Below are 115,343 nucleotides of genomic sequence, written 5' to 3'. Positions count from 1 at the left end.
TAATACGAAGCTTCGATGCCTGTTGTCACAATGCCGCCACGATAGAAGCATATGGCGAAGGTATATGTGCGCTTCTCACCTGCGGGAACGTCCATCAGAAGCGCACCCGTCGCGCCCAGGCCAAAGGATAAATTCTCGGCCATGGTCTCTCCAAGCAGTTTCTCTATTGTAAATCCGCTGGCAGGCACTGCTTCACTGCTGTTGGTCACAATGGCTGTGCTGCGTCCTTGGCCGATGCCTGTAAGTCTTTCTTCTAATTGGGTAGAATCCGTAGCGTCCCTACGCGGATCTTCTCCTATAATGCGTATGCCGCTATACGGATCACTGCCCTGATAGCCGAAAAAAGCTCTTCGCGCTGCAGTCCCCTGTGTGTTATCGACGGTTAGCTCGGCGAATACCGCCGGGACCAACGCTGCCCGCAGCTCATCCATACCTGCGGTTCCCGGCTCGGGCACCGGGCGAACAGGAGAGTACAGCCGGAACGTCAAATCGCCCGCCTGCCATGTATCCGTTCCTACTTTTAGCTCACGGGTAATGTCTGAATCGGCAAAGGCCATAAGCTGCGGTTCCGTTCGTTTACCCTTTTTCTCCACGTCGTAGCGGGCACTTTCATCCTGTGTGGATGCAAAAAAGGGAAGCGCCTCGTATACTCCGCCATCTCTAGATTGCAGCCCGATATATACATTTTCATCGGCAGGCTTACCCAGCTCCAAACCAAGTCCGCCGCGATTACCCTTAAACCCAAGTGTAAAGCTGGAAAAAGAACCGATAGGTGCATGCTGTGTGTTATAAAATATATTTTTCGACATATAATGAAACCCCTTTCATGATAAAGTTTAACTTTGAGTAACTTCACTTAGAGCCTAGCATGTCATGTGGTGGGGAACCATTGTCAAATCGCTCAACTATTTATCCAAATCGCGCTGAAAGCGATATACTGGAGTATATCCATGCAAGTAAGCCAGGAGGGAAAACATGTCGACATCACGTTTACCGAAGCGCCCCCATCATCCAGACCTTACAGTTGCCGGAGAGGAATTCTTTTTTCCCGATGTGCGAACCACAGTCAATTTGTTTGCTATTCATACACGAAGTGTCGGAAGAGAGTGGAGATATCCGCTACACGAGCATCCTCAATATGAGATTAACATCGTGCTTGCGGGAGAACAGATCATGGTTGTAGATGGTCGCAGCTATACCCAGCGACAGGGTGATCTGGTGCTGCTGCGACCGGGGATTGTCCACTCCAGCTATAGTAACGGAGAGGGATTTACGTATTTTTGTATGCATTTCGACATTGATGATAAGCTGTTTCTCTCGCTCCTGAGTCGTCTGGAGCAGGTGCTGTTTCCAGCTGAAGGAACAGTGGCAGGGCAGATGGGACCAGCGCTGGGCAAATTGCTCGATCTTTCAACGCCGGAAGACATAGGAGTAGGTAGTGATTCGGTGGCAAAGCGAATGCGGATTCAATCTGCTGTGTTTGAACTGTTCGCAACGTTGTGGGAGGCTGTATCCAGTGAAGCGGCCCATCTGCCGGAGCGTGGATATGTGCAGGCAGAGCTTGCCCATCAGATTGCCAGTCGTCTTCAGGGCAGAGTGAATCAGCCTTATGGACAGGCTGGCTCGGTGGAAAAGCAGGATGGGATCGAGGGGATTTCATCCGAGCTAGGTATTAGCGTGTCCCATTGTAATCGTGTATTCCGTAGCGTTTTCGGCGTATCTCCCCGTGTATATCTATCCGGGCTTGTGCTGCATGAGGCCAAGTTGCTGTTGGCTGATCCGCAATGGTCGGTGCAACAAATTGCCGATATGCTCGGCTATGGGGATATTGCGCATTTTAGCAGACAGTTCAAGCGCTGGTCGGGCCAATCGCCGACATCCTATCGCAAAAGCACGGTGCAGGAAAGCCCATTCGAATAAAAATAAGTATGTCTTTAAAATAGTTATGATATAATCCTTATAAAGGAGCTGAGAATAATATGAATTTACATAATCAACGTGTCGTCGTGATTGGCGGCAGTGCAGGTATAGGGCTGGCAACAGCCATAGAAGCAGCAAAGCAAGGGGCAAGCATTGTGATCGCTGGGCGTTCCGCGGAAAAACTGGAACAGGCGAAGAAGGTCATCCCTGCCGAATCGGTGGAAACCTTCCAACTGAATAATCAGATAGAGGAAGAGGTTCAAGCGTTTTTTGAAAAAGTCGGAGCATTCGACCATCTGTTTACACCGGGAGCAAGCTACACGCGTGGTCCGATCACGATAGATACGGAAAAGGCTAAAACCCCGTTCGAGGGGAAATTCTGGCCGCAATATTTTGCTGCCAAGCATGCGGTACCACATATCTCCAAGGACGGCTCGATCGTCCTCATGTCCGGAGCTTTCAGTCAACGACCGATGGGGTTTGGTGCTACATATGGAGCGGCTAACGGCGCGATTGAAAGTTTGGGCAAGGCGTTGGCAGTAGAATTGGCCCCAGTACGGGTTAATGTCGTATCTCCTGGCACGATCTGGAGAGACGGCCCTGAGGGTGAGCAGCGGGCACAGGCTTTTGAGGAATACAAGGAAGTAACCTTGCTCCGTCGAGTGGGGTATAATGAGGAGATCGCACATACTGTGTTGTATCTGATGACGAACAAGTTTACCACCGGAAGCGTGCTGTTCCCGGATGGCGGTTATACGTTGATCTAATCCGACAGGCAGGAATCAATTTTCAAACAAAAACCGGTTCAACACCATACAAAGTGTTGAACCGGTTTTTTATGATAACAGGCTTGGCCCTCTTGCAACTCTTTAGCTTTGTACATCTAACCCTTTATATTTTCGCAAAATACGTGGGTAAATCACTTTAGACCCGATGCATACCATCGCCAGCATGGCGAACAGCAAACCGCTCCATAGCGTCCCATGGATCCCCGCTCTGACCATAAACCACCCCCCTGCCAGCGAGCCCAGTGAGACCCCTAGGTTAATAAACGAGATATAAAGACTGTTGGCAAACGCGGGAGCTTCTTTGGCCTCATCAATCACCCAAATCTGGGCGACAATCAGTCCGCTGGTATGAACGGCCCCCCACACGATAATGATGAAGAGCGTAGGGATAAATGAAGAACTGATCCCGTACAACAGCAAATAGGTGCCTCCCAAGGCTACTGGATGAAAAAGAGCGGTGCGTACCTTATGCAAGCCCATGAGCTTGCCAGCCAACAGATTGCCGAGCATACCGCCGATGCCGAAAATAATAAGCAGAAAGCTGATAACATTGCTGCTCATCCCTGTATTTTGCCCCAAATATTCGGCAGAATAGCTATACACCGAGAACATGGCTGCAAAAATAAAAGTAGCCGCCCCGATATTGAGCCACAGCGACGCCTTACGCAAAATACCAAGCTGCTTCCGATAGGAGAACATTTCGGCTTGTGGTGTATCCGGCAGCATAAATAAAATACCGATCCCTGCAATCCCATTCGCTACCGCAGTAAACCAGAAGGAGGCCTCATATGAAAATTGATTGGCGATATAAGCCGTAATTGGAATACCGAGTACCATCCCCATGCTCGTGCCGAGAAAGGCTTTGGCGGAAGCTTGCGTTGCTTTTTCCGGGGGATACAACGCAGTGGCGGCGACAAAGGCAAGCGAGAAATACACCGGGTGAAACAGAGCCGGAATGATACGTAAAATTACTAGTAGATAAAAGTTGGATGTATAGGCTGACAGCAAGCTTGTTACGGCAAAAACAAACAACGACATTGTCATGATTCGTTTGCGGTTAAACCTGGACATCCATAGCACCATGAAGGGACCGAACAGCGCGATGATCAATGCAAATGAACTGACAAGAAACCCGGCCTGAGCTGCCGTAATATGAAAACGTTCAATGATGACCGGCAAAATGCCAACCACACCGAACTCGATCGTGTATACGCCAAATAGGCCAAGCGCAATGAAAAGCAGGGGCTTACTATATTTCATTAGTTTCATTCCTTCTCCACTTCTTCCTGCTTTACGTCCTTGATTTTGCATGCTAATATTTCATTAAATCATAAAATAATAAGGCAATATTCGGAATAATACATAATAATAATTGTGTTTTTGTAATATTACCTTGGACTTAAGGAGATGGATTTGATGGATCAAGTGGATCATAAAATTTTGTTGTGTCTACAAAACCAGGCGCGTATCTCCATGACCGAGCTGGGTAAGGAGGTTGGGCTTTCCCAGCCTGCCGTAACGGAAAGAGTGCGGCGCATGGAGGATAAAGGTATTATCGCCGGGTATCGTGCCATAGTTTCACATGAGAAAGTTGGAAAGCCGATCATGGCTCACGTGCTCGTGCATACGAATCAATGCAATTCATTTGTTGAGTTTTGCCAATCTGCACCTGAAGTCATTGAATGCCATAGAATCAGCGGCGAGCAAAATTACTTACTGAAAGTCATGGTTGAGTCTATGCTCAAACTGGAGCAGTTCGGGGATGAGTGTGGAAAGCACGGGCACTCTACCACGTTAATTGTCCTGTCCTCGCCTGTGAACCATAAACATGTAACTCCCACTTTATTAGACCCTATTTGAGCTATCGTAAATGGCTTGGCAAAGCTCGGTTGTAAACGGACCTGACATCCCTTCAAATGCTGTATTGGTAAAGGCGACCACACTGAGTCTTAGTGCGGGATCAACGAACCATGAATGACCGTAAGCTCCTCCGAGACGCCACGTTCCGGGTGATTCTGCTGTTCCGCTTTCGTCGGGATTTTGGAGTACGGTGAATCCCAGTCCAAAGCCCCGCCCCGGCCAACCTGCCAAGGGGAGGTTCCCGGTCTGGATGGTGCCCATTTCACGGACCCATTCCTCTGAAAGTAACGGATTGCCGCCGTTTCGCAGTGTTTCCAGCAGCAGCATGAAATCTTTTGCGCTGCCGATCATACCAGAGCCACCAGAGTGGAAAGCCGTGGGATCAAAGGCTCGTGCAGGCTGAAAACGAAGTCCAGCGGTGCCTTCAAAAACCTGCGCAACCTCAAGCTCGCGCATCCGCCGGGGTTCTGATATATCGTTGACATAAGGAGCCGCAAGCCGTCCGGCATCCGCGACCGCGAAACTGGTGTCGTGCATACCGAGAGGTTCTGTAACGAGTTTTTTAACAGCTGCATCAAGGGTTGTGCCACATACACGGCTAATGATCGCGCCGAGCACATCAGTAGCAATCGAATATCCCCACGCTTTACCCGGTGCATATAACAGAGGCGCAGAAGCCAAACGTTGCAAGTTCTCTTCCAGCGTAAGATTTGAAAAATCCATGCCATCTGATACGCCTGCACGATGATAGGGACCGCCGCCTTCTTCCTCTAAAAAGCCATAGGTCAACCCGGCAGTATGTGTTAGCAATTGGCGTACTGTAATGGAGGGCTGCTCACCACTGATTAATCGGGGGCGAAAGTCGGGCAACCAGCGTTCAATAGATTCATCGAGCTTAATCAATCCTTGGGCTGCCAAAACCAAAGCCGCAGTCGATACAATCGGTTTGGATACGGAAGAAAGCCGAAATAAAGCATCCTCATGCATAGGACGTTGTTCTTCTCGATCAGCCAGCCCCGCCGCTCGGACATACACGGGTGAACCATCCATATATATCATGACGACTGCGCCGATCAGGCGCTTCTCGGCAAGGGTTTGATCTATAACTGCATTTACACGTCCGTCCAGACCAGCTTGTATCGCAAAAACTCTATTATCCAAACTCATAAATATCCCATCCTCTCTATGATCCAGCGGTTATCGCTTGATGGAACTTAGTTTACAGGATGGGAAGACGGCATTACATAAGGTAACAAAGGTGTTCAGTGATTATTAGCGTTAAAATAAAATTATATTAAAAGAATGGCCTTGGATTTAAATGAATGGGATTTAACAAGAAGTTATGCTGCGTTTTACAGTGGCTTTTTAAGTTGAGATACGTTGAAAATAGGTGGTAAAATTTACAACAAAGGGGGGGTTATTTATTGAGGCTTGTATCGTGTAATAAGTTGGCTTGCTTGGTTGTCCTAGGAGGGATTTTGACCGTAATTGCTACAGGTTTTGGAGGGGATAAGGAACCTTATAAACTTCCCGATAAGCCCAAAGAGGCTGCTGTCTCGACATTTTCAGAATATATGAACGCTTCTATGAGTCGCGATTACGATAAGATGATTTCACTGTCTGATGATTATCGCTTTAAAACAGAACAGGCACGGCTTAACTTTCTAAAAGCTCAGGGAACACCGATTGATTATCGTATCGTGTCTGTGGATGACTCTAACCCTTCCAAGATTGTTGTTTCGTCGATAACGAAGTATGAGGATATGGAGTTACCTCCCATTAAGCATATTCTTGCTTTTGAGGAAGGAAAGTACCAACTACGAATGAGAAATGTTGTGATCAATATGATTCCTTCATCTCCTGACTACAGAACGGTCGAGTACGAGCCTGAGAAGGTAGATAATATTTTGGAAGATAATTTCAAGTGATTTTAATTTTTCAATTTTCTAATCAAACGGTCCAAAGCGTATCCAATGAGATACCAGAAAACTAGTGTAGTGAAGTAAACAATGGCTATGGGGATGTCTGCCTCTCGCACAAATCGAAATGATTCATACATCCAAACCAACGGGCTAATAATAGCTAATAGTATATTGTAGTCGTCGTACCCCGTAATATTTACAGTAATAACTAGACATGAGAGTAGGACCAGCCAAACACGAAAAGATTTCATTGCCTGGCTGAAGGTAGCATTTATTCCAAATTTATTTATTAAAATGTATTAAAAAGAACGATATTTCGATCCTATTTACATGTCACGATTTTTAGCCGTGCGGTATTTATATGGATTTGAGTGACGCTGGATTCTTTCAGACTTTTCGATTTATGATATACTCTCGATATATGATTTGGATGGGATGGTGATGGCTGAATGAATCGTACACACGATCTAGGCAAGCTAATCAAACTAACTGGAGATAGAGCAAAACTGGACGCTAAAGCAAATGGCACATATATCGTCTACAAAACGCCGGATGGTCAATTTGTTAAAGAGTACAGTGATGGTCAAGTCGAACGAATTAAAGAACAGGATATTTTATCATGAGTGAGCCGTTTGCTACTATGTTTGTATTCGCAGGAAACAACGGAAGTGGTAAGAGTACAATTCGTAATCTAATCGTTAAACGGGATTTTACCATAGAGAGGATACTTGCTGATAGCTGGGTTAAAATCATTGATAGTTACTTGCAAAATAAAAATACTGATCAAGAATAAACCGACAACTGTATGATTCAGTGATCGGTTTATTCTATATTTACATCCTATTGTGTCCACAATGTCAATTCGATGTGTATTGCACCTAAAATGGAACCCGTTAGTAATAAACTGTTATTATTTTTTAACAGACTTTAGCAAGAGGATGAACAGCATTCTGATCGTAGCGGCTACTTCGGATTCTTTTTCTCTACACTTTTTTCACTGGACGTAACACTGCGTAGCCGTATCCTTCCGGGAAATGCCGCTGATAATCCTGCTTCGTTCCCTCATCCCATTCATACCCCAGGCTGCTAGGGTCAAAGTTCCAAGCCTTCTCCTCCACCATTCTCATAACGTCTCCATTGTTTTTTAAATAATTGAAGGGTGGGTGGAAAAACACCAGATAATCTGATTCGGGGATGTCCCGGCACTTCATTCCTGCGGGAATCTCTCCGGCATAGTCAGCGGCGACCGGTATTCCATAGAGATAGCCCTTCTGACCATCCTGATAGAACCAGCCCGCAGTTTGACCCAATTGTTCGGGAAGCTTGAGATGAGACATGCTTTCCAATGTTCCGCAAATTTCATCACAATTGTGACCGTTTCTCCAGAAATCACCGTAGTTTCGTGAAGAAGTATCCCAAATTCCAATAAATTTGTGTGCTGGTATACGCTCGATTTTGACTTCAGCTTCTTGCAAATGATCCTTAACCATCTTATCCCGCTCCTTCAAATGGTAATGATAAGGAGAGAATACCTCAACACGAATGGCTAACGGAATAGGTCGGGGCTCCTTCTGGTATACAGCCGGAGTTACCTCAAACGCTTTTACAAATGCCCGTGTAAAAGCCTCCTGTGAAGAAAACCCATACTTTACTGCAACATCGAGGATGCGGACATTGCTATCCCGGAGTTCCAGTGCAGCACGGCTAATCCGGCGCATCCACACATAATCCCTTAACGTCATTCCTGTAAGAGAATGAAACTGTTTTGTACAGTAGTAAGGGGAGTAGCCTAACTGATCGGACATTCTCAACAACGAAGGTGCTGAAGTAAGATTATTATCAATCCAATCGATCATGAGCTGGACCATTTCGTTCCATTCGTACACGAGGGTTCCCTCCTTTCGACTCCATCTTAACAGCCGGAATGCAGGAATATTTGACTTGAGTTGCATGCACTCTTTTGTATTCATGAAGCTTTAATCAAGGGCTATGTTAGTCCTTGTTGTCTTGTTCTATTTTATTCCTCTACATAACGGATATATGGGCGTTGAAAGTACCTTTGATCAGACACGAAATAATATTGTTTGCCTATAACCAGAGGAGGGATCACAGACTTTGAGGAAATATATAATTCTTTATATTCACCTCCGTTAGAAGCATCTTTCTGTATGACCAAGTAATCATCTGTAGTTTTAACTAATTTAGCGGTTTCTGCTGAGTGATGACCTGAATAATAATAAATCCAGCTGAAAATCAGTGAAAAAAATATAATTCTTAAAATAGTTGCAACTGTTTTATTCTTTGTAATCAACATTCGCGCAAACCTCCTACAATTCATTCTTTCATTTGTAATAAAATATGTATGATTGGTTATTTAACCTGTTTATGTATATTGTAAGGTGTATGATCCGATGATGAAAGTAACTTTCACACAAAAAGCCTATCTGCCGTTGTTCAGGCAGATAGGCTTTTATAACATAAAGTTCCATTATACTTCGTGTTTATACGCAGTCTGTGCCTCTACATTACAATTGCACCGACCACACATTCCCTATTGTCAGTTATCCCTACGCTGACGTGCGCGGGCTTCGCCGCCTCTACGGCCAGCTTCTTCCCTACTCATTCTCCCGTCGCTATCACTTTGGTCTGAATTGCCACGGGCTTCGCCACCCTTGCGTCCGATTTCCTGATAGAAGTCCTTGCCATGATTTTTGGAAGTGGCTTCGCCACCTTTTTCGCCAATCTCCTGATAAAATTCTTTGTCGTGATTTTTAGCAGTAGCTTCTCCACCTAAACGTCCTGCCTCTTCGCGACTCAGTTTGCCATTTTGGTTGTTGTTAGCCATGTTCAATCACTCCTCATCGAATTTTAGTAAAGCGTGTTCGTGTATCTATTAACCTTCATGTCAGGAATTAAACATGTCTACTTTTTTATATAGGCTGGTAAATAACTGGATATATCCGCCTCGATCAGCGTTCCCATGCTTCTGTGTTCAATTGTTGCTGGCGGTTAAATAATGCCGGATAAATGAACAGGCTGAGCAGCACGCTGGTCAAAATAGCAGAGGTCATGGTAGTAAATACGATGAGCAATTGCAACCGCACGGCGGCAATCGGATTGGCACCTGCGATGATTTGCCCGGTCATCATGCCGGGAAGCTGGACAAGCCCGAGCGTTTTTTGTCCCTCAATGGTTGGAATCATACTGGAACGTATGCAATCCTTGAGTATAGGGAAGATGGCTTGTCTAGGCGTGCCGCCTAGCGCCAGAATGAGCATGATTTCAGGCTTGCGCAGCAGGACTTCCGACTTGAGCCGGGACACCAGCAGGCTGGACAAAATCATGGAGCTGCCAATGATCATGCCGCTAATCGGAATCATATATCGGGCTGTCGCCGGAATAATATGCAGGCCAATCAGGAATGCCTGCGTAACGATTTCCACACACAGCAGCGTCAGGAATGACTTCCACATGAGACCGGGGATAAATCGTCCTTTGCGCGCAACATTTTGTGAGGCTACGGTAATCATGAGCAGAATGAATAATACGATAAATCCGTAGCTTTGCATTCCAAAAATCAAATGCAATACATATCCAATCGCCAGCAGTTGAACCGACGCTCTGATCGTGGCGATGATAATGTCTCGGTCCAGACCGAGTTTGAAGGATTTGGACATGACGATGGCGATAAATACAAAACCGAGAGAGAGAATCAAGGCAACAATCGTCATACCCATTCTCCTGCTACAAACCTGCGGGTCTCACTATGCTGCGGAGCATTAAAAAATGTCTCCGTATCCGCTTGTTCTACCAGTCTTCCGTCGATCATCAGCCATGTCTCGTGGCCCACCCTGCGGGCTTGTTCCATATGATGCGTAATCCAGATCATCGTTGTTCCCTCTTCTTTGTTCATTTGCAGCAGCAGTTCCTCAACCTCTTTGACCGAGGCGGGGTCCAGTGCAGAAGTAATCTCATCCAGCAGTAAAATATCCGGGCGGTTCGCGAGCGTCCGCGCCAAGGCCAAGCGCTGTCTTTGTCCACCGGACAGTTCCTGCGCCTTTTGTTCCAACAGATCGCGGGTGAGTCCTACGCGTTCCAACAGGCCGGCAGGATCATCCAGCACTGTACCGTGCAGCCGTTCTACAGTTTGGAGATTGTACAGGACAGTTCCCTGAAGCACGGGAGCATCCTGAAAAACCAATGCTACTTTCCGTCTCAGTTCAGGGATTTCCCAATCCGATATCGGTTTACCGAGGACACGGATGTCCCCTTCATCCGGTGTCATTAGGAGGTTGCACAGTGAAAGCAACGTGCTTTTACCAGACCCCGATGGACCGACCAACGTGGTGATTTTGCCGGGGGAAACTTTTGCCGTAATCCCTTTCAGAACCGTACGTTGCTGTCCAGACCCGGCGAAATATTTGAGAATGTGATTGAATTCAATAGCTGGAAGTGGCTTGGGTTCCATAGATATAGCTAGCTCCTTTGTAGGGGATCGAGAAAGGGATCAGATCCGTTCTATAATCTTATTTTTTTATTATATCAGTAATAACTGCTATGCTCTTCTATAAAGGTTCGATGCAGCAGGTTGGCTGTTTTAAACGGCATTTTCTTTGTATAAACTAACAGGATTAGTTAAAATAGAATCTAGATCAATTATGTATAGGTATAAGGAACCGGATTACATAGAAATTCGATGAAAGGAGACAGGATGATGTCGCCTAGAAACGGAGTAAAGCTGCAAGATATCCTATGGGCTGCCGAGGACATTGCCAATGAACAAGGGATGGGGGATGTCACGCTCACCACGCTGGCGCAAAAGCTGCATATTCGCCCTCCGTCCTTGTATAACCACGTGAACGGATTGAACGGACTGCGCCAAGTACTGGCATTGCACAGTCTCGAACAGTTGGAGGAAGCTTTGATGAGCGCAGCGGTTGGTAGAGCGGGCGAAGATGCGCTGACCGCTATGGGGAAGGCGTATATGCGGTATGCTCGGGAGCGACCCGGTTTGTATGAAGCGATGCTGTATGCAACTGATCGAAATGATACCGAAATGAGGCAGGCTGCGGATCGCGTGGCCGAGCTGGTCATTACCGTCCTGTCCAGTGGTTATGGCTTCAAGGAAGAAGATTGCATTCATGCAGCGAGGGGATTCCGTAGTCTGCTTCATGGATTCGCCTCGCTTGAACAAAAGGGCGGCTTTGGTTTACCTGTGGAGGTGGACCGGAGTATTGAGGTGATGATGGCTACCTTTTTGGCAGGTCTGCGTGTGCGGCAAAAGTGAGATGTCGAGCTTACCAAAGAAGTCTGATTTCAACCTGATGCAGCTAACATGATTGTGTCGCAGACCCGAAGGGTAAAATACATCTGTATAATGTAGATGAGAGACTGCGAATACAGGAGGGATATGAGTGAACGTACTGGTGATTGGTGCAAATGGAAAAGTAGGCAGACATCTTGTCCGTCTATTGGGGCAAAATGAATCGCATCGCGTAAAGGCGTTGATCCGAAATTCGGATCAGGCCGAAGCGCTTGAACGTTTGGGAGCAGAAACGGTGGTAGCTGACCTCGAAGGGACGGTTGGCGAAATTGCCGCAGCTATAAAAGGCAGCGATGCTGTCGTATTCACAGCAGGCTCCGGCGGGAATACAGGTGCAGATAAAACGCTGCTTATCGACCTGGATGGAGCGGTCAAAGCGATGGAAGCCGCTGAGCAAGCGGGTATTCAGCGCTTCGTTATGGTCAGCGCCCTACATGCGGAGAATCGGGAGCAGTGGCCCGAATCCATTAAACCGTATTATGTGGCGAAGCATTACGCTGACCGCCTGTTGGAAGCGAGCAACCTAGACTACACGATTCTTCGTCCGGGTGGCCTGACGGATGATGTGGGAACCGGCAAAGTTGCTACTGGTGAGGAGCTCACCAGCCACACCATTTCCCGTGAAGATGTGGCGGCAGCGGTGGTAGCAGCGCTGGAGGAACAGCAGACGTATCATCGTGCAATTAATTTGGTGTCTGGCAGTACACCTATTGCTGAGGCAATCCGGCTATAATTACGGATGAAGTTGTTGCACAGAGGACGCTTATAAATGACAAAAAAGCGAGAAGACGGCCATCCATGGTCATCTTCTCGCTTTAATAATTTTACAGCTTGGTTGGATCAATTCCTTTTGGGAATGTTTCTTCAAAGCTATGCTTTTTCTCGTATAAGTTGTACCAAGCTTCTGCGATGATATCTGGATCTCCTGCCGTACCAGATTGTATGAAAGTGCCGATTGAAAGGTGTCCTACAAAAACTCCTTTTTCTTTCAGTTCATTATGCAGGTTAGTTGCATAGTTCCGAAGACCGGACATCACGATACCACCATTCCCAAGACTGGGCAAAGGGAACATGGCAGATATGCCTGTTGTAAATAGAATCGCACCCGAACCCTTGCTGATCATATCGGGCAATACTTCATTCACGGATAGAACTGCAGGAAGCACAATGCTATTGACTTGTTCCAAGACGCTTGCGGGCGTTGTTTCTAAAATATTTGTGAAATTACTCCATCCTGCATAAGGACTGAATTCGAGTACATCAATACTGCCTAAGTCCTTTTTAGCAGCCAGTAAGGCTTGTTTTAACGCGTTTAAATCCGTAATATCCGCGACATAAGAGTGCGCTACAATATTCAGGCTTTTTAGTTCATTTGTGATGATTTCCAATTTTTCTGGATTACGAGAAACTAAAGCTACCTTAAACCCCTGTGCCCCGAATTTTTTCGCGATAGATAAACCTAACCCGAGTCCCGCACCAATGATTGCAATAGTTTTCATCTTATATGAACTCCTTATTTGTGGTATATTTTAAAGCAACATATGTTGTTTTAGTAAGTATAAGCCCGCTTACTGTACGGAACAACCAACAATTAAATGAGAATGTTGCTATAAAATAAAAAACTAAAATGTGTAAAATAAGGAGGGCAGAATGTGGGGACAAAAGTAAAAAATATGCGAATGACACATACAAAGAGATCGTTGATTAATGCTTTTGTTAATTTAGTGAATGAAAAGGATTTTGAAAAGATAACAATAGCAGATCTAACAAAAGGGGCCCAAGTGAATCGTGCTACATTTTATGCACATTTTAATGATAAGTACGAAATGTTGGATTACATGATTGACGACTCTGCTTCGAACGTCATTGAAAAACGAACATTAGGAGTAGTAGAGTTCGATCAGGACACCATAAATCAACTCGTTCTAGCAGTATGTGACTTTCATCAACAACCGAAAATTAAATGTCGTCGTAGCTATTTAAGTCTTGCGCCTCTGTTGAAAGAAAAAATGTTAATTGAGCTGAAAAAATATTTAGTGAAAAGTTTAGATAACATCTGTACAGACTCAGAGAAGAGTTTTTATGTACCTATTTATGCCAATATCGTACATGAGGCTGGTTATTTATGGGCATCTGGAAATACTCCGTTTGATAAAGAGGAAATAGCCAAGAAGGCTTCATTATTAATAACAGGAGGAAAAGGTTAATTCTTGTTTTGAGAGGCATCCCCGGAAGCAGAGTTCCGAGGATGCTTTTTTGCTGTTTCCTCAGTATGATCGTCCCCGTAGCAGTTCCAAGCTCCAACTCCGGGTGAATAGCGGCAAAAATATTTGCTTAAAACTAATTATATTATTTATAATACTAATATGATTAGTTTGTGATTAAAACAAGGAGATGAGCTAAAATGCGTATTGTTCAGGTGCAGCATGTGTATCAATTGACATTTATGCCCCGCCTGTTCCCGGTGAACTGTTATTTGGTGGAGGAGAAAGAGGGGCTCACCTTGGTAGATGCCGGATTGCCATACAGTACTCGTGGTATAGAGCAGGCTGCGGCGCGGATCGGGCAGCCGATTATTCGAATTGTACTTACCCATGCCCATGGGGATCATGTGGGTGCATTAGATAAGCTCAAGGCAAGGTATCCTGACGCGCAAGTATTCATTTCCAGGCGGGACGCACCGCTGCTACAGGGCGATGTATCGTTGGAGGCAGGAGAACCGGATACTCCTATTCGAGGCGATGTACCGAAGCATATTCTTACCCAGCCTGACGTTTTACTGGAGGACGGGGATCATGTGGGTTCGCTGTTGGCGATCAGCGCACCAGGACATACGCCGGGCTCGATGGCATTTTTGGATACTCGTACCCGCGCGTTGATTGCAGGCGACGCTTTCCAGACCCGAGGTGGTATAGCGGTATCGGGAAGGCTTAAGCCGCTGTTTCCTTTTCCGGCACTGGCTACCTGGAATAAAGAACTGTCGCTGAAAAGCGCCAAAAAGCTGGCGAGTTTCAATCCATCTTTACTAGCTGTTGGTCACGGTAACATGCTGAAGCATCCACAATCTCAGCTGGAAAGGGCGATTATGGAGATGGAACGACAATCTTCAGTGTGATGATTCCGTATTCAGCCAACATTCAGCCAGAACTCACAAAGTCCTAAGCTAAGGCAGATACAATATGGGAAAATAGAAACAGAGAGAGGTGCATCGGATTTGAACGTTTGGAAAGCGAACGGTCTGAAATATATACTTCTATTTAGTCTCATATTGTGTGCTGTCGCTAGTGTCGTTTCGTTATGGAGTTATTCAGGTAGTTCTGCGTCCCAGTCTGCGACTGTTAGGCAGGGCCCATCCGGTGGGTTCGGAGGAGGAAGCGGACCTGGTGGAGGTATGGGAGGACCGGGGCAACGTCCTTCTGACGGTCAGACCGCGGGGAACCGTGGAGCAGGAAATGTAGGACAAGATCAGCAGGATTCGGCGAATAGTGCTGACAGCAAAAATCAGGGGACGACAGACCAAACTACCAACTCCTCCACTGAGGGGACATCGACATCGGGTGACAAAGGTACAACGGCCGGAAATGATACGTCTTCGGGCGGCAGTGGTGTTGCCGGAGACGGACAGAACAGAGGCCCCGGTGGCATGTCTGGTAACGGATCTGGCATGGGCGGTCCTGGCGGTGGTATGGGTGGTGGAAGAAGTGGCAACTCCTCATCTGCTTATGCTACTCCGCTGGCGATTTTCGCCGCTTTGTTCTTCGGTGCATTCGTGTTTATTGCGTACTGTTTTCGGGCTCATGAATGGAAGCTCGGGGAACGTAATCGGGGACTGATGCTGTGGACAGTGCTGGGCGTGGGGTTCTTTTTAAGAATGGCGATCGCCCCATGGATCTCGGGTCATATGGATTTGATGCTATTCCGGAACTGGGCTACGACAGCAGCGGATAGCTTATCGGGCTTTTACACGAACGGATCAAGTGATTATCCGCCGTTCTATATTTATATTTTATATGTGATCGGTCAAATCGGCTCTACGGATGCTTTCAGTCCCTACATGTCCGTACTGCTGCGGCTTCCCAATATATTAGCCGATATCGTGACAGCGTACATGCTGTACCGGTTGGCGAGCAAACGGGTCGGCTATGGAATAAGCCTTGGATTGGCTATATTCTACGTGTTTAACCCAGCTGTATTTATCAATTCGACCTTCTGGGGACAGGTGGATTCTTTCTTTACTATGCTGATTGTGGGCATGATTGTGCTGCTTGTGGAAAACCGGGTCGGCTGGTCGACTGTATTGTTTACGGTAGCCGTATTGATGAAGCCGCAGGGGATTATTTATGGGCCTGTTTTGTTCTTTGAACTGCTGAGACAACGTAAAATACAGCCTTGGCTGTTGTCCATTGGCGGTGCTGTTGTGACGACCATTCTGGTCATATTGCCATTTTCGTGGGGGCAGGAGCCGTTATGGCTGCTTGACCTATACAAGGGAACGGTCGGCGAGTATCCGTATGCTTCGGTGAACGCATATAATTTCTTTGCACTGATCGGTGGCAATTATACGCAGGACACTACAACATTGTTCCTGTTCAGTTACCATACATGGGGTATGATCTGCATTGTGCTGGTGACTCTGTTTACGTGGTGGATGTATATCCGCAGTCGCAAACCACAATTTGCAGCGGCAGCTGCACTGGTGCTCATTGCAGGTGTATTTACCTTCGCTTCCAGCATGCATGAACGGTACTTGTTCCCTGCGGCAGCGTTAGCTGTACTAGCGTATCTGTATTTACGAGACCGCAGATTTTTGTGGCTTGCGGGTGGATTCAGTCTTACCATTTTCCTGAACACCTTTGATATCTTCTATAGCTCCAATGCTCGCGATTCATACGGTATTATTTTGTGTGTGACATCATTGTTGAACGTGTTGCTGTTTGGGTATTTGGTCAAAGTAGTATGGGATTGCTCCAAATCGACCACGATTGAGACTGCTCCTTCCACAGACAGAGTTTCGCCAGAACTTCCTTCAGCGCGGCCTGCATGGGGAGCAACTTCCCAAGGTGTGAACACGACAATTGATAGTTAGTGGAGTATAAAATATGCTAAAAAACCGCCTTTTAACGAAATGGAAGTGGTTGATAGATCAACTGCAATCCATAAGTTAAAGAAGCGGTTTTTCGTTGTCCTCATGTTGGAGTAACATTGTATCTATGTGTCTCAATCCATATATTCGTTCAGTTTCTGTACATCGCAGATGGTGATCTCTCGTGTACCCTTGCTATGAATAATCCCCAGCTGTTCAAATTTTCCGAATTTGCGACTGATGGTTTCGCGTGTGACACCAACATAATTAGCCATTTCCTCGCGTGAAAGGGGGAGGTTTATTTTAATGTAGGAACCATCCGGCTTCCCATATTTATGTCCAAGCTCAAGAATCATATAGGCGATGCGGATTTCCGGGTCTTTGGTAGCTAGGCTTTGAGCCAGGTTTTCGGTATGTGCCAAGCGTTTAGTAATGGTTTTGAGCAGCTTCAAAGAGATATCGGGATTGTTGCGAATCAACTGCTCCATATCATCCTTGGTGAGCATACAAATATCAGTATCTTTTAAGGCATACGCACTAAAGTTACTCAGCTCATCGCTGTTAAATATGTTCAACTCGCCAAAAAAATCGCCAGTTGTCAGAATGTGCAGAATTTGCTCCTTGCCCTGAGGCGTCATCTTCAGCAGCTTGACATGCCCGCTTTTAATAATGTACAGCGTATCGGATGCTTGTTCCTCGATAATCAGGGCTTCACCCTTCTGATATTTTCGGTGTCGGATCATGGAGCTGACCTTACACAAATCTTCGCAGGACAAAGAGGAAAAGATAGGAACTTTGCGGGCACAGGGCTCCTTTTCGCACTGGCAGGGACAGGACATCTCATTCACATTCATTCACTCCATTCATAAACCGGAAACTACAGGTTATAGTGCATGGTTGTTATTCTGTATCATCTATTGGGGCAAAATGACTTTGATCCTCACCGCAGACTGGACAAACCCAGTCTTCTGGAAGATCCTCAAACGCTGTACCGGGCATAACGTCTTCATCGGGGTCACCGATAGCAGGATCATAAATGTATCCACAGGGCTGACATACATATTTTTTCATCTCTAGTTCTCCTTGTCATTCAAAATTTTTGTAAGCTCTGGTGCGTCCGGTTTGAGTCCCTGCATGATGGCTGTTTTGTATGGTAGTGAAGCAAGGGCATCCCCAAAGCCAATCACGCCGCAGATAGAGCCGTTTTGTATGAACATACGTGTATAAGAAGCTTGATTTTTAGTAATTAGGCTGGTGTCGCAGACTTGTTCATCTACTAGACCGATGGAAAAGAGAGGAGATTCATAGCAGTTCGAAAGGGTTACAGGGAGGGGACGCTGATAGCTGACGGATGCGCCCGCCATATTAGCGCCTGCTATTTTTCCCTGCTCCATTGCGCTTTCCCATAAACCATCTACTCTACTCTGAAATTCGGTTGCATCACCTGCTGCATAGATGTTGGCGGAGCTGGTCTCCATCTGCGCATTCACCAGAATGCCTTGTCCAATATCAAGGCCGATTTGGCGAGCAAGCTCCGTATTCGGTACAATTCCGATAGAGCACACGACATGCTCGCAGGGGATAACAGAGCCGTCCTGTAGTTCCACACCTTCTACGTGATCTGTGCCTTTAATACGTTTTACGCCTTGCCCAAGGTGTACCTGAGTACCCCGTTCGGTCATTCGATCGGTCAAAATAGCGGAGGCCTTTTCATCTAGCTGACGGGGCATAAGCCGATGCGAAGCTTCCAGTATGGTTACAGAATATCCTGCTTGCTGGAAGGACCAGGCGGTTTCCACGCCTTGAATACCGCCGCCGATGATACATATCCGGTCTCCCTGTCGCAATTCCGCTTTAAGGCGATCTGTATCTTGTCGAAAACGGATATTGTGAACGTTCCTTAGAGAAGCCCCATCTAGCACAAGCTTACGGTTGTGAGCTCCTGTACACAGCAGCAGCTTGTCATAAGCAACGGTTTGTCCATCTATTGTTTTGATAGTACAGTCCTCAGGATGTATCTCGGTTATCTTGATGCCGGAATACACATGAATTCGTTGATTGGCAAACCATTTTTCCTTTTTGATCAGGATTTTGTCACTGTGCAAATCAGTGAATAGTCCCTTGGAAAGTTTGACTCTGTTATACGGAAAGGATGCTTCCTCCCCGTAAATAGAAATTTCGGCCAGCTCATCTTGATCTCTAATCGCTTTTGCCGCGTTGACGGCGGCGACACTGCCTCCGATAATAACGTAATGTTGGTTACCCATTCAGTATCTCTCCTATTCGCTATACGCTACTGTGTTTTAAATAACACTAAGCAGTAGATCTGAGACAAATTCAGCGGCATTTTTAATTTTCTTCACTTTTTCAACTTCTGTAGGAGAGAAACGAATACGTACCGGGAATTCCACATGGGTCATACCCGTTGATTTGATTACATCTGAAGTGCTTTGAACCTTCATATTAGTACCGTTCAAGTAATCCTGTACAACTTCAATGGCTTCCCCGCTCCAGCCGTAGGAACCAAAGGCAGCAGCCAGCTTGCCTTCCAGATTCATCTTTTGCATTTGTTGCAACAGGTCTTCCAATTTGCCCGTCATGTCGGCATATTTGGTAGAGCTACCGACGAAAACAGCATCTGCTGAGGCAATACTATTCAATATTTCCGTTTCAGCGGCTTTATCCACGTCCCATAGCTCCACCTTGATTTGGTTCTCCAAAAAGCAGTCTTTCAGGATGTTTGCCATTTTTTTAGTGTTATTTTTTAGGGTGGCATAGACAATCGCTACTTTTTTATCATCCTTGGTTTCGGTACTCATAGAGGCGTACAAATCAATAAACTTGGAAATATCATGCCGGATCGCGAAGCCGTGGGAAGGTGCAATCATCTCAATATCCAGATCGGCAACAGCTTCGATTAATGTGCGCACATATCTGCGATGCGGATGAATAATAGCCTGATAGTATCCGATAAAGTCCTCGGTGATATCAAAACCAGCCTCATCGGCAAATAGATGCTCTACAGCCACATGTGTACTGAAAATGTCGCAAGGGAACAAGATTTTATCTTCTATACAATACGTAATCATGGTTTCTTCTGTATGCAGATAAGGAGTTTCTTTGAATAGCAGCGTTTTGCCTCCAATGTCCAGTTGATCCCCATCCTTGATGACGAGGAAGTTACGATGCTGAAGCTTGTACATTTGTTGAATTTCCGGAACGGCAATCTCAGTGCAGACAATCGTAGCGTTCGTTGCCTTGGAAGCAAGTGCCGCCAATCCGCCCGAGTGATCCGGTTCCGTGTGATTGACAATAATATATTGAATGTCCAATGGATCGATCAATTCGGCCACAGCTTCGGCAAATTCTCTACCGAACGCCATATCTACGGTATCCACAATGGTTGGTTTTCCAGTTTTCAATAGATATGCATTATAGGTTGTACCCTTAGATAATGTAAGACGATGAAAGGGTACCTCACGATTATCAATTTTTCCTACCCAATAAATATCCTTTGCCAGCTTGAATCCAGGCTTCATATGAAATAACCTCCTGCTTGTTTTGTTTATCTAGCACAATTTGATTCTAGTTGGATGTGTCGATGAAAAAGATGATTGAAATCAAATTTTTAAATATTTTAAAAGTATTTTTACTTAAATTTAGTTTTGTGATTGCAATCACAAGGCGAGCGAAATAATCCAATACAATAAAGGTATTAATCCATCTTAAGCAAATTTAATTTCAAACAGGAGCGTGAACCAATATGAAAAAATCAAACCTCATTCAGTTTCAGGAATATAAAGAAGCTGGGTTTACAAAACGAATTGTGCATAAGGAAGCCGACAATGTAATATTTATTCTCAACTTTACTCCGAATGCCGAACTGCCAACACATAATCACCCAGGAGCGAATGTATATTTGCTGGTTCTTGAAGGCAGCGGTACTGTAACTGTGAACGGCGAAGCAACGGAAGTTATCCAAGGGGATATCATTCATGTTACGGGGGATGAGCACTTTTCCTATCGTGGCGGTGCAGAGGCGAATTCCAGTCTGCATGTAGTGTTGACCCAAACGCCAAGTGAAAGCTATGCGCAAAACATATAAAAGAGGACACAGCAGAAACATGCTCATATAAAAAAAGAAAATGGTTATTTTTTTTCACTCATATTGATAATGAATATCATTATCAAATTTTAAGAAGAGGTGTTAATAACCAATGCAGACAGTAGATTACAAACAGGTGCCAGGGCACTGGATATTAGCAAGTCTCGGTAAGCGCGTGCTTAGGCCCGGAGGGTTAAAAACAACACGTTGGATGATAGAGGGACTTGACGTAACCGGGCAGGATGAGGTTATTGAGTTTGCCCCCGGATTGGGTATAACTGCCCAAATCACATTGCGGCTTAATCCCCGTCGTTATATTGCGATTGAACAGAATGAGAAGGCGGCTTCTATCGTAAAGACGTATGCAAGCGGAGCAAACCGGGAAGTCATTATTGCCGATGCTGAACAGGTTCCGTTGCCAGATGCCTCTGCGACGGTGGTATATGGGGAAGCCATGCTGACGATGCACACAAGGGCCAAGAAAGCGCAGATTATTTCGGAAGCTAGGCGGCTTTTGAAAGTAGGCGGGAAGTATGCAATTCATGAGATGTGCCTTGCTTCTAACCATATTGAGCCTGCGCTCAGAAAACAAATTTACAAGGATTTGGCTACAGCCATGAGAGTTAATGCGACACCGTTGACGGTGTCAGAGTGGGAACAGCTGCTGAAAGAGGAAGGCTTTAAGGTCGTTAAAATCTATACGGTTCCCATGCACTTATTGCATCTGCCACGTATCATTCAGGACGAGGGCTGGTTGAGATTTGGGAAAATTGTCTTTAACCTTATGCGTAACCATGCTGCCCGAACAAGGGTTATGGGTATGCGCAAGCAGTTTGTAAAGTACGCCGACCATCTGCAAGCGGTCAGTATCATCGCTGAGCGATAGCCTGAATTCATGAATAAGAGAATAAAGCTTTTTATGCAATAGCAATAAAGGAGACGAACCCCTATTCAGGGATTCGTCTCCTTTTTGTATATTTGCTGCTTTGGCCTGGCTGCTGGAGTGTGCATGCTTTTCACCCCTCTATTCGTCATATAATAGGTGTAAAGAAAATTTCCAATTCCTGATGTTTTACATTACCATAGTGACTGAGATCATTGGAATAGTTAACTAAAATAATAAAATAGGCATACATCAAAAGGAGGAAGCCTGTTATGAAGCTGCATCGAGCCATTGTGGTGGATGATGAAACCTTTACTCGTAAAGGGCTGCTTCAACTCATGGATTGGCAAGCCTGTGGATTTGAAATCGTAGGAGAAGCTGATAACGGTGAGGATGCGCAGGAGCTAATCAGCCGTGTTCACCCGGACCTGGTCATTACGGATATTCGTATGCCTGTGCTGGACGGATTAGAGCTGATTCGGTCTGTGCTCGAACAGAGTACAGACCATCCCGCGTTTATTATCTTGAGCGGCTATAGTGATTTTGCTTATGCGCAGCAGGCAATTCGCTATGGGGTTCATGATTTTATGCTTAAGCCGATCGATGAGGGTGACTTTTCGGCTACACTGCGCAAGCTGAGTGAAAGACTGCATCGTGAACAACAGAATGCACAACGATATCAGAATCACCATGCAGGTGGGCTGTTAGAGACTGTGATGATGAACCCAGTGGATGATGTAGTGGTGACACAGTGGGAGCAGCAGCTACGGCTTGGGGAAGCCGCGTATATGTACTATGTACTCGTCGAGCTGAATGACCAGCATCCCTGGCGCTCCGGTGACAATAATATCATGCTATCGCTTTTCCAATTCAGGGAGCTTATAGAGCAAGCGCTTCATCGTTTAATGGATGGCAAGTACCCTTTCTATGTTCATGAGCATCGTAACCGGATTGGTCTTATCGTACCGGACTTCTTTTTGGGGTGTTTTGAAGGCAAGGTCGAAGTTTTTATGAAAGCGCTACAACGAGAGATAGAGGGGATGAAGACACTAAAAGATCAGCTGGGAAGTCGGGTTTTCGTTTATGCAGGAAAGCCTGTGAATCGGTTGCAGGATATCCAGCAGTCCTATGCCTGTGCGAAGGAAGCAGTGCTCCATAAATACATTTATGACGATGGGGGTATTGTTGTATATCTACAGGAGGAAATGCCACCACTTCACTATAAGACCATCCCTCAGGACGTGCTGGATCGCTTGACGGAACAAGTTGAGGAACTGCGGTTGGATGAGCTACGTGTGGCCGTGGATTATTTATTTAGCAGTTTTCGGGAGGAGTGTTATGCACCTGAGGCTATGAAAATGAGTCTGCATCAATGCTTACTTAGTATCGTTCGGGTCATTCAAAACATGCAGGGAGATGAGCGCTCACTTCAGTCACTAGAACCGATGATGAACTGGCAGGACATGAACCTGTCAATGGGTGAACTACAGCGATTGTTTACAGCTTTTGTAGAGGAAAGTGGAAGGTATATTTGGGTTCTGCGCAAGGATTGTCAGCAAGGAGGCATCCAGCACATCCGTGCTTACATTGAGCAGCATGCCGCCGAGAATATAAGCTTGAAAAGTATTGCGGCTCGCTTTTACATGAACCCGGTATACCTCGGTCAATTGTTCAGGAAAACATATGGTGTGTACTTTAACGAATTTCTGCTGAAATTGCGTGTTCAGGAGGCGAAACGCTTGTTGCGGCAGACGGATTTGCGGATTTATGAAATTGCTGAGCGCGTGGGCTTCGGCAGTTCAGACTATTTTGTTACCCAGTTTGAAAAGATGACGCATGCCACGCCAAGCGAATACCGCAACAGCCTAAGTGTTGGCATCGAGACAGAGAGGACCGGCGAGTGAAGATGCTGAGAATGACTCTTGATCATGTGCGACTGCGAGATAAAATGCTGCTGCTTTATTTTCTCTGTGTTTTTACGCCTGTAGTGTTAACCAATTTGATTTTTTACCATGTTACTTCGCAAAATGTGAAAGAACAGCGTATGCAGGATATTTCGCGAGCACTGGAACAGGTTAAAATTGAATTTTACCGTGAGTTTGAGGATGCACTGGAAATCTCATCTAACTTTTATACCGATCATCAGCTTAATGAGGTTCTGGAGGAAACATATCCCCAGCCCGCTGACTATATCGCTGCTTATGACTCTTATTTGCGTCGTATCTTGAACAATACTTTTAGCCCTGTATATCATTCCGTAGGTGGAATTACGATCTACACAGATAATCCGACGCTACTGGATGCCGGGGGAGTCAGCTTTATAGATGAGAGAGTCAGAAGCTTGCCCTGGTATAACAAAATCCCTGCCGGACGGCAGTCCAAGCCCATATTTGTACGCACCGAGGACAGCACAGGCGAACAGCTACACCCTTTTAGCCTAATTCGGCGGATGGACTACTTTTATTCTCAAAAGGACCGTGAAAAAATACTAAAAATAGAACTGCGAATGTCATCCATTCGGGATATTTTCAATAACCTGAATTTGCAGGGAAGTCTCTTTCTGTTGAACGAACGAGGGGAAATCGAATATACAACAGACCCTAAAGTGGATATAAACCGGAAAAATGTAGCCTATAGCGCTCTCAAACTGTCCGAGGACACTATGGAGTTCAAGACGAATTATGTGCTTAGGAATAATCTGAACGGCTGGAGCATTGTGGCTACGGTATCCAGAGATCAAATACTGTATGAAATGCGGGAATCCCGCAACTCAGTGCTTTTGTTAACCTGTGTAAATATGCTGCTGCCTACATTAATTATTATCTGGATTACACGTTCGCTGAACGTGAGGATTCATCGTATTTTAAAGCACATGAAAAAGGTGAAAAACCAGCATTTTGAGCTGATTCCCGGTACAGAGTCGCGAGATGAAATCGGGCAATTAACAGGTGAGTTTAACCGAATGACGTTGAAAATAAGGCGACTGATTAACGATGTTTATAGGGCCGATATTCAGCGAAAAAATCTAGAAATTCAGCGCAGACATGCCCAGTTGAATGCACTTCACAGCCAGATCAACCCGCATTTCCTGTTCAATGCGCTGGAGACGATTCGCATGCGGAGCTTGATGAAGCATGAGGATGAGACATCGCGCATTATTCATAACATGGCACGGATTTTCCGCAATTCGCTGGTGTGGAACAAGGATCGGGTTACTTTGGGGGAGGAGCTGGAGCTAATCCGTTGTTTTTTGGAAATTCAGCAATATCGTTTTGGAGAGCGGATACAGTACGAAGTGCAGGCGCGCCCTGAGGACTTGGACAATTTGCTTCCCAAAATGGTCGTGCTGACATTGGTCGAAAATGCAAGTATCCACGGCATTGAGCCGCTAAAGCATGGAGGACGCATTGAGATTCATTTCGAGCGTAAGGAAGAACAACTGCTTTTAACCGTTCGGGATGATGGAGTTGGCATGTCTGCGGAACAGGTACAACGTTTATATGGTTACATGCAAAGACAGGAAGAAATGGGTGAACATATAGGCCTGCAAAATGTCATCTATCGCCTTAAGCTTTACTACGGGAGCCGATTTAAGCTTACCATTCGCAGTGTACCCGGCGAGGGTACGGAGATCCAAATTAGGATTCCAGCGGAACGGGAGTGAGAACAGTACCTTATAGCCTTGAAAAACGCTAACCTATAGTTTCCTAAGTAATACCTTTAAATTGATAGTTGAACGAAATGAACAGCATTTTATAGAATGAAAGTGCTTACATTTTGAGGTATGCGCGATTCTTAATGCTTGCGGCATGTCCGCATGATTCACATAACCGGCAAAAGAGGGCGAAGGAGGAGAGTCTAGTATGGCAAGTAAAAGGTTCGGAATCATTAGTCTGGTCGTGGTTATGACGGCAGCTATGATCACTGCTTGCTCAGGGAACTCGGGTAAGGAGCCTGAGTCAGGAGATAGCAAAGAGAAGGTTACGTTCACGTATTTTAATGCCACTGCGGGAAAGGACATTAATACCAAAGAAACGCGGATCGGCAAAATCCTGGAGGATCAGACGGGGGTAAACTGGAAGCTGGAGCATTTGGTGGGTGATTCCAATACGAAGATCGGTACATTTATTGCCGGTAACGATTACCCTGATGCGATAGTACCGGATGGCACAATCGATAAGCTGCTGGATGCCGGGGCTTTTATTCCCCTGAATGATTTAATCGATAAATATGGACCGAATATTAAGCGTGTATATGGACCGTACTACAACTTGATGAAGGCGGAGGATGGAAATATATACTTCCTGCCGCTCAGTGCGGTGGTAGGCAATTATTTACCTGCGCCTGATATAGAGCAAGGAGCCTTTTGGGTGCAACGCAGGGTATTAAAAGAAGCTGGATATCCAAAAATCAAAACACTTGATGAGTATTTGGCGCTGATTCGTAATTATGCTAAAAAACATGCCAACGAAGGCTTGACGGGGTACCTGGCGTTAACCACGCAGGATAGGTTTTATGCTCTTACAAACGCGCCGATGCATCTAGCAGGCTATCCGAATGATGGCGGTACGCTCATTGATATGAAATCTTACCAGGCCAAGGATTATGGAGATATGGAAATCACTAAACGATATTTGAAAGAGCTGAACCAGCTCAATGTAGAGGGCTTATTTGATAAATCGTCCTTTGTGGACAATTATGATCAATACTTGGCGAAGCTGACCTCGGGTAAGGTATTGGGCTTTTTCGACTACCGCTGGCAGGCGGGACAGGCCTTAAATAACCTCCAGGAGGCTTCTAAGAAATCGGGCAATGATGATATGGAATATATAGGACTGCCTATTGTATACGACCAGAATATAAAGGATCAATACATTGATCCGTCATCGTTCGTTAATAACCGTGGTATAGGAATTACGGTCAGTGCCAAGGACCCGGTACGTATCATCAAATTTTTTGACAATCTGCTGACGGACGAAAACCAGGTGTTATCCAACTGGGGAATCAAGGGAGAAACCTATGATGTAGATGAAAAAGGACGCTTTTACCGGACCGAGGAGCAAATTAAGCGGACTGGTCAAGACGCGTTCCGCGAATCGTTCGGGTTTAAATATTTTGAATACAGTTGGCCGCGATACGGTAGTGGTTCCACCCTGCCTGATGGCAACTCGGTTGCTCCCGGACGACAGCCTGAGGTTGCGCGTATGTCCTACACAAAGGGAGATAAAGAGCTACTAAAAGTCTACGGTGTAGAGTCCTTCTCGCAAATGTTTTCCGCACCTGACAAGCGCCCCTGGTTTCCAGCCTGGAGTATCCCGATTACCCAAGGCTCAACTGCGCAGCTCTTCCAGCAACAGAGGGGGGGACTGCAGCGCAAATATTTCCCGCGTTTGGTGCTGTCTGCACCAGAGCAGTTTGATGCGATTTGGAATGAATACACCACTGAATTTAGAAAGCTGGGTGTAAAGGCGTATGAGGAACAGATCACGAAGGAGGTTGCCCAAAAAATCAAAAATTCCGGTGAGAAATAAAGGAGGCAGCAGCTATGGGTTACTCGTTACCCCCACCTACCACGCTCTCCCCGCATCATTTGCCGCCTTTAAGACGAGCCGGCTTCAGGGGATTTATACACAAGCTGACTCAGCAACGGACTTGGTATGGATATCCATCCCTTTTTTAATCTGGCTGTTCATCTTCAAGTATTTTCCCATCTGGGGCTGGACGATTGCCTTTCAGGATTTTAAGCCTGCCCGCAAGCTGCTCGATCAGCAATGGGTAGGATTGAAGCGTTTCTATTTTTTATTTCAGGATGAACATTTTCTACGGGTTATGCGAAATACGCTGGCAATAAGTTTTATTAATCTGGTGTTGGGCTTTATCACCACTATAACATTAGCGATTTTGTTAAATGGGCTTCGCCAGGTCGTATTTAAGCGGGTAGTACAGACGCTTAGCTATCTGCCGCATTTTATTTCATGGGTGGTCGCGGCTAGCATCATCAGTACGGCGTTGTCTGCGAATGCGGCTGGGGCTGATTAAGGAACCTGTTTTGTGGCTGGGCGAGGGAAGCTATTTTTGGGGTATCCTCGGTGCATTGGAGGTATGGAAGGATGTGGGCTGGAATACAATTATTTATTTGGCCGCAATGACGATGATTGATCCTTCGCAGTATGAAGCGGCGAGATGGATGGAGCAGGGCGTTTTGAGCGGATTTGGCATGTGACATTACCCGGATTGAAGCCTGTATTTATAATCCTGCTCATTATGAACATCGGCAATCTGCTGGAATCCGGCTTTGAGCCGCAATACTTACTGGACAACGGTATGAACGTAGATTACTAGGAGAATCTGGATTTTTTCGTACTGAAATATGGTATCCAGATGGGGAATTTCTCGCTTTCGATTGCTGCCGGGATGTTCAAAACGGTGGTTAGCTTCATCTTACTGTTCAGCGCCAATCATGTTGCGAAGCGGTTAGGGGAGGGAAGATTGTTCTAGAATAAAGGGAGTTATGGGGGAGAAGGCCGCTTCGCTGGCCTTACACGGGCGATTTCGGGCCCCCTCGGATCGAATTTTTGGTGCGTGCAATATCTTGTTTATGCTCTGCCTGATAGTGTTCACGCTGTATCCGTTTTTAAATATCGGGGTGTTTAATTTGATTGGCATTCGCTCCTTTATTGAGGGATTGCCGGAAGGGATTTTGGAGTCGGCGCGTATTGACGGGGCTGGGGAGTTTGCCACTTTATGCGCATCGTTTTGCCGCTGTGTGTTCCCGTACTGGCGACGGTGTCGCTGTTTACAGCGGTCGCGCAATGGAATTCCTGGTTCGATGTGTTTTTGTACAATTCGTCATATGAGCAATGAAGCACTCTTCAATATGAGCTGATGAAAATACTGCAAAATTCCAACACGTCTGTTAACACTCAGGACTATGCGAGCCAATTCGCTGGTTCGGAAAATCTGGAGAAGTCGGTCACGCCTACCTCGATTCGGGCCACGATGACGATTGTCGCTTCAGTGCCTATTATTTTAGTTTATCCTTTTTTGCAAAAATACTTTGTGAAGGGTATGACCTTGGGAGGTGTCAAAGGATAGTAACTGAAATCCAATGGTGTGCCCAATACGAATTCAAAAAATTTGAGTGTGGGAGGGATTGCTTTGCGGTTATGTTGGTGTAAGCCTTTTAGTCTGTTGCTGGTTGGAGCGCTGTTGTTATCACCTGGTGGTTGGTGGGGGGCATCTGTAGCGAAGGCATCTGCGTCTGTAGAACATTCTCCGCTTGTTGTGGGTACGGCGCTGTCGGCGGGCAGTGTCCATAAGACCATTAGAACGTATGGATTTGAGGAGGGAAACAGTGACGGCTGGAAACCTCGGGGAACTTATACCCAAATTGTATCCGTCACAGAAACCGCTTACGGTGGCACACATAGTCTAAAGGCAACCGCCCGCACAGAAGCTTGGAACGGAGCGGAGCTGGATGTGAAGCCACTGTTGCAGCCGGATGTGGAGTATGAAATTAGTGGCTATGTAAAGCTGGATGGCAATGCTGAGGTTCCAAGTGTGGTTAAACTTACAGTGGAGCAGCAGCCGACAGGTGGGACTACGACATGGAAGACGGTAGCGCAGTCGGAGACGGCGGATACATCGTGGATTAAACTTCAGGGGAAATATACTTTTACCGGGGGGATGGATGCATTGAAGCTGTATGTGGAAAGCTCGAATCCCGCGCAGGCATATTATGTGGATGAGGTAGAAATAACACAGGTATCGAATCCCCCGGCGGAGCCGAGCCGTGGAATCGTATCAGGGTTTGAAGATGGTACGGCTCAAGGATGGGTGTCCCGTATGGGGACCGAGACCGTGCAGGCTTCGAATGCTGCTGCACGAAGCGGCACATACAGTCTGCTGACAACAGGCAGACAAGAGACATATGCCGGACCCAAGCTAGATGTGACTGCTATGATGAAAAAGGGCAGCCGATATACGGTCAGTGCTTGGGTGAAGCTGGCGCCGGGTGAGCAGCCTGCCAAGGTGAGGCTCAGTGTACAGCGTGATCACCAAGGGGATAGTGCGTATGAAACTGTTGTAGGTGACACGGCTACTACCGCTGGGGGATGGATGCATTTGTCTGGTATGTATACGCTCGCGTATGATGCGGACAATGTTTCTATGTATTTTGAAACAGCGGAAGGAACGCCTTCCTTTTATATGGATGATTTCGAGCTGTCACTTGTACCACCACTGGCTATTGAAAAGGACATTCCTTCTTTACATGGGTTATATGGGGGACAGTTTAGCATCGGCACGGCGATTGAAGCTTTCCAGACCGAAGGGGCTTATGGAGAGTTAATACAGAAGCATTTTAGCAGCGTCGTTGCAGGGAATGCGATGAAACCAATCTCCTTACAACCGTCCGAGGGACAGTTCCATTGGGAGGAAGCCGACCAAATTGTGCAGTTTGCTAGACAACATGGACTGGAAATTCGCTTTCATACTTTGGTGTGGCATAACCAAACTGGGGATTGGATGTTCAAGGATAAGAATGGACAGCCGATGACGCCGACTGCTGAGAATAAAAAGCTTTTGCTGGATCGGCTGGAGACGCATATTCGCGCTGTTGCAGCGCGATATAAAAATGTCATCACCGATTGGGATGTGGTGAATGAGGTCATTGATCCTGATCAGCCGGATGGCATGCGCCGCAGCAAGTGGTATCAAATTACCGGTACTGATTATATTGAAAAAGCATTCCGTGTCACGAGGGAAGCGGCGGGTCCGAACGCACGACTATTCATTAACGATTACAACACACATGAGTCGAAGAAACGGGATTTTCTGTACAATTTGGTACGTGATCTGCTCGCTAAAGGTGTACCGATTGATGGGGTAGGCCACCAATCGCATATCCGCCTGGAGTTTCCCGCTATTAGCGAGATTGAGCAGTCCATAGAAAAGTTTGCTTCGCTTGGTCTGGATAATCAGATTACCGAGCTGGATATGGGTCTTTATTCCAATGACACAGATCGCTATGAAACGATTCCAGAATCTATGCTGATCCGGCAGGCTCACCGCTATCAAGAGCTGTTCGATATGTTTTCAAGGCAGCAAAATCATATCAGCAATGTGACGATTTGGGGTACGGATGATGGAAATACGTGGCTCAGCACGTTTCCAATAGCCCGGTTGGATAAGCCGCTACTATTCGACGAACGGTTAAAGGCCAAATATGCCTATTGGGCACTTGCTGATCCATCCAAAGTCCCGCCGTTGCCAGCAGGGAATAACGAATAAATGGTTTAAATACATGCCGGGCTTGTTTTGCCTTATTCTATGCTGTATCGAACGTCGCCTTATACAAGCATAAAAGCAGGCTGTCCTTCACATGTGACATGTAAAGGACAGCCTGCTTTGTTATCGTAAAGGAATTACAGTGTTATTCCAAATTGGCGTGTTGGCCAAACATAGATTTGGAGGTCAGCTTGCGCAACTCCATCGTTCTGAGTACCAATGCGTCACCGTACAACAGCAGGGTTTGCTCAAACAATGAGCCCATGGGCTGAATCGTTTGGTAGTCCTTGTTGGACGGGTCCTTGGCCGCACCAGGCAGCTTGACGATGATATCGGCCAGTTTGCCAATGGTGGAACCCGGGGAAGTGGTTAGAAGCGCCAGAGAAGCCCCAAGTTTCTTTGCTTTTTCTGCCATGGAGGTCAGACTTTTGGTTTCGCCAGAGCCTGAACCAATAATGAGCAGGTCGCCCTCGCCCAAACCAGGAGTTACGGTTTCCCCGACCACGTAGACTTGAATCCCCATATGCATCAGCCGCATCGCCAGCGAGCGAATCATGAACCCTGAGCGGCCCGCACCTGCCACGAATACCTTGTTTGCAGCGGCGATGGAGTGGATCAGCTGCTCCGATTCTGTATCACTGATCAATTGTGGAACCAATTGCAGCTCCTTGAGTACCTCGGATAAATATTGAGAGGTCTCCATTGGGATTAACCTTGTTTGATGAGCTGTTGCATTTGGGAAGCTACAGCCTTTTTGTCGTCCTCGCCAGTGATACCACCGCCGACGATAACCAGATCCGGTTGAGCCTTCACGACTTCAGCCAATGTACTCAGCTTAATACCGCCAGCCACGGCAGTTTTGGAGTTTTTCACGACTTTTTTGACGGTTTGAAGTGCTTCGAACGGGCTCTGTCCTTCAGCTTGCAGATCGTAGCCTGTATGCACACAGATGTAGTCAACGCCCAGAGCGTCGATTTCTTTCGCACGTTGCTCCAGGTTTTTAACACCGATCATGTCCACCAAGATTTTTTTGCCGCCTTGTTTTTTCGCTTCTTCTACTGCACCTTTAATTGTTGCATCTTCAGCTACAGCCAAAATCGTAACGATATCTGCACCAGCCTCGGAAGCTTTTAGCACTTCATAGCCCCCTGCATCCATAACCTTCAGGTCAGCTAGCACTTTCAGATTCGGGAATGCTTCTTTCATTGCTTTTACTGCATGAAGTCCTTCATTGATGACAATCGGTGTACCGATTTCTACGATATCAATATACGACTCTACTTCTTTTACCAATGCAATACCCTGCGGGATATCTACTAAGTCTAAAGCCAATTGAAGTTCCATGTTATTAACTTCACTCCTTAAGTGAATTTATATTTTGTTGAACAGGTACATGCTCTGTTGAGTATTACTCTATACTTTGGTTTCATGCACAGGTTTGATTGTAAGGCCCTGATATCCGATTGAAAAGTACGCACTAATTCGTAACGTAGTTACCCCGACGATACTATAGCATCATAAAAACCATCCATGAGAGAGCCTACATTTTGTCTTCTTTAGCATTATTTCTATAAGGGGAGTCGACTATTCGTAACCAAGGATTTTGCGAAAATCCCATAAGCGACTTCCAATGAACAAGATATAGATCGAAATGGTTTAGTTCGTCTATATCTTGCACTTCGGAGCGACTGGAATCGAATTTTGCAAAATCCATAACCATACATAGCAATGTAAGGTTGCAAAAAAGAAGGTAGCGATGATTGAATTGACTTCAAGTTAGGTTTTGACTATATTTGTAATATACTGGTATGCAAAAAATGGAGGCTAAGAGCATAACTACCCTGAAGAGTAGCCGCTGTGCTAAGGGGTAATCGCAATTTTCAGGATAGGGAGGCGGGTTTTAGTGGAAGAGGTCCTAAACCAAAGGGAAGCCATTTATTTGTTGTCGGACAGCCACGAACTCGATAAAGCTTGTGAGTTGTTTAGAATCAGCTACACACATAATGATTGGGATGAAGCGAACAAAGTAGCAGATTATCTGCATACGTTGGCTGAAAGCCTGTATCACACCCAACTGAGAAATGCTGCAGACGGCAAGTATGAGACATTGGACACCAAACACCCGCTAGTGTTTTATTATGCTTACAGTTATCTGGCGAAGTCTATTTACTATCAGAATATGGGAAAGTATGAGGAAGCCAGAAACTATATTATGAAGTATAGCGAAATGGGCTGGTTTATGGGGCTGGATCAGAGCGGTCACGAAGAAGTAGAGAGATTCCGTTTCCTTGCCAAGGCCAATTTATTTACGATTGAATTACTTTCGGGGAGAAGGGAACTTTTGCCTGAGTACGTTCAATTTCTTCGCGACAATGAAGAGGAGCTACTTCCAGGATTGGTTGGTATTGCCGAAGCGGCTAACTTGAATAATTGGAATATAGACGACCTGCTGAACGATTTTGCTGATGATATTAAGATATTTGAAGGTTATGAAGATAGAGCAAACCGCGTATATTATTTAAAACTGGTCAACCAATTGGCCATTTACCATTTCAAGAAGAAGAAGTACTCCGTTGCCTTAAATTATGTCCTTGATTCTTTGCAATTCTCTGCCCATGTAGAAGCGGATGCCGATTTCAGGACATTGGTTGCTCTGTTTGAGACTTATCGAGATTTGGCAACACCATCACAGCAAGAGCAATACCAAACCATTTTATTAAGGGGGCTTCATAATGAAAAAGGCATTAATCTCGGTAACTATGGTCTTGGCGTTTCTTAGTATTGCTCTTCCGGTGGGAAATATTGTAGGAGGGTTAGACCCTGTGATTCCTTCAAATCATGGTGTTTTTTCTTATATTACTTGAGTTTCAGATTTAGACCTTCAAGCCCGATAGGGCTTTTGTACATAAAGGGAGCACACTTTTACGCATTTTGCGATCAGTGTGCTCCCCTTTTTTATGCCAAGATTTATTTTACGGCATACGAAGTCAGGTCATTGGCCAGATGTTGCATCGTTTCACTCGCCTTTTGCATACGCTCCATCACTTCAGTGAAGGAGCCTACCAGAGTCGCCTGCTCCTGAGAAGAAGAAACAATTTGCTCAATTTCCTGCTCCATTTGACGAATGGAGTTTTGTACATCCTTAAGGGCTCCTTCAATATCGACCGTCGCCTTTTTAGATTCTACGGATAGCTTGCGAACCTCTTGAGCGACGATACCAAAGCCTGCTCCTGCTTCTCCGACACGCGCGGCCTCGATCGCTGCATTCAATCCAAGCAGGTTGGTCTGATCGGAAATTTCCTTGATGAACACAGCTACCTGATTGATTTTACCCGAGTTTTGTACGGCGATTTGAGTGTTTTTCAAAATCTGTTCACTGGTTGCCTGAAGCTCCTCGGAATGAGCCGCCACATGCTGTACCATATCAATGAGCTGCTCGGTGATGGAGCGATTCTCGGATACGATTTGATCCAGTTGATTTTTGTTAGTCAAATTATAAGAGGCCGCAAATGCTGCGATGACTTCACCTTTCTCGTCAAATACAGGGATACTGATCATATCAAGAGGAAACCCCAGAATTTCAGCAGGAATGTGGGTCAGGCTGGGCTCACGTCCATTTTTAAGCATGGCAAAATCTTTATAGTCCTCGAGCAGCTCCGAGCCTGTTTCAAAGCCGAGATCCATACCCTCCGATTGGGTATACATAAGGACATGAGTGCGGTCGAAGAGAGCAAGGGTCACTTTCTCACGCATAATCTGTTGTATGTAGGGAATGGCTGCAATTAATGCATCTATTGTATTCAAATAGATAACCTACCTTTCTTTACTAGATATATTTTTTATAGTCTCGTATATAGTTGTCGGTCTAGAGACGGATAAAAGTTATAAAGATATTGAAAATTTAAAGTGAGATGAAAGCTTCAGAAAAAAAGGCATACCGTTTCCATTACGGAACGATATGCCTTCTATTTAATCTTAACGTGTCAGTGCTGTGTATAGGTAGTTCACTTGCCGCGTTGCTCGAACAGTTGTGCGATTTCCACAATAACCTTAGTAGCAAGTACCATGTTGTCCACCGACACATATTCAAACTTACCGTGGTAGTTCTCCCCACCTGTAAAAATATTCGGTGTAGGCAGTCCCATGTAGGATAGCTGTGAACCGTCTGTACCGCCACGAATCGGCTTGATAATGGGTTCGATATTCAGCTTTGTCATTGCTTCATAAGCGACATCGACGATATGCTTAACAGGCTCTATTTTCTCTTTCATGTTGTAATACTGATCTCTCAGCTCCAGCGCAATACGGTTTTCTCCATAAGCGGCCTGCAGCTCTTTGACTACATTTGTTAAATAAGCTTTCCGTTTTTCAAAGCTCTCGCGGTCAAAATCACGGATAATATAGTATAGCTTAGCTTGTTCTGCCGTGCCTGTAGACTCCAAGAGATGATAGAAGCCATCATATCCGTCTGTATACTCCGGGGCTTCGTTTGCAGGTAACCGACTGTGTAGCTCCATAGCGATTTTAGCAGCGTGGATCATTTTGTTTTTAGCCGTACCGGGATGCACGTTCACACCGTGAATGGTAATATGGGCGGCTGCGGCGTTAAAGCTCTCATACTCCAGTTCTCCGAGCGGTCCGCCGTCTACCGTATAGGCATATTCAGCGCCAAAAGCGGCTACATCAAAGCGTTCCGGTCCTCTTCCAATCTCTTCGTCCGGTGTAAAAGCGACGCGAATTTTGCCATGTTGAATTTCTGGATGGTCAATCAGATAGTGGATAGCTGTCATGATTTCTGCGATCCCGGCTTTGTTGTCTGCACCGAGCAGGGTGGTACCATCTGTTGTGATCAGGGTGTGGCCTTTATATTGAGTCAGTTCGGGAAACTCACGTGGAGAAAGAACCACACCAAGCGAAGCATTCAGCGTGATATCGCCCCCATCATAGTTTTCCGTCAATTGCGGCTTTACCCCTGCGCCAGTCAGCTCGGTAGCCGTATCGAGGTGAGCGAGAAAACCAATGACGGGAACCTCTTTATCCGTATTGGAGGGAAGGGTCGCCATCACATAACCATGATCATCAATGGTCACGTCTGTCATACCGATGGCTTTCAATTCACCCACCAAGAGGTTGCCTAATGTGAGCTGTCCGGGTGTAGTGGGGCAAGTGTGGCTGCTTTCATCAGATTGGGTATCTACCTGAACATATGTAGTCAGGCGGTCAATCAATTCCTGTTTCATGTGTGTATCCTCCTTGGTGTCATTTCTATTATGGTACGTATTTTATCATGATTAGGCTTATAATATGAAAAAAATGGTTGACCCTTTAGGAATGACGGGTTGTGTTACACAGGGGAGACGAGTAAGATAATAGTAAAATAAAAGTAAAAATAGAGTAAAACCATTAAAGGAGTCTGCAATGCCTACGTTAAAAGATATCGCCCAGGAGGCAGAGGTTTCGATATCCACGGTCTCCCGAGTGCTGAATTATGATGAAACACTGTCTGTATCTGAGGAAACGCGGCGTAAAATTTTTGAGGTTGCCGAGCGCATGAAATATACGACTGTTAAACGTAAAAATGGCGGTATTGGTCGTCAGCCCCGCAAGAAGGCAGAGGGACCCATCCGGTTGGGTATGGTGCACTGGTTTAGCGCGTACGAGGAACTGGAAGACCCTTATTATCTGTCTATCCGGTTTGGCGTGGAAAAAGAGTGCCGCCAAAGCGGGGCGCAGCTGGAGCGTATTTTCAGAAGAGAGGACCTGACTGCGCTGAAGGCGTCATCCGAAGGGCTACATGGGCTGATCGTGCTGGGGCATTTTAGCAACGAAGAGGTAGAACGTATGCTGGAACTGCCCATTCCTTGCGTCTTTCTGGATCATCCGGTAGAGCGTACAGGGGCAGACTATGTGGTCATTGACCTTGCTCACGCTGCGGCTGATGCACTGGATTATTTGATGGGCGTGGGCCATCGTCACATCGGATATGTAGGTATGGGCAAGGATGAGCAGTCCCGTGATTCCGAACGAGTCGAGCTAGATGCCCGCTATGAGACGTTTTTGCGGTATCAGGAACAGCACGGGCTGTGCACGTCGGATGATATTCATGTGTGCGGCGGAACGGCGGCAGATGGCTTCCGTGCGATGGAAGCGGCTATTCTGGCGGGACCAGAAAACCTGCCTACAGCCTTCTTTGTCGCGAGCGATTCGGTGGCTATTGGGGCGCTGAAGGCGCTGGAGCACCATCATCTTGCGGTGCCGGAACGTATCTCAATTGTTGGCTTCAATGATATTCCGACAGCGGAATATTTGACCCCATCTCTGTCAACGGTCAAAACGCACACCGAACTGATGGGAGAAACGGGCGTTCAGCTCTTGCTGCATACGGTACGCAACGGTGCAAACGAGGTGGGGCGCAAGGTCATCATTCCGACCGAGCTAATGATTCGCAACAGCAGTGCGCCGCTACATACCGATACCCAATAAAATCAACGTTATTGATTTGGACAGCCCCGGCTTACCGGGGCTGTTTTTTTGATATAAAAAGATACAAAAATGGATTGACAATTGTCTTGTAAATGCTTACATTGAACATATATTTATTTTACCAAGTTTTACTCGTCATTTTTACTCAAATATTTTACTATGGTATAAGAGTGAAAAATAAAAGGTTGAGGTGACTGCCCATGCGTACCATTTTGCCGTTGAATGACCAATGGTTTTACCTTCCTGAATATGTCGAGAGCGAAGTAAGCGCAGGCATTGATACAAGTCGGTATGAGCCAATTCAGCTGCCGCACACCAATGTAGAGCTTCCGTATAATTATTTTGACGACAAGGCATTTCAGTTTATTTCTACGTATAAAAGAGAGCTGAACATTCCGGCAGATGCGAAAGGTAAGCGAGTGTATGTTGATTTTGAAGGAGTCATGACCTATGCCCAGGTGTATCTAAACGGGGTAAAAGCGGGGGAGCATAAAGGTGGATATACACCGTTCAGCGTTGAATTGACCGAACTTGCCGAGTATGGCGGCCCCAATGTGCTCACGGTCATTGTCGATTCCACGGAACGGGACGACATCCCTCCCTTTGGGGCAGTCATTGACTATCTGACCTACGGCGGTATTTACCGCGAAGTGCAGCTGCGAATAGTAGAGCCTGTACACCTGGGAACGGTATTCATTCAGACACCGGAGCCGCTTGCGGCAAGCAAGACGGTGCGCGTGGTCGTGGAGCTGGAGGGCATCGGCGATCAGCAGGACGACTTGACGGTCGCGCTGCAACTGGTGGACGGAGCGAGTGTGAAGGCGGAGGCTAAGCTGGCAGCGATGACGGCGGCGGAAGTAACGCTGGAGCTGAAAGAGCTGCGCGGCCTGCAGCTTTGGGATATAGATGATCCCAAGCTGTATGAAGCGAAGCTGACGCTGCTACGAGGCGAAGAAAAGTTGGATCAGGTGACCGTGCGCTTTGGCTTCCGCGAGGCCGAATTTCAGCCGGACGGTTTTTACTTGAACGGGCGGAAGATCAAGCTGCTTGGCTTGAACCGTCACCAGTCCTATCCGTACGTTGGCTATGCTATGCCTAAAAGAGCGCAGCGTCGTGATGCAGATGTGCTCAAGGAGGAGCTGGGGCTGAATATGGTACGGACATCCCACTACCCTCAGTCCCGTCATTTTCTAGACCGTTGTGATGAGATCGGATTGCTCGTTTTCGAAGAGATCCCGGGTTGGCAGCACATTGGCGGTGAAGCGTGGAAGGAGCAAGCGGTGAGGGACGTAGAGGACATGATTATCCGTGATCGTAATCATCCTTCCATTGTAATCTGGGGGGTACGAATTAATGAGTCGCAGGATGACCATGATCTGTACACGCATACCAATGAGCTAGCACGAAAACTAGATCCGACCCGTGCTACGGGCGGTGTGCGTTATATTGTAGGCAGTGAGCTACTGGAAGATGTATATACGATAAATGATTTTGTTCATGATGGTGGGCACAAAAAATATTTGGCTAAGGAAATCCGCAATTTTGATACGTATGACGATACAGAAGGCGTAGATGGCGAAACGACAGGCTTGCGCCAGCCGTCTCTCGTTACAAAGCTGGATCATCCGGTCCCTTATCTGGTAACGGAATATAACGGGCATATGTACCCGACCAAGCGTTTTGACCAGGAGGAACGGGTAATGGAGCATGCACTGCGCCATACGCGGGTCCAAAATGCTTCCTATGCCGATGAGGGCATTGCCGGGGCGATTGGTTGGTGTGCTTTTGACTATAACACGCATGCTGATTTTGGTTCCGGTGATAAAATCTGCTACCACGGTGTCATGGATATGTTCCGCCTCCCTAAATTTGCAGCGAGTGTGTACCGGAGCCAGAAGAACGTCGAACAGGAAATCGTTATGGAGCCGGTCACTTACTGGTCGCGTGGCGAGCGGAATATCGGGGGCATCGTGCCGCTGGTTGTGTTCACCAATTGCGATGAGGTGGAATTCATCTACGGTCATGAGCGCAAAGGTGTTTATCGTCCGAACCGAGAGAAGTACCCGGCGCTTCCTCACCCCCCTGTCGTGATCGACGAGCTGACAGGCCACTGGGGCATGAAGTGGGAAGACGCTGTATTCATTGGGTACGTAGATGGGCAAGAAGTGATCCGCAAATACTATTCGCGTAATCCGGTGCCGACAGAGCTACGGGTAGCTACAGATGATATGGTGCTGGAAGCTGGCGATTGGGACGTAACCCGAGTAGTAGTGGATGCGCTGGACGAATACGGCAATGCCCTGCCGTTCTATGCAGATCCTGTTTCGGTAGAGGTCGAGGGAGTGGGTGAATTGATCGGTCCTTCAAGCTTATCCCTCATTGGTGGACGTATTGCATTCTGGATTCGTACAAAGGGTGAGGCTGGCAATATCCGCGTGAAGGTTTCCGCATCTTCCCGTTTCGCTTCGCAGGAATTGAGCATTGACGTGCAATAAGGAAGCAAAGGCAACATACAATCCTACTAGCTGCTTTTATACCTTTTGAGACTTCCATTATTTAAAAAAGGAGTTGTCCGCAGATTCTGAAAGGGATCTGAGAGGGCAACTCCTTTTTGGCATAGTTTAGGGTATGCTAATCTATGAGTCTTTTGAATTGTGTCTTATTACTGAGTCACTTAACGTTACACTCATAGATTGGAAGCATAGAATACACTATCAAACGCAAGGGAGGTGAATTCTATGGCGATCCTTTTACCTTCGCAAATTTACAATCTTGCTGCTGGTGTGGGTAAGTCCTATTTTGAAAATTTGAAAGGCGGTAATAATGCAACAATTACCGTGAATAATACGGGTGCCAATCCGGTGGATCTGGTTGTTACCCGTGTCAATGCTCCCGTGATTACGTATGTTATCCCGGCAGCCAACAGTCTGACGTTAGAAGTGGCTTTGTTGCTGGTTGCTGCTCTCCAAGCTACTCCAGCTGGAGCTGTGACGGGCACCATCCAAATTGCTACTGCTGATTTTTAACCTGTAACGGCCTGACCCTCTAACTCTAGCTTTGCCGTATGGCAAGGTTAGAGTTTTTTTGTTGAAATTTTCTGAAACTTTTTTCATATTGTGCCGATATATACATATAGCATAGCAAACAACAACATCGAAAAGGAGTACCCTGTATGAGTTTTAGCAATCCGGTTTTACGTGATGACATCTTTTTGCGCGAAGATGAAAGAGAAGTTAGCGAACAACGCATGACCATCGGAGGAACGGTGAACAAAACGTTACTTCTGCTGGTTCTGCTCATCGTCTCTGGAAGTATTACCTGGTACATGACCTACGAAGGAACCGTAGAGGTGCTATCCTTGCTGACGGCAGGCTTTATTGGTATGGCAGGCGTAGCACTTGCGATATCCTTTTTTCCAAAAACGGCTCCATTACTTTCTCCTGTATATGCGATTCTGAGTGGTTTTGCTTTGGGTGGCATTTCAGCTTTTATGGAGTATGAGTACCCTGGAATTGTAGCCAATGCTATTTTGCTGACCGTGGGTATTTTGTTCTTGATGCTCTTTATGTACACACAGCGAATCATCAAGGTGACACGCGGCTTTATCTCATTCGTTGTCCTGTGTACGATGGCGATTTTTCTGGTGACGCTAGTTGATTTTATTTTGAATCTTTTCGGTATGAATGTTCCGTATATCCATGAAACGGGTTGGCTGGGTATTGGTATTAGTTTATTTATCGTGATCATTGCGGCTTTGAATCTACTGGTTGATTTCAATTTTATTGAAGAGCAAGCGGATCAAGGTGCACCCAAATATATGGAATGGTATGGTGCTTTTGCATTGCTGGTGACTCTAGTATGGCTGTATGTACGGATTTTGGATCTGTTGGCCAAGTTCAGTAAGAGGGACTAAGTGCAGAGTGAGAAGAAAAGGATGGCTGAATGCCGTCCTTTTTTGTATTAAATAGACGGTTTAAAAATTGCATTTTACGTTAAATACATAGAAGTTGGGTAAAACATAAAGACAAACAGGAGAGGAGTGAGTGTATGTATCAAGTGGTGCTGGTTAGGCATGGAGAAAGCGTGTATAACCGACAAAACCTGTTTACGGGCTGGACGGACGTGGACCTGACTGAACAAGGGACTCATGAGGCCATTGAGGCGGGACGTATTCTTAAGGAGGCTGGATATACGTTTGATTTGGCATTTGCCTCTGTGCTAAAACGATCTATCCGCACGCTGTATCACATCTTGGATGAGCTGGATCATCTGTGGATACCTGTGCAGAAGTCATGGAAGCTGAATGAACGCCATTACGGTGCTCTTCAAGGGCTTAGCAAGCTGGATTCCGCCGTGCAATACGGCGAGGAGCAGGTTCATATCTGGCGGCGTAGCCTAACAGTGCGGCCACCCATGCTGGATGAGAAGGACGAGCGGAGTCCGCATCGGGAAGAACGTTATCGCAATATTAAGCCAGAAGAGCTGCCGCTTGGGGAAAGTTTGGAGGACACAGTGCATCGGGTCGGTGAGTTTTGGAAGCAGCGGATTGTACCTTTGATTCTCAAAAAGGATCGAGTTATCATTTCTGCACATGGTAACACTTTGCGGGCCTTAATCAAGTATATGGAGAATCTGGACGAAACCGCATTGCTGGATTTGAATATTCCGACAGGCATTCCACTGGTGTACGAGCTGGATGAGCATATAGATCCCATCCGGCGCTTTTATCTCGGTGATCCGAGTCATGTAGAGGCTAAGAAGCAGGCTGTGGCCAACCAAAGCAAGGTAACGGAGTGACTTTCCATACACAAAGAGGACAGGGCGCTTCCTCGCATCCTGTCCTCTTTGTGTTGGGTATAGATTAAGCGTTCGCTTCTTCTTCTGTTTCCTGGCTGTCTTCATCTGCGGGAAGTGCCCACACCGATACACTGCCGGCACGAACGGGAAATATGCCGTAGCCATCCTGCTCAATCTTTACGGTATGATCGTGACGCCCAGTCAAATCTATCCATTCTTCCGCTGCATGTTGTTTGCCTACGAACATGCGCTTTTCCCCGTCATTTGCGTTGGTGATCACCACAGCACATCCGGAGCCTTCCAGCTCAGGCACGCCTTGACGTACCCATCCAATCGTATGGGGATCATCGAAATAATCTTTTTGCTCACCATAAGCTTTATGGTACCGGGCATATAGAAGCGGGTCTAGCTCAGCCTGCTTGCCTTTCACGGGCGTTTGTCCCTGGATACCGTAGTAATCGCCATAGAATACGCAGGGATAACCGTCTTTGCGCAGCAAGATCAGTGCATAGGCGCTAGGCTTGAACCAGTCCTCCACCCAGGATTCAAGCGCTTCATGCGGCTGGGAATCATGATTATCGACAAAAGTAACCGAGTTCAGGGGATGGGTATGAACAAGCGTATCCTCGAAAATGGTGCTTAAATCGAAATCCTTGCCACCCAAGGAAGCGCTATGTAGTTTGTAGTGGAGGGATACGTCAAATAGGTCGATTTTATAATCAATGGTATCCAGGAACTTTTGACACGATTCCAGATCCGGTTTCCAAAACTCGCCTACCATATAAAAATCCTGTCCGCGTTTTTTAATCATTTCTGTAGCAAATTCTCGTACAAATTCATGATTAATATGCTTGATTGCATCCAGACGGAATCCGTTGCATTGCAGAGTATCTACCAGCCATTTGCCCCAGCGGATCATCTCTTTGCGCACATCCTGATGATTATAATCAATATTGGCGAACATTAAATAATCATAATTGCCGAATTCATCATCTACATTTTCGCTCCAGCTTTTATTTTTACCTAAAATACGATAGATTCCTGTCCGGTCCTGGCTTGCATCGTAATCGGTTCCGTTAAAATGTTCAAAGTTCCATTGAAATGTGGAATACTGACCTTGACGGCCGGGGAACGTAAATTTAGTCCAGCCCTCGATATCAAAGGGCTCGGAAATGACCTCATTGCGATTATCCGGATTGACCTCGACGACCTTGAACACTTCGGTTTCATCCGCGCCAGCCTTATGGTTCATGACCAGATCGACATAGACGGCCACACCGTGGCGAACGCAGGCGGCAACAGCCTCCAGCAGGTCTTCCCTGGTTCCGTATTTGGTGCGCACCGCACCTTTTTGGTCGAATTCGCCCAGATCGTAAAGGTCATAGACGCCGTATCCCGTATCCTCGGGCGATTGACCTTTGGTGACAGGTGGAATCCATATCGCGTCAATTCCTTTGGCCTTCAGTTCCGGTGCCAGGCGGGTAAGCTTCTTCCAGTGAGAACCGTCAGCTTCGACATTCCACTCGAAAAATTGCATCATCGTATGGTTCCTTTTCATGTGCGTCCCTCCTTCATATATAACAAGTTACCCACCAAGTGAGGGGGGCTAAACGTCAGACGGTCAATATGATGCTGAATGAAGAACAAGGATCGCTGTATAACGTATGCTGAATCATTAAAATTTGTTATACCTAAGTGTTCACAACGACTCGGGTAGCTAGAAAAGGGAACGTGAAAACGGTAAAATGAATCTAACTTAACAATAGTTCGGGTTTTGGTGAAAACCGTAAAGCACGAGCAACAGAGGAAAGGAGGGGTGGACGTGACAGAACCGCAGCAGAACAAGGATGGAGCGAGCAAACCGCTGATTAAAAAATGTACGTATTGTCAGGAAATGAAACCTTTAACGGACTTTCAGCGCAGAACGGGTCGCCGGGCTGGTCCTTATTCCCGGCGTGGTCCTTGCCGTTCCTGTCGGGGGTTGGCCCCACAAGAACGTGCGGCTACGTCCGCTCCTTCCGGCGAGGAAACGAACCCCTCGGCTGCTCCCGTGACGCAGCATAGCCTTGATGCAAATACGGCTGCGCACAACCTGGAGGCGTCACTACCTATGGAGGCACAACGCCCCCGCAGGAAGCCGGTCACGGATAAAGCGCGTGAGCGCCACCGGCAACGGGTTCGGCATCTGCTTAGCAGGCTGAAGCCTGCGGATACCCGGGCGTTGCGGCTCAATCGCAATGGCATGATTCGGCTAAGAGGCAAAACCGACCAGGGGAGACGCTGGCATCAAGAGATTGAGCTTGATCTGGCCATGACCTTGGTCAGAGAGCGTATGGCGGTGATTGTTAATCCATACACCGTGCGCAGACTGTATAGTAACAAGGAATTTCGTCAATATGTGCTTAAGCGTGACCGCTATACTTGCTTTTTTTGCGGAGACTACGGTGACACGATTGATCATTTACTGCCTCGGGCAAAAGGGGGGCACACGACGCCAGTCAATTGTGTATGTGCTTGCAATGAATGCAATCAAGTTAAGGCTGCCCGCGATGTAGATGAGTTCATTGAGTCTGGTGTGCCGCAGCCATCCCCTGATGATTTCGAGGCACCTGATAATCCGGATGCTTCTGAAGACACCCTACATACGTAGGGCGATTCTTGGAGCGTAGGTCCCTTAATACAGTTCTACTTCAAAGCCGGATTCCTTCCAGGCTGTTGTTCCGCCTTCGATAAAAGCTACATTGGTAAAGCCCATCTGCTGGAGTGTATAAGCTGCCAATGCAGCTTGTCCGCCTGCCCCACAAGTGGTGATAATCGGGCGGTTGCGGTCACGTAGACGTTCGTCACGCAAATCCTGTGGAACCTCCAAGTCAGCGCGGATGGGCAGCATGCCCAATGAAATATTGGCGCTTCCGCGAATCAGACCGCAAGCGCCTGCATCATGGGAGTCCTGTACATCGATAACGAATGTATCAGGATTTGCCTCCATTCGCTGACGTGCCTCCTGTGAATCAATGCCTTGAACGTGCTGTCTTGCTTCTTGAACCATATCTCCAAATGTTTTAGCCATCGTGTAAAACCTCCGTATGAATATATTTTGTGTTATTTTCATATTGTTGAACTGAAACGCACTTTCTCTATTACCCTCCTCTAGCATAAAATGACCCTTTTTTTAAGGGAAACTTGGACAAAAATCGAGCTTATTCTAATTTTTATCTAAAATAACAATAAAAATTTTGCAGAAATTTGTGCAAATTTAAAATTTCTTCGACGATTGTGTTGTGAAAGGTGTAATATAGAGGTATAGGGTTCCGTTTCGGCCTGTTGTAGTCACGAAGGAGCGCTTCGTGGGATATTCCGCAGCAGTAACAACAGAATACCGTCTGAGCAATATACAATTGGCATCTGCGATAAATCAGTCTTGCCCTTTAGGGTATAGGCCGGTTTTAGCTGTGCTTCTTGCATGTTTAGGGGCGCGAATTCAATGAACGTTTTATTGCTAGAGTTTATGGATACAGGTTACGAGAAAGGAATGGACTTCTATTTTCACAGTAAAGGAGGACGTTCACGCATGTCTGAAAACCAACAAGAGGTGGCAGTAACACAAGAAGCTACCAAAGAGTCTCGGGATGTATTGGACCAATTGATGAAACCAGAGGTTCAGCAATCGCTGACCGTGCTGGTAGAAAATCTGCCCAAGTTGACTGAGATGGTTACTTTGATGACCGACGCTTATGATGTAGCTCGCAGTCTGGCGACTGACCCTGTCTTTATCGGAGATATGAAAAGCTCCATGGGAGAGTTTGTGAAGCCTGTTACAGATTCGGCTAAAGGATTGGCTTCTGCTGCAATTGAAGCAAATGACCGTGTACAAACTACGGACGGCAGTGTAGGTCTGTTTGGCCTGCTCAAAATGCTTAAAGATCCGAATGTACAAAAAACGCTGCGTTTCAGCCAGGCCTTCCTGGATATTCTGAATGAGCGCCAACGCGAAAGCAAATAATTACCTGATCAAGAACGGAGGATGGACATGTCGAAGCAAATTTTGATCTTGGGCGGCGGATACGGCGGATTGCTGGCCGCTCTTACAGCACGCCAGCATATGGACGCTAGCCAAGCAACCATTACAGTGGTTAACCGCTTTGCGTCGCACCAAATTATTACGGAACTGCACCGTTTGGCGGCAGGTACAATTGCTGAAAAAGCTGTTGCGCTTCCTTTGGAAAAACTGCTGCGTAACAAAGAAATTATCCTGAAAGTGGATACTGTTTCCGAAATCAAGCCTGACGATAAAAAAGTAACCTTGGCCAGTGGCGCTACGTTGAGCTATGACGCTCTCGTTATTTCCCTGGGCAGCGAAACGGCTTACTTCGGTATTCCAGGACTGCAAGAGCATAGCTTCACGCTGAAATCAGTGGCAGAAGCCAATCGGATTCGCGCACATGTGGAAGCTCGTCTGGATGCTTACAAGCAATCCGGTAACCAAGCTGACGCTACAATCGTTATTGGTGGTGGCGGTCTGACTGGCGTTGAGCTGGTGGGCGAATATGCTGACAAATTGCCTGCAATTTGTCGCGAAAAAGGTATTAACTACGAAGATATCAACTTGTATTGCGTAGAAGCTGGACCATCTATTTTGGCAGGCTTCCCTCAACCACTGGTTGATCGTGCAGTAACAAGCCTTGAAAAACGTGGCGTTCAAATCGTAGCGGGTGTACCGATTACAGAAATGAAAGCTGACGAAGTTCTCTTGAAAGACGGACGTTCGATCAAAACGAACACACTGATCTGGACAGGCGGCGTACAAGGTAATGCACTGGTTGGCGCATCTGGTATCGAAGTAAACCGTGGTCGCGCAACTGTGAATGGTGCACTGCAATCGACTTCTCACGAAGACATCTTCCTCGCTGGCGACAGCGCAGTGGTGTTCCCGGGTGAAGGCGAGCGTCCATACCCTCCAACTGCACAGTTGGCTTGGCAAATGGGCGAATTAGTTGGTTACAACATCTTCGCTTATTTCAACGGAGCGAAGATGGAACGCTTTACACCAGTATTCTCCGGTACACTGGGCAGCTTGGGCAGAACAGACGCGATCGGTACTGTAGGCGCGAATGGCACCCAACTGAAAGGCGCTGTAGCCACTTTGATGAAGGAAGGCAGTAACATCCGTTACTTGTCCCACATCAAAGGACTTTTTGCATTGGCCTATTAATATTTCTTACATTTTATATGGTTCATTGGAAGAGAGCGCTATTCAGCGCTCTCTTTTTTGTAGCTTTTCTTTTCGGTACTAGCGATACTCACGATTCATTAGTCTTAATTCACTTTAATCTTCGCTAACTCTGCCACCTGTGCAGGAGGGAGCGCACCTTCAAATATATTCAGCTCATCAATAGATCCTTTGAACGCAGGGTCCCACCAGTTGACACCTAAGCTGAATGTTCCAGATTTGGAGGTAAAGACATCTGGGAATCCTGAGCCGGTAAATTGAAGCTTGCCATTCACATACACGGCTAACACCCCACGATCTACAGTGAAGGCGAGATGGGTCCATTCATTTGTATTGATCTTTAGGCCGGTACTGCCAGTATACCAAGGTGAGCTGCCAGACCAGACCATTGTGTTATCCTTCTCAGGTCCTCTGGGTAAAAGGCTGATCCAGTGATTACTATCCATAGCTCCAAAGAAAGTCGGTGTATGAACAGTCAATTCGCTTGGTTTTACCCACAGTGACACGGAATATGCTGAGCTGGATATGAGTCCTTCAGGCAGAGCAATGCCTGACTTTCCATCAAGGACTACAGCTTGTCCTCTTACGCCTTCAGCGTAGGACACACTTCCGCCCTGGCGATCGATTCGGTCACCGATAACTTCGCCATTAGCAAAAGCATCTTGCTGATCCTCCAGATTATTTTCAAATGTGTATGACGCAGTCCATGTTGCCTTCTCATAAGGGGATACCGTGATGTTGAAAATTTTGTCCCGACTACGTTCTCCTTTGGTAATGGTAGCTGTCAAAGTGGCAGATGCAGCCTTTTCTCCAATTCCTGGACGCTTGATTTCACCTGTATCCGTAATGACGCTTTGATCTGAAGTTTTCCAGGTAATCCGGGATTGCCGACTGCCTTCCTTCGGAAGATTCAGGCTAGCCGTCACCCGACTTGTATCGCCAAGATCTAATTCACGATACACACTGTCCACTACTGTTGTATCGGTCATATCAGGGAGCTTACTGCCCCAAGCCATCTCACCTTTATTCGATAAAACTGTAAACGCCAGGATGTATTGATTCGTAACCTGATCCCATTGTCTTAAGAACACCCCATCCAATACAGCGCCATCCAGTGTTAATTGGATATTCGCATCCCCCGACTTGCGCCATGTTCCTTGCACATCGCCTTCGATGGTATGATCTGCTCTAAGCTGAATGAATTGTGTATTCTTGATCGTAGCCGAAGAATCACTGCCATGATTAATATATTGATAATCGCCAATGAATTGTTTCTCATCCAGCTTTGTAAGCGTCTCGCCACCGTAACGATAAGGAGCTACGACAGGCCAGTCCTCCTGATTCATGAACATTTGGTGTACACGCAGCTCATGTGTCTCCCCCTGATGAGGGAATCGGGTATGAAAGACGACAAACATTTGTCCAGTAGCAGGATCGGTGTATACAGAATTGTGTCCAGGGGAAACATAGCCGTAGCCAGTGCCTGTACCGGGGTCGCCTATTTTACTATCGAACAAGAAATTACCTATCAACTTGTTGCCATAAGTTATATTTTTGGTGTTTGCTGGCAAAACAGCATTCTGCCCTTTGGCATCCTTATAAGGTCCTGTCGGACTCTTGGAACGGAATAACCTCATGTTATACCCTCCGTCCGCTGCAAGGCCACCGTAGGTTATATACAAATAGTAATAACCCGTCTCCTGGTTGTATTCAATATACGGACCTTCCCCTGACTCACCGTATCCACCTGCAATCTTGGTGCCAAAATAACGATCAATGAGCCGACCGTCTTCTGTAGTTCCATCTTTACCTGGGTACATGGGTTTGCCAGTTGCCTTATCCAGCTCCAGTAAAAATATTCCCCCGGACCATGAACCATACGTCATCCACAAGCGCCCGTTTGCATCGTAAAAAACGCTTGCATCGATTGCATTTGGGAACATCCGATTCGCATAAGAACCATCGGTATTAAACCATCCCGGTCTGGGACCCTCAAGCTTGCCTTCCTTAATGAGTTGTTGAATCGGCGTATTTGTCCACTTTTTATCCACTTTGCTATCTTTATCGAATGCAGTCTCCTTCGTAAAACCAGTGTGGATAATGGTATCCACATATTGATATGGACCCTCGATTTTCGGTGCAACTGCAATGCCGATTGCGGAACGAATGTAGGTGGAAGATGCACTATAATAAATCATATATGCCCCTTTTGTCCCATCCTTATTGACATAATGCTCATTCCAAAATACATCGGGCGCCCATACCGAGAATCCTCCCTTACTGTCCGCATCATTCTCACCCGCCCAAGCGAAAGATCCGGCCAGATTCTTCGATAAATCCCCGTAAAGTGTGTTCCCAGGCGTAGTGTAACCGTTTGCAAAAGAAGTCCAATTTGTAAGATCTTTTGACTTCGCCGCTGAGATATGTGACCCAAATACATAATAAGTGTCACCGTCTTTGACAATGGAAGGGTCATGAACCGATACATTAGAGAAGGTTGGCGCATCCTGCTTATTGTTCTGGTCTGGCACCGTTGCCGCCGCGTCTATTGCACCTAATGGTGCGCTTGCGATTGCTAATAATAATGTTAGTGTTATTGCAATACTTTTCCTGACTTTACGTTTAACAAAACTTCTCATCATACACATTTGCCCCTTTCTAAATTGGAATACAGTGATATATTCTATTTTCATCGCTAAATACCTTTATATTTATAAATATTATTAATGTATTTATGAATTATATAGATGCAAGGAAGGTTTTAGCATCTAAGCGACCTTGACGCCACTGCTCCACACTTTCTTTTTATACGTAGTTGATCCTTCTATACACTATGATTTGTAAAATACTATGCTCTCTTTTTAGGTAAAATTTATAAATTATGGTTGACGTTATATATTTGTGGAGGTATGCTAGTTTCGAAAAATAACTAGGAGGTTTGTGTATGTTTAGGAAAAATAAGTTTATTGGCATGGGATTAGCAACTATCCTCATGTGTTCGGCATTCTCGGGAAGCTTCGCTTATGCGGAAGCTAAGTCCACTACGTACGATGCTGCTTTTTTTCAAAATCTCAAACAGCGGGCCATTGTCCATGAACTTCAAGAACACCAGATTGCCGTTAATCCGAAAGCATCTATTACTGAACTACTGAACACGGCCGATAGTACATCACTAAAGAGTAAAAATAATAGTGATCTACAACAAAATCTGGAGAAGCTTAACAAGTCGGAATACATATATCTTACGCTCGATGGAGAAGTATACAGCTCAGAAAAAGGTTATGTAGGCATGGCAGATAAAGTTGAATCAAAAGAAGATAGTGTAACGGATGCTACTTATATGAAAACAAACTCTTTGAGTGAACCAAGCAACAATCATGATGTTTCCAAATCAAGTAAAAATAATCCCACTCCATCGCAAGTGAGTGGAGGAACAACAGGAGCTTTTTCAAGGGTTCAATTGGATTATGATGGCTTTGATGGGGTCAATGCACGTGTGATTTTGCCAACCGTTAGGGATCTAGGAGCAAACGAACAGCCATGGGTGTATTACGGTTTTGATGCGAAGAATGGGAAGAAAGTTGAGGGGGGATTTTCCTTCCAAACGGGCCAAAAAAGATACTTAGGATACATTAAAAATGGAGTTTATAACTATTCTACAGATTCGTGGGTAAATGGGGAGGGATATAATTCAGTTAAATTTTATATTGATAATAGTACCTATAACGCTTATTTGTTAGCCTACTACAATCAAATCGTCGTTATGCAAACCTCTTTTAATTCCTCGGACCTATCGTCTATGTCTGTTAAGAGAGTGACGGCAATAGCGAAAGAAAACTTTGATGGCAGTAATATTTATGGAAATGCTATCGGTGGAGACTTTTCAGATTTGGTAGTCTCGAAATTCAATTCGGATTATTATTATCCATGGGATAACTATCGGGATTACTCTTTTTGGGATGGAAGTCAGTGGTTCGGTACGATTGATTGGCCCATCGATTATATTACTCATTTTGACACAAGTGTGTGGATCAGAAATCCAAACCGATAAGAACAATTAGTTAAACAATGGCTCAAGCTAAAATATACTGAATAGCATCTGTCATTTCCTTTGTTGTTGGGTGGGACTTACAACAATGTGGCTTGGCAGATGTTTTTCCATGTTAAGCTTACTCAACTGGGCTCCTCCACCATAATTTTGGTTTTGAGCCTAAACAAATGATTAGGAGGGCATTATGAAAATCAGGTTATTAATCGGTATTATGATTGTACTAAGTTTTGCTACTACAAACCCGAATTTGGCATCGGCTCAAGATCATACCCCCATACACCTGAAGGTCAATGATCATTACGTTTTATACACCTACCCTGCATCACCCTTTGTGGATAAGAAGGGAAGACTGCTTATACCGCTCCAAGTAGCTGAGGATATACTGGGCGGTAAAGTAACTTATAATGCAGCGAACAAAACCGCTTCTGTTGATCTAATGGACCGTAATGTAACGGCAACGATTGGATCACCCAAAATATCGGTTAACGGCGAACCCATGACAATGGATACAGTCCCTATCATGCTAAGTAATGCAATGTTTTTGCCGGTATCCATCCTGTTGAAAGATACAGATGCGAAGATGGAGTGGGATCCCAAACGTGGCTTATTGAAACTAAGACATGATAGCTTTACGGAAAGTCCAGTTCTTATGAGGTTTAAGGGACAAGACTTGGCCCAAGTCATTGATGCGAATGCATTTGATCTTATTTCCTTTGACTGGGATCAAAGGCAAGGTGTATTGAATATTAATGCTACGTATAAGAGCGACTTATCGCCCGCCTTCAAGCAAATTGACTTTAATCCTATGATTGTGTATAGCAAAGGGACCTATACTGTAGATCCTTATTCTAAACCCGGTTCATTTCACAAAGTGAAAATAACCAGCCACGGTCATTTGGTTTATACAATGAATATCGATACAATTGACGCTGATAATGATTATATAAAATATATCACTTCCGTAGGCAGGCTGATTCAATAATTGAATGCAGGTTGCTTGTACATCATTAAAAAAGCGACAAAGGCTTTAGGGCCTTTGTCGCTTTTTTGAAAAAGTGAAATTTAGAATGAAGTTATCGTGTTGCTGTTTTCGCTGGACTTAATTTTACCCACTACTCGAGATACCGAGTTTCTATTCTTAAGCTCATAAAGAACGTTCTCTATAAGAGAGTTTCTTTGCGCATTAGTAAGTGTATTGTTCCAAGCGTCAGTCTTTACATATACATCCACGCTAGCTTCACTGCTGTCGCCTCTTACGGTGAAATCAAAGCCAACTCCAGCGTAATTGCCATATCTATTAACCAAATCGCGTTGAATCGTACTTGCATCCAAGGAAGAAGCTACATCCTTCAAAGTAACATCGCCTCTGCTGTTGGTTGTAAATGTTGCCATTTTATCCCTATTACTAGAGTTCTTCACTGTGCCTTCAACATCGGCATCTTTGTACTCTTTCAAAATATCATCCACGATGTCCTCCAAGTAGCTTCTCTTTCTGCTGTCGGTTAGGTCAGTCCATCTGGATTTTGTCATTTCAATGGTTACCGTAATATCGTTTTTGTTACCATCCAACGTAATATCCGAGTTGGTGTTGTAGTCATCGCTGTGATCATCGTTCAGCTTCTTTTGGAGATCCTTCAAGGAGCTAGAACTATTTTTGCTCGCGTCATCTTTTAGCGTCTGATTGTCTTTTTGCAATTGAGCGATGGTAGCGTCTTTCGTTGTGTTTGCTGCTTTTGCTGTGTTGAGCTCTTGAGTCAGCGTCGTGATCTGGTTGTTCAGCGCCGTAACTGTAGATTGATCAATGGGAACACCATTGTCAGCAATGACTACGCGTTTGTTTGTGCCATCCCATGTTACTTTTTTATCCAAAGCTGTACCTGCCAGCTTCAGTGGGATATACGTAACGCCATCCAGCAGGAACGGTTCTGTTTTGGCATCAGAAGCAACCTCGGTTCCGTTGTAGATGATTTTGATATTGTTATATACTGCTTGGATCGGCTTAGTCACTTGTGCGGCATATGTGGATTGGCTGAAAAGAGCCCCGGATATGGCCAAGGCGGATACGGCAGTGATGATGACAGGTTTTTTGATAGATTTCAGTGATTTCATTCGTTGGTCTACCCCTTTATTTAAGAATTATAGCCTGGTTCATAGACTAGAGTAACATTAATGCCTACAAAATCCAACAGCTTGGAGAGTCATTATGGGTTGTGCTTATATTGGTTAGACGCAACAGCAACCGTAAAAGTTGCCCTGTTTGCGCAAAAGTTTTTCCAAAAGTATCCGAGCAACACAAAACAAGCCCGCTGCACAAGACAGCGAGACTTGTTGGTAAAACAGTGCGTCGAGGTTATCCATTCAGGATTATTTGCCGTCCTTCAGTTTGCCTGCTGTTTCCTGAAGATGGCCTTTGGCCTTATCCAGTTTACCTTCGGCTTGAAGGGACTTATTATCGGTAGCGTTCCCGATTTGGTCCTTGATTTCACCTTTGGCTTTGTTCACATTACCTTTGATTTTATCGCTAGTTCCGTTATCCTTCATGTTGTAGCCCTCCTTATGTGATCGAACTTTCATTCAGCATGCTGTAGTTAGTCATTACCCGAGCGAGGGTAATACGAAACCAGAGGCTGTATATCACAGACGGGGGTATAATGTTGGATACGGGTTAAATCAGAACGTGAAGTGGGGAGTGAGCGTATGCTCAAAATTTTATTGTTTATTCTTGTTATTCAAATTATTTACGTATCGGCGTATACACTGCGCATGATTCTGACGCTGAAAGGACAGAAGTACATTGCTGCGCTCATTAGCACCGTGGAGGTTACGGTCTATGTGTTGGGCCTGAACGTTGTGCTTAAGTATCTGGATCAAGTGGCAAGTCTTGCAGTCTACGCCATTGGCTATGCATTGGGCATTCTTATTGGAGCATGGATTGAGGAAAAAATAGCGCTTGGTTATGTCACCGTTAAGGTGATCAGTAATGAGATCAATGGAGGAATTGCCAATGCGCTGCGGGACAAAGGATACGGTGTTACAGCCTGGCTGGGCAGTGGGCGTGATGGAGAGCGCCTAGTGATGGAAATTTTGGCTAAACGGAAAAACCAGAATAAGCTGTACCAGTCCATTCTGGAGCTGGATCCTAAGGCTTTTGTCATTACGGTAGAGCCGAAGCAGTTTCATGGCGGCTTCTGGACCAAGGCTATCCGTAAATAAACATTTTGGTAAATTGCGCATATTTTTTGGAGGTTGGAGCATATTAATACCCGCACAGGTGAATTTTTCAAAAATCCAATAAGCGACTTCCATTGAACAAGATATAGATCGAATTGGTTTAGTTCGTCTATATCTTGCACTTCGGAGCGACTGGAATCGAATTTTTGAAAAAATAATGGGGCAGGTAGAAATTAACGGTAATCCGACAGGGGATATTACCCTATAAAAACCGAGGGGGGATATAGATGTACAGACGCCAGGCCCCGGAAATCATTCCAGAGGAAAATACGGCTATTTGGTCGTGTACAAACGAGGGTTGCAACGGTTGGATGCGAACGGATTTCACCTTTTTGAATGAGCCGGCTTGTCCACTTTGCCAAGCCTCGATGGGGCAGGAAATGCGAATGCTGCCGATTCTCAATCGGGCGGGCAATTCCTTTGTCGCCCAGCGCTCCTAATCCAGGATTTTGCAAAATCTACAATTGAATGTGAGTACGATGATCACACTGTAGAATTTATGAACGTCAAAAGCCGCTCCAGCGACATGCTGAGCGGCTTTTGGTTGTGGAAATTAGAGTAGGGATGACCTGTCCCAAGTAAGGTATGCGTTGATCATGGTCTCTGGATGGGCTGCACCGAATCACGATATACAATATGTCCCTGCACCAGGACTCGACCAAAGCGGCTGCCAGGATGGCTTATTTTTTTCATCATCGAATCAATCGCGGTACGTGCCATCTGCTCGATGTCTACTCCGACCGTGGTCAGTTGCGGAACAATAAGAGTGGCGTATACATCGTTGTCAAAGCCAACCACAGAGCAGTCTTCAGGTACGCGGTAACCCAGGCCAATGAGCTTATGCACCAGATTGTGAGCGACCTGATCGCAGTTACATACAAAGGCAGTTGGTAGCGGCTGAGGAAGCTCCATTTCAACATAAGTACCTTCATCGTCCCGGTCACTGAGCACCCACTCGTTACGGAGGGGCAACCTGTGCTCCAGCAAGGATTTATAGTAGCCGAGGAAACGATCCTGAATACTACTGGTGGAATAGATATTACCCACATATGCAATATCCCGGTGTCCCTGGGCGATCAAATAGTTGGTCAGCTCGTAGGCTCCGTAAAAATTATCCGTCACCACGGAGTCGATATCGGCATGTTCATCATAAAAATCGAGAAACATTTTGGGCAGGTCCATGGTTTGTACAAGCTCAATATATGGCTTGCTCACTTGGCCCAGGAGAATGAAGCCGTCCACCTTGCGGTCGTAATAGATACGTGGCAGATTAAGCTGTTCTTCGTCTTCGCGATGGAGGATGTGAAGGATGCCGTAGTAGCCATATGGCTCCAGTGCCCGTGAAATTTGCTGGTAGATGTGCAGATAAAACGATTGGCCGGGGCCGGTAAACCGTTCAGGGATGACAACACCAATGTTATAGGTGAGGCCCTCCTTCATGGACTTGGCAACGGTATTGAAACGATAACCCATTTCGCCCGCGAGCGACTTAATACGCTCTTTTAGCTCCTCGCTAACCCCATCCTTGTCATTGAGCGCCTTCGACACGGTCACGCTGCTTACTCCCAGCTTATCTGCAATATCCCGCATCGTTACGTTGCTCTTCATTCCTGTTCCGCCTTCCAATTTTAAAAAGATAAGCATTTTGCCTAATCCAGAGAATGGATGCAAAATGCTGGGGAATATATCGGTAGCTTAGCCGCCTGTAAAAATCCAAAAAGATTTAGCAGGGTTGCTGTCCTGTAAAGATACAAAGACTGGCAGCATGGCTGCCCATAGAACAAACTATTAGCCTGCGGGTAACAGTTGTTCTATGGATAGTATACATGGTTCCGCAAGCAGGATAAAGCCTGCGGCTTATGTCCGTTGGGAAGGACGGGAGTGTGCTTGCAATAGCGCTTCATTGTGGTGAATCAGCTCACGGCGAACAGCGGCGCTGCTGAGAGAGCGCAACGGGTCGGATGGTGTATTGAAGGTGTAGTCCTCCAGTCGAGCGATGGTGGTCGTCGCTACGTGGATACGGGTATCACTGGATGCGTAGTAGATAAAGACTTCATCTTGTTCGTTAACGACTGCCCCATTGCAAAAAATAACATTCGAAACGTCGCCCACGCGTTCCCCATCATAAGGAGCCAGAAAGTGCCCGCCGGGCTTGGTGATGACGCGCGTGGGGTCTTCCAGACTGGTGGCAAAGGTATACAGCACATACCGCAGCCCGGCGGCCGTATTGCGTACCCCGTGAGCGATATGAATCCAGCCGCGACTGGTTTTGATCGGGGCAGGGCCCTGACCATTCTTGGCTTCGTACACCGTATGATAACAACGCTCATCAATGACGGTTTCGTGTTCAATCACGGGTTGTGTAATATCTTTGCACAGGCCGAAGGCGATGCCACCGCCCGAGCCGGTGGAAATAAATCCGTCCTGGGGACGAGTATAGAAGGCGTATTGACCGTCCACAAATTCAGGGTGCAGAACAACGTTGCGCTGCTGTGGGGACTGGGTAGTGATGTTGGGAAGCCGGGTCCATGTACGAAGATCACGAGTACGGACCAGTCCAGCCTGAGCGACAGCACTGGAGGTATCGTGAGGTGGCGCGTCAGGGTCTTTTTTCTCTGAGCAATAAATACCGTAAATCCAGCCGTCCTCATGCTTCACCAACCGCATATCGTACATGTTTGTTTCTTCTGGGTCGATATCCTCCCAGACTAGGGGGGCGTCAATGAATCGAAATTGATCAATGCCGTTATCGCTCTCTGCCAAAGCGAAAAATGACTTTCGATCCAGTCCCTCGGTACGCGAAACAAGAATGTATTTTCCTTCATGATAGATTGCTCCTGGATTCAATGCCGCATTTACACCCAGCCGCTCCATGAAAAGGGGATTAGTTTGCGCATCCAGATCAAACCGCCAGTGAAGTGGAACATGATGGCGTGTGAGCACTGGGTAGAGATAGCGTTCGTAGATACCATTATAAAAGGTAGTTTTAACCTCATTGGGGCGTGTAATCAGTTCCTCTTGCTGCAATAGCAGCTCATTGTATTTGTTATGGATCATTGATTCTCCATCCTTTCTAACATTTCTATGCAAAATCGGCTGTTGTGATAAGGGCACTTCCAAGGGCCTGCAATTTCTCTCGAATCAGGCTTACCATCCGCTTGAACTGACCAGAACCATTCGCCTCCGGGGCGCGGATCTATGATATATTGCCGAGTATAGGCCCACAGATTACGGACAATTTGCAAAAATCGTTCGTCTTTTGTACGTTGAAATGCATTGTAAAAACCAACCATCCCCTCGGCCTGTACCCACCAGATACGTGAGGTGTCTACCCGCTCTCCTTCCCGCTCGTTGATGAGCGATCCGTCCGGCTGAACAGCGCGCTCTGCTACCGCATTGGCAATATCCATCACCATATCCACGTATTCTGACGGGTAATAACCCAGCACATTCATAGCGTCCTCAATCAACCAGCTGGCTTCGATGTCGTGACCATATGAGGTCAGGTCAAGCAGAGAGCGCCATTCACGATCGAAGAATACCCCCAATCGTCGGGCAGAAGCATCGTAAACACGATGATATAAAATGTCCAGTACGTTCGTCAGCGCATCTCGAACCTCTTCATTTGGCCAGACGCGCAGCAATTGGGTATACGCCTCCAAAACATGAATATGCGTATTCATGGTGATATGCGCGGTAACTCCATTTTCGCTGAGTAGCTCATTAGGCTGCGTGTTCCACAAGCGGTCATATTGTTCGCCGTATGCCTGGCGGGTGGGATCATATCCTTTTTGCTCCAGCAGGTGGAACAGCTCCATAGCTAGTGGCAATGCATTCGGGTCGTCTGTGGCACGTGCATACTCTGCTAGCGCATAGATCGCGAATGCCTGCGCGTATACATGCTTGCACGTGTCCACGGGTTGCCCGGTGTAGTCCACCATCCAGTACATTCCTCCATGTAATGGATCAAGCAGGTGATCTCGCAAGAATGTGAATGCATGTCGTGCGGCTTCTGCATAGGTATTTTCCCCTGTTACACGGGCAGCCGCCGAGAGTGACCAGAGTAGCCGTGCAGTGGCAATCCCGCCTTTGTCGGCTTGGTTATGAGTGTGCAGATCCACATCCACCTCGCCGTAAAACCCACCGTGTGTCTCATCCTTCAGTCCAAGCCAGAATGGGAGTATGTGTTCCTTCCATTCCTGTCTAATTTCGTCCAATAGTGTTTCCAAGAGACAAAGCCTCCTTCGGAAAATGAGTTATTAAGTTATCGTTAACTTTACAGAAGTATCATATCTAGGTGTTTGTAAACTGTCAACTATTCTCGTCTTGTGTTTGTTTATAAGATAATAGCCTAGTGTACTGTACAAAAAAATAATGTAATTGACATAGTAAGCGTTATCATAATAAAATAACTTTTGTTAGCTTAACGATAACCTTATTTAAAAAAATGGGAGGGGTCGTTTCATGAAGTTGTCTAAAGTTTTGATGCCATTGTTGTCAGTACTACTAGTAGCAGGTTTGTTTGCAGGCTGTACTCCAAAAGCAGCGGATACACCAGCAGCCAGCTCTGATCCAAAGGATGTGGAAGGTGAAATTACGGTTATCACACAGCGGACAGATATTGTGGATACGGTGTTTCAGGACTACGCCAAGGAATTTAACAAGCTTTATCCGAACGTGAAGGTCAATTTTCAGGCATTGGCCGATTATGAGGGCCAAATTAAAATCCGGATGGGGACCAGGGATTACGGAGATGTTTTGCTGATTCCTGGCAGTATTCCAGTTGAAGAGCTGCCCAATTTTTTCGAGCCACTGGGTACTTATGAGGAGATGAAAAACAAGTTTACCGGCCTTGAAGAACGTACGGTGGATCATAACAGCTACGGTATTCCGATTGCGATGGTTTACTCTGGTGTGATTTATAACAAAAAGGTGTTCAAGGACGCAGGAATCACGCAGCTTCCCAAAACACCGGACCAATTCCTAACAGCGTTACAGCAGATTAAGGACAAAACCAAGGCAGTGCCGCTGTTTACGAACTATGCCTCTGGTTGGGCACTGACCCAGTGGGAGTCTAGTCTGGCAACATTGGCGGGTACGAAGGAATACGTGAATGTCACACAGCCGAATACAGATGACAATTTCACGAAGGGCCAGCCCCACTATGAACTGTATAAGGTCCTGTACGATGCAGCTAAAAAAGGCCTGATTGAAAAAGATCCAACGACTACGGATTGGGAGACCTCCAAGGCGGATCTCGCTCAAGGCAAAATCGGTGCGATGGTACTTGGCTCTTGGGCGATTGACCAGATCAAAAGCACAGCTCCTAACAAGGATGATATCGGTTTTATGCCTTTCCCGACGAATGCCTCCAAGGTACTTGTACCGCTAGCGGGTGATTTTAATCTCGGTATTAACGTAAACAGTGAAAATAAAGCGGCGGCCCGTGCCTGGGTGGACTGGTTTACCGAAAAGTCCAACTATGCTGTAGAGCAGGCAGGCAGTATTAGTCCGCTGAAGGGTGCCCCAATGCCTAGCATTTTGAAGCAGTACGAGGATCAGGGAGTCGTTTTTGAAACGCTCACTCCGTCCCTGAAAGGACAGGAAGGAATTGTTGATAAAATAGATAAAATGGGCGAAATTGGTTTGTGGCAGCCTGATTTCAAGAAACGCATTATTGAGGCAGCGGTTGGTAACCGCCCGGAATCGTATGATGCCATTATGAAGGATCTGAACGATGCATGGGTGAAGGCGCGTGCTGAAGTGGCTGCAAAGGAAGCAAAATAGCCATCTGAACTGACGAGAAAAGAAAGGATCGACGTAGCAGTCGATGGACGGATAGCCAGGAGGTGCAGCATGTTAAAATTTTCGAATCTCAGCTACTCCAAACAAAGATTGGCGATTATTGTTGCCTTTTCATTTATTCCGCTAGCGCTGCTGATCACTTTTGCGTACTTGCCGGTGATCAATATGTTTAAGTACAGCTTTTCGGACTGGAACGGCTATAGTAAGCGTCTGGAATATGTGGGTTTTGAAAACTATATCAAAATTTTTACCGACCCCGAGTATTTCTCGGTGTTTAAGGTCAGTCTGTATTACTTTGTAGCCACGTTTGTACAGATGGGTCTGGCCCTTTATTTTGCAACCATTCTCAGCTTTCAGACCTGGTTTAAAAATTTCTTTAAAGGCGTTTTGTTTTTTCCTTCCCTGATGAATGGGGTGGCCATTGGTTTTATTTTTCTTTTCTTTTTTAAGCCAGACGGCACGCTCGATACACTGCTTCAGGCGATGGGGCTGGGTTCGTATGTCAAGCTGTGGCTGGGCAACCCGGAGATTATCAATATTTCGCTGGCTGGCACGTCGATCTGGAGATACATGGGCTTTAACTTTATTGTGTTTCTGGGTGCGATTTCTTCCATATCCAGTGATCTGTATGAAGCAGCCGACATCGATGGAGCCAACCGCTGGCATCAGTTCCGTTCAATTATTTTGCCGAGCATCAAGCGGATTTTGCAGTTGAACCTCATTTTGGCAATTAGCGGTGCGGTCAGTGCATTCGATATTCCGTATATTATGACCGGTGGCTCCAACGGTAGCGAAACATTCGTCATTCAAACTCTTGATGTGGCATTCAAATACAGCAAGGTCGGTTTGGCCTCGGCGATGGCGGTTGTTCTGCTGCTGATTGTAATCGCTGTTACGCTGCTTCAACGGTTGCTAATTCGGGGAGAGGAGGACTAATCATGTATAAGCTGAAAAGAATACTGGCTAGCAGCATCAAGTATGCCGCGCTACTACTAGGTGCGTTCATTGCACTGCTGCCGATTGTCGTAATCTTGTTTGCATCTTTGAAGACGAAGACTGAATATGCGGCAACCAGTCCTCTGACTCCCCCCGTGAACTGGCTGAATTGGGCTAACTATACCAAAGCCTTTATTAACGGAAATATGCTGACCGGATTTGTGAACACAGCTTTTATCCTGTTGATTTCGATCATCGGAGCCACGTTAACGGGTTCCATGATCGCGTATATTTTGAACCGTTTTAAATTTAAGGGCAAAAGTCTTATGCTCGGAGCGTTCCTGCTCGCGACCCTCATTCCGGGGGTAACGACACAGGTATCGACATTTCAAATTATCAACAAGCTGGAGCTGTTTAACACGCCTTGGGCGGCGATCTTGCTGTATTTGGGAACGGATATTATTGCGGTGTATATTTTTCTGCAATTTCTGGATTCCATTGCGGTGGCGCTGGATGAATCGGCCATGCTGGATGGGGCCTCCTATCTGACGATCTACTGGCGCATTATCTTGCCCCTGCTGAAGCCTGCCATTGTGACGGTGATCATTATCAAGGGCGTTAATATTTACAACGACTTTTATACCCCGTTCCTGTATATGCCCAAAACAAGCCTTCAGGTCATATCGACGGCGCTGTTCAAGTTTAAAGGGCCATATGGCTCGCAATGGGAAGTCATTAGCGCGGGAATTATCATTGCCATTATTCCGACGCTGATTGCGTTTTTATCATTACAAAAATATATCTATAACGGATTCGCGCAGGGTTCAGTGAAATAGAATAATGGCGAAATAGAAAAATGATGAGATCAAGTATCTCGGTGAGAGGAGAATATACGTATGAGTAAATTGAATGTGGATTTGGATGTAAATAGCGTACGAATTGTGGGAGAAAGTCTGTCGAAAATGCCGTGGCAGGATAAGCCGGAAGGTAGCGAGGCTCCGGTGTGGAGGCATACTGAAAACCCAGTCATTGGACGCAATCCGGTGCCAGGTATTGCCCGTATTTTCAACAGTGCAGTAGCTCCGTATGAGGGACGGTTTGTAGGGGTATTCCGGGCTGAAACGATTAATGGACGTCCGCATTTGCATCTAGGCTGGAGTGACGACGGGTTGGCTTGGGACATTGAGACAGAACGTCTGCATTTGGTCGATGAGGAAGGAAGCGATTACCAGCCTAATTATGCTTACGATCCGCGTCTGGTCCGCGTGGAGGATACGTATTATATCATCTGGTGTACAGATTTTTACGGTGCGGCGTTGGGAATAGCCCGAACAAAGGATTTTAAAAGCTTTGTACGATTGGAAAATCCTTTCCTGCCGTTTAATCGCAATGGTGTGCTGTTGCCCCGCAAGCTAAACGGAAACTTTATGTTGCTATCCCGTCCGAGCGACAGCGGACATACACCGTTTGGCGACATTTTTCTAAGTGAAAGTCCTGACTTGGTCTATTGGGGCAAGCACCGTCATGTCATGAGCAAGGGCGGACAGGGCTGGTGGCAATCGGTAAAGATTGGCGGCGGACCGGCCCCGATTGAGACGACCGAGGGGTGGTTGATGTTCTACCACGGGGTGACGGGCACGTGCAATGGGCTGGTATACAGTATGGGCGTAGCCGTTCTTGACCTGGATGATCCGTCTAAAGTTAAATATCGTTCCTCTAATTTCGTGCTGACCCCAGAGGAATGGTACGAAGAACGGGGCTTTGTGCCGAATGTGGTGTTCCCGTGTGCTACGCTGCATGATGCGGACACCGGGCGGATTGCGATTTATTACGGAGCCGCTGATACGTATGTAGGTATTGCATACACGACAGTGTCCGACATTATGAAGTATGTGATCGCAACGGATGAAGTGGTCGCAGACGACCGTGAGTCGGGCCGGATGTAGGAGGAACTTGAATGCCAGAGGATATGTCTTTACAGCAATTGCAGTCGTATATGGGGAGTAACCCGAAGCCGCCAGACTTTGACGCATACTGGGAACGGGCATTACAGGAGCTGGCTCGGCAGCCGCTTGATTATACACTAGAGCCTGCTGATTTTGTCTCTCCGATGGTGGAGTGTTACCATCTATATTTTACTGGAGTGGGCGGAGCAAAGGTTCATGGGAAGCTGGCTCGTCCCAAGCACCTTACGGAACAAGGGCCAGCGTTGGCCATGTTTCATGGATATTCCTGCGACAGTGGCGACTGGTTCGACAAGGTGAGCTATGCGGCACACGGATTCACCGTACTGGCCATGGATTGCCGGGGGCAAGGAGGCCTGTCTGAGGACAATTTGCAGGTTCAAGGAACGACGGTTCGCGGCCATATCATCCGTGGAATTGACGACCCGGACCCGGATCGGTTGTATTACCGCAATGTATTTTTGGATACCGTGCAGACGGTGCGTATTCTAATGTCTATGGAGCAGGTCGACCCTGAACGGATTGGCGCATTTGGCTGCTCCCAGGGAGGGGCCTTAACGGTTGCCTGCGCTGCATTGGAGCCACGTGTCCGTATGGCAGTTCCGGTATATCCATTTCTGTCGGACTATAAAAGAGCTTGGGCGCTGGATGCCACTACATCTGCATATGAAGAACTGGTTTATTATTTTCGTTGGTTTGATCCGAATCATATGCGCGAGGAGGAGCTCTTTCACCGACTAGGCTACATCGATATTCAACATTTGGCAGATCGTATTCGTGGTCGTGTGTTGTTTGTGACAGGGCTGTCAGACACCATCTGTCCACCCTCCACGCAGTTTGCGGTGTACAATAAAATCGTATCAGACAAGGAAATACTCCTGTATCATGAATACGGTCATGAGTATCTACCCTATCTGTCGGATCGTGCCATGAGCGAATTTTTGCGGCTGTAGGGGGTTGAACTTAGCCACAGGCTCCTTTATAGTAATAGCTATAACCTTCGTGAATGCGTAATAAATGAATGCCCCATTTGTATAACCTCAATAATATGGTTTGAGGGTCTCTACCAGGAACCGATAAATCCTGATTACAAAAAGTGTACGTCTTGTACATTTCTTGTGGTCAGGATTTTTTTGCGTAATACGAGGGATTTACATGACAGCAAAGGAGCTAATGTAATGAACTTCAAAGTAGTTATTTTAACGATTGCGACCTTTACGGTGGGTTTGGTGGAGCTGATTATCGGTGGCGTGCTACCCCAAATTGCACAGGATTTGAATGTCTCCGTAAGCACGGCAGGACAGCTTATCATGATCTATGCGCTTGTGTATGCTATTGCTGGGCCAACTTTGTTGGCGTTGACCGCCAAAATTGAACGAAAACGACTGTACCTGTGGTCGATGTTTATCTTTATTCTGGGAAGTCTGCTGGCCTTCTGGAGTCCGAATTATGCTGTCTTGTTTTTATCTCGTATCATTACCGCTGCAAGCGGGTCGCTGATCGTGACATTGTCATTGACCATTGCAGTCAAAGTGGTGTCCAAGGCTTATCAGGCCCGTGTCCTTGGTGTCATCTCCATGGGGGTTAGCTCCTCCATCGTTCTAGGTATTCCAGCCGGGGTGCTGATTGGAAATGCGTTTGGCTGGCGGGTGCTTTTCCTGATCATTGCCTTGTTGACGGTCGTTGCTATGATCGTTATCAACTTGTTTATGGAGCGGATTCCGACGGAACATGTTGTGCCTATGCGCGATCAGCTGAAATCCTTAAAAAATGTTAAAGTCATCAGTGCTCATCTGGTGACCACGCTGACACTGGCGGGCCATTACACGTTATATGCGTATTTCACTCCATTTTTAGAAAATATGATGGGCTTAAACGCTTCGTGGATTAGTGTGGCCTATTTTGTCTTTGGGCTAGCGGCAGTGAGCGGCGGATTTATTGGCGGCTCTTTGGCAGATCGGTTCGGCACAGCGAAAAGTATTCTAGTCGTCGTAGGCGTGTTTATCGCCGTGATGTTCTTGCTGCCATTCTCAATCCACTCGATTTATGTATTTGCGCCACTACTGATCATCTGGGGCATACTGAGTTGGGCCTTGTCGCCCCCGATGCAAAGTTATCTTATTGAAAATGCACCCGAATCGGGTAGTATTCAGCAAAGCTTTAATTTCTCCGCACTCCAGGTCGGGATTGCTTTAGGTTCTGCCTTGGGAGGAGTAGTGATTGAAAATAGTGAATCTGTTGCCACGAACGCTTGGGTGGGTGGGGCATTTGTGATTGTTGCTTTTGTCTGCGGCGTATTTTCGATTACCAGAGCGGGGACATCGCAGGCTGTCAGAGGGCACCACTCTGTTTCATAATTTGCTGGACCCTCGCCCTCTTTTATAATGCGAGCAAACATGTTATACTACACACAATTATGAAGAAGGAGGTGAGGTAGGTGAATCACGAGATGCTGAACAACCGTATTAGCCAGCTACCGATTGCTATGGCTGGCATTGTTCATGCTTTTCCATCCAACGGGAGAAGTCTGTCCAATTTTAATCATACGGTTGTAAACATCGCGAGAAGACGCCTACCTTAACTCGAACGGATTTCTGTATCTTCCGAAGAGTCGCGGGGTTGCTCCTGCGGCTCTTTTTGTGTTACACGGGTAAGGGTCTTCCTAAATAAAGGAGAGCCTGAACATGTATATAGTAAACGGTCAACAATTGAAAAAATACCACGCTGCCAATCTGATTTTGGATGGTGCATCGTTTGATATCCATACGGGAGAAAAGGTGGGGCTCATCGGCCGCAACGGAAGCGGTAAAACCACCCTATTACGCCTAATCGCACGTTTGTCCCGCCCGGATGAAGGGCAGCTCGTCATCGCCAAGGATACGAAAATTGGCTATTTGCCGCAAATTCCGGCGGAGTTTGAGAGCTTCACTGTGTACGAAACACTGGCTTACGCCTATCGTGAGCTGAAGGATTGCCGCAATCAGATGAGCACACTGGAACAGGAAATGTCAGATCCGATTGTGGCAGCAGACGTGGGCCTTCTGGAGAAGCTGCTGCAATCATATGCTGCCTTGCAGGAACGGTTTGAGCGCAACGGCGGCTATGAAATGGATGCGAATATTGATCAGGTGGCGGATGGTCTGCGTATTCCCAAAGGAATGTATACGCGCAGCTTCGGCTCGCTGTCGGGTGGAGAGAAAACAAAAATAGCGCTGGCATCACAGCTCATCGGACGACCGGATTTGCTGCTGCTGGATGAGCCGACCAACCATCTGGATTTGAAGGGGCTGGAATGGCTGGAGCAATTTTTGCAGGGCTACACAGGTGCGTGTGTGGTTGTATCTCATGATCGTTATTTTCTGGATCGGGTCGCCGTTAAAATGATTGAGCTTGAGGATGGCGAGGCGTTTACGTATTATACGAACTATAGCGGCTATGTTAAGGAAAAGGAAGAACGATTGCTACTGCAGTTTGAAGATTATAAGGAACAGCAAAAGCGGATTAAAAAGATGAAAGAGGCCATTCGGCGTTTTGAAGAGTGGGGGCGCAATGGCGACAACGAAAAGTTTTTCAAAAAAGCAGCCTCTATTCGTAAGGCGTTGGAGCGTATGGAGCTAGTGAAGCGGCCTGTATTGGACCCGCAGGGGGCGGAATTTCACTTAAAGTTGGAGGATCGTTCCGGTCGCCGGGTGCTTCAGTTTGAAGAAATTGTTAAAGCCTATGGAGAGCATCAGATATTAAACGGGGCAACGGGCAGTCTGGAGTTCGGTGAAAAGGTGGCCTTACTAGGTGATAACGGTTCAGGCAAAACGACGCTGCTCAAGCTGCTGCTTGGTCAGGAAAGCGCGGATGCAGGCACGGTCCAGTGGGGTGCGCGCGTAGAGTACGGATATTTGGCGCAGCAAGAGAGAGAACGGAATAGCCGGGCGACTGTGCTTGCTTACTTCAAGGAGGAAGCAGGGGTGGAAGAAGGCGAGGCACGCGGGTTGCTAGCGAAGTATTTGTTTTACGGTGCCGATGTGTTTAAGCCCGTGAGCATGCTGTCCGGTGGCGAATGGTCCCGCTTGCGGCTGGCGTTGCTGGTCATGAAAAAGCCAAATTTGTTGGTGCTGGATGAGCCGACGAACCATCTGGACATTGACTCACGCGAGGCGCTGGAGGAAGCGTTAGACACCTACACGGGAACGGTGCTGGCGATTTCACATGACCGCTATTTTGTGAATAAGCTGGCAGGACGCGTGTGGGAGCTGGAGGCTGGAAAGCTGACCTTTTATCTGGGCAGCTTTGATGAGTACCGAGCGAAGAAGCGGGAGCTGGAAAATGCTCGTCTACAGAGCGAGGGGGACACCGGGACACGCTCAACATCTGCAAGCAGTGCTGCATCCGGTGGCGGCTCAGGCTCGGGCTCAGCTGCACATTCCAGTGCAGCGAGCAATGGCACGGGGCCGGCTGCGCATACGGGAGCGACTGCGGGAGCCGATGCGAGCCGTACACGCTCAGATCGCTTGGGCTCGCCTGCTGCCGGGTCTGGGTCACGCGGAGCGAAGGCTGCGGAGCCATCACGTACGCCCGCTGCATCCAGCGAGCGGTTGGAGCGGGCCATCGCCGCCAAAGAAGCAGAATTGGCGACAGCGGATGCAGAGCTGGAGCTGCTTGGCACAAGCGACGACACGATGCACATGGCGGAGCTATGGGACGCGCGTGAGCAACTGCAAGCTGAGCTGGACGCGTTGCTCGGCGAGTGGGTTGAACTGGAGTAGGTGACAGGCGGGGAGTCACTGGTTAAATAACAGTTTTTATATAGAGGGCAGCCCTGAAGTAGAACGTTTACTAAAGGGCTGTCCTTTTTTGAAATGTAAAAACAAACATATCATTACAAAAGTTAATAACCGTTAATTAAGATAATGGGTATTGATGTATTATTGCTATTATATTTTACATATAAAGCTAGCCGTTTACATTTCGCAACATGTGATATTTTTTAATTGAACCAATTATAACATCCAATGTTACATGAAGCTTATGTTATCCATCATGATCTTACATATCAAATACACGCGTTGGAGCTATGTTGTGATTTGTATGGATGGAGGGAATGGTATGTCGGACTCCTTACTGGAGGTCAGTCAGGTAACGAAAAAAATGGGGAAAAGGTATTGGTTGGACCATGTTTCCTTTACGCTTCAGAAAGGGAAGATATATGGATTTATCGGACCTAATGGAGCGGGTAAAACGACAATGATGCGAATCATGACCGGATTAATGCAGCCAACCAGCGGCTCTGTTAAGATAGCCGGCTATGATGTACAGACGGATCGGGAAAAGGCGTTGTCCAAGGTGGGGGCTATTATTGAATCTCCGGTATTTTATGACTATATGACAGGTAGAGAGGTTTTACGCAATTTATCACGGTTACACTCTGAAATTGCACCCTCAGATCGAGAGACCCATATTGAACAGTTGCTGACAAAGGTGAGGCTGGAAGCACAGGGAGATGACAAATTGAAAGCGTATTCAACGGGAATGAAACAAAGGCTAGGTATTGCACAGTCCATGCTGGGTGCTTCTGAGCTTTTATTGCTGGATGAACCGTCTAATGGGCTTGATCCTATCGGGAAGCGTGAGCTGAGAGATATTGTGCTACAGCTCCATGCTTCAGCGAATTATACCTTTTTTATCTCCAGTCCTCTGTTGGATGAAATACAACAGATATGTGATGAGCTCATTGTTATCAAAGGAGGCAGGCTAGCCTGGAAAGGACCTGCTGAGCAGCTAGTCGAGGACAGTCAGCGGCTAGAGAATGCTTTTATGGGATTGATGGGACTATGAAATCATTAATATACAGCGAGTTCGAGCGATTGTGGAGACGAAAGTGGTTCTGGCTCATGGTATTATGTACACCGATTCTAGCCTGTTCGACAGGAGTATATTTTTTGCGCACGATGAAGGTTCCTGTAGAGTTATTATCCTTAAACTTTGTCGTTTCGGGTCTGCGTGAGAATTTGTTTTTAGTATGCAACATAGCTGTGGCTACTTTAGCGGCTGCTGTATATACAGAGGAATTTCGAAGCGGGCAACTGCGGTTGTTATTTATACGCCGATTTACCCGCGGTCAGATTTTCTGGAGTAAGCTGTTGGTTTTGAATACATCTATCTTATTTCTTCTCATTGCATTTGCAGTATCCTCGCAGGTGATCGTTGAAGTATGGACTCTTTCATATCATATAAGTGATGCGGGACTGTCCGGATCTCAAGGACTACAGATGCTTAAATACTATGGTTGGGCGCTTGCCTCATTATTGGCAATAAGCTCCTTTTACTGCTTTATCGCTATGTATAGCAAAAGTGTGACGTATGCCATCGGTGTTTGTATGGTATACAATCTGGGCTCACTGTTGTTTGATTCATTGTATTTAAAATTGGCCGCTTTGGTTTCTCATATCCCCTACTTATACAATGTGATTGCATTTATGGTTGTTCCATATATGCAGCATACAGGACTAGATAGGTCCTTAATGGGGAATTTGTCTGTGAATGGAGCGATTATCACCGTGGTTAGTCTATATCTTATCTTTTTTACTTGGGGCGCATACCGCCGTTTTGTGACTGATGATTATCTGTATTAGGGGCATCCGTAGCCTGAACATCATAAAAGTAAAAGAAAGATCCAATCGACTGCTTGAGGTCAGTTGGATCTTTTATCGTTTCTTTTCCATAAGGGACGGGTATTAATTGTCTAGTCCCGCATAGATTGACATAGGGGAAAAGGAGGTATGAGCATGTGGAGTTGGGTCAAAAAGCTGTCTACACTGGCGGCGATCCTTTTGTTGGCTGTTTTTGTAAGCGCATGCAACAAAGGCGATGCTTCAGGTAAGGTGAAAATTGAATTTTTTCAAAACAAGCCGGAGGCCAAGGGTTCATTCGATAAGCTAATCTCTCAATTCAATCAGGAACATCCCGGTATTGAAGTGACACAGGTCAACCCGCCGGAGGCAGAGACCGTGTTATTGACCCGGGTTGTCAAAAACGATGTACCTGACATTGTGGGGCTTGGAGCCACAGATACCTACTCCATTTTGGCACAAAGCGGTATTTTTACGGATCTGGCGAATACAGAATTGCCACGTACAATTGACCCGATTTACCTCAAAATGCTTAAGGATGTAACCGGGGTCGATCCCGTATATGGAATTCCTTATGCTGCGAATGCGAATGGTGTGATGTATAACAAAACGCTTTTTAAGGAAATGGGATTACAGGTGCCCAAAACGTGGGATGAGCTGATTGCAACGGCGCAAAAGATTAAGGCTGCTGGGAAAATCCCGTTCTATTTTACATATAAAGATGATTGGCAAACAAACCTCCCCTTTAATGCGCTGGGCCCGAATCTGGTGGGCATTGATTTTTTCCTGCAACGGCGTGAAAATCAGGTCACCTTTCAGGACAAGTACCGCGAGGTTGCTGAAAAGCAGCTGGAGCTGTTGAAATACGGGCATGGTGATAATTTTGGCAAAAACTATGCCGACGGTAATCGTGCCTTCGCTAACGGGCAGGGATTGATGTACATTCAGGGCTCGTGGGCCATATCTGAAATTCGCAAAGCCAACCCGCAAGTGGAGCTTGGTTTTTTCCCATTACCAACAGGGAATGACGAAAAGGCGGTCAAACTGGTGTCCGGTATAGATACACTATTAGCCGTATCGGAGAGCACTCCGCATAAAAAGGAAGCCGAGGAGTTCATTGCCTTCTTGTTGAAGCCGGAGAACAGCAAGCAATACATTACAGAGCAAACGCTGTTTTCAGCGGTGAAGGGAGTTACGCAGGATGATCCGAGTGTGGCGGAGCTGTTGCCTTATTTTAAATCGGGCCGCGTCATTGATTTTGCCGATCACTATATTCCCAAAGCGGTCCAATTGAATTCTATTGTGCAGGCCTTCCTGCAAAACGGAGACATCGACGCTTATCTGGACAAGCTAGACAGTGAGTGGAATAAGGTAGCTAACCGCCGATAGGAGAGGAGGAGGAGACATGAATAAGCGACTAACGACTTTTTACTGGATGACGGTGCCGGCGGTGCTTTTGTTTTTTGTATTTTTGACCTTGCCTGCCTTGCAGGGCTTTTATTATTCGCTTACGAACTGGAACGGCTTTGGTCATCAGTATCACTTTGTCGGGTTTAAGAACTATATTAATTTGTTTCAGGATGACAATGTGGGGAACGCATACTGGTTTACTTTCAAATTTGCGATTGTGGTTACCATTGCAACTAATATCCTTAGTTTGCTGATTGCGCTAGGGCTGAATGCTAAAATACGGTTTCGTAACTTTTTCCGCGGTATTTATTTTCTGCCTAATATTTTGAGCGTGCTAATCGTGGGTTACATATTCAATTACTTGTTCTCGAACGTGTTTACGATTTGGGGGCAAAATTTAGGGATTACCTCATTGTCGACGAACATTTTGGGCAGCGAGCAACTGGCTTGGGTGGGGGTTGTCATCGTAGCTGTATGGCAGGGGATTGCCTTTAATACGATTCTCTATCTGGCCGGGCTGCAAACCATTCCGACAAGTCTGTATGAGGCGTCCAACCTGGACGGTGCGGGTAAATGGCGCGAATTCTGGAGCATTACCTTTCCGTTAATTGCTCCATTTTTTACGATCAATATGGTATTGGCGATGAAAAACTCCCTGATGGTGTTCGATCAGATCGTGGCTTTGACGAATGGCGGGCCGGGACGGGCCACCCAGTCGATTTCCCACCTGATATACACCGGGGGATTTAGAGGTGGAGAATTTGCTTATCAGTCGGCTAACTCTGTTATTTACTTTATTGTGATCGCGATCATTTCCATCTTACAGCTGCGATTCCTCCAGAGAAGGGAGATGGATAACTGATGAAGACAAGCAGACGTACCAACTGGCCTGTGCTGCTTCTGGTAGCGTTGGGAACAATATTTATTCTGTTTCCTCTCTATATGACGGTGACGATAGCACTTAAAAATCCCGAGCAGATGGCGCAGTCCGCCTTTGCCTTTCCGACCGAGCTGCATTGGGAGAATTTTAGTCGTGCAGTTGAAATGACCCATTTCTTCAGCGCTTTTCAGAACAGTGTGATGGTCACGACATCGACGGTCATACTCACTTTGCTAACCAATTCAATGGTCGCTTATGCGATTGCCCGTAATATGCAGCGACGCTTTTTTAAGGGATTATATTTTTACTTTGTGAGCGCCATGTTTATACCGTTCCCGATCATCATGCTGCCGATTGTAAAACTGGCCTCGGGCCTTCATATGACTAATCTGTTGGGTCTCATTATGCTGCATACGGTGTATGGTTTGGCGTTTAATGTCTTCGTGTATGTCGGTTATATTCGCTCCATTCCGGTGGCATTGGAAGAGGCAGCCACGGTAGATGGTGCGACGACATGGGGGACTTTTTGGCGCATTATATTCCCGCTGATGGCGCCGATTAGTGCTACGGTGGGGATTCTCACTTGTCTGTCCACATATAACGACTTCCTGCTGCCGCTCATTATTATCAGTGATGCGGAGCAGTATACACTACCGCTCGTCCAGTATGTATTTCAGGGGCAGTTCAATACCGACTTTAATTTGGCCTTTGCTTCGTACCTGATGGCCTTGCTGCCGATGATTATTGTCTATCTGATTGCACAAAAATGGATTATCAATGGCGTTACGCAAGGTTCTGTGAAGTAGGGCGGGAGTCAATCGTTTCAGGCAGACTGTGCCTTCCTAGGAAATTAAAAAGGGGTTCCCTATACCACGGTTCACACAGGTATAGAGGACCCTCTTTTTATAGCATTGCTATTTAGATGCTTCGCTGTTGCTTGTCAGAGGCTGCAAGGGTACGGTTGTCTCTGCTTCCGGGTCGTCCGTTGTATAGTAGAACATATAGATAGAAGCTTCCTTCCCTTTGAAGTTCTTGTAGACATCCACTGCCTTGTTATTGCCGTCTCCGGCGAAATTGGCTGTGATCGGCTTGCCGATAATCCGTTCTTTACCCAGGCCAATATGCGTCTGGTTAATCCCTCCAAAGTGAGCGTCCTCGCTTTCGGTTTCTACGAATAAGTCCGATCCCTGTTTGTAGTAGGTCCACTTCACAGGATAGCCACCGATTTGCGTCGTTAGCGTCTGCTTTTGGTCAGAAATATCAGTTAAACGCTGTGGCGTTTTGTCATCCGAATGGGTCGTAACCTTGTATTTGCCTGTAAAAGTAACAGGAGTGTCCTTGATAATCACAAGATTGGACGGTCGTTCAAAACGGATCGTGTTCAGATCGTGTTCCTGATCAGGTGAAGACCAACGACTACCCTCTAGCGTTGTGCCGTTCACAGAAAGAAAGTATTTTTGATAAGGTAACATGGCGAATTTCTTTTCGCTTCTGATCGTGACACGGATTTGTGTAGGTGTGACAATCATTTGTTCTAGCGTAAAATTCGGATTGCCGTTCTCCAACGGGGTATTCAGCACGCTTTTAATCGTCCCGCTTTCCATTTTCTTTTTGCTTAGCTGCAGATCAAAGTTTATGGGTTCATTTATACTTTTCTCAGTTTGCGCATATTGCAGTTTGAAAGTAGTCTGTCCTTCCGGTATATCTGCTTTAGTAAAATACTGCTGGGCTGTGTATTCCCCATTCTCTCCGGGTGTACCAAAAGCTCCTCCAGGTTGAGGTCTCACAGGTTCTCCACCTTTGTAGGCAATGATTTGTGGATTGTCCCATTCCTTCGGCTTGGACGAATCGAAGGTAATGGCCGAGGACAACATTAGTTTATCCTTCCCTTGTTCGAATACCTGTACCTTCAAATCTTGTAAGCCGTTACGATCCAGCTTGAACGTCTGCATCTGAGGCGATTTGATATCGAGTGGCAAATCCAGTTCCTGAACGCTGGTGAGCTCAATATGATCTAGGGTCAGTCGCACGTCCTCTGTTTCTTGCTGCGGTGTCCAATCGCTTTCAAAGTAGCCGTTATAACGTTGGTTTTTCTCGTCCCATTGTTGAAAGTTATACTCGCCTGCACTGCTTTTCCCCGCAGCACTTTTAAGCGATACGCCTTTGACATTCCAAAATTCGTTCTCTGAGCGTTTTCCGACCTCCAAGCTGTACAGAATCACGGTCCGGTTCTCATCGACAATAGCGGTATGCAGCGTCAGCTTCACTCCGTCTCTGGTTACGGATTGCTCCAGCGGCTGTCCAAGGTCTTGATTTAGTGCCGTCTGAATGCCGCTTCTTCCGTGCAGCAGATCGCCCCAATTATAATGGATGGCGGCATAGACGGGAACGGCAACGAGAAGTGCACTCAGAGAGGCGGCGATAGCTATTTTACGCCAATTTCTGTGTCGGTGCGGAGTGAATGAATCAGAAGTGTCGGTTAGCTCAGGGGCAGTATGCCCTGTCTGTTCCATCCGGTTCCACATCTCATCGAAGTCAGGATAGGCCATTTCCGAATCATCATTTAACTTGCGCTTCAATGCCTTTTCTATGTTGTTCATAGTTCTCTCCTTCCATCTCGGGAATTTGTACCCCTGCATCCCGCAGTATTTGCTCCAATAACTTTAGTCCTTTGTGAGTCCTCGATTTGACGGTTCCCAGCGGAATTTCCAGCAGTTTTGATATTTCCGCCAGCGTGAAATCATGCATATAGCGGAGTGTCAGCACAGCGCGGATTTTGGCTGGAAGTCGATTCATATAAACGGCCCATTCCTCTGCTGATTCGCGTTCTTCCACCAGCCTGTCTACAGGCTTACCTTCCGCCCCGCTAAATAGATAGGGATTAGCCGATACCTTCAAATGCAGGCTTTTCTGGCGTTTAAGGTAATTCAGACAATGATTGACCGTAATTTTCATAATCCAGGCTTTTAGTTGTTCGATCTGTTGACGATTGCTGCGAAACAGGATGATAAACACTTCCTGTGTTAAATCCTCTGCATCCGATGCATTATGTACCATGTAGTAGCAGGTTCGGTATACATCTCGTTGATACAAATCAAACAACTCTCGATTACTCTCCAATGATGTGCTCTCCTTTCTCGTGCAGTTTATCTATATAACAACTGAGGTCCTCAAAAGGTTCATTTGGTTGCGAAAAGTAAACCGTCTGCTTCAAATGTACCACACGAAAAAAAGAAGCCTGTAAATCTCAAAACTGCAGATTTACAGGCTTCTCATATGTTCCTAAGCTAGACTCTATGGGATGACACTTCTTCACGCGAAAACCGTCAATGGATAGCTTGCGGACCTACTCCGCTTAGTCAACCAGCCGTACTAGCGTTCTTCCTTGCGAGCGGGCTGCAAGGATGTCTTCGAGCGCGCTTGGCAGGTCAGCCAATCCGACTTCGCGCTCAACGAGCTGCTCCAGCCGCTCCGGCTTCCATTCGCTGCCGATTCGCTTCCAGATCGCTACGCGGGTGTCGTATGGGCAGAAGACAGAGTCTATGCCCAGCAGACTTACGCCGCGCAAAATAAACGGCAGCACTGTCGTAGGCAGCTTGGTGCCTGCCGTCAGGCCGCTCACGGCTACAGAGCCGTTGTAGGCGATTTGGCTGAGCAGCGAAGCGAGCGGCTTTCCGCCTACAGGATCAACAGCCGCTTGAAAAAGCTGCTTGCCCAGCGGGCGGATGCTCTCCGCACCGTCGTAGACCTCCTCACGGGAAATGATCTCGGCTGCTCCGAGCGCCTTGAGGTAATCGTGAGCATCAGCCTTGCCACTGCTGGCTACGACATGGTAGCCTCTCTTGTTCAGCAGGGCAATAGCTGCCCCGCCTACGCCGCCCGTCGCTCCAGTGACGAGTACCTTGCCCTGCTCTGGAGTAACACCATTTTGCTCCAGCCGATATAACGACAGGGCTGCGGTGAATCCGGCTGTTCCGAATATCATCGCCTCTCTCGGCGTGAGTCCGTCTGGAAGTGGAACCACCCAGTCCGCAGGCACGCGTGCATATTGGCTGAATCCCCCGAATTGAGACACACCCAGCCCGTATCCGGTAACGAGCACCGCTTGTCCTTCGCTAAAGCGGCTGTCCTCCGAAGAGACGACGGTTCCCGAGCAATCTATGCCTGGTACGAACGGATAGGCTTTGACAATATTGCCATCCTTGCGGGCAGCAAGCCCATCTTTATAATTGATGCTGGAATAAGCGACACGAATCAATACTTCTCCAGCAGGTAAACTGCTAGCTTCCAGAGAACGTACCTCTGCTTGAACTTCATTATCCTGCGTCTGATCGACGACAAGAGCTTGAAATGATTGAGTCATCTGTAAAAGCCTCCTTTATTACCTTTTAACCCTATGAATGTCCTATATATTCCATCTTTAATTCACAAATTATGCTTAGGAAGCATACAACAATCTTCACAACCTGTCAGCGGCAATGCTCACAGGCTCGTATTCTATTATACTCTTTAGCTCCATAATTACGTCGAAAAGACCAGATTCCTGGTATATTCTTTCAATATTCTGTTTCAATAAAGTTCGATAATCAATTATAAAGAGAGTGATAAATGAATTCTTACGCATTTTGCAAATCATTTTACGCAAACGGGATGTATTTTCAGAATGACTGTGCTAACATACCTTTTGATCGTTAAATAAATCTATGAAGAAAGGTGAATGAATGACAACCAGAGCACTAAAAAATGGTTCGGTATTGTCCGAAGCCAAGGAACTGAATTTGTTCCGTTTGACATGGCCTATTTTCCTTGAATTATTCCTGTTTATGTTAATGGGAAGCGTCGATACATTCATGCTCAGCTCTGTATCTGATAATGCAGTGTCGGGTGTGGGCGCGTCCAATCAAATTATTTCAATCGCTATCCTTGTACTGGAGGTTATCGGCAACGGCGCTGCTATCGTCGTAGCTCAATATATCGGTTCTAAGAAACTAGTCGAAGCGGCCCAGGTTACAGGTACGGCCATTACGTTGAATTTGATGGTAGGTCTTTTGCTAAGCGTAATTTTTCTTGTGTTTGGTACGCATATGTTGCAATGGCTGAATGTCCAGGGGGACATTCTTACGTATGCGGAATCCTATATGAGCATCGTCGGGGGGGCTATTTTCCTTCAGGCATTGATTAACGCGCTGGCGGCGACCATTCGTACGCACGGTTTTACCAAAGAAACGATGTATGTATCGGTTTTTATGAATGTGATCCACGTGGTCGGCAACTATGTTTTGATTTTGGGGCATTGGGGAATGCCAGCACTCGGTGTAGAAGGTGCTGCTATTTCTACAGTAGGTAGCCGCTTTATTTGTCTCTTGATCTTCTTCTGGTTGATGTACCGGGTCACTGAGGTTCGTGTCGAGTGGAAATATTATGTCCAATTGTCCAAAAAGTTTATCTCTAAAATATTGCGTATTGGTGTACCATCCGCGCTGGAGTCCATTATGTATCAGTCGTGTCAGCTCATCTTCACACTGTACGTGACTTATCTTGGCGCAGAAGCAATGGCGACACGTCAATATGCGAATAATATATCAAGCTATATTTACTTGTTCAGTATGGCAGTCGGTATGGGTACGGCTATTGTGGTAGGAAGGCTCGTGGGAGCCAGACAGAAGGATACTGCCTATAAACGTGTACTGACCAGTGTGAAATGGGCGTTGCTCGTGACCGTGATTATTGATGCGGTGGTCATCTTTTTCCGTGTTCCCTTGCTTGGTTTGTTCACGGAAAACCCTGAAATTATTCGTTTGGGAGCACAGGTCATTTTACTTAGCATTCTGCTAGAAACTGGCCGGACAACGAATATCGTCATTATTAACTCGTTGCGTGCTGCTGGAGATGCGAAGTTCCCGGTCTTTATGGGTCTGATCTCCATGGTCTGCATGAGCTTGCCGCTTGGTTATCTGCTTGTATTCAAGCTGGACATGGGGCTTGCCGGCGTGTGGCTGGCGATTGCTGCTGATGAATGGACTCGTGCTGTCATCATGTATGCCCGCTGGAAAAGCCGGTTATGGGAAAAGCATGCGTTGGTCGAGCACGATACACCAGATCAGTCTGTAACGCCCGTTCCGGCACACTGATCCGAGCAGTATTTATGGTTACGCGGAGGCAGTTCAAGAGAACATCTTGAACTGCCTCTTTTTGCTCCTGGAGAACCATACTTCTACACGGTGGCACGATAGGCAACTTTGAAGTTCGACTTATATCATAATGGCATTCATAAATAGAAGTATGGTAAATTTACTAAAAAAAAGATATACTTTTGTTGCACTAACGCAGTACATGAAAGACAAGGAGTGTACCGATGAAGAAGCCGACGATTGAAGATGTTGCCCAGAAGGCAGGAGTGTCTAAAAGCACTGTCTCGCAATTTCTGAACAAACGATATAAATATATGAGCGACCAGACCAGAGACCGGATTGCCGAGGTTATTCAAGAGCTGAACTATCAGCCTAACGGGCTGGCCCGCAGCTTGAAGCAAAACCGGACGTTTATGGTGGGGGTCATTGTAGCCAACATTGACTATACCCTTTCGATCCAGTCTATCCGTGCGATTGAGGAGGAATTGCAGCGTTTTGGCATTCAGGTGATCATTTGCAACGCCGATGAAAATCCGGACAAGGAGGGCCAATATATTGAGATGCTCAAGGCTCGGCAGGTGGACGGCCTGATCATCTTCCCGACAGGCAAGCATGCAGATATTTACAACCAGCTCATTCGTGAAAAGTATCCGTTAGTGTTTTTGGACCGTTTGGTAGACGGGGTGAATACGCGCAGCCTGTTGCTGGATAACGAAATGGCGATTAAGCTGGCGATTCAGGAACTTGTGGCTCACAAACATGAGCGAATTGCGCTGATTACTTTGCCCCTTGGCTTGAATCGGATTACTCCACGGGTGGAGCGGCTCAGCGGATACAAAAAGGCGCTGGAGGAGCATGGCTTGCCATTTCGAGAAGAGTATATGCGCAGTGTGCCGAGAGAAGAAATCCAGCAGACACTGAAGGAGTTGTTCCAGCTGCCAGAGCCGCCGACTGCGCTGTTGGCCGGGAATGATATTGTGCTAGCAGAGGTGCTGAAATATGTGAATGCCCGCCGTATACGCATTCCGGTGGAGTTGTCTATTATCGGCATTGACGATGCGGAGTTTGCCCATATTTACAATCCGCCGATTACGACTATTACGCAACCGATTGCGGATATGGGGAAGCAAGCGGCAAAGACGCTGCTGTCCAGCATTGAGGAGGGCGGCGAATCGGTTCCGATTATCTACCGATTTGTGCCGGATATTAATCGGGGAGAATCCGTTAAAACGTTGTAGACGAGCATCATGTCATATATTTAAAATAGCCCGTATTCCTTTGTACGACCTGAGCTTGCGTATGCTACTCAGGTCACACAAATGCGAATACGGGCTATTGAAGGTTAAGGCCGACTTCTTTCGGCCTTGTTGAGCTTGCGCTAATAGCGGTGAAGGCTATGCGGGGAATGAAACCGGATTAATTCGTGCTGGCACTGAGCAAAAAGGATTCCAGCTCGGCTCGTGTCGGATAGCCGTCCATGTCTCCGGCTGACATGACAGCCAGTGCGCCAAGGGCATTACCGCGTTTGACGGCCTCTGCCAGGGGCAAGCCTTCCAGCAGCGCGCTGATAACACCTGCGGCAAATCCGTCACCCGCGCCTACGGTATCAACGACATGCTCTACGCGGAAGCGTTTGACGTATCCCTCAGCATCTGCGGATTTGTAATATGCACCTTCGGTTCCCAGCTTGATGATGACCAGCGAGGTACCTCGGTCAAGATAGAAGGAAGCGATATCCTCCGGTGAGGTGTAGCCTGTCAATATTTTACCTTCATGAATGCCGGGTAGAAGCCAGTCGCACCCCTCAGATGCTTCGTTAATCGCCTCCACCATCGTTTGCGTGTCAGGCCATAACTTGGGTCTGAGGTTCGGATCAAAGGATACGGTTTTGCCAGCCTTTTTCATAAATTGCCGCGCATGTCGTGCGAAATCACGGCACTCAGGGGAGAGGGCGACAGAAATACCTGTAAAATGCAGATGGCGAGCTCCGGAAAAGTAAGCCTCGTTAAAATCAGCGATGCTTAATGTGGAAGCGGCGGAATGTTTGCGGAAGTATTCCACCTCTGGGTCCCCACTTGTAACTTTGGATTTAATCAGCATGCCGGTAGAGTGGTCTTTGGTAAACATGACGTTCTGGGTGTCGATCCCTTCCTGACGTAGCGCACTGGCAATGAACTTGCCGAACGTATCCTCGCCGATTTTGGTCACGAGTCCCGCCCGTAGACCCAAACGCGCCAAACCGGCTGAAACATTCGTCTCTGCCCCGGCCAACGCTTTGGTGAATGAACGCACCTCATCCAGAGAGCCTGCTTCATTGGCATAAAACATGGCCATCGGTTCTCCGAAGGTAACAGCATCCAATGTTGCGGTCATTTGTATTCCTCCTTATGTTTAGTAAACTTAATCTGTAAGCGCATGCACCAACTGAATAAATTGAAATTATCACATAAATCGGTTTTTCACAATGATGAAGTTGATATATTTGCTAAAAACTTTTTGGGTAATATAGATAAAAAAATCGATTTTGTTTATCAAAAGGTAAAAAGCGTGTAAAACTTCGTGTGTATTAAGGTTTTTTCTAGGAATGGTGAAGTTTTGGGTTGACACCCTCTTAGATAATTATTACAATTCTAGCTAAGAAGTAGAGTTAGAAACCGCTTTTATAACAATTCCGTTGATAAAAAAGTTTATCTAAACAGGAGGAATGTTTTTATGGAAATGCGTTATTCAACTCATCCCGAACATGCCAAGCATTTTACGACTGAAGAGTTGCGTCAGCACTATCTGATCCAGGAACTGTTTGTACCTGAGGAGGTAAAGCTGGTCTATACGCATGAAGATCGTGTCATTATCGGGGGCATTTATCCCGTGAATAAATCTGTTGCACTGGAAGGTAACGATCAAATCAAAGCGGAAACTTTCCTGGAGCGCCGCGAACTGGGTATTTTTAATGTCGGGGGCAGTGGTACGGTCAAGGTAGACGGTGAAACTTACGAGTTGGCCACAAAAGACTGTCTCTACGTAGGTAAAGGTGGCAAGGAGTTGATCTTTGAAAGCGATTCCAGTGAAAAGCCTGCGAAATTTTATATCGTTTCAGCTTTGGCTCATACCACGTATCCGACGACGAAGCAGTCTTTTGCCGATGTACCGTCTGAAAGTCTGGGTTCGCAGGAAACAGCCAACAACCGTACGTTGCGTCGCTTTATCCATGATGAAGGCATTCAAAGTTGCCAATTGGTTATGGGGATGACGACGTTGGAGAACGGCAGTGTGTGGAACTCCATGCCGACACATGTTCATGACCGTCGTATGGAAGTATATTTCTACTTTGAACTGGATGAGAATGCGAGAATGTTCCACCTGATGGGTGAACCGAACGAAACGCGCCATCTGGTGATGAAGAATGATGAAGCCGTTATTTCTCCACCTTGGTCTATTCACTGCGGTGCGGCTACGGGCAGCTATACCTTCATTTGGGGCATGGCCGGTGAAAATAAAACATACAAAGACATGGATCAGGTTGCCATGAGCGAGTTGCGCTAATCCGATCAGTGTATTGGAGCGTAGACCTGCAAGCGGCTGAGGGTACATGGTCATCCCATTCGTGGAAAGGATCAGGAACATGACGAAAAAGAAAGTTTTGGAACATATCACTTCAGTAGGTGTCGTCGCAGTCATTCGGGGAAACACGGCAGAGGAAGCGTATCTCATGTCTAAAGCCTGCATTGAAGGGGGCTTGGATAACATTGAGCTTACGTTTACGACACCGGATGCGGATCAGGTCATTCGAAGATTAAGAGACGAATTTAAAGATCGGGCAGTGATTGGTGCAGGAACGGTACTGGAGTCACTGACGGCAAGAATTGCTATTCTGGCCGGAGCAGAGTTTGTCGTGAGTCCTTCTTTTGAAGAAGAAACAGCGAAGCTGTGCAATTTGTATGCGATTCCTTATATGCCCGGCTGTATGACGCTCAATGAGATCAAGGAAGCCATGAAGTTGGGTAGCGATGTCGTGAAGTTGTTCCCAGGCAGTGCGATGGGGGCGGACTTTGTTAAGGCCGTAAGAGGTCCAATGCCTCATGTACAGATTATGCCAACCGGTGGCGTTGATCTGGACAATATGGAAACCTGGCTGCGTAACGGATGTGTAGCCGTGGGAATTGGGGGTAATTTGACGGCTCCAGCCAAAGAGGGTCGCTACGACTTGATCACAGAAAATGCAGCACGTTATGTAGCTAAATATAAGGAAGTACGCGCAGCGCTGTAGGCTTCAGGAAATATGGGTTTTTATACTAAATTGTGATGGAGGCGTAGGCATGGGTCTGGACAATTTTTCATTGGATTTTTTCAGTCTGAAAGGTAAAACGGCAATTGTAACAGGAGGCAACAGTGGTTTGGGTCAAGGGTATTCCGTAGCTTTGGCCAAAGCGGGTGCAGACCTGTTCATTGTAGCTAACAATGATGATTATGAAGAAACAAGACGTCTGGTCGAACCTACAGGTGTGAAGGTTGTCTTTCATGAGGCAGATCTGACGCAAAAAGAATCCATTAAAAAAATTGTAGAAGAATGCGTCAATGAATTCGGTAAAATTGATATCCTTGTAAACAATGCAGGTACGATTCGTCGCGCTCCTCTGCTGGAGTATAAAGATGAGGATTGGGACGCTGTCATGGAGATCAATCTGAATGCCGTATATCATCTGAGCCAGGAAGTGGCAAAGGTAATGGTAGAGCAAAAAAGCGGGAAGATTATCAATGTCGCTTCTATGCTTGCTTTTCAGGGTGGCAAATTCGTTCCGCCGTATACAGCGAGCAAGCATGCGGTAGCTGGTTTGACCAAGGCATTTGCGAACGAGCTGGCGGTTCATAACGTTCAGATCAATGCGATTGCGCCGGGTTATATTGCAACGGCAAACACGGCTCCAATCCGTGCGGATGAAAGTCGCAATCAAGAAATCTTGTCGCGTATTCCTGCAGGTCGTTGGGGCGATCCGTCTGATTTGATGGGAGTTGTGGTTTTCCTCGCCAGTCAGGGTTCCGACTACATGAACGGTCATATCTTGGCGGTGGACGGCGGCTGGTTGGTACGTTAAGCAGCGCTGGTCGCATCGAGGTTTATGAACTGAAAGCTGCCTCAAAAGGAAACTATCCTTTCAGGCAGCTTTTATTTTTTCAATGAAGCTATATGGTGAACTTGAAGACTTGGGGCGCTGTGTCGATCCGTCCTATGCATATGGCACGAATGCCTTTATAATTTAATGAGATAAAAATTGCTAGGCTCCAGCCGTACACTTGGTTGGAGCCTTTGAGCATAATACAGATGGATTGGAGAATGGAGAGATGAGTTCACAGCAACACCAACGTGCTTTGGTATACAAATCTTTGTGGCATGCCGGTCCTTGGTTGCTTGCCGTAGGGATCATTCTGGTAGGTGCCAATCTGCGCGCCTCGATTACCTCGGTAGGACCTCTTATCGGTTTGATTAAGGATTCTTTGCATATTTCGAATACACTGAGTGGCCTATTAACGACATTGCCGTTGCTGGCTTTTGCCCTGTTGTCGCCTTTTGTAGCCAAACTGTCGCGCCGCTTCGGGTCGTCTCTTATTATTTTTGCAGCCTTGCTGCTGTTGACCGCAGGTATTGTGGTGCGCTCAACGCTGGGGGTGACCGCATTATTTGTCGGGACCGCCATGCTGGGACTGGCTATTGCCGTGTGTAATGTGTTACTGCCCAGTCTGATCAAAGAGGAGTTTCCTCGCAACAGCGGACTAATGACTGGCGTATACTCAGTATCCATGAATGTGGTCGCAGCAACCGCATCTGGCCTGAGTATACCGCTGGCTATAAATGGAGGTATGGGCTGGCGAGGTGCTTTGGGAGTATGGGGGATTGTGGGTGTCGTAGGTATTTTACTCTGGGTGCCCCAGCTCCTTAAGGCACGCAAAACAGCCAATAAAGCGGCAGTGTCTGCCCGAACTGTGAATGTATATACATCGTCTTTGGCTTGGAAGGTGACGCTGTTTATGGGGCTGCAATCTGCTCTGTTCTATGTTCCTGCCGCCTGGTTTCCAGAAATGATGAGCGGACAGGGAATGGATTCAGAGACTGCGGGCTGGATGCTGTCCGTCCTGCAGTTTTCGCAAATGCCATTTACTTTTATTGTGCCTATTTGGGCGGCACGGGTGAAGGATCAGCGGGTATTGGTTCTGATTATGGCTGCGCTGTATTTTATCGGTCTGGGTGGATTTCTGCTTGGAGCTACACAGTGGAGTGTGATTTGGGTCATTTGTATCGGTATAGCGGGTGGTTTTGCCTTCCCGCTAGTGATGATGTTCTTTAATTTGCGGACGCGGACACCGCAGCAGGCAGCAGAGCTGTCGGGTATGGCGCAATCCTTTGGTTATTTGCTAGCAGCGACCGGGCCGACATTGTTTGGTTATTTGCATGATGCGACCCAAGGCTGGACCATTCCGCTGCTGCTGCTCTTGTGCCTGAGTGTTCTGCTTATGTTTATAGGGCTGGGTGCAGCCAAGAAACGATATGTCGGAGGCGAGGTGGATGATCAGGCTACAATTTGATGCAGATGGCTACAGTGTGGTTTGTAATGCAGATCGTGTTATGCTGTTGGCTAAAGAATTTGCGCTGTTGCGCTTTCTGTACGATAACCGAAACCAGGTGTTCACCCGTGAACAACTGCTGGATCGTGTGTGGCCGCTGGAGTATCCGGTGGAGCGTACGGTGGATGATCATATCTACAGATTGCGCAAAAAACTTAAGTCATGGGATGTGCTCCGTATTCATACGGTCAGAGGGTATGGCTACAGCTTGACCTTGACTGACGTGCAGCCACAAAATCATCCGTCCTTGCACGATCAGGAGGTGCAGGACGCCGTACATGGACTATTCCGGAAATACCAGCTGTTGGGGCAGGGGAACTCCATTGTAGCGTTGGCTGCCCAGCAGGAGCAGATGGGTTTTGAATTGTCTGTCTTTTATCAAATGTATACCCGTTTTGTACAGGCGGATGTGTCCTGGTTCTTGGAGCGGGAGGACTTTACACGCGCAGACCGATTGTATTGGATGCTGCTGCTATATATGTGCACAGCAGGGGTGACGGATGAGGGGCTTGCTCTATGCGAGTGTGCGCTTTCCAGCAGGCTGCTGTCCAGTGATCAGGAACGGGAATTACGCATTCTCAACATCCTGGAGGCTTATGTGGAAAATGGAAAACCTGAACGCGCACAGGAAGGTCTACCACTGACCTTGATGGTCATGGAGCGGGATGATCTCGATAAATTTGTGATGCCTGTTGCACTGATGGAGATGTACATGCATCTGGCTTCCAATCATATGGAAAAGGCTGCGGAACTGTCTGATCGTCTGGAAGGCATGCTGTCGGAGGCTCCGTATTTGCGCGAACTGGGCCGTTATCGCATGATGCGCGGACTTATGCTTTTACGTACTGGAGATGTGGGCAACGCCGAGCGGCTCATGGATGAAGGGCTGAACACCCTTGATATGGCTAAACAGGAATTGCTAAAAATCAAGGCGGTCTGCCAAATCCGCAGTTATTTGAAGCTTTGCGGCTCCTATCCCACGCTGGAAGAGAAATATGTGGCTCAATATGATCGGCTTGACCGGGATAACAGTTTAACACTGCATCGTCCAGCGCTAAGGCGCTGGTTGGAACAAACACTTTCTGTTGTCTGATGTTTTTAGCTGTCTGATTTTCCTCTGATATAGACCCGCTAGAATGTTCTTATTGCTAAAGAAGCTGAAAATGAGAGCAGGGTGAATAGAATTGAAGGAAAAGAAAGAACTAAAATCCACGTCCAGCATTTGGCGCAATGGCCGTTTTCGGCGGATGCTTGCGGCGCATACGGCTGCCTCCTTTGGCGATTGGTTTGATGCTATCGCTATTCAGGTGCTTGTTGCCTACCGTTGGGGAGCCGATCCAATGATAATTGCGCTGATTCCGGTAGTGATGGCGCTACCGGGCCTGCTGCTGGGTTCCATCGCAGGCACATTAGCCGATCGGGTACAGAAGGCCCGGCTGATGATCGTCTGTGATGCAGCTATCGCTTTATTGACGCTAGCGATTCTCGCCGTCCCAGGCCCGGTATGGCTGCTGCCCTTGCTCGGTCTGCGCGCAGCAGTTGGCGTATTCCAAATGCCTTCACAGCAAGGCTTGACCCGCACGGTAGTCGCCAGCGATGACCTGTTTCGGGCGACCTCGCTGAATGGGATGGTCAATCAGGCTTCCAAAGTGGCAGGGCCATTACTGGGCGCTATGACCTTGACTGTGTTGTCCCCCCAGGTATGCATTATTCTCAATGCATCGCTGCGTCTTTGCTCGGGCCTGCTGCTGTGGCCGCTGCGCGGAATCGGTCCGGTGCTGACCAGTACAGACCGACAAGCTGTTGCTGCAAAGCAGCAAGGGAAGTCGGCAGCGCATACGGCGCCTGAGGCCGATGAAGCCCAAATGCCGGGAGAGCATGTCCGCGCATCTCGTTTTTTCAATCAATGGCGCGAGGGCTGGGCGTTCTTATGGAGTAGTCGAATGCTTTTGCATACGCTCATATTCGGACTTTTCGGCTTGATCGCCATTCTCATGATTGACTACCAGTTCCCTACATTGCTGCGGGTGCTCGCTCCGGCTAATGAATCGCTGCTTGGCTGGCTGATTTCAGCCATTGGCGCTGGCGCCGTCGGCTGCATGCTTGTGCTTAATCGCTTGAATCGCATAAGCGCAGGTTGGGGACTCGGCGGAGGGTCTGTGCTTATTGGCGGAGCTATTGCTGCTTTAGGCTGGGCGCAGCCCGGCACAGGATGGCCTGTACTGCTTATAATTGGGGCCGTGCTGGGCGTAGGCAATGGCCTGTACATTATCACCCAAAACTATATATTGCAGACCAAGACTCCTGCTGATATGGTAGGGCGCGTCTTTGGTATCCAAAGTACCATGATTGGAGCAATTATGGTCGTTTCACCGCTTGCCGGGGGAGTATTGATCCGCATAGCAGGGGTGGGAACGGCCTTCGTCTGGGTCGGAATGACTATCGGAGTCCTGGGTTTGGCAGGACTACTGTTTCAATCCGTGATCTGGAGCGAGGCCCTCGCTGATTCTAGCCTGACTACGGAGCAAAATGCAGACCTTGCGTAGTCGATCTTGCGCAATAATTTGCTTCGATTTTCGTCATTTATATTTTTAGCATGGGAGAGATCATGATGACTCAACAAACTTCAGCCTCAGAGCCTGTGGCACGGTTACTTGAAGGATCACGGGTATACTTGCGTCCCGTTAACGTAGAGGACACCGAGCTATACTATAATACATTGTTCGATCAGGATGTGCGGCGGCTGACAGGCACACAACGCAGCTTTACCAAGGATCAAATTGCCCGTTATATTGAAGCTAAAGGACAGGATGCCTCAAGCCTGCTTCTGTTGATTGCGCTTCGCGAAGATGATCGTGTCATTGGGGATATAGCCCTGCAGGATATGGACAGCTTGAACCGCAGCGCCAACATCCGTATTGCAATCAATGAGCAGGGAAATCAGGGGAAAGGCTACGGCACCGAAGCGCTTGTACTCATGCTGGGTTACGGATTCGGTATCTGTAATCTGCATCGGATTGAGCTGAATGTATTTGATTTTAATGAACGTGCCATTCGTTGCTATGAAAAAGTAGGCTTTCAGCGTGAAGGTGTACAACGGGATGCTTTATTCTACAATTATGAATACCATGATTCGATTCTGATGGGTATGCTGGACCACGAATACCGCGACCGCTATGTGAAAAAAGCAGAAAATTGATTCAGCACGTTTACACAGGTTCACAGAAGAGATACAATTAAAAGATAAAGTTGCTTGTTTGCGCAAGTATGTATAACCGACAACATCAAATGAATATATGAATTACCGGAGGAGCCTGTCACCAAGGCTCCTTTATGTCTTTTTTAGGGGAACCTGTGCTGTATCTCGGGTTCCCCTTTTTATTTTGCAAGTTGTCCGTTAAGGTCAGACACATATTTTGCACGTTTGTTTAGCATTTTATGATTCAGGATTTTGCAAAATTCGATTCCAGTTGCTCCAAAGTGCAATATATAGACGAACTAAACCATTTCGGTCTATATCTTGTTCATTGGAAGTCGCTTATGGGATTTTTGCAAAATCCTCGATTATCAGTTTTATTCAATATTGTGGGTTATGCGCAGATGAGTTCAAGGATTAAATAAAAGGAGGTTATCAGTCTATGCAATTTATACTATATCTTCTGCTGATTCTACTGTTCACAAAAGTCGCGGGTCATTTGTCTGTCAAGCTCGGTCAACCAGCGGTGTTGGGAAAGCTGATCGCAGGAATTGTGCTGGGCCCAGCCGTATTAGGATGGGTTCAGAATGATTCGCTGATTCATAATATGTCTGAAATCGGAGTGCTGCTGCTGATGTTCATTGCTGGACTGGAGACGGACCTGGATCAACTTCGACGTAACTGGAAGCCTGCGGTAGCTGTGGCGGTTGGAGGTATTATTTTACCGCTAATTTGCGGTTTTGGTGTAGGGGAAGCCTTTGGATTCTCGGTGCATGAGGGCTGGTTTCTAGGAATTATTCTGAGTGCTACCTCTGTAAGCATTACGGTACAGGTACTCAAGGATATGAATAAGCTGAATACCCGGGAAGGCTCGACCATTTTGGGTGCGGCAGTGCTGGATGATGTGCTTGTCGTGGTGCTACTAGCGGTAGTAATGAGTATATTCGGTATGGGTGGAGAAACTTCGCTGGGGCTTCTTGTTGGCAAAAAGCTAGTTTTCTTCGTGGTAGCTATTCTGGGGGGCTGGTTCGTTGTTCCATGGATTATGAAAATACTTGCTCCACTCAAGGTGACTGAAGCAGTCATCACGACCGCGTTGATTATTTGCTTTGGGTTTGCGTATTTTGCGGATATATTGGGGATGGCAGGGATTATCGGGGCTTTTGCTGCCGGGATTGCCATTGCACAAACCAGCTTTAAGCACGTCGTTGAAGAAAAGGTGGAGCCCATCGCTTATTCCATCTTTGTTCCTGTATTTTTTGTCAGCATCGGATTAAATGTTTCCTTTGAGGGAGTAGGGCAGCAGCTCGGATTTGTTGTTATTTTGACACTGGTAGCGTTGGTGACGAAGTTAGTGGGAGGCGGTATCGGCGCGCGGCTGACGGGTTTTAATAATCTTTCTTCGCTCGCGATTGGCTCCGGTATGATATCACGTGGCGAGGTCGCACTTATTATCGCAGCTACCGGATTGCAAACGGGTCTGCTGGCACAGCAATATTTCACATCCGTGATCATTGCTGTCATTTTGACGACTTTGGCTGCACCTCCGTTTCTTAAGCTATGTTTTAGCGATAGGAAGTCTTAAACCAGATAGAGAAGTAAGAGACTGGTACTAACAAGCCATACCAAAAGACCCTTCGGATTCATATTTCCATGCAGCATGAGAAAATGGGCGAAGGGTCTTTTTTATGCTAAATGTGCTGCAAGAATAGGGAAATTAGGATTCGGATACGACAGTGAAACGTTGGTTCAGATGTTGCGGTTTTTCGATTTCGTCTACTACGGCAACCGCATAATCCTCATAGCTGACATAGCTTGCACCTTTGGAATTAACCAACAGCGTTTCTTTTCCCACTTGGTAAGAGCCTGTACGTTTACCCAGAGCAAACTCCGCAGAAGGACTAATGAAAGTCCAGTTCAGGTCGCTGGTACCACGCAAAATTTCCAGGTTTTTTCCTTGGTTATTTGCTGTTGGATATACGAAATCAGGGAAGCCAGGAGCATCTTTTACCAAAAGTGTTTGGGATTCGTCAGTGAACAAGCTGCCTGCACCACCTACGACAATCAGGCGAGTACCGGATACATTACGCAGGGCTTCAATTAGTACGTTACCTGCATCGACATGCAAATGCTCTTGTCCGAGTGGAGCGGCAAATGCATTAACTACTACGTCAAAACCTTTCAGATCATCTGTTTTCAGATCAAAAACGTCTTTTTGTACTACAGTAGCACGACTTTCTGTTACTTTAGCCGCATCACGGACGATGGCGGTTACTTCATGCCCTCTGTCTAATGCTTCTTTTACGATATTACTTCCTGCTTTACCGGCTGCACCAACAACTGCAATTTTCATAATAGATAGCCTCCTATAAATATGATGTGGATGATTCATTCGTTTGATCGTAAGTGTACTCAGTGCATTTACGAACTTTAATATGTAACTATTATAGTTACAATATAAAATAAAAGTCAAGCTCTTCTGTTGGGCAAACTAAAGTCCTCCGATTGGAAAGAGAGGAACTCGTTTAAATATATAAGGTGAAACTAAATGAGCAAACTTAGCCATATTGGATATATGTAGACCACAGATAAGAAAGGAAGAGTGAACCGATATGAGTAAAAAAGTACAGCTTGAACCCGCAGCACAGAAATTTGCAGACGATAATGCCAAGCCTCCGTTTCTATATGATTTGGGTCCTGAAAAAGGACGTGAAACGGTCAATGAAGTCCAATCCGGTCCAGCAGACAAACCTGCCGCAGATTTAGAGGATCTAACTATTCCAGGTGGGCCTGGCGGCGAGGTGAAGGTCAGAATTGTTCGCCCACAACAAGTGACAAGCGATCTCCCGGTCATTGTATATATTCATGGAGCAGGCTGGGTATTCGGTAATGCCCATACGCATGATCGTCTGATTCGTGAATTGGCAGTCGGCTCACAGGCAGCAGTTGTATTCCCAGAATACAGCTTGTCACCTGAAGCTAAATATCCGACGGCAATTGAGGAAATTTACGCGGTCGTTCAATGGGTGGCACAGCATGGTCGTGAGCATGGACTGAAGCCTGATACGCTGACGATAGCCGGAGACAGTGTCGGCGGTAACATGACCGCGGCCGTAACGCTGCTGGCCAAAGAACGCAGTGGTCCTTCCATCCGGCAGCAGTTGTTATTTTATCCGGTGACGGACGCTTCCTTTGACACGGAGTCATACCAGGAGTTCGCCACAGGATATTTCCTGAGCCGCGAAGGAATGCAATGGTTTTGGGATCAATATACGACGGATCTCAACGAACGAGCGCAGATCACGGCGTCCCCGTTACGTGCCACCACAGAACAGCTCAAAGGGCTACCGCGTGCGCTGGTCATTACAGGCGAGGCCGATGTGCTGCGCGATGAAGGTGAGGCCTATGCGAACAAGCTGCGTGAAGCGGGGGTAGATGTGACCGCTGCACGTTTTCAAGGCATCATACACGACTTTGTGATGCTGAACCCATTGTCGGAAACCGCGGCCAAGCGCGGGGCGATCACGCTCGCTACCTCATGGCTGCGCCAAGGGTTTGAGGGCTAGTGCACTATAGAGCATTTTAAGGGTGCCGTCGTGTGATTTGATCCAGTTTTTTGAACGATTAGGCTGTCTTCTTCCTGCTAACATCTATTGCAGGGAAGGCGGCCTTTATACATATCTGCAATGAAACCGCTTCACCTTCGTCGAACAGAGTGATAATATAAAATTTGAACGAGTTTGACCGACATTCAGCTTTAAGGGGGGATTTCATGCCATTTCAGGGACAACGCATTTTACCTGCAGCTAAGCATATGAAGCAGCTGGAGGGTATTTTGGACAGCTCTTATGAGTATGCGGTTTTTCTGGATACGCATGTAGCGCAGCTGCGCAACCTGTACCAGATGGCTAGGAGTCGCAGCAAGCAAATGCTTCTGCATGCCGACTTGGTGCAAGGCTTGAAGAATGACGAGTATGCGGCTGAATATTTGTGTCAGGAAATTAAGCCGTTTGGGATTATTTCGACCCGATCCGGGGTGATTGCAACCGCTAAAAAGAAGGGGATTCTTGCTGTACAGCGCGTGTTCCTGCTCGATACGATTGCGCTGGAAAAAAGCTACACGCTGGTGGAAAAAACACGACCTGATTATATTGAGGTGCTGCCCGGTGTTGTTCCACCGATGATTAGGGAAGTCAGCGAACGCACGGGCATTCCTATTTTGGCGGGCGGACTTATTCGCACCCCAGAGGATGTGGAAGCGGCGTTGGCTGCGGGAGCTACAGCAGTTACGACCTCCAATAAACAACTGTTCGAGCATTATAAGCAATAGCTTTTATTTGAATCAAGTGGGTAACAATACATCCTGTGCGTTCATTGCGTGTAGATGGAGGCGCAGTGATGAACGAGTTCCTGATGCAGTTCCAGAGCGATATTCTCGATCTGCCTGTAGAACGACCTGCTGTGAACGAGACAACTGCACTCGGTGCAGCGTATTTAGCGGGACTGGCAGTCGGGTTTTGGAGCAGTCTGGATGAAGTCCGGGGATATGCGCAGAGTGATCATACCTTTACTCCGTCCATGAGTGAGGATATGCGGACTGAGCTTTATGGTGGCTGGAAAAAGGCAGTTCATGCCGCAATGGCGTTCAAGTAGAGACGGTTTTGCGATAGAAGGGAGCCATCTGGCAACAGGCAGATTTCCCTTTTCATAGCGTACCGTGTGTGCTACGATATAGATAAGTTAATACTCGTCAGGAGACTTGGAGAGACCATGAACCGCTCGGCATCCGCCGCAGCGATGTTCGTGGTCTTTTTTTGTACCTTATGATGATTCGGTTGGCAGATTGCATCGTGGATATATACAAAGCTGGAGGGATAAATGATGGGAGAACAGGGATTTGCTGCGCAGGAGAGAACCGCTGTTTTGGAACGTATGGGACATGAGCATTTTGATATTTTAATCATTGGCGGCGGCATTACAGGGGCGGGTATTGCGCTGGATGCGGCGGATCGTGGTTTGAAGACGGCACTGGTGGAGATGCAGGATTTTGCAGCAGGTACGTCCAGCCGCTCGACCAAGCTAGTGCATGGTGGTCTTCGTTATTTGAAGCAGTTTGAAGTTAAGATGGTAGCCGAGGTCGGGAAGGAACGGGCAATCGTATTCGAAAATGGTCCACATGTGACCATACCGGAGCGTATGCTGCTTCCTTTTCACAAGGGCGGCACGTTTAACGCATTCACCACCTCTGTCGGGCTGCTGGTATATGATTTCCTTGCTGGTGTTAAGCGTAGTGAGCGCCGTCGTATGCTGGACATCCAGGCTACGCTAGAGCGCGAGCCTTTGCTGAAGCGTGACGGACTGAAGGGAAGCGGCAGCTATGTGGAGTACCGCACAGATGACGCTCGCCTGACGATTGAGGTCATGAAGGAAGCTGTTACACGAGGGGCGCTGGCGGTGAACTATGCCAAGGCTGACAAGCTGCTGTATGACGAAGGACGAATAAGCGGTGCAAGCGTAACGGACCGGGTAACGGGAAAGCTATACGAAATTCGAGCTTCGCTGGTTATTAATGCAGCCGGACCATGGGTAGACACGTTGCGGGAAATGGATCGCTCCAAAGAAGGAAAGGTGCTTCGCCTGACAAAAGGTATTCACCTGGTGTTCGATGCTGAGCGCTTTCCACTCAAACAGGCAGTGTACTTCGATACACCGGATGGACGTATGGTATTTGCCATCCCACGTGATGGAAAAACCTATGCAGGCACGACCGACACGGTGTATGAGGGGGATACGGCGCATCCCCGGATGACCGCCGAAGATCGGGCCTATGTGCTTCAAGCGATCAACGGAATGTTTCCAGATGTAAAGCTGACTGTTACGGATGTAGAATCCAGTTGGGCAGGGGTACGGCCGCTCATTTATGAAGACGGTAAAAGCCCTTCGGAAATTTCACGTAAGGACGAAATTTGGGAATCCCGTTCAGGTCTGATCACGATTGCAGGCGGCAAGCTGACGGGCTACCGGAAAATGTCCGAACTCGTCGTGGATCGTGCGGTACGGGAGCTGGGGCGCTTGCATGGGCAGAGCTTCCGGGCATGCCGCACCAGACATATCCCGATTTCGGGTGGTAGCGTAGGAGGCTCAGCGGGCTGGGACGCGTACGTAGGTAAGCAAACTGCAGCAGGTGTTGCGCTCGGCCTATCGCCGGATATAGCTAAAGCATGGGCTACCCGCTATGGCTCCAACACAGAGCGATTGTTTGCCATAGCGGCACAAAGCATGAAGGAGGCTACCGAGCAGGAAGCGGCGCTGCCTGTGGAAGTGCGTGCCCCGCTCCTGTATGCGATGGAACAGGAAATGACAGTGACACCGTCTGATTTTTTTATACGCCGAACCGGGGCGCTGTTCTTCCAGATTGACGAGGTGAAGCGTTGGAAACAGCCCGCCATCGCATGGATGTCTGAACGTGCAGGCTGGAGCGCCGCGCAAGAGCGACAATATACGGCTGAGCTGGATGCTTACCTATATGAAGCTGTAACGCCTATAGAGGCAGAGGTGAAACCCGGTGACGTTAAAGCTATTTGAGGCCGCGAGGGTTATATATCCTTGAGCCGTCCATTGCTTTGAAACTTTGACTGAAAGCAAAAAAAACAGCGATTCTTCATAACAAGAGAATCGCTGCTTTTTTGTATACAGATTGCTTACAGCATCAAGTGGAACAGGAACGGGGCAGCCGCCAAGGTAAAGAGAGCGGCGAGCACCATCGAGATGCTGGATATCGTCCCCGTCAGCGAACTGAACTCGAATGCTTTGGAAGTGCCTGTACCATGAGCACCGGTACCGAGCAGCACCCCACGTGAGACTTCATTTTCGATACGGAACAGCTTTACAATCATCGGACCGATAATAAGACCGCTCAATCCGGTCAGAATAACGAATACAGCCGTGACCGTCGGATTGCCGCCAATCGTTTGCGATACATTCATCGCAATGGGCGTCGTAATGGAGCGAGGAATCAGGCTGCTCAGCAGCGAAGCATTCAGGTGCATCCACTTAGCAAGCGCCATGGAGGACAACACGGCTACAACAGACCCAGACAGCACGCTAAGCACGATTTGGGTCGCGTGTTTTTTTAACACAGGGAAATATCGGTACAAAGGGACAGCAAATGCAATCGTAGCTGGCTGTAGCAGCATAGACAGCAAGTGAGCGCCCGAATTATAAGAACGGTAGTTCACACCCGTCAGCGTCAAAATCAAAATGATAACAATAGGTGTAATGAGCAATGGAGACAAATACACCTTGGGTAGTGTGCGGTACATGCGTTTGGCCATCCAGTAAATAGCGAGTGTCAATACAATACATAGAAGACCGGTCATGATGATTTATGCTCCTTTCGTTTACCAAGCAGACTGGCGACCATACCTGTGCAGGCCATCACCAGAAAGGTGCCGAGCAGCACGACCAGCATGATACTCATACCATCGTGTTCTAGCATCGGCCAATAATTCATAACGCCGACAGCGGAGGGGATAAAGAATAATAGCAGCTCGGCCAGCAACCAATTTGCGCCAACTTCAATCCAGCTTAGCCGGACCAAGCCGGTTTGCAGCAGAATAAAAAGGATCAGCATACCAATGATACTACCGGGTACAGGCAGGTGGAGCCAGGAGACTACCGCGTTCAGGATGAGCGAAAAGGCCATCAGGACGGCGATCTGGAGGACACCGCGTATGAAGCTTTTCATATATAATGGCTCCTATCTTTGAGATCGGTTATTTTCAAACTGTAATGAAATTTTACATCACAAGCTTTCATGAGTAAAATGCATATAAAGAATGTAATCTATTCCGTTTGTCTATGGGAGAAGGTGTAGCTTTGGATATCCGACATTTACAATATTTTTTGGAAGTCGCGCGGTTGCGTAGCTTTACAAAGGCAGCCCAGAGCATGTTTATTACCCAGCCGACGATCAGTAAGACGATTAAAAGTCTGGAAGATGAACTCGGGGTCGCTTTGTTCGACCGAATTGGCAAAAGAATCGAACTGACGGACGCGGGAAAGGTAATTGAGCTTCAAGCACAAGCGATTGTAAAGTCCTTTCAGAGCCTGTCCTCGGAGCTTAGTGATTTGATGAACCTGAAAAAGGGACATATCCGTATTGGCCTGCCCCCTATGGTCGGATCGAGCTTTTTCCCGCGTGTCATTGGAAAATTCCATAAGGCATATCCTGATGTGACTATTCAATTATTTGAGGACGGGGCGAAGAAAGTGGAACAGGACGTAGAAGCCGGGGCACTGGATATCGGAGTGATTGTGCTGCCTGCGGTTGGAGATATGTTTGAGACATTTCTGTTTGTGGAGGAAAAGCTGAATTTGCTCGTTCATCCTACGCATGCATTGGCAGAGTGCAAGGAGGTACCGTTATCTGCGTTGGCGGAGGAGGCGTTTGTACTGTTCCGTGAGGATTTTACGCTGCATGACCGTATCATTGCCGAATGTGTCCGTGCTGGCTTTCAGCCGCGTGTAGTCTACGAAAGCTCACAATGGGATCTGATTAGCGAAATGGTTGCTGCAAACCTGGGAGTAGCGCTGTTGCCGGAGGCCATTTGCCGAGATCTGGATTCCGAGCGCTTGCGTGTTCTTCCATTGGTGGACCCCGTCATTCCTTGGCATTTGGGGATGATCTGGCGGAACGATCGTTATCTGTCCTTTGCCGCCAGAGAATGGATATCGTTCACACAACAATTGTTGAGGACGGAATATGGCGGAAAATAGTCAGTCAACGAGAAGGTGAGTACGATGCAGATGTGTACCGAAGGACGACGAATACTGCTTACATCATAAAAAAGCTGCCCTGAGGGGCAGCGATGTAGCTTGCTTCTATGAGTGTGTTTGGTTTATTGCACGCTTGGTGTGAAGGTACTTGTCCATAATACGGTCAAGTCTGGAGGATTTGTCCAATACACGTTCATCTTTTAATCCGTGTAAGTCAGCCATGCGATTCAGTTCACGGCGTTCTTTTTCCATGAGTTTTTCCAATTGTTCGAGGTTCACAAAGCCCACCCCCCATGTCGATTGTAAGGCATGTCTCCACTAGCGGCAGAAGTTTTTTTGATAACGATGTTATTTCCATTTTACCACTTTTTATTAACAATAATCCAGCTTTCCTGACATTTAGCGACTAATATTTATGGTTTTGCCAGTTTCACCTGATTGCGTCCTGAACGTTTAGCTTCATATAATGCCTCATCTGACTTTTCCAGTAAGTGCCTCGATGCAATGACAGGTGAACTGCCTGCTCCGATGGATACGGTTAGCGAGATCGAGGTTCCGTCATTCAAAAGAAAACGTTCATTTTCCACAGCTTTCCGAATCTTTTCGGCAAAGCTTGCTGCTTTCTGACTATCACAATTTCCAATCAGAATGGCAAATTCCTCTCCGCCCTTACGGGAGGGGTACGCCCTCGTTGTAGATTCCCGGGTTAACAGCATTCCCAATTGGCTTAAGACGGTATCTCCGTTCAAATGACCATACGTATCATTAATATTTTTAAAGTGGTCAATATCCAGCATCACGAGTCCAAAGGGTTGTTTTGTAGTCTTGGAAGTATGAAAGACCTCTTCGAATAGCGCATCGAAAGCACGCGGACTGTAGAGTCCGGTTAAATGATCCCGATTTGCAGCCTCTTCCAGCAGATGAACAGCCCGTTCTGTTTTTTTGATATGGGACATCATAAAATAAGTGAATAGGCCGCCAAGTAACTTAAAGGTTGTGATTATTATCATAGATTCATTATCAGGAGGATTAGCCACATAGAAAGTAGATAACAGCGACACTATAGCAGCTCCAAGCACGGCCGACATCCACTTGCGGAGTGTTAGGCTTTTTTCTCGAATAAAGATAAGTGAAATGCCCAATGTCATGAAGCAATTGACGGTAGCAGTCAAAGAGACATCTGTCCAACCACCTGTGATGTAAATACGGTACAGGCTAATGATTAGGGTGGTCAGCAGACCGGATACCGATCCTCCCATATAAACAGATATGATAATCGCCAATTGGCGCAGATCGACTACAAAGTGCCCACGAATCCATAAACCGGTCATCATTAACAGAATGCCAAACAGACCCAGCATTAAACCGTTCATTACCCGAAAAATGAATACATGGTTTTCTAGGTAACGTTCATATTTCCGGGAAAATAAATTTCCAAAGAATAAGAAGCTCGTTAATAGCGCAAAATTGTTAATTAATTCTTTTAACATATCCCTATCCTTTATGCTGTAATGAGAGTTGTAGTATCGTTGGGAATAAAGCAGAAGGCCTCGTTTCTATATTTCGGTAAAAAGTAGGCATGAGTGAATACCAATCGACCACAAACGATTCTTATGTCCCTTACGTTTCGTTTATCTACGTGGTACAGTGAGAGGACTATGACCGGAACGGGTGATCGTATGAAGGAACCAATTCACATATCGGTGCGTCCACTTGTGGAATATGTACATCGGAGCGGCAGCATTCATAGCGGCTTTCGCTCGAATAGCAGTATGCTCGAAGGAACTCGCGTGCATCAGGTTATCCAGAAAGGTTACAAGGAGCATGACCGCAAAGAGGTACATTTACGTACAGAAATTTCGTATAAGGACGAATTATTTATCATTGAAGGCCGCTGTGACGGACTGATTGAGCTGGATGGCGTATGGACGGTTGATGAAATTAAATCGATCTCTTTGCCCCTCGAAGATATTCAGGGTGACGGTCAACCCGTACACTGGGCACAAGCATTTCTGTATGCCTATATGATTGCTCGTGAGGAACAACAGCATTCCATGCAGGTCCAGCTTACTTACGTACAGGCACACAGTGAAGACATTCGCCGATTCAGACGAGAATTATCCTTTACTGAGCTGGAAGCCTTCGCACAGGACATGATTGCTGGTTATGCACCGTATGCATTCCTGCTGAGAGCACATGCGGAAAAGCGGGATGCCAGCATTGCTATGTTGAACTTTCCCTTTGATACGTATCGTTCGGGTCAGCGAACTCTCGCGGGTTCGGTGTACAAGACGATTGCCGAAGGGGTTAACCTGTTTGCCAAAGCGCCTACAGGTATTGGTAAAACGGTATCCACCTTGTTTCCTGCGATCAAGGCTATCGGTGAGGGGCAGGTTAGGCGAGTATACTATGTAACGGCTCGTACCACCACTCGGGCAGCAGCCGAAGAAGCTTACGCCAGAATGCAGGGCCAAGGGCTGCACATGCATGTGGTGACTTTGACTGCGAAGGATAAAATTTGCTTTAAGGATGAAAATGATTGTGATGCTGGATCATGCAGCATGTGCGAGGGCTATTACGACCGGATCAACGGTGCGATATCCGATATTTTGGCGAATGAGACGTTAATGACCCGAGCGGTGATTGAGCATTATGCGCGCAAGCATAAGGTATGTCCCTTTGAATTTTCGCTGGATGTGGCGTATGCATCGGATGGTATAATCAGTGATTATAATTATGTTTTCGATCCACGGATTTCTTTGAAAAGATTGCTGGAGGAGCACAAGCGAAAAGGTGTTGTACTGGTGGATGAGGCGCATAATCTGGTAGAACGCGGCCGGGACATGTTTTCGGCGGAAATTTTGAAATCTTCTTTTTTAGAACTGAAACGAGAATTTAAGTTGCTAAGTCCAGAGATTGCTGCGGCTGCGAGTGCAGTGAACGCACATATGATTACGCTACGCAAGCAATATGCAGATACAGGAAAAGCAGTGGAGACAGCAGCACCGCAAGAGGTGCTGGAGCTGTTGGCGCCTTTTGTGGAAGCAGCTGAACGTGAACTGGTGACGGGGGACAGTACAAGCCACGCAAGCGGTGAGGGTACGGCTTATGCATTGCTTCTAGATACGTATTTTACCGCTCAGAATATGCTGCGAATTGCTGCTTTATATGATGAACGGTACGTTACTTATGTGGAAGCGGGGCGCAGTGAAGTGAGGGTCAAGCTGTTCTGCCTCGATCCTTCTCACTTGCTGGGACAAGCTATTAAGGGCTACCGCTCAGCCATTTATTTTTCCGCAACGTTGACACCGCTTGCTTATTACCGGGACATGCTCGGAGCAAACGAGGAAGATTATACGTTACAGGTTCCTTCCCCCTTCCATCAGGAGCAGTGGGATGTACGTCTGCTGCCGCTCTCCATCCGTTATCGGGATCGTGAGCGTTCCAAAGGGGCGATTGCGGATATGCTGGCTGCATTGGTTGTGGAACGGAAAGGAAATATCCTTGTATTTTTCCCGTCCTATCCATATCTGCGTGAGGTATATGAGGAGTTCATGCTTCGGGACGTGTCCGCAAATACGTTGGTACAAAGTCCGGGGATGACCGAACCAGAGCGGGATCGATTTCTAGAGGCTTTCCAGCCTGGGCAAGAGCACACCTTGCTTGGCTTTGCCGTACTGGGTGGTGTGTTTGCTGAAGGTGTCGATTTACCTGGGGATCGCTTAAATGGGGTAGTGGTCGTCGGCGTCGGCTTGCCACAAATTGGAGCAGAGCGGGATGTGCTGCGGGATTATTTTTCCGAACAGGGACGGAATGGTTTCAACTATGCGTATGTATATCCAGGGATGAACAAGGTTCTTCAGGCAGGTGGCAGACTTATTCGCACAGAGCACGACGAAGGATTGCTGGTCCTGGTAGATGATCGTTTTGCCAAGGAACCGTATGCTTCTTTGCTGCCAGACGAATGGAAAAGCTACCGTCTGACGGAACAAGCGGGATTAAGGAAGGAATGGATAGACTATGAACTTTAATTTTCATAATGACTCCATACGCGGGGTGCTGCGTAGCTTTGGGCATGAAGATGCCGAAGTGGATAATATAGAGACTTTTGTGACATTTGCACGCTTGGCTAACGGGATTTTCAGAGAAATGGATACCGATTTTAGCAAGTTGGGGGCTTCTCAGGGCCGGATTATTGTTCTTAGCCTGTTGCATTGCCATTCGCCGCATCGCATGACACCATCAGAGTTGGCGGAAAAAGCTGATGTGACGCGTGGAACCATGACGGGGTTGATCGACGGATTAGAGCGAGATGGCATGATTGAACGTGTGGCTCATGAGAGTGACGGGCGGATGGTGACTGTCGGATTAAAAGAGGCGGGACGAGAGTTGTTAAGTAAGATAGTCCCTTATTATACGAAGTTGATTCGGTCGTGTATGTCTGAGTTTACGCCGCAGGATCATAAGATGATGAAGGGTTTACTGGGAAAAATGAAAGGCGGTTTTGAGCGGTCCTTGCCGAAATGCTGAATTCCTAATATAAGGAATAAGGAATAGGAGAGAGAACATGTTCTTTTATACAGATGAGGTCTATGAAGCCCGTGATTTTGGATCAATGGATGCCAGAGAAGGCGAGTGGAGAAATTGCGAGTTTACCCGATGTCGCTTTCGGGGTGTGGAGATGAATGAGTCCCTCGTGGAAGGCTGTACTTTTGTGGACTGTGATTTTACCGGAGCCATTCTGAATGCATCTCACTACAAGGAGTCGGCTTTTACCAATTGTTTGTTCACCAGCGCCAATCTGTTTGTAGTCCGGTTTGATAACTGCAAGCTGGTAGGTTCAGATTTTGCAGGGGCGAATATGGATGGTATCACAATTACGGGCGGAGACTGGTCTTATACGAATTTGCGTCATGCAGATTTAAGAAAACAAGATTTGCGAAAAATACGATTCAAGGAAGCTGACTTATCCGAATGCAATTTGGAAAAAGCAGATTTACGGGAGGCGGATCTTACCCGAGTAAGACTGCACAAAGCCCATCTTCAAGGAACAGACCTGCGCGGTGCGAAGATGGATGGTGTGAATTTTAAAGATCTGGACATCACTGGAGCCAAGCTGGATATCGAGCAGGCAGTAGCGGTGGCCCGCTCCTATGGTGCCAAGGTGGAAGGCTAAAAAGCACGGGATACAAGAGCTGTCTCGATCTGCAGTACCCCGTGTGGGTGAAATGGATGGTTGACTTGAATTTGAAGGACTTAATCTTTAGTGGATGCCGGCAGTAGTGGAATTGCTGCTTCCGGGTCCCGGTTTGGCAAATGATCAATTCCCACAGGCTCTAGCGGTTGCTGTGGAACCGTCCAGTTGCGCGCGATATCTGCGGCAGTTCGCTGCTCCAGCAAGCGTTTGGCTACTTCATAACATTGATCGACATGCCGATTACCAATGGTTCGCATAGCAGTAAAGCCAATTGCCGCGGCTAGCCCTTGCCCCAGAAGAGGGACAAACTTGCTAACCTGCTTGGTAGCGATACGAATGCCCATTTTTTGCAAAATCTGCACGATGACTTCACGGGTAATGAGTCGCCCGATCAGCTTGCTGCCAATCGAGGTGATAAAACCATACACCATGGATTTTGTTTCTGCGTCCAGACCTTCCAGCTGCTTCTCAGATAATCCGAATTTGCCATTAATAGCTGGCAGTAGCTGCATCAAAATGCCAACATCAGCAAGAACGTCAGCCCCAGGAACTGGAACTAATACCGCTCCACCTGAGGCCGCAGCCCTTTTCGTCACCATGGATTTACATTCTTTACGGATCTGCTCCAACTCTTCTATTGTTCGGGCTGTCATATGCATCTCTCCTTCATACGCTTCCGATTAGGACCCATGATTCTACCCTGTTATTACACACATTTCTACCTTTCTTAAGCATGGAGTAAGCAAAAAATCCCTGATTCACGCACTATCCCACATTTACTCCTGTGAAGCGATCAGGCATAATGAAGGATGGTTGCCGATAAGAACAAGCCTGTTTTACGGGGATAAAGGAAGGAAGAGACAGATGAGTCAGACAAACGTTTATTTTAATCATGATGGTGGAGTGGATGATCTAGTATCCCTTTTTATGCTGCTTCAGATGGAGCAGGTTCATTTGACCGGAGTATCGGTGATTCCAGCAGATGGTTACCTGGAGCCTGCAACGGATGCCAGCCGTAAAATTATTGATCGTTTTGGACAAAATAAAGGGCCTGTGGAAGTCGCAAAGTCTAATTCACGCGGTAAAAATCCGTTTCCTGCCGCTTGGCGTTTACATTCCTTCTATGTGGATGCATTACCCGTACTGAATGAATCAGGGCGTATGGAAGCACCGCTTTCATCCCTGCCAGCTCATCAGCATCTGATCGAAAAGGTACGCGGAGCTGAAGGTAAGACGCTGTTGCTATTCACTGGACCGCTAACCGATCTGGCGCGAGCGCTGGATGAAGCACCGGATATTGAAGCAAAGATTGAAAAGCTGGTATGGATGGGCGGCACCTTTGAAAAAGGGAATGTGGAAGAGCCGGAGCATGACGGCACAGCAGAGTGGAATGTATTCTGGGACCCAGAAGCGGCATATCGGGTGTGGCAAAGCGGCATCACGATTGATCTGGTAGCGCTGGAAAGCACAAGCAAAGTGCCATTAACTCCAGCAGTACGCAATCGTTGGGCTGCCGAGCGCCGATATGAGGGCGTGGATTTCTTGGGCAATTGCTATGCAGGATGTCCGCCGCTCGTTTATAGCGAAACGAACTCAACCTACTACTTGTGGGATGTGCTGACCACTGCATCCGTAGGACGCCCGGACATTGTCAAGAAAAAGACGGTGCATTGCAGCGTTATCGCAGAAGGACCAAGTCAGGGCAGAACAGTGGAACAGGCAGATGGACGTCCTGTGAACCTGGTATATGATACAGATCCAGAAGCCTTCTTTACGTATATGGCGGATTTGGCCAAGCTAGCTGCTCCCAAACGTTACTAAGTCTGGCTATGCACAAACGTACGGCATAGGGCGATAATACTGCCTAGTGATACGTACTCATAACATAAAGCCCGTGACATTATGCGTCACGGGCTTCTATTACATGATTCTCTATATATCACAAGCTAATCTCTGTTTCAGGCAGATTCCTGATATATTTTCAGGGTGAACTGGAGCGTTATCTCTGTGCCGCTACCAGGTTCACTGATCCCTGTCATCTTACCCTTCATTCGTTTTAATAGATGTTTGGTAATCTGCCAACCCAAGCCTGGATTACCATATGAGGGCGAATACCCCCGGTCATGTTCAAGCCACAATTTTAATTTATTTGGAGATATACCGACTCCGGTATCCTTCACCTTTAATTCCAGTTCAACCTCAGGTGCATCGGTCACGGATTGGGTGGTTGCAGATAAAGTGACAGCTCCTGTGCTTGTAAACTTCACTGCATTATCTACCAAATTAATCAGCATACGGCGAATTTTAGACTCATCCCCGATAAAAATAGGCGAGCTGGTGAGATTCCAGTCGAGCTTCAACTCTAGATTCCGCTGCGCGGCTACCTCTGTATACAGGCTCAATACATTTTCCATCATTGTTCTCAGATCAAACGGATCTTCAATATCATCAATCTGCCTGGACTCTATATTGCTGTAATCCAAAATATTACTCAACAACGTCATGAGCGAGCGACTGCTCGACTCCATGATGCTCATATACTGCTGTTGTTCCTCTGTTAACTCCGTCGTCAGCATGAGATCGGTGGCTCCCCATATTTCGGTTAGCGAAAACCGAATTTTATTACTCAGGGAAGATATCAAATCCAGCTTGCTCATAGAAGAGATTTCAGCATCTAGCTTGTCTTTCTCCAGTTCCACCACATAGCCCAGAAATACAGCCATAGCCTGAAGGGCCTTCAGTTCGGATTCTGTCAAATGTACAGATGGCGCGTCCAAGATACAAATGGTTCCGTAAGCCTGACCATTTTTCATGCGAATAGGGATTCCTGTAAACGAGTGGTTTCCAATGGTTTTAGTCACATCTAAATTGCATGTGTGCGGGTGAATCGTCGTTTCTGTAATCGTGAGGTGATCCGCAGGATGGTCCAACACCAGACTACAATAGCTAAGCTCGAAAGGGAGCACATCTCCTTCCTTAACGAGCACCTCTTCCCGGTTAAATGAATCTACAATCACATTCGTAATGCCGTCATTAGCGGCAATAAAAATGGTGTTTACATGTAAAATACCGCTTAGCACATCAATGACATGCGCGGTAGCCTCTTGAATACTATTATAAAAACCTGTAGGTGAAGTAATCATGTATCTCCAATCCTGATGCAAAGTGGTGGTTATCCAAAACTCTAGCAGTTTGTGTATCCCATTCCCGATCCTCTGAATGTGTTTTTGGAGCGTATCATTAATTATACATGATTATTTCATTATAAACCGATCTTTCTACTTCCATTTACCTATTCGCTTGCGCAAACCTTCATTTCTTAGGTCTAGTGAGGAGGTTTTTTTGAGGGTTTGGTGTATGCGAATACACATTCATGAAATTATCTAATTATTTTTTTGGCTTTTTATACATTCGTTGGCAATCTCATCATATGAAAAAAGTGTAATTAAATAGGAGAATAGGACCAGTAATATCATGTAAATATTCTATATAATAGGTTCAGAGGTGGAATTATGAATAGACTGGAAGCCCTAGAACACTTCCATAAGACCTATGCGGAAGATGTATTGAACCAGAAATTACATCAAGCAGCGTATTTGTATGAACAAAGAAAAGATGAGCTCATTTTTTCTTTTATTCAATCTTTTCAATCGATCTGCCTGCAAGCCCATTCCGCAGAAGTGGCCAAGACAAGGATCGGATACATTACTTATTCTATGAGGCGCACGTATCTGATGGATCGCAACTATAACTATGTCGTCGAAGCCTATGATAAAAATTGGTTCTTTGATCCTCAACCTTGTTATGGAATCTATGATGCAGGCTGGGTATTCCGCTTTTTAGCAGAAGTGGAGGGTGAATTGAATCAGCTTCGAAAACCCTATATGAATAAGATTTTTCAGCCTGATGTGGAGCGATTTGTACTCCAGGCTGCAGGGGAATTTCATCAATATATTCTGAAATTAGCGAAAGATGCTATTCAGCAGGCTGTACATTTACCTGAATTCAAGGCGTTGAAATGCGAGGACGAATTGGAAGTAAGAATAGGGGAGTATAAAGGAATCAGTGAGGTGGTGTATTCAACAGCTTATGGAGTACTACATGATTCAACAGGATAATCGTATTACGGAGTATATGTATCCAGTAGAGACGAATCGCAGGCAGTTATTGGAATGGGCAGAAAGCTCATTATGTACTGATGAAGAATCTATTTTACAATTTTATGTATCAGGTGATGCTGACTATATTGATTTTATAGAGCATCCGGTATCCATCGTTTCTGAACAACTAAAGGAAATCTTTGATATATATCAATCTGGTTTAAGCTGGAAGTTGGTTGTTTTAGCCGATATGCAGAGAATGCAGCAAACAAGGTATTGGCTAGCAAATCCGCCTAGCCTGATGTGTTTATCACCATGTAGTGAATATCATAGGGACGGTACACTGAAGAAAATCATTCTAGATGAACATGCAGTGGAGAATCATAAAATATTCAGGATTCAGGATGCCAATCATCATATTATTGTAGACCTCGATGTGGCTGAATGTATTTTGAAGTTCAATCTGGCAGGCTTGAAATTACAAAAGGTCGATACAGAGGGGCCATCTATACAAAGGAGAGTCTAAGAATGAGTGAGAGCTATGTAGTGGACGGGGCACAGATACATTGCAGCTATGGAAGTCATACGGAAAGATTTAGTGTTTCAGCTAACAGGGGGATTAGTATTGGCGACAAACTGCAAGGGAATATTCAGGATTTTCACCCGCAGACGCATATCCCTTCTTTCGGAATGTGCCGTAGTATGCATAATCCTGCAGTCTCTTCTGCTAACAAAGGAAATTCCGGAAAAATCATTCCGCAGCCCTGCAAACCGAGCGTTTCTATGCCTTGGTTGAATGGGAAAAAGGATGTATACGTAGATCAATCTCCGGCTCTTATGAGCTGCTCCACGAACTTATGCATGTGGTGTGGAAAAATCTCGTTCTCCACAGACGGGCAGGAATAGTTAGCAGATTGTAGGATTTGCATCACATGAAAAGCAAACGGGGGGAGTAAGATGGGACTGGCAGGAACTGTGCTGACTTATGGAAATATTAGAGTGAATGCACCGTATGAAATTATCAGGCTGCTTGATTTTGAATTGACACAGAAGATAAATGAGCACGGCAAGGTGTACATTACTGCTCTCATACCGGATGAGGATCATGCGAAGTATGACGGTTTAGCGCATGATGAGGATGTGCTAGAGGTATATGAGACGGATGAAGACCGAGGGACAGTTAGCATTTTTAAAGGAATCGTCACCAATATTAGAATTGCATTCAAGAATGGCGTATATCACATGTACATAGAGGCTGCCTCTTTTACATATCTAATGGATCAACAACGGAAAAACCGTTCTTTTCAAAATAGCAACTTGACGTATTATCAACTGTTCCGCGAACTTATAGATGCCTATCCACACGGGGATTTTATTGACCTGACGGACAGCGACAGAAAACTGGACGGCTTTATTATTCAGTATGGGGAGAGCGATTGGGAATTTTTAAAAAGAATGGCCTCTCATCTGCAAGCTGGACTCATTGCCGAGATTACATCCGTGTTCCCGAGACTATGGTTAGGTACCTCGAAAGAACAGGTGAAAGGTGAACTGCGCAGCATTAACTTTTCCCTCCAAAAAACAAAGTCAGGTCCAGAATATACGTATGCTGAAGTGGAGGATACGAAGCGTTTTGAACTTGGAGATGTCGTCGTGTTTCAACGAAAGCATTGGGTTATTGATCAGATTCATGCAGAGATGAAGCAAGGCATCATGACATATGGCTACGTTCTCGTTCCGGAAGCAGGTATTCCGAGGGAGGTTATACATAACCCGTTTATCAAAGGTACCTCTATTGAAGGGAAAGTCATTGAGTTAGATGGTGAAAATGAATCCGTTAAACTTCACTTGTCCGTGGACTCTGTGCAGTCCAAAGTTGAGGGTTGCTGGTTTTCTTACCCCACCATGTATACCAGTGATGGAATCGGTTGGCATTGCATGCCTGAGTTAGGGGATCATGTTCATTTGTATTTTCCTTCTAACAAAGAAAAGGAAGCTCGTGTGGTTCAATCCCTGCGTAAGAGAGACTACAAAGGAGATGAAATCAGCAAGCCGTCAAGAAAGCTGTTTCATACCAAAACTCAAAAAGTGGCGAGATTCGATGACAAAGAGGTAGCACTTTCCACCCTAAAAGAAAAGATACTTGTACGCTTAAATCCTGCTTCCGGCATTCACGTGTATAGTCATCACGATCTTACCTTTCACGCCGATACAGATCTAGTGCTGCATGGCAAAAAGGTACAGATGACCGCTACTCGCGAAATATCTCTGACGTGCAAAACCAGTCATATCCGAACGGATGGAACGCTTCATATCAAGGCTAGTAAGCTCATGAAAAATCAGGTGCCAGATGCAGAGCTGAAAGCCTATAAATCCCTAGTTCAAGAATTGAAAGGGAAGGGGTATCCGCAATGGGTACAGGACTTGCTGCTTCAATATAAAACGGACTACTACAAGGCCGTGGCAGCCGGGGACCAAAAGGGGGCCAAGGAAGCAGCGGCCAAGGCCAAGCAATTGCGTCAGCAGGTGGCAGAAATAGATCGTATGCCTGCCTGGGCCAGAGCACAAATGCATGAATACACGTCCCAGTGGTGGGAAGCGTACGGTGCAAATGACAAGGCCAAGCAAAAGCAGATGCATCTTCTCGCCAATCAGTTGCGCGACAATGTGCTAATCAACGAGCTGATTCGCGGGCATTCTGCCAACTCCTATCTCGATGCGAATCGGTTGGAGGAGCTGTCTGGACAATACGCAGATGCGGCCCATAAGCTGACCGTTGCTGATCAAAAGGCTCTAGCCAAGGAAGCAGCTGCTCTGCGGAGTAAGTATGGCGTGAACAGCCAGCTTGCCAGGGAGAATTTGAACAAGCTTGCCAAGAAGTATCCAGACAGCTTCTCGTACAAGCTACCAACAACAGGCGATTGGGATAAGGAGCTTAACGCCGCATTGCAGGATTTTGCGAAGAAATACGGCTTGGACAATAAGGGCTACGGCCGTGATGTGCTCGCAGTGTACCTGCATCAAGTAGCCAATGGCGTTCTTCCATGGCCCAAGGTTAGCAAGGCTGCAACGCCGACTGTTCCAACAACGAAAACGGAACCGGGCAAGAAGCCGCCGACTACTCCTGAAAAGCCGTCAAAGGAGGAAACGAAGCCTACTCCATCCAACAGCTCTGCCGAGGAGAAAAGGAAAGCAATCGTAGAATTCGCTAAGAAGTTTTTGGGGAAGATTCCTTATTGTATGGATACTAAAATTACAACAATGAAGCTTGATCCCAACAATCCACCTATTTATATGGACTGCTCTGATTTCAGTTCCTCAGTGTACTTGACCATATTAAATGTGCATATAGGCGGTACTACAAGAGATCAAATCCATCGGGGAACAGAGGTTGACTACAAAAGTTTACGATCCAGTGGGGATTATAAAAACCTAAAGTTAGGTGACCTAATATTATTTGATTGGAAAAAAAGAACGGGGAGACAACCGAATCATGTAGGCATGTATATCGGGAATGGGGAATTTATTCACGAGCATGGTAACGCAACTAAGCCTAGTGAAATGGATTCAGATAAAAAGCCTTCTCATAATGTAACGATAGATAAATTAAGCAAAGATTGGAAGGGGTCTTACGGTCGTATATATACAAACGTAATAGCAGTTAAGCGTATTATCCAAGACGATGGATCTATTAAAAATAAGTAGGGATAAGGAAGTACAGAATCGTCGTAAAGGAACTGAGCCAACCCGCTTAATGAGGAAACTTTATAGAGAGTGTAGAAGAGAGGAGAAATCATGCGTTGTATAAAAGTAGTTTTAATTATTGTTTTTTCAGTACTGATATCTGCATGTAGAGCAAGCACAGGTGGGGACAATGTTATATCTTCGCAGTCTTCCGATATACCATCACGTAATGAAATTAAGGCAGATCAGGATGATGTAAAGGCAACTCAAAAAAAAGCAAGTTGGCTTTTGAATGGTCAAGAAGGCGTAGAAGATCGAGTTCAATTCTTAACCAATTTAGATGATCCTACTGGAAGAACTAATATTCGTATCGACGATCTGATTGACACCATGCAAACTCGGGAAGAACGTATAAAATATCACGGCTCACAAGTATATGTCGGGAAAATAACAAGTGACGGCAGCCGTATGGCGATTATAAGAGACGTTTATGGGGAGCAACCAGAGGAGCTGCTCATTATTGAAGTGTACGATCTGGATGCGGGAGAAAAAGAACGAGAGTTTAAATTGCCGCCAACGGCTCAATATCCTGTGATCTCTTCTGATTTAAGCAAATATCTATACGTAATGGACGGACGTTTGTATTTATATGATGCAATAAGTAAAAGAACTACAGAATTGAAGACTAACAAAGGCAAAGCGGATGTTAGTAATATTGCTCAGGGAGTGTTTTCACCGGATAACACCAAGTTATGTTTTGTTGATGATCAGACAGGGATCGTAATGCTTGATCTATCTGGTGATAGTGGTACGAAGCTTCTGCTTGCAGGCACTGATGTCTCGAGTATTATGCAATGGGATCAGGGGAACCGACTTATTTATACCACTTATAAAAAAGATAATACTTTCATAAATGATATTTATTCACTAGATATATACACTGGAAAAGTACAGTTTATAACTAAAAATGAGGGCGAATTTATTCTATCTCCAGATCAAAAAAAACTAGTACTGGCAGATGATGAGGTTGTAAAAATGTTCATGATTGATGTAGCTAGTGGAAAAAAAGAAGATATTACGTCCATTGTAAATGGTGAAGGAACTTGGGTAATTCCAATACAGTGGATCGAAACAAAAACTAATTATATGAAATATAGCAACAAGGTTAAAGTGAAAAAAATTACGGCATCTTCCACACTTCCTAATCAGAATAACTATTCTTTTAATGTGAACAATTTAACGGACGATAATAACTTAACCCCTTGGTGTGAAGGAACGAAGGAAGGCGGGGTAGGAGAAACGGTAACTATGGATTTGGGTCCAACTCAAGAGGTCAGAGGTATGGAGATGGTCGACGGCATTATACGAGTGAACAATAAGTATTTAAACGTGAATACAATCCAAAAAATGAAACTTGATTTTTCGGATGGACAATCTGTGGTGCTTGAGAACAATGACACACGCTTCAAATTTGATGAACCTATACGAACATCTTTCGTTAAAATTACCATTCTAGAAGTGAAAAAAGGCACGGATTTCCCAAATACTTGTATAGGTGAGCTGAAGTTATTGTGATGAGCAGTAGAAAGCGAAATAAAACTGCGGTATGGATAAGTAAAATTACGTTATTCGTCTTGATCTTTTCCATGCTATGCGGGTGTATACAATCGAGCGAGGGCCAAAAAGCAGTACAGGAGCGAAAGGAATCTCATGCTTCAGTCTCTCAGTCCAAGAGACTTCCTCCAGCAAAAATGGCTGTAAATTGGTTGCTTTTTGAAGCGGAAAATGGAAACATGCCCATGGATTATCTCGCTGATATGGATGATCCTACAGGCAATACCTATATTGATTTAGACGATATTATAGCTGAATTATATGCAAGTGAAGGTGAAGCGTATCCTGAATCTGAGTTGTATCTGGTTAGGTTCTCGGATGACGGTAGGCGGATCGCTTTATGTAGAGAGTCGCAGGATTTGAATTATTTAATGATCAAAATCTTTGATTTATCTACTACAAAGAAATTATATGAATTTAAGGTGCCAAATAGGGACTACGCTGTTATGTCTCCTGACTTACGCAAGTGTGTTTACACAGGGGATGCAGCCTTTTTTTATCTTATGAACCAGGGGCAGGAAACTAAAGCATTGGGGCAATTAAATGATGGTCACTATCTCAATCTTCCAGTGTTTTCGCCTGACGGTAATCAATTTGCCCTTGTAGATAGTAACTATAATGTATTGATTTATGATTTGTCCAAGAATAAGCAAATTCAACAAATCAAGCTAGGAATAGAAGGAATACAGATCGAACAGTGGCTTTATAACGATCAATTGCTTCTCTCTTCTTACGATACTGATAAGTCGTATATGTTCAATATACAGACAGGGGAGAAGAAACAACTAATGAAAGCCACAGACTCTCCTGTTATAACCTTGGATAACCACAGGGTTGCTTTTCTGAACTCCAAGGGTGAAATGCAACAACAAGATATTCAAACAGGTCTGCCTATAAAATACTCTAATGTATTCTACAGGATAGGCTATAACGTGTCCCCTACACAATGGGTACAGACTACAACGGATTTGAAGAAATATCGAAAAAGCATCCCGGCAAAGAAGATCAGCGCATCTTCTACGCTTTCTGATCAAGCAGGAAATACCTATGCTGCTAGAAACATTGTGGATGGAGATGCGAGTACAGCTTGGTGTGAAGGAGTCAAGGGAGACGGGATTGGGGAGTGGGTCAAGATTGATTTCGGCTCTATGCAAGAACTGAAGGGATTTGAGCTCATCAATGGCTTGGCTAAGTCATCTAATGCTTTCCAAGTAAATAACAGAGTTAAGCGAATGAAACTAGAGTTCTCGAATGGGCAGACCATAATGGTAGATAATGATTTTTTAAGTAATGAGTTTCCAGGTAGTGCCATTCATAGTTCATTCGTAAAAATAACGATTGAGGCAGTAGAGAAAGGAAGCAAATATCACGATACCTGTATGTCGGAGATACGATTCTTCTAAGCATTTCGAACAAAGGAGAAGGCATATGAAGTGGAAAGAACCAACGTTTGGTGCAACACCTATGTTGAAAGCTTTAACAACTGCTAATGCACACAGGAAAGCAAAGGCTTTTGATCTGGCCGCAGAACAAAAGAAACAGAAACTGAATTATCCTGATTGGGCCCAGACCTGGATGCATAAATACAAAGAAGATTGGTATATCGCTCAAGCAAATGGCGACGAGGTAGGCATGCGTAAAGCGCAAAAGCTGGCAGAGGGACTGCGAAGCAAACTACGCGAAATGGCCACGTTTCCCAAGTGGGCTCAAGAACAGATGCAAAAAGAAACCGTCCGCTGGATGACTGCGGAGGCAAGCGGGAATATCATGGAAAAGTTAGCTGCTGAGAAAGCGGGACGAGCTTTACGGGAGAAGCTAGGTTTGATCGATCCAAATCCAAATCCAAATCCTGAGGTACCTAAGGAGGATGATTCTAAACCTGTACAAGTACCTCCTGATAATTCAGGAAATGATAGTTTTGAAGCTGAACTTGCTAAATTCCCGGAATCATACAGGTCTGCGCTGTTAAAATTACACAAGCAGCATCCTTCTTGGCGTTTTATAGCGGAAGAAACGAACGTAGATTTTAATAGTTTTCTCAAGGCAGAAATGAAAAATGGACTGGTATGTACCGAAGTGAGCAAATATGGATACTCACCGCCTTGGAGGGACTCGAAGCTTAAATATGATAATGATTATAACGCCGCTTCCCCTAAAGCAGTTTCATATTTTTTAGATCCACGTAACTTTCTGACTGAATCTCGTGTATTTCAATTTTTATCTGGAAAGTATGATAAGAGCACCCAAAATAAAGAGGCAGTTAATAAAGTGTTAAGCAAAAGTCTAGCTAATAAAGGAGATGTATTTCTAAAGGCAGGAGGGAATGAGGCGAGTGCAGTATTTTTAGCGGCAAAAGCCATGGTCGAATCAGGAGGTGGGACTTCAACTTTAGGAAGAGGACAGGTTCCAGGATATATGGGATGGTACAATATGTATGGCATTGGTGCGAATGATGGAAATGCACGTATAAAGGGTGCGAAAAAAGCCAAGTCAGAGAACTGGAACTCTGTAGATAGTGCGATAATTGGTGGAGGTAAGTGGATTAATGAGAATTATATTCAAAAGGGACAAGATACTCTCTATAGCTTAAAGTGGAATGTAAATTCATTCAAGAAGAACGGAACTATTAGTAAACAATATGCTACGAATATTATGGATGCTTATACGAAAGCTGACCGTTTTTCAAAAGGTCTTAAAACTGTTGATGCACCTCTTAGTTTTAGGATCCCGATTTATAAAAATATGCTGGACACTGCTTTCCCCGAGCCTACACAACCTTTGTCGAGGTAATCAGGTTATAAAAAATTTATGTTTCGAAAGAAGAGGGAGTGTAATTGAAGAAGCTATTTGTGCTTGTTTTAGTTGTTCTAATTTTTAGTGGTTGTGGTCTGAAGAAAGAAGTTGAGGAAAAGGGCACAGTTTCTAAATCAGCTATATCGACTGCTAGTAGCCATGAGCTAACGTATGATTCAAGCAAAGCTATTGTGCAAGAATCGAATAAATTAGATCTGTTTATTAAGAAAATTCAACCCGCTAATATGAAATTACAAAAATTAATAAAACAGGATATTGATAAGGAAGGTACTTTAGAATTTGTGATTGCTTTTGGGAAAAAATCGGATCATTTAGAATCTATATATGTAGTAAGAAATAAGGATGACCACCTTAAAATAATTGGAAAATTGGATGATCCGATAGTTACAGAGCATATTAATAAGGACGTTAAGGTTATGCATTTAGACCAAACTAAGCGTGATTTCATCGTAGTATATTCCACTAGCGAAGTGGATGAGGCCGAAGGATTCTCTATATTTACTTTAGACCATAACCGAATTAGCAACCTGAATTACAATTATCCAGAAGCAACAGGGCAAGGAATCAGGAAGCTGAAGGATATTAATAAAGATAGTGTTTTTGAGGATGTGAGTTATTACCGTTTTCAG

Annotated in this window: 105 protein-coding genes, 3 pseudogenes and 1 riboswitch (2 of these 109 only partly in view); of the genes and pseudogenes, 72 read left to right on the top strand and 36 right to left on the bottom strand. The window is 46.4% G+C overall.

The annotated features are described in order from the left end of the window. On the bottom strand, window positions 1–809 hold the beginning of the coding sequence (locus KAI37_RS25015; protein WP_220030440.1) for a glycoside hydrolase family 52 protein. 1,390 nt of this gene lie to the left of the window's left edge; 809 of the gene's 2,199 nt are visible here — the first part of the coding sequence; its start codon is at window positions 807–809; its stop codon lies beyond the left edge, outside the window. A 166-nt stretch (window positions 810–975) separates the two neighbouring features. On the opposite strand from KAI37_RS25015, the gene KAI37_RS25010 reads away from it, so the two are divergent. Beyond that, window positions 976–1,920, top strand: coding sequence for a helix-turn-helix domain-containing protein (locus KAI37_RS25010; RefSeq protein WP_071643863.1), 945 nt, complete (start codon window positions 976–978; stop codon window positions 1,918–1,920). 59 nt (window positions 1,921–1,979) lie between these two features. Then, on the top strand, window positions 1,980–2,687 hold the full coding sequence (locus KAI37_RS25005; protein WP_023990938.1) for an SDR family oxidoreductase: 708 nt from the start codon (window positions 1,980–1,982) through the stop codon (window positions 2,685–2,687). Window positions 2,688–2,789: 102 nt separating this feature from the next. On the opposite strand, the gene KAI37_RS25000 is transcribed toward KAI37_RS25005, so the two are convergent. After that, window positions 2,790–3,968 carry an MFS transporter gene (locus tag KAI37_RS25000; protein WP_076292786.1) on the bottom strand — a complete coding sequence of 393 codons (1,179 nt, stop codon included), beginning with the start codon at window positions 3,966–3,968 and terminating at the stop codon, window positions 2,790–2,792. Window positions 3,969–4,124: 156 nt separating this feature from the next. Here KAI37_RS25000 and KAI37_RS24995 point away from each other — a divergent pair, with 156 nt between their 5' ends. Continuing rightward, window positions 4,125–4,568, top strand: coding sequence for an Lrp/AsnC family transcriptional regulator (locus tag KAI37_RS24995; protein WP_025724086.1), 444 nt, complete (start codon window positions 4,125–4,127; stop codon window positions 4,566–4,568). On the opposite strand, the gene KAI37_RS24990 is transcribed toward KAI37_RS24995, so the two are convergent. Beyond that, window positions 4,554–5,735, bottom strand: a complete 1,182-nt coding sequence (locus KAI37_RS24990; RefSeq protein WP_076292785.1) for a serine hydrolase domain-containing protein — start codon at window positions 5,733–5,735, stop codon at window positions 4,554–4,556. The genes KAI37_RS24995 and KAI37_RS24990 overlap by 15 nt on opposite strands. Window positions 5,736–6,046: 311 nt before the next feature. Here KAI37_RS24990 and KAI37_RS24985 point away from each other — a divergent pair, with 311 nt between their 5' ends. The 3 genes from KAI37_RS24985 (at window position 6,047) to KAI37_RS26605 (ending at window position 7,283) form a co-directional block, all read left to right on the top strand. Beyond that, window positions 6,047–6,496, top strand: a complete 450-nt coding sequence (locus tag KAI37_RS24985; protein ID WP_258383023.1) for a hypothetical protein — start codon at window positions 6,047–6,049, stop codon at window positions 6,494–6,496. A 443-nt stretch (window positions 6,497–6,939) separates the two neighbouring features. Further along, window positions 6,940–7,113, top strand: coding sequence for a hypothetical protein (locus KAI37_RS24980; protein WP_179085896.1), 174 nt, complete (start codon window positions 6,940–6,942; stop codon window positions 7,111–7,113). Beyond that, the gene (locus KAI37_RS26605; protein WP_158659132.1) at window positions 7,110–7,283 is read left to right on the top strand and encodes a hypothetical protein; all 174 of its coding nucleotides are present in this window, start codon (window positions 7,110–7,112) and stop codon (window positions 7,281–7,283) included. The genes KAI37_RS24980 and KAI37_RS26605 overlap by 4 nt, the downstream gene beginning before the upstream one ends. 190 nt (window positions 7,284–7,473) lie before the next feature. On the opposite strand, the gene KAI37_RS24970 is transcribed toward KAI37_RS26605, so the two are convergent. From KAI37_RS24970 to KAI37_RS24950, 5 genes are all read right to left on the bottom strand, one after another. Continuing rightward, window positions 7,474–8,376 carry an AraC family transcriptional regulator gene (locus tag KAI37_RS24970; RefSeq protein WP_076292783.1) on the bottom strand — a complete coding sequence of 301 codons (903 nt, stop codon included), beginning with the start codon at window positions 8,374–8,376 and terminating at the stop codon, window positions 7,474–7,476. A 131-nt stretch (window positions 8,377–8,507) separates the two neighbouring features. Next, window positions 8,508–8,804 carry a hypothetical protein gene (locus KAI37_RS24965; RefSeq protein WP_076292782.1) on the bottom strand — a complete coding sequence of 99 codons (297 nt, stop codon included), beginning with the start codon at window positions 8,802–8,804 and terminating at the stop codon, window positions 8,508–8,510. A gap of 243 nt (window positions 8,805–9,047) precedes the next feature. After that, complete coding sequence (locus tag KAI37_RS24960; RefSeq protein ID WP_076292781.1) at window positions 9,048–9,335, bottom strand: KGG domain-containing protein; 288 nt, start codon at window positions 9,333–9,335, stop codon at window positions 9,048–9,050. A gap of 124 nt (window positions 9,336–9,459) precedes the next feature. Beyond that, window positions 9,460–10,221, bottom strand: a complete 762-nt coding sequence (locus KAI37_RS24955) for an ABC transporter permease (RefSeq protein WP_220030439.1) — start codon at window positions 10,219–10,221, stop codon at window positions 9,460–9,462. Next, a complete protein-coding gene (locus KAI37_RS24950) occupies window positions 10,218–10,958 on the bottom strand; it encodes an ABC transporter ATP-binding protein (RefSeq protein ID WP_220030438.1) in 741 nt (246 codons plus the stop codon). Before KAI37_RS24950 ends, KAI37_RS24955 begins: the two co-directional genes overlap by 4 nt. A 246-nt stretch (window positions 10,959–11,204) precedes the next feature. Here KAI37_RS24950 and KAI37_RS24945 point away from each other — a divergent pair, with 246 nt between their 5' ends. Then, complete coding sequence (locus KAI37_RS24945) at window positions 11,205–11,777, top strand: TetR/AcrR family transcriptional regulator (RefSeq protein ID WP_220031527.1); 573 nt, start codon at window positions 11,205–11,207, stop codon at window positions 11,775–11,777. 127 nt (window positions 11,778–11,904) lie between these two features. Next, window positions 11,905–12,546, top strand: a complete 642-nt coding sequence (locus KAI37_RS24940) for an SDR family oxidoreductase (RefSeq protein ID WP_076292777.1) — start codon at window positions 11,905–11,907, stop codon at window positions 12,544–12,546. A gap of 91 nt (window positions 12,547–12,637) precedes the next feature. Here KAI37_RS24940 and KAI37_RS24935 read toward each other — a convergent pair whose 3' ends face one another. Continuing rightward, complete coding sequence (locus KAI37_RS24935; protein WP_220030437.1) at window positions 12,638–13,312, bottom strand: SDR family NAD(P)-dependent oxidoreductase; 675 nt, start codon at window positions 13,310–13,312, stop codon at window positions 12,638–12,640. A gap of 153 nt (window positions 13,313–13,465) precedes the next feature. On the opposite strand from KAI37_RS24935, the gene KAI37_RS24930 reads away from it, so the two are divergent. The 3 genes from KAI37_RS24930 to KAI37_RS24920 all read left to right on the top strand — a co-directional run bounded on the left by KAI37_RS24930 (window position 13,466) and on the right by KAI37_RS24920 (window position 16,899). Next, window positions 13,466–14,020: a TetR/AcrR family transcriptional regulator gene (locus tag KAI37_RS24930; protein WP_071643835.1), complete on the top strand. Its 555-nt coding sequence runs from the start codon at window positions 13,466–13,468 to the stop codon at window positions 14,018–14,020. A 197-nt stretch (window positions 14,021–14,217) separates the two neighbouring features. Then, the gene (locus KAI37_RS24925) at window positions 14,218–14,928 is read left to right on the top strand and encodes an MBL fold metallo-hydrolase (protein ID WP_076292774.1); all 711 of its coding nucleotides are present in this window, start codon (window positions 14,218–14,220) and stop codon (window positions 14,926–14,928) included. Between the two features lie 276 nt (window positions 14,929–15,204). Continuing rightward, window positions 15,205–16,899, top strand: coding sequence for a glycosyltransferase 87 family protein (locus KAI37_RS24920; protein WP_220031526.1), 1,695 nt, complete (start codon window positions 15,205–15,207; stop codon window positions 16,897–16,899). Window positions 16,900–17,030: 131 nt separating this feature from the next. On the opposite strand, the gene KAI37_RS24915 is transcribed toward KAI37_RS24920, so the two are convergent. From KAI37_RS24915 to KAI37_RS24900, 4 genes are all read right to left on the bottom strand, one after another. Next, entirely contained in the window at window positions 17,031–17,735 is a 705-nt protein-coding gene (locus KAI37_RS24915; protein WP_069292037.1) for a Crp/Fnr family transcriptional regulator, read from the bottom strand. Between the two features lie 61 nt (window positions 17,736–17,796). Next, complete coding sequence (gene rd, locus KAI37_RS24910; protein WP_007432984.1) at window positions 17,797–17,967, bottom strand: rubredoxin; 171 nt, start codon at window positions 17,965–17,967, stop codon at window positions 17,797–17,799. 2 nt (window positions 17,968–17,969) lie between these two features. Further along, window positions 17,970–19,163 (bottom strand): NAD(P)/FAD-dependent oxidoreductase, encoded by a 1,194-nt coding sequence (locus KAI37_RS24905; RefSeq protein WP_220030436.1) that lies wholly within the window; start codon window positions 19,161–19,163, stop codon window positions 17,970–17,972. Between the two features lie 36 nt (window positions 19,164–19,199). Next, complete coding sequence (locus KAI37_RS24900) at window positions 19,200–20,435, bottom strand: FprA family A-type flavoprotein (RefSeq protein ID WP_220030435.1); 1,236 nt, start codon at window positions 20,433–20,435, stop codon at window positions 19,200–19,202. 224 nt (window positions 20,436–20,659) lie between these two features. Here KAI37_RS24900 and KAI37_RS24895 point away from each other — a divergent pair, with 224 nt between their 5' ends. The 8 genes and pseudogenes from KAI37_RS24895 to KAI37_RS24860 all read left to right on the top strand — a co-directional run bounded on the left by KAI37_RS24895 (window position 20,660) and on the right by KAI37_RS24860 (window position 31,175). Continuing rightward, on the top strand, window positions 20,660–21,001 hold the full coding sequence (locus tag KAI37_RS24895; RefSeq protein WP_104497622.1) for a cupin domain-containing protein: 342 nt from the start codon (window positions 20,660–20,662) through the stop codon (window positions 20,999–21,001). Between the two features lie 112 nt (window positions 21,002–21,113). Next, window positions 21,114–21,887 carry a class I SAM-dependent methyltransferase gene (locus KAI37_RS24890; RefSeq protein ID WP_104497623.1) on the top strand — a complete coding sequence of 258 codons (774 nt, stop codon included), beginning with the start codon at window positions 21,114–21,116 and terminating at the stop codon, window positions 21,885–21,887. A gap of 269 nt (window positions 21,888–22,156) precedes the next feature. After that, window positions 22,157–23,788 (top strand): response regulator transcription factor, encoded by a 1,632-nt coding sequence (locus KAI37_RS24885; RefSeq protein ID WP_076292769.1) that lies wholly within the window; start codon window positions 22,157–22,159, stop codon window positions 23,786–23,788. After that, a complete protein-coding gene (locus KAI37_RS24880) occupies window positions 23,785–25,548 on the top strand; it encodes a sensor histidine kinase (RefSeq protein ID WP_071643822.1) in 1,764 nt (587 codons plus the stop codon). The genes KAI37_RS24885 and KAI37_RS24880 overlap by 4 nt, the downstream gene beginning before the upstream one ends. Window positions 25,549–25,747: 199 nt before the next feature. Continuing rightward, window positions 25,748–27,415 (top strand): ABC transporter substrate-binding protein, encoded by a 1,668-nt coding sequence (locus KAI37_RS24875; protein WP_220030434.1) that lies wholly within the window; start codon window positions 25,748–25,750, stop codon window positions 27,413–27,415. Window positions 27,416–27,429: 14 nt separating this feature from the next. Then, window positions 27,430–28,382: pseudogene (locus KAI37_RS24870) on the top strand (ABC transporter permease). Window positions 28,383–28,524: 142 nt separating this feature from the next. After that, window positions 28,525–28,979 (top strand): annotated as a pseudogene (locus tag KAI37_RS24865) (carbohydrate ABC transporter permease); the annotation flags it as partial. 63 nt (window positions 28,980–29,042) lie between these two features. After that, entirely contained in the window at window positions 29,043–31,175 is a 2,133-nt protein-coding gene (locus KAI37_RS24860; protein ID WP_220030433.1) for an endo-1,4-beta-xylanase, read from the top strand. A 142-nt stretch (window positions 31,176–31,317) separates the two neighbouring features. On the opposite strand, the gene hxlB is transcribed toward KAI37_RS24860, so the two are convergent. Both hxlB and hxlA read right to left on the bottom strand, forming a co-directional pair. Beyond that, window positions 31,318–31,875, bottom strand: coding sequence for a 6-phospho-3-hexuloisomerase (gene hxlB / locus KAI37_RS24855; RefSeq protein WP_220030432.1), 558 nt, complete (start codon window positions 31,873–31,875; stop codon window positions 31,318–31,320). A 5-nt stretch (window positions 31,876–31,880) separates the two neighbouring features. Next, window positions 31,881–32,516: a 3-hexulose-6-phosphate synthase gene (hxlA, locus tag KAI37_RS24850; protein WP_013312540.1), complete on the bottom strand. Its 636-nt coding sequence runs from the start codon at window positions 32,514–32,516 to the stop codon at window positions 31,881–31,883. A 559-nt stretch (window positions 32,517–33,075) separates the two neighbouring features. Here hxlA and KAI37_RS24845 point away from each other — a divergent pair. After that, a complete protein-coding gene (locus KAI37_RS24845) occupies window positions 33,076–33,951 on the top strand; it encodes a DNA-binding protein (RefSeq protein ID WP_220030431.1) in 876 nt (291 codons plus the stop codon). 188 nt (window positions 33,952–34,139) lie between these two features. On the opposite strand, the gene KAI37_RS24840 is transcribed toward KAI37_RS24845, so the two are convergent. Both KAI37_RS24840 and pepT read right to left on the bottom strand, forming a co-directional pair. Further along, a complete protein-coding gene (locus KAI37_RS24840; RefSeq protein WP_025721376.1) occupies window positions 34,140–34,976 on the bottom strand; it encodes a methyl-accepting chemotaxis protein in 837 nt (278 codons plus the stop codon). A gap of 200 nt (window positions 34,977–35,176) precedes the next feature. Then, window positions 35,177–36,412 carry a peptidase T gene (gene pepT / locus KAI37_RS24835; protein WP_071643812.1) on the bottom strand — a complete coding sequence of 412 codons (1,236 nt, stop codon included), beginning with the start codon at window positions 36,410–36,412 and terminating at the stop codon, window positions 35,177–35,179. 178 nt (window positions 36,413–36,590) lie between these two features. Between pepT and KAI37_RS24830 the strand changes: the two genes are divergently transcribed. The 5 genes from KAI37_RS24830 to gpmA all read left to right on the top strand — a co-directional run bounded on the left by KAI37_RS24830 (window position 36,591) and on the right by gpmA (window position 42,452). Continuing rightward, window positions 36,591–37,655 (top strand): LacI family DNA-binding transcriptional regulator, encoded by a 1,065-nt coding sequence (locus tag KAI37_RS24830; protein WP_220030430.1) that lies wholly within the window; start codon window positions 36,591–36,593, stop codon window positions 37,653–37,655. Between the two features lie 200 nt (window positions 37,656–37,855). Further along, window positions 37,856–40,150 (top strand): glycoside hydrolase family 2 protein, encoded by a 2,295-nt coding sequence (locus tag KAI37_RS24825; protein ID WP_220030429.1) that lies wholly within the window; start codon window positions 37,856–37,858, stop codon window positions 40,148–40,150. A 243-nt stretch (window positions 40,151–40,393) separates the two neighbouring features. Next, window positions 40,394–40,681: a hypothetical protein gene (locus KAI37_RS24820; RefSeq protein WP_071643805.1), complete on the top strand. Its 288-nt coding sequence runs from the start codon at window positions 40,394–40,396 to the stop codon at window positions 40,679–40,681. Between the two features lie 146 nt (window positions 40,682–40,827). Continuing rightward, entirely contained in the window at window positions 40,828–41,568 is a 741-nt protein-coding gene (locus tag KAI37_RS24815) for a Bax inhibitor-1/YccA family protein (RefSeq protein WP_076292761.1), read from the top strand. 134 nt (window positions 41,569–41,702) lie between these two features. Then, window positions 41,703–42,452 (top strand): 2,3-diphosphoglycerate-dependent phosphoglycerate mutase, encoded by a 750-nt coding sequence (gpmA, locus tag KAI37_RS24810; protein ID WP_025721385.1) that lies wholly within the window; start codon window positions 41,703–41,705, stop codon window positions 42,450–42,452. 64 nt (window positions 42,453–42,516) lie between these two features. Here gpmA and KAI37_RS24805 read toward each other — a convergent pair whose 3' ends face one another. Continuing rightward, on the bottom strand, window positions 42,517–44,010 hold the full coding sequence (locus KAI37_RS24805) for an alpha-amylase (protein ID WP_076292760.1): 1,494 nt from the start codon (window positions 44,008–44,010) through the stop codon (window positions 42,517–42,519). Between the two features lie 264 nt (window positions 44,011–44,274). Between KAI37_RS24805 and KAI37_RS24800 the strand changes: the two genes are divergently transcribed. Further along, window positions 44,275–45,102: an HNH endonuclease gene (locus KAI37_RS24800; protein WP_220030428.1), complete on the top strand. Its 828-nt coding sequence runs from the start codon at window positions 44,275–44,277 to the stop codon at window positions 45,100–45,102. A 24-nt stretch (window positions 45,103–45,126) separates the two neighbouring features. On the opposite strand, the gene KAI37_RS24795 is transcribed toward KAI37_RS24800, so the two are convergent. Further along, the gene (locus KAI37_RS24795) at window positions 45,127–45,522 is read right to left on the bottom strand and encodes a rhodanese-like domain-containing protein (protein WP_023990896.1); all 396 of its coding nucleotides are present in this window, start codon (window positions 45,520–45,522) and stop codon (window positions 45,127–45,129) included. A 501-nt stretch (window positions 45,523–46,023) separates the two neighbouring features. Between KAI37_RS24795 and KAI37_RS24790 the strand changes: the two genes are divergently transcribed. Together KAI37_RS24790 and KAI37_RS24785 are read left to right on the top strand one after the other, a co-directional pair. Continuing rightward, window positions 46,024–46,455, top strand: a complete 432-nt coding sequence (locus KAI37_RS24790; protein WP_013312528.1) for a DUF1641 domain-containing protein — start codon at window positions 46,024–46,026, stop codon at window positions 46,453–46,455. Between the two features lie 27 nt (window positions 46,456–46,482). After that, window positions 46,483–47,664, top strand: a complete 1,182-nt coding sequence (locus tag KAI37_RS24785) for an NAD(P)/FAD-dependent oxidoreductase (RefSeq protein WP_025721951.1) — start codon at window positions 46,483–46,485, stop codon at window positions 47,662–47,664. Between the two features lie 104 nt (window positions 47,665–47,768). Here KAI37_RS24785 and KAI37_RS24780 read toward each other — a convergent pair whose 3' ends face one another. Next, on the bottom strand, window positions 47,769–50,324 hold the full coding sequence (locus tag KAI37_RS24780) for a LamG-like jellyroll fold domain-containing protein (RefSeq protein ID WP_220030427.1): 2,556 nt from the start codon (window positions 50,322–50,324) through the stop codon (window positions 47,769–47,771). A gap of 302 nt (window positions 50,325–50,626) precedes the next feature. On the opposite strand from KAI37_RS24780, the gene KAI37_RS24775 reads away from it, so the two are divergent. Together KAI37_RS24775 and KAI37_RS24770 are read left to right on the top strand one after the other, a co-directional pair. Then, entirely contained in the window at window positions 50,627–51,733 is a 1,107-nt protein-coding gene (locus KAI37_RS24775) for a hypothetical protein (protein ID WP_220030426.1), read from the top strand. Between the two features lie 184 nt (window positions 51,734–51,917). Then, complete coding sequence (locus KAI37_RS24770; protein WP_220030425.1) at window positions 51,918–52,715, top strand: copper amine oxidase N-terminal domain-containing protein; 798 nt, start codon at window positions 51,918–51,920, stop codon at window positions 52,713–52,715. A gap of 80 nt (window positions 52,716–52,795) precedes the next feature. On the opposite strand, the gene KAI37_RS24765 is transcribed toward KAI37_RS24770, so the two are convergent. Together KAI37_RS24765 and KAI37_RS24760 are read right to left on the bottom strand one after the other, a co-directional pair. Then, a complete protein-coding gene (locus tag KAI37_RS24765; protein WP_220026350.1) occupies window positions 52,796–53,842 on the bottom strand; it encodes a stalk domain-containing protein in 1,047 nt (348 codons plus the stop codon). 255 nt (window positions 53,843–54,097) lie between these two features. Then, window positions 54,098–54,274: a CsbD family protein gene (locus KAI37_RS24760; protein WP_013312524.1), complete on the bottom strand. Its 177-nt coding sequence runs from the start codon at window positions 54,272–54,274 to the stop codon at window positions 54,098–54,100. A 156-nt stretch (window positions 54,275–54,430) separates the two neighbouring features. On the opposite strand from KAI37_RS24760, the gene KAI37_RS24755 reads away from it, so the two are divergent. Beyond that, window positions 54,431–54,946, top strand: a complete 516-nt coding sequence (locus tag KAI37_RS24755; RefSeq protein ID WP_023990890.1) for a DUF2179 domain-containing protein — start codon at window positions 54,431–54,433, stop codon at window positions 54,944–54,946. A gap of 245 nt (window positions 54,947–55,191) precedes the next feature. Then, complete coding sequence (locus KAI37_RS24750; protein WP_023990889.1) at window positions 55,192–55,404, top strand: cold-shock protein; 213 nt, start codon at window positions 55,192–55,194, stop codon at window positions 55,402–55,404. A 154-nt stretch (window positions 55,405–55,558) separates the two neighbouring features. Here KAI37_RS24750 and KAI37_RS24745 read toward each other — a convergent pair whose 3' ends face one another. From KAI37_RS24745 to KAI37_RS24735, 3 genes are all read right to left on the bottom strand, one after another. After that, window positions 55,559–56,572, bottom strand: a complete 1,014-nt coding sequence (locus KAI37_RS24745; RefSeq protein WP_220030424.1) for a substrate-binding domain-containing protein — start codon at window positions 56,570–56,572, stop codon at window positions 55,559–55,561. Between the two features lie 249 nt (window positions 56,573–56,821). Beyond that, window positions 56,822–58,021 carry a glycoside hydrolase family 130 protein gene (locus tag KAI37_RS24740; RefSeq protein ID WP_220030423.1) on the bottom strand — a complete coding sequence of 400 codons (1,200 nt, stop codon included), beginning with the start codon at window positions 58,019–58,021 and terminating at the stop codon, window positions 56,822–56,824. Next, entirely contained in the window at window positions 58,018–59,193 is a 1,176-nt protein-coding gene (locus tag KAI37_RS24735) for an AGE family epimerase/isomerase (protein ID WP_220030422.1), read from the bottom strand. Before KAI37_RS24735 ends, KAI37_RS24740 begins: the two co-directional genes overlap by 4 nt. Before the next feature lie 235 nt (window positions 59,194–59,428). Between KAI37_RS24735 and KAI37_RS24730 the strand changes: the two genes are divergently transcribed. The 13 genes from KAI37_RS24730 (at window position 59,429) to KAI37_RS24670 (ending at window position 73,388) form a co-directional block, all read left to right on the top strand. Continuing rightward, window positions 59,429–60,751 (top strand): ABC transporter substrate-binding protein, encoded by a 1,323-nt coding sequence (locus KAI37_RS24730; protein WP_220030421.1) that lies wholly within the window; start codon window positions 59,429–59,431, stop codon window positions 60,749–60,751. 69 nt (window positions 60,752–60,820) lie between these two features. Further along, on the top strand, window positions 60,821–61,705 hold the full coding sequence (locus tag KAI37_RS24725; protein ID WP_028540811.1) for a carbohydrate ABC transporter permease: 885 nt from the start codon (window positions 60,821–60,823) through the stop codon (window positions 61,703–61,705). Window positions 61,706–61,707: 2 nt separating this feature from the next. Continuing rightward, a complete protein-coding gene (locus KAI37_RS24720; RefSeq protein WP_023990883.1) occupies window positions 61,708–62,541 on the top strand; it encodes a carbohydrate ABC transporter permease in 834 nt (277 codons plus the stop codon). A gap of 60 nt (window positions 62,542–62,601) precedes the next feature. Then, window positions 62,602–63,651 (top strand): glycoside hydrolase family 130 protein, encoded by a 1,050-nt coding sequence (locus KAI37_RS24715; RefSeq protein ID WP_076292753.1) that lies wholly within the window; start codon window positions 62,602–62,604, stop codon window positions 63,649–63,651. 11 nt (window positions 63,652–63,662) lie between these two features. Further along, window positions 63,663–64,622: an acetylxylan esterase gene (locus KAI37_RS24710; protein WP_220030420.1), complete on the top strand. Its 960-nt coding sequence runs from the start codon at window positions 63,663–63,665 to the stop codon at window positions 64,620–64,622. A gap of 57 nt (window positions 64,623–64,679) precedes the next feature. Beyond that, a riboswitch (purine riboswitch) is annotated at window positions 64,680–64,779 on the top strand. A 68-nt stretch (window positions 64,780–64,847) separates the two neighbouring features. Next, complete coding sequence (locus KAI37_RS24705) at window positions 64,848–66,026, top strand: MFS transporter (protein WP_076292751.1); 1,179 nt, start codon at window positions 64,848–64,850, stop codon at window positions 66,024–66,026. An 80-nt stretch (window positions 66,027–66,106) separates the two neighbouring features. Next, window positions 66,107–66,250: an RAxF-45 family protein gene (locus tag KAI37_RS24700; protein WP_179085895.1), complete on the top strand. Its 144-nt coding sequence runs from the start codon at window positions 66,107–66,109 to the stop codon at window positions 66,248–66,250. 103 nt (window positions 66,251–66,353) lie between these two features. After that, a complete protein-coding gene (gene abc-f / locus KAI37_RS24695) occupies window positions 66,354–68,429 on the top strand; it encodes a ribosomal protection-like ABC-F family protein (protein ID WP_220030419.1) in 2,076 nt (691 codons plus the stop codon). Window positions 68,430–68,769: 340 nt separating this feature from the next. Then, entirely contained in the window at window positions 68,770–69,498 is a 729-nt protein-coding gene (locus KAI37_RS24690) for an ABC transporter ATP-binding protein (protein ID WP_071643772.1), read from the top strand. Next, window positions 69,495–70,295, top strand: coding sequence for an ABC transporter permease (locus KAI37_RS24685; RefSeq protein WP_220030418.1), 801 nt, complete (start codon window positions 69,495–69,497; stop codon window positions 70,293–70,295). The genes KAI37_RS24690 and KAI37_RS24685 overlap by 4 nt, the downstream gene beginning before the upstream one ends. Before the next feature lie 153 nt (window positions 70,296–70,448). Beyond that, window positions 70,449–71,681, top strand: coding sequence for an ABC transporter substrate-binding protein (locus tag KAI37_RS24680; RefSeq protein ID WP_071643768.1), 1,233 nt, complete (start codon window positions 70,449–70,451; stop codon window positions 71,679–71,681). 16 nt (window positions 71,682–71,697) lie between these two features. Continuing rightward, entirely contained in the window at window positions 71,698–72,564 is an 867-nt protein-coding gene (locus KAI37_RS24675) for a carbohydrate ABC transporter permease (RefSeq protein WP_053326352.1), read from the top strand. Continuing rightward, window positions 72,564–73,388 (top strand): carbohydrate ABC transporter permease, encoded by an 825-nt coding sequence (locus KAI37_RS24670; RefSeq protein WP_220030417.1) that lies wholly within the window; start codon window positions 72,564–72,566, stop codon window positions 73,386–73,388. Before KAI37_RS24675 ends, KAI37_RS24670 begins: the two co-directional genes overlap by 1 nt. Before the next feature lie 108 nt (window positions 73,389–73,496). Here the strand turns inward: KAI37_RS24670 and KAI37_RS24665 are convergent, their stop codons facing one another. The 3 genes from KAI37_RS24665 to KAI37_RS24655 all read right to left on the bottom strand — a co-directional run bounded on the left by KAI37_RS24665 (window position 73,497) and on the right by KAI37_RS24655 (window position 76,945). Further along, window positions 73,497–75,182: a DUF4179 domain-containing protein gene (locus KAI37_RS24665; protein WP_220030416.1), complete on the bottom strand. Its 1,686-nt coding sequence runs from the start codon at window positions 75,180–75,182 to the stop codon at window positions 73,497–73,499. Continuing rightward, entirely contained in the window at window positions 75,142–75,702 is a 561-nt protein-coding gene (locus KAI37_RS24660) for an RNA polymerase sigma factor (RefSeq protein ID WP_220030415.1), read from the bottom strand. The genes KAI37_RS24665 and KAI37_RS24660 overlap by 41 nt, the downstream gene beginning before the upstream one ends. Before the next feature lie 235 nt (window positions 75,703–75,937). Then, entirely contained in the window at window positions 75,938–76,945 is a 1,008-nt protein-coding gene (locus KAI37_RS24655; RefSeq protein ID WP_220030414.1) for an acrylyl-CoA reductase family protein, read from the bottom strand. 358 nt (window positions 76,946–77,303) lie between these two features. Here KAI37_RS24655 and KAI37_RS24650 point away from each other — a divergent pair, with 358 nt between their 5' ends. Further along, window positions 77,304–78,713, top strand: a complete 1,410-nt coding sequence (locus KAI37_RS24650) for an MATE family efflux transporter (RefSeq protein ID WP_071643757.1) — start codon at window positions 77,304–77,306, stop codon at window positions 78,711–78,713. A 224-nt stretch (window positions 78,714–78,937) separates the two neighbouring features. Beyond that, complete coding sequence (locus tag KAI37_RS24645; protein ID WP_076292743.1) at window positions 78,938–79,951, top strand: LacI family DNA-binding transcriptional regulator; 1,014 nt, start codon at window positions 78,938–78,940, stop codon at window positions 79,949–79,951. A 178-nt stretch (window positions 79,952–80,129) separates the two neighbouring features. Here the strand turns inward: KAI37_RS24645 and KAI37_RS24640 are convergent, their stop codons facing one another. Then, complete coding sequence (locus tag KAI37_RS24640) at window positions 80,130–81,086, bottom strand: sugar kinase (RefSeq protein WP_220030413.1); 957 nt, start codon at window positions 81,084–81,086, stop codon at window positions 80,130–80,132. Between the two features lie 339 nt (window positions 81,087–81,425). On the opposite strand from KAI37_RS24640, the gene kduI reads away from it, so the two are divergent. From kduI to KAI37_RS24600, 8 genes are all read left to right on the top strand, one after another. After that, window positions 81,426–82,256, top strand: coding sequence for a 5-dehydro-4-deoxy-D-glucuronate isomerase (kduI, locus tag KAI37_RS24635; RefSeq protein ID WP_023990866.1), 831 nt, complete (start codon window positions 81,426–81,428; stop codon window positions 82,254–82,256). Window positions 82,257–82,335: 79 nt separating this feature from the next. Beyond that, window positions 82,336–82,980, top strand: coding sequence for a bifunctional 2-keto-4-hydroxyglutarate aldolase/2-keto-3-deoxy-6-phosphogluconate aldolase (locus tag KAI37_RS24630; protein WP_025683172.1), 645 nt, complete (start codon window positions 82,336–82,338; stop codon window positions 82,978–82,980). 49 nt (window positions 82,981–83,029) lie between these two features. Beyond that, a complete protein-coding gene (kduD, locus tag KAI37_RS24625; protein WP_071643751.1) occupies window positions 83,030–83,806 on the top strand; it encodes a 2-dehydro-3-deoxy-D-gluconate 5-dehydrogenase KduD in 777 nt (258 codons plus the stop codon). 247 nt (window positions 83,807–84,053) lie between these two features. Then, window positions 84,054–85,292: a CynX/NimT family MFS transporter gene (locus KAI37_RS24620; RefSeq protein WP_220030412.1), complete on the top strand. Its 1,239-nt coding sequence runs from the start codon at window positions 84,054–84,056 to the stop codon at window positions 85,290–85,292. After that, entirely contained in the window at window positions 85,273–86,424 is a 1,152-nt protein-coding gene (locus tag KAI37_RS24615) for a winged helix-turn-helix domain-containing protein (RefSeq protein ID WP_220030411.1), read from the top strand. Before KAI37_RS24620 ends, KAI37_RS24615 begins: the two co-directional genes overlap by 20 nt. 91 nt (window positions 86,425–86,515) lie before the next feature. Further along, entirely contained in the window at window positions 86,516–87,877 is a 1,362-nt protein-coding gene (locus KAI37_RS24610; protein WP_220030410.1) for an MFS transporter, read from the top strand. A gap of 62 nt (window positions 87,878–87,939) precedes the next feature. Next, a complete protein-coding gene (locus KAI37_RS24605) occupies window positions 87,940–88,530 on the top strand; it encodes a GNAT family N-acetyltransferase (RefSeq protein WP_071643744.1) in 591 nt (196 codons plus the stop codon). A gap of 439 nt (window positions 88,531–88,969) precedes the next feature. Beyond that, window positions 88,970–90,112: a cation:proton antiporter gene (locus KAI37_RS24600; RefSeq protein WP_071643742.1), complete on the top strand. Its 1,143-nt coding sequence runs from the start codon at window positions 88,970–88,972 to the stop codon at window positions 90,110–90,112. Between the two features lie 132 nt (window positions 90,113–90,244). Here the strand turns inward: KAI37_RS24600 and KAI37_RS24595 are convergent, their stop codons facing one another. Continuing rightward, window positions 90,245–90,880, bottom strand: a complete 636-nt coding sequence (locus tag KAI37_RS24595; RefSeq protein ID WP_220030409.1) for an NAD(P)-dependent oxidoreductase — start codon at window positions 90,878–90,880, stop codon at window positions 90,245–90,247. A 259-nt stretch (window positions 90,881–91,139) separates the two neighbouring features. On the opposite strand from KAI37_RS24595, the gene KAI37_RS24590 reads away from it, so the two are divergent. From KAI37_RS24590 to KAI37_RS24575, 4 genes and pseudogenes are all read left to right on the top strand, one after another. Beyond that, complete coding sequence (locus KAI37_RS24590; protein ID WP_220030408.1) at window positions 91,140–92,093, top strand: alpha/beta hydrolase; 954 nt, start codon at window positions 91,140–91,142, stop codon at window positions 92,091–92,093. A gap of 206 nt (window positions 92,094–92,299) precedes the next feature. Further along, window positions 92,300–92,857: a glycerol-3-phosphate responsive antiterminator gene (locus tag KAI37_RS24585; protein WP_220030407.1), complete on the top strand. Its 558-nt coding sequence runs from the start codon at window positions 92,300–92,302 to the stop codon at window positions 92,855–92,857. A gap of 32 nt (window positions 92,858–92,889) precedes the next feature. Beyond that, window positions 92,890–93,180, top strand: a pseudogene (locus KAI37_RS24580) (FGGY-family carbohydrate kinase); the annotation flags it as partial. A 228-nt stretch (window positions 93,181–93,408) separates the two neighbouring features. Beyond that, window positions 93,409–95,112 carry a glycerol-3-phosphate dehydrogenase/oxidase gene (locus KAI37_RS24575; RefSeq protein ID WP_275955757.1) on the top strand — a complete coding sequence of 568 codons (1,704 nt, stop codon included), beginning with the start codon at window positions 93,409–93,411 and terminating at the stop codon, window positions 95,110–95,112. A 116-nt stretch (window positions 95,113–95,228) separates the two neighbouring features. On the opposite strand, the gene KAI37_RS24570 is transcribed toward KAI37_RS24575, so the two are convergent. Both KAI37_RS24570 and KAI37_RS24565 read right to left on the bottom strand, forming a co-directional pair. Next, window positions 95,229–95,906 carry a CidB/LrgB family autolysis modulator gene (locus tag KAI37_RS24570; RefSeq protein ID WP_071643731.1) on the bottom strand — a complete coding sequence of 226 codons (678 nt, stop codon included), beginning with the start codon at window positions 95,904–95,906 and terminating at the stop codon, window positions 95,229–95,231. Then, window positions 95,903–96,274 carry a CidA/LrgA family protein gene (locus KAI37_RS24565; RefSeq protein ID WP_013312485.1) on the bottom strand — a complete coding sequence of 124 codons (372 nt, stop codon included), beginning with the start codon at window positions 96,272–96,274 and terminating at the stop codon, window positions 95,903–95,905. The genes KAI37_RS24570 and KAI37_RS24565 overlap by 4 nt, the downstream gene beginning before the upstream one ends. A gap of 131 nt (window positions 96,275–96,405) precedes the next feature. On the opposite strand from KAI37_RS24565, the gene cidR reads away from it, so the two are divergent. Continuing rightward, window positions 96,406–97,305, top strand: a complete 900-nt coding sequence (gene cidR, locus KAI37_RS24560) for a cidABC operon transcriptional activator CidR (RefSeq protein ID WP_345945615.1) — start codon at window positions 96,406–96,408, stop codon at window positions 97,303–97,305. Window positions 97,306–97,410: 105 nt separating this feature from the next. On the opposite strand, the gene KAI37_RS24555 is transcribed toward cidR, so the two are convergent. Together KAI37_RS24555 and KAI37_RS24550 are read right to left on the bottom strand one after the other, a co-directional pair. After that, entirely contained in the window at window positions 97,411–97,584 is a 174-nt protein-coding gene (locus KAI37_RS24555) for an aspartyl-phosphate phosphatase Spo0E family protein (RefSeq protein ID WP_013312483.1), read from the bottom strand. 134 nt (window positions 97,585–97,718) lie between these two features. Next, on the bottom strand, window positions 97,719–98,795 hold the full coding sequence (locus tag KAI37_RS24550) for a diguanylate cyclase (RefSeq protein WP_071643729.1): 1,077 nt from the start codon (window positions 98,793–98,795) through the stop codon (window positions 97,719–97,721). A gap of 168 nt (window positions 98,796–98,963) precedes the next feature. On the opposite strand from KAI37_RS24550, the gene KAI37_RS24545 reads away from it, so the two are divergent. From KAI37_RS24545 to KAI37_RS24535, 3 genes are read left to right on the top strand one after another with little or no spacing between them, the layout of a single operon-like run. Next, the gene (locus tag KAI37_RS24545) at window positions 98,964–101,336 is read left to right on the top strand and encodes an ATP-dependent DNA helicase (protein ID WP_220030405.1); all 2,373 of its coding nucleotides are present in this window, start codon (window positions 98,964–98,966) and stop codon (window positions 101,334–101,336) included. After that, a complete protein-coding gene (locus tag KAI37_RS24540; protein ID WP_013312480.1) occupies window positions 101,326–101,835 on the top strand; it encodes a MarR family winged helix-turn-helix transcriptional regulator in 510 nt (169 codons plus the stop codon). Before KAI37_RS24545 ends, KAI37_RS24540 begins: the two co-directional genes overlap by 11 nt. 37 nt (window positions 101,836–101,872) lie before the next feature. Beyond that, window positions 101,873–102,481, top strand: coding sequence for a pentapeptide repeat-containing protein (locus tag KAI37_RS24535; protein ID WP_028540785.1), 609 nt, complete (start codon window positions 101,873–101,875; stop codon window positions 102,479–102,481). Between the two features lie 80 nt (window positions 102,482–102,561). On the opposite strand, the gene KAI37_RS24530 is transcribed toward KAI37_RS24535, so the two are convergent. Further along, window positions 102,562–103,155: a hypothetical protein gene (locus KAI37_RS24530; protein WP_071643725.1), complete on the bottom strand. Its 594-nt coding sequence runs from the start codon at window positions 103,153–103,155 to the stop codon at window positions 102,562–102,564. 211 nt (window positions 103,156–103,366) lie between these two features. Here KAI37_RS24530 and KAI37_RS24525 point away from each other — a divergent pair, with 211 nt between their 5' ends. Continuing rightward, window positions 103,367–104,323 (top strand): nucleoside hydrolase, encoded by a 957-nt coding sequence (locus tag KAI37_RS24525; protein WP_013312477.1) that lies wholly within the window; start codon window positions 103,367–103,369, stop codon window positions 104,321–104,323. Between the two features lie 137 nt (window positions 104,324–104,460). Here the strand turns inward: KAI37_RS24525 and KAI37_RS24520 are convergent, their stop codons facing one another. Then, window positions 104,461–105,645, bottom strand: a complete 1,185-nt coding sequence (locus KAI37_RS24520) for a GAF domain-containing sensor histidine kinase (RefSeq protein WP_071643724.1) — start codon at window positions 105,643–105,645, stop codon at window positions 104,461–104,463. 369 nt (window positions 105,646–106,014) lie between these two features. On the opposite strand from KAI37_RS24520, the gene KAI37_RS24515 reads away from it, so the two are divergent. The 8 genes from KAI37_RS24515 to KAI37_RS24480 form a co-directional block, all read left to right on the top strand. After that, window positions 106,015–106,620 carry a hypothetical protein gene (locus KAI37_RS24515; protein WP_220030404.1) on the top strand — a complete coding sequence of 202 codons (606 nt, stop codon included), beginning with the start codon at window positions 106,015–106,017 and terminating at the stop codon, window positions 106,618–106,620. Continuing rightward, entirely contained in the window at window positions 106,604–107,128 is a 525-nt protein-coding gene (locus tag KAI37_RS24510) for a hypothetical protein (protein WP_220030403.1), read from the top strand. The genes KAI37_RS24515 and KAI37_RS24510 overlap by 17 nt, the downstream gene beginning before the upstream one ends. Before the next feature lie 2 nt (window positions 107,129–107,130). Continuing rightward, window positions 107,131–107,508: a DUF4280 domain-containing protein gene (locus KAI37_RS24505; protein WP_104497673.1), complete on the top strand. Its 378-nt coding sequence runs from the start codon at window positions 107,131–107,133 to the stop codon at window positions 107,506–107,508. 51 nt (window positions 107,509–107,559) lie between these two features. Continuing rightward, a complete protein-coding gene (locus KAI37_RS24500; RefSeq protein ID WP_220030402.1) occupies window positions 107,560–110,307 on the top strand; it encodes a C40 family peptidase in 2,748 nt (915 codons plus the stop codon). Between the two features lie 90 nt (window positions 110,308–110,397). Continuing rightward, entirely contained in the window at window positions 110,398–111,861 is a 1,464-nt protein-coding gene (locus tag KAI37_RS24495) for an NADase-type glycan-binding domain-containing protein (protein WP_220030401.1), read from the top strand. Then, window positions 111,861–113,303, top strand: a complete 1,443-nt coding sequence (locus KAI37_RS24490; RefSeq protein ID WP_076292729.1) for an NADase-type glycan-binding domain-containing protein — start codon at window positions 111,861–111,863, stop codon at window positions 113,301–113,303. The genes KAI37_RS24495 and KAI37_RS24490 overlap by 1 nt, the downstream gene beginning before the upstream one ends. A 25-nt stretch (window positions 113,304–113,328) precedes the next feature. After that, a complete protein-coding gene (locus KAI37_RS24485) occupies window positions 113,329–114,690 on the top strand; it encodes an N-acetylglucosaminidase (RefSeq protein WP_076292728.1) in 1,362 nt (453 codons plus the stop codon). Between the two features lie 44 nt (window positions 114,691–114,734). Beyond that, window positions 114,735–115,343 carry the 5' portion of a hypothetical protein gene (locus tag KAI37_RS24480; RefSeq protein ID WP_258383022.1) on the top strand. 435 nt of this gene lie beyond the right edge of the window, so only the first 609 of its 1,044 coding nucleotides appear in the window; its start codon is at window positions 114,735–114,737; its stop codon lies off the right edge, out of view.

The sequence above is a fragment of the Paenibacillus sp. S25 genome (assembly GCF_019454085.1).
In the GTDB taxonomy this organism is placed as follows: domain Bacteria; phylum Bacillota; class Bacilli; order Paenibacillales; family Paenibacillaceae; genus Paenibacillus; species Paenibacillus polymyxa_B.
The sequence above is the reverse complement of the archived record's forward strand: the minus strand, read 5'-3'. Positions and strand labels throughout refer to the sequence as shown.

Excerpts from the sequence above, each read along its gene's own strand:
- KAI37_RS24730 (WP_220030421.1), top strand. The coding sequence starts at position 59,429 with ATGAAGTTGTCTAAAGTTTTGATGCCATTGTTGTCAGTACTACTAGTA.
- KAI37_RS26605 (WP_158659132.1), top strand. The coding sequence starts at position 7,110 with ATGAGTGAGCCGTTTGCTACTATGTTTGTATTCGCAGGAAACAACGGA.
- KAI37_RS24510 (WP_220030403.1), top strand. The coding sequence starts at position 106,604 with ATGATTCAACAGGATAATCGTATTACGGAGTATATGTATCCAGTAGAG.
- KAI37_RS24550 (WP_071643729.1), bottom strand. The coding sequence starts at position 98,795 with ATGTTAAAAGAATTAATTAACAATTTTGCGCTATTAACGAGCTTCTTA.
- KAI37_RS24890 (WP_104497623.1), top strand. The coding sequence starts at position 21,114 with ATGCAGACAGTAGATTACAAACAGGTGCCAGGGCACTGGATATTAGCA.
- KAI37_RS24670 (WP_220030417.1), top strand. The coding sequence starts at position 72,564 with ATGAAGACAAGCAGACGTACCAACTGGCCTGTGCTGCTTCTGGTAGCG.
- KAI37_RS24965 (WP_076292782.1), bottom strand. The coding sequence starts at position 8,804 with ATGTTGATTACAAAGAATAAAACAGTTGCAACTATTTTAAGAATTATA.
- KAI37_RS24915 (WP_069292037.1), bottom strand. The coding sequence starts at position 17,735 with ATGTCCTGTCCCTGCCAGTGCGAAAAGGAGCCCTGTGCCCGCAAAGTT.
- KAI37_RS24725 (WP_028540811.1), top strand. The coding sequence starts at position 60,821 with ATGTTAAAATTTTCGAATCTCAGCTACTCCAAACAAAGATTGGCGATT.
- rd (WP_007432984.1), bottom strand. The coding sequence starts at position 17,967 with ATGAAAAAATATGTATGTCAGCCCTGTGGATACATTTATGATCCTGCT.
- KAI37_RS24820 (WP_071643805.1), top strand. The coding sequence starts at position 40,394 with ATGGCGATCCTTTTACCTTCGCAAATTTACAATCTTGCTGCTGGTGTG.
- KAI37_RS24530 (WP_071643725.1), bottom strand. The coding sequence starts at position 103,155 with ATGACAGCCCGAACAATAGAAGAGTTGGAGCAGATCCGTAAAGAATGT.
- KAI37_RS24950 (WP_220030438.1), bottom strand. The coding sequence starts at position 10,958 with ATGGAACCCAAGCCACTTCCAGCTATTGAATTCAATCACATTCTCAAA.
- KAI37_RS24765 (WP_220026350.1), bottom strand. The coding sequence starts at position 53,842 with ATGAAATCACTGAAATCTATCAAAAAACCTGTCATCATCACTGCCGTA.
- KAI37_RS24805 (WP_076292760.1), bottom strand. The coding sequence starts at position 44,010 with ATGAAAAGGAACCATACGATGATGCAATTTTTCGAGTGGAATGTCGAA.
- KAI37_RS24715 (WP_076292753.1), top strand. The coding sequence starts at position 62,602 with ATGAGTAAATTGAATGTGGATTTGGATGTAAATAGCGTACGAATTGTG.
- KAI37_RS24615 (WP_220030411.1), top strand. The coding sequence starts at position 85,273 with ATGATCAGGCTACAATTTGATGCAGATGGCTACAGTGTGGTTTGTAAT.
- KAI37_RS24525 (WP_013312477.1), top strand. The coding sequence starts at position 103,367 with ATGAGTCAGACAAACGTTTATTTTAATCATGATGGTGGAGTGGATGAT.
- KAI37_RS24925 (WP_076292774.1), top strand. The coding sequence starts at position 14,218 with ATGCGTATTGTTCAGGTGCAGCATGTGTATCAATTGACATTTATGCCC.
- KAI37_RS24655 (WP_220030414.1), bottom strand. The coding sequence starts at position 76,945 with ATGACTCAATCATTTCAAGCTCTTGTCGTCGATCAGACGCAGGATAAT.
- KAI37_RS24960 (WP_076292781.1), bottom strand. The coding sequence starts at position 9,335 with ATGGCTAACAACAACCAAAATGGCAAACTGAGTCGCGAAGAGGCAGGA.
- KAI37_RS24780 (WP_220030427.1), bottom strand. The coding sequence starts at position 50,324 with ATGATGAGAAGTTTTGTTAAACGTAAAGTCAGGAAAAGTATTGCAATA.
- KAI37_RS24955 (WP_220030439.1), bottom strand. The coding sequence starts at position 10,221 with ATGACGATTGTTGCCTTGATTCTCTCTCTCGGTTTTGTATTTATCGCC.
- KAI37_RS24495 (WP_220030401.1), top strand. The coding sequence starts at position 110,398 with ATGCGTTGTATAAAAGTAGTTTTAATTATTGTTTTTTCAGTACTGATA.
- KAI37_RS24485 (WP_076292728.1), top strand. The coding sequence starts at position 113,329 with ATGAAGTGGAAAGAACCAACGTTTGGTGCAACACCTATGTTGAAAGCT.
- KAI37_RS24755 (WP_023990890.1), top strand. The coding sequence starts at position 54,431 with ATGCTCAAAATTTTATTGTTTATTCTTGTTATTCAAATTATTTACGTA.
- KAI37_RS24995 (WP_025724086.1), top strand. The coding sequence starts at position 4,125 with ATGGATCAAGTGGATCATAAAATTTTGTTGTGTCTACAAAACCAGGCG.
- KAI37_RS24575 (WP_275955757.1), top strand. The coding sequence starts at position 93,409 with ATGGGAGAACAGGGATTTGCTGCGCAGGAGAGAACCGCTGTTTTGGAA.
- KAI37_RS25005 (WP_023990938.1), top strand. The coding sequence starts at position 1,980 with ATGAATTTACATAATCAACGTGTCGTCGTGATTGGCGGCAGTGCAGGT.
- KAI37_RS24540 (WP_013312480.1), top strand. The coding sequence starts at position 101,326 with ATGAACTTTAATTTTCATAATGACTCCATACGCGGGGTGCTGCGTAGC.
- hxlA (WP_013312540.1), bottom strand. The coding sequence starts at position 32,516 with ATGGAACTTCAATTGGCTTTAGACTTAGTAGATATCCCGCAGGGTATT.
- KAI37_RS24920 (WP_220031526.1), top strand. The coding sequence starts at position 15,205 with ATGGGAGGACCGGGGCAACGTCCTTCTGACGGTCAGACCGCGGGGAAC.
- gpmA (WP_025721385.1), top strand. The coding sequence starts at position 41,703 with ATGTATCAAGTGGTGCTGGTTAGGCATGGAGAAAGCGTGTATAACCGA.
- KAI37_RS24665 (WP_220030416.1), bottom strand. The coding sequence starts at position 75,182 with ATGAACAACATAGAAAAGGCATTGAAGCGCAAGTTAAATGATGATTCG.
- KAI37_RS24745 (WP_220030424.1), bottom strand. The coding sequence starts at position 56,572 with ATGAAGAGCAACGTAACGATGCGGGATATTGCAGATAAGCTGGGAGTA.
- KAI37_RS24520 (WP_071643724.1), bottom strand. The coding sequence starts at position 105,645 with ATGATTACTTCACCTACAGGTTTTTATAATAGTATTCAAGAGGCTACC.
- KAI37_RS24705 (WP_076292751.1), top strand. The coding sequence starts at position 64,848 with ATGAACTTCAAAGTAGTTATTTTAACGATTGCGACCTTTACGGTGGGT.
- kduD (WP_071643751.1), top strand. The coding sequence starts at position 83,030 with ATGGGTCTGGACAATTTTTCATTGGATTTTTTCAGTCTGAAAGGTAAA.
- KAI37_RS24505 (WP_104497673.1), top strand. The coding sequence starts at position 107,131 with ATGAGTGAGAGCTATGTAGTGGACGGGGCACAGATACATTGCAGCTAT.
- KAI37_RS24690 (WP_071643772.1), top strand. The coding sequence starts at position 68,770 with ATGTCGGACTCCTTACTGGAGGTCAGTCAGGTAACGAAAAAAATGGGG.
- KAI37_RS24570 (WP_071643731.1), bottom strand. The coding sequence starts at position 95,906 with ATGACCGGTCTTCTATGTATTGTATTGACACTCGCTATTTACTGGATG.
- KAI37_RS24775 (WP_220030426.1), top strand. The coding sequence starts at position 50,627 with ATGTTTAGGAAAAATAAGTTTATTGGCATGGGATTAGCAACTATCCTC.
- kduI (WP_023990866.1), top strand. The coding sequence starts at position 81,426 with ATGGAAATGCGTTATTCAACTCATCCCGAACATGCCAAGCATTTTACG.
- KAI37_RS24595 (WP_220030409.1), bottom strand. The coding sequence starts at position 90,880 with ATGAAAATTGCAGTTGTTGGTGCAGCCGGTAAAGCAGGAAGTAATATC.
- KAI37_RS24490 (WP_076292729.1), top strand. The coding sequence starts at position 111,861 with ATGAGCAGTAGAAAGCGAAATAAAACTGCGGTATGGATAAGTAAAATT.
- KAI37_RS24620 (WP_220030412.1), top strand. The coding sequence starts at position 84,054 with ATGAGTTCACAGCAACACCAACGTGCTTTGGTATACAAATCTTTGTGG.
- KAI37_RS24740 (WP_220030423.1), bottom strand. The coding sequence starts at position 58,021 with ATGATCCATAACAAATACAATGAGCTGCTATTGCAGCAAGAGGAACTG.
- KAI37_RS24600 (WP_071643742.1), top strand. The coding sequence starts at position 88,970 with ATGCAATTTATACTATATCTTCTGCTGATTCTACTGTTCACAAAAGTC.
- KAI37_RS24885 (WP_076292769.1), top strand. The coding sequence starts at position 22,157 with ATGAAGCTGCATCGAGCCATTGTGGTGGATGATGAAACCTTTACTCGT.
- KAI37_RS25000 (WP_076292786.1), bottom strand. The coding sequence starts at position 3,968 with ATGAAATATAGTAAGCCCCTGCTTTTCATTGCGCTTGGCCTATTTGGC.
- KAI37_RS24545 (WP_220030405.1), top strand. The coding sequence starts at position 98,964 with ATGACCGGAACGGGTGATCGTATGAAGGAACCAATTCACATATCGGTG.
- KAI37_RS24900 (WP_220030435.1), bottom strand. The coding sequence starts at position 20,435 with ATGAAGCCTGGATTCAAGCTGGCAAAGGATATTTATTGGGTAGGAAAA.
- KAI37_RS25010 (WP_071643863.1), top strand. The coding sequence starts at position 976 with ATGTCGACATCACGTTTACCGAAGCGCCCCCATCATCCAGACCTTACA.
- KAI37_RS24685 (WP_220030418.1), top strand. The coding sequence starts at position 69,495 with ATGAAATCATTAATATACAGCGAGTTCGAGCGATTGTGGAGACGAAAG.
- KAI37_RS24630 (WP_025683172.1), top strand. The coding sequence starts at position 82,336 with ATGACGAAAAAGAAAGTTTTGGAACATATCACTTCAGTAGGTGTCGTC.
- KAI37_RS24990 (WP_076292785.1), bottom strand. The coding sequence starts at position 5,735 with ATGAGTTTGGATAATAGAGTTTTTGCGATACAAGCTGGTCTGGACGGA.
- KAI37_RS24905 (WP_220030436.1), bottom strand. The coding sequence starts at position 19,163 with ATGGGTAACCAACATTACGTTATTATCGGAGGCAGTGTCGCCGCCGTC.
- KAI37_RS24720 (WP_023990883.1), top strand. The coding sequence starts at position 61,708 with ATGTATAAGCTGAAAAGAATACTGGCTAGCAGCATCAAGTATGCCGCG.
- KAI37_RS24785 (WP_025721951.1), top strand. The coding sequence starts at position 46,483 with ATGTCGAAGCAAATTTTGATCTTGGGCGGCGGATACGGCGGATTGCTG.
- KAI37_RS24565 (WP_013312485.1), bottom strand. The coding sequence starts at position 96,274 with ATGAAAAGCTTCATACGCGGTGTCCTCCAGATCGCCGTCCTGATGGCC.
- KAI37_RS24650 (WP_071643757.1), top strand. The coding sequence starts at position 77,304 with ATGACAACCAGAGCACTAAAAAATGGTTCGGTATTGTCCGAAGCCAAG.
- KAI37_RS24815 (WP_076292761.1), top strand. The coding sequence starts at position 40,828 with ATGAGTTTTAGCAATCCGGTTTTACGTGATGACATCTTTTTGCGCGAA.
- KAI37_RS24770 (WP_220030425.1), top strand. The coding sequence starts at position 51,918 with ATGAAAATCAGGTTATTAATCGGTATTATGATTGTACTAAGTTTTGCT.
- KAI37_RS24790 (WP_013312528.1), top strand. The coding sequence starts at position 46,024 with ATGTCTGAAAACCAACAAGAGGTGGCAGTAACACAAGAAGCTACCAAA.
- KAI37_RS24515 (WP_220030404.1), top strand. The coding sequence starts at position 106,015 with ATGAATAGACTGGAAGCCCTAGAACACTTCCATAAGACCTATGCGGAA.
- KAI37_RS24830 (WP_220030430.1), top strand. The coding sequence starts at position 36,591 with ATGCCTACGTTAAAAGATATCGCCCAGGAGGCAGAGGTTTCGATATCC.
- KAI37_RS24825 (WP_220030429.1), top strand. The coding sequence starts at position 37,856 with ATGCGTACCATTTTGCCGTTGAATGACCAATGGTTTTACCTTCCTGAA.
- KAI37_RS24710 (WP_220030420.1), top strand. The coding sequence starts at position 63,663 with ATGCCAGAGGATATGTCTTTACAGCAATTGCAGTCGTATATGGGGAGT.
- KAI37_RS24760 (WP_013312524.1), bottom strand. The coding sequence starts at position 54,274 with ATGAAGGATAACGGAACTAGCGATAAAATCAAAGGTAATGTGAACAAA.
- KAI37_RS24980 (WP_179085896.1), top strand. The coding sequence starts at position 6,940 with ATGAATCGTACACACGATCTAGGCAAGCTAATCAAACTAACTGGAGAT.
- KAI37_RS24750 (WP_023990889.1), top strand. The coding sequence starts at position 55,192 with ATGTACAGACGCCAGGCCCCGGAAATCATTCCAGAGGAAAATACGGCT.
- KAI37_RS24935 (WP_220030437.1), bottom strand. The coding sequence starts at position 13,312 with ATGAAAACTATTGCAATCATTGGTGCGGGACTCGGGTTAGGTTTATCT.
- pepT (WP_071643812.1), bottom strand. The coding sequence starts at position 36,412 with ATGAAACAGGAATTGATTGACCGCCTGACTACATATGTTCAGGTAGAT.
- KAI37_RS24535 (WP_028540785.1), top strand. The coding sequence starts at position 101,873 with ATGTTCTTTTATACAGATGAGGTCTATGAAGCCCGTGATTTTGGATCA.
- KAI37_RS24875 (WP_220030434.1), top strand. The coding sequence starts at position 25,748 with ATGGCAAGTAAAAGGTTCGGAATCATTAGTCTGGTCGTGGTTATGACG.
- KAI37_RS24945 (WP_220031527.1), top strand. The coding sequence starts at position 11,205 with ATGTCGCCTAGAAACGGAGTAAAGCTGCAAGATATCCTATGGGCTGCC.
- KAI37_RS24585 (WP_220030407.1), top strand. The coding sequence starts at position 92,300 with ATGCCATTTCAGGGACAACGCATTTTACCTGCAGCTAAGCATATGAAG.
- KAI37_RS24895 (WP_104497622.1), top strand. The coding sequence starts at position 20,660 with ATGAAAAAATCAAACCTCATTCAGTTTCAGGAATATAAAGAAGCTGGG.
- KAI37_RS24675 (WP_053326352.1), top strand. The coding sequence starts at position 71,698 with ATGAATAAGCGACTAACGACTTTTTACTGGATGACGGTGCCGGCGGTG.
- hxlB (WP_220030432.1), bottom strand. The coding sequence starts at position 31,875 with ATGGAGACCTCTCAATATTTATCCGAGGTACTCAAGGAGCTGCAATTG.
- KAI37_RS24795 (WP_023990896.1), bottom strand. The coding sequence starts at position 45,522 with ATGGCTAAAACATTTGGAGATATGGTTCAAGAAGCAAGACAGCACGTT.
- KAI37_RS24680 (WP_071643768.1), top strand. The coding sequence starts at position 70,449 with ATGTGGAGTTGGGTCAAAAAGCTGTCTACACTGGCGGCGATCCTTTTG.
- KAI37_RS24590 (WP_220030408.1), top strand. The coding sequence starts at position 91,140 with ATGAGTAAAAAAGTACAGCTTGAACCCGCAGCACAGAAATTTGCAGAC.
- KAI37_RS24640 (WP_220030413.1), bottom strand. The coding sequence starts at position 81,086 with ATGACCGCAACATTGGATGCTGTTACCTTCGGAGAACCGATGGCCATG.
- abc-f (WP_220030419.1), top strand. The coding sequence starts at position 66,354 with ATGTATATAGTAAACGGTCAACAATTGAAAAAATACCACGCTGCCAAT.
- KAI37_RS24645 (WP_076292743.1), top strand. The coding sequence starts at position 78,938 with ATGAAGAAGCCGACGATTGAAGATGTTGCCCAGAAGGCAGGAGTGTCT.
- KAI37_RS24500 (WP_220030402.1), top strand. The coding sequence starts at position 107,560 with ATGGGACTGGCAGGAACTGTGCTGACTTATGGAAATATTAGAGTGAAT.
- KAI37_RS24605 (WP_071643744.1), top strand. The coding sequence starts at position 87,940 with ATGATGACTCAACAAACTTCAGCCTCAGAGCCTGTGGCACGGTTACTT.